Raw genomic sequence first — 115343 nt, 5'->3', positions numbered from 1 at the left:
CAAGGCGGCCGTGAGCATGGACAGAAATCCGATTTGCTGCCAGGCTACCGGAAAATTACGAACCCTGAGCATGTAAAGGAAGTATGCCAAGTATGGGGTATTACACCAGATGAAATGCCAGAGCCAGGGGTTTCTGCCTATGAAATGTTCGAATTAATGGAAGAAAAAACAATTAGAGGCTTATACCTATTATGCTCAAACCCAGCTGTATCTGCTCCCAACTTAAATTTTGTCAGAAAAGCATTAAAAGGCTTAGACTTCATGGTATGTGCTGATTTCTATCTTTCTGAATCAGCAGAATTTGCGGATGTTGTTCTCCCTACGGTTACATGGTCAGAGGATGAAGGAACAGTGACAAACCTTGAAGGCCGTATTATTAAAATTAACAAGGCACAAGAGCCGCTTGGCGAATCCAAGCCGGATTGGCAAATTCAAGCAGAGCTTGCAGAACGGTTAGGCAAAGGAAAATACTTCTCTCACTTAAAAACAGCAAAAGACGTAGCAGACGAATTCCGCTTGGCAAGTAAGGGCGGTTATGCAGATTACTACGGTGCGACATGGGATAAAATTGATAAGCAAGATGGTGTGTTCTGGCCATGTAAGGATGAAAATGATCAAGGGACTCCGCATATGTTCCTAGACAAGAAATTCTATCATCCAGACGGAAAAGCAAAAATTTGCGCACTTCCTTACCGTCCGCCAGCAGAGGAGCCAGATGAAAAGTTTCCATTGCGCTTAACAACTGGACGTGTTGTTTACCATTACCTATCAGGGAACCAAACGAGAAGAATTCCATTCCTTCGCGATATGTGTCCAGAGCCGTTTGTGGAAGTGCATCCGGAAACAGCAGCAAAATATAAGATGGAGCATGAAGAAAGAGTCCGCCTATTTACAAGAAGAGGCGAAGCTATTTACAAAGTAAAAATAACAGAAGCGATTCGTAAGGATACGGTCTTTGTTCCATATCACTTTGGTCACGAACAATCTATTAATCTATTAACAATTGCAGCATTGGATCCAATTTCAAGAATGCCAGAATTTAAAGCATGTGCTGCACAATTAGAAAAAGTAGAAAATGCTGAAATGAAGAAGGTGCAATAAATGACTAAAAAGAGGCTGTATTTAGAACTAGAAAACTGTATCGGCTGCCGTTCATGCCTTGCAGCATGTACACAATGCGGCGGACACGAAGAAAGAAACAGAAACTATGTTTATGATGTAAACCCTCTAGTTAACAGACAAACGATGCCTTTAATGTGCCTTCATTGTGTCAATCCTGCATGTGCGAGAAGCTGTCCGGCGCAAGCGATACAAATCCATGAAACAGGGGCTGTTTTATCTGCTTTAGTGGAGAAATGTATTGGCTGTCAAAACTGTACGATTGCTTGTCCTTATGGCATACCGAAATTTGATACAGAACAAAACTTAATGTATAAATGTGATTTATGTATTGACCGGACAAAGGATGGCATTCCGCCGATGTGTGCAAGTGTTTGTCCATCTAATACACTTCAATGGCTAACAGACGAAGAGATTGAAAACAAGAAGCAGCAATTCAATTTAGATAATGGCAAATGGGTAACAAGCCTGCCTTATCTAGAAGGTGAAACAAACGTGAAAGTAAATCTCCCTGGTATTTTACAGGGTGTTACTAAGCTATTTTAGGAGGGATTCGGAATGCCATCAGATAAAAATAATAAAATTCCCTTTAATGAAGATAATTACACACACAATATTGAACGGAATAATGAAAGAAAATTGGATAGACGCGGGTTTATGAAAACATTGGCTGGGGCTGCTGGTGTATTCGCTGTTTCCTCCCTTCCATGGGGAGCTGTTGCAGCAAAGGAATTAATGGGACTAGGAGAGAAAGAGTATCCGCATAAAAAAATTACGGATGTAAGCAAATTAGCGGTAGGAGATTCATTGGAATTTAAATTCCCTGGTGATCATGATGATGCGATTATTATCAGACTAAATGAAAACAAATATGTTGCTTATCAAAATGCATGTACACATCTTCGCTGCCCAGTATTTTGGGTGAAAGAACAAAACCAAATGGTTTGTCCTTGCCATCATGGGTTCTTTGATGCAGAAACAGGTGCACCGACAGCCGGACCACCAAGACGTCCGCTTCCAGAAATTCAAGTGAAAGTAGAAAATGGAGCAATTTATGCAGTAAGGGTGAAACGTTATGAAGCGTAGTTACGTAGGAGTTGCCGTCCTTGCATTCATTTTGTTCCTAAACATTATTTTTACACAATATATGGTTCATCAATTCTTTTATGAAAATTATGTCAACACATTGATATTTTGCGGATTAAATATCGTGTTGTTCCCAATCGCATTATTTGCTTATAAAAAGATGAAAAATGTAAAGGCGTGAGTCAAATGAACAGTGAAACATACCTTGATTTTTGTTTTATTAGAAAATCTTCCGGAAATTTTGCAGCAGAAGTAGACGAAATGTTATCGAGGCTATTTAAAGGTGTTCGCTTAAATTGGTATTTAGACGAGAAAATTGAAGATGACATGGAAATTGTCGTAGCTGAAGTAAAAGGCATGAGCAAATGGCAATCAGAAGAAGAAACCATTGCCTATATTGAGGAACATGCAGAAGATACATTTTGGGATACACTTCAAGGCTATAAAATGTTTATCTATCCGGCAAAGAGAGGGTGCGGTAGCTGTGGGACCCACTGAAATGGAAAAAATCGAGTCATTTATTTCCCATCGGGCTGAAGTAGCGATCTTAGATCAGCCCGGTGAAGATCAAGCACCTTTTGTAAAAAAAACGATAACGAAAACAGGACTATGTCCTGATAAGACGCATCTGCGTATTTACTTTGATGATAAATATTTCTTCGCTGTGCCGTTAAAAGCAGATGTGAAAATGAGCAAATATGAATGGTCTGCATATGACCATGAAGCAGGATTAAATTATGTTATTAGAAGAGAGCGTGGACCAGATGCTTAGAAAAATACAGCTCCCATTACAAACATTAAATCTTGTAGTCGGCTTTATGATTTGGGTGTTGATATCATCTTTACTTCCGTTTATTAAAGAAGATATTGCCATTCCCGATAATCAATTGGCACTTGTGACAGCTATCCCAGTTATTCTAGGGTCAATATTACGTGTTCCGCTCGGGTATTATGCCAATCAATTTGGGGCAAGGAAAATTTTTCTCATCAGCTTTGTTCTGCTATTATTCCCAGTTTATTATATTAGTGTTGCGAATTCTTTAGCAGATTTATTGGTAGGGGGATTATTTCTTGGAATTGGTGGAGCCGTGTTCTCTGTTGGGGTTACTTCTCTGCCAAAGTATTATCCAAAGGAAAAACATGGGTTTGTAAATGGGATATACGGTGCCGGAAATCTTGGTACTGCCATATCTGCATTTGCAGCACCTGTGGTTGCAACAAAATTGGGCTGGTCAACAACTGTACAGCTATATCTCATTATTCTAGGTATTTTCATTATTGCTAACTTCCTTTTAGGGGATAAACAAGAAACAAAAGTAAAAACACCGCTTTTAGAACAAATTAAAGGTGTATATAAGAATGAAAAGCTTTGGCTGCTAAGCTTGTTCTATTTTATCACATTTGGATCCTTTGTAGCTTTCACCATCTATTTGCCAAACTTTCTAGTTGCGAATTTTGGTCTTGATAAGGTAGATGCAGGTTTTCGTACAGCTGGATTTATTGTCATTGCCACACTTATGAGACCAATAGGAGGATGGCTGGCAGACCGTTTTCATTCACTAATTCTTCTGATGTTTGTATTCGGCGTTTACACGGTTTCAGCCATGATCCTATCATTTGCTCCATCCATCGGCTGGTATACGTTCGGGTGTTTAACAATCGCACTTTGCGCTGGTATCGGGAACGGTGTGATCTTTAAGCTGGTACCGATGTACTTTAGTAAACAAGCGGGAATTGTGAACGGGATTGTTTCGGCAATGGGTGGATTGGGCGGATTTTTCCCGCCAATTATCCTCACCTTGCTATTTAATCTGACTGGTCACTATGCGATTGGCTTTATGGCTCTGTCAGAGGTGGCTCTCGCAAGCTTGATTTTAGTTGTTTGGATGTATTTCCAAGGGAAAATGAGTCTTGCTAATGAAGTTATAAATCACACAGTTGAGGGGATTATGATTACAGATATGAGCGGGAAAATCATTTCTGTCAATCCAGCTTTTACTAAGATTACAGGCTTTGAAGCAGCTGAAGCAATTGGAAAGAACCCGAATATTCTTAAATCGAATAAACAACCGAAGACTTTTTATGAAGATCTCTGGCGTTCAATTGAAACTAACGGGTTCTGGCAAGGTGAAATATGGAATAGCCGTAAAGATGGAGAGGAATATCTCCAATGGCTGACGATTAGTGCAGTAAAGAACGATGCTGGTGAAGTAGTTCAATATGCGGGGATGTTTAGTGATATTTCAAATCATAAGAATAAAAAGGCATAAGGAGGGGTGACATGGAAAGACAGCCAGTTAAAAACGATATTAGTTCCTATATTATTCAATCTCAGGAAGAGGAGATTAAACGAATTGCACTCGAACTGCATGAAGGGGTCGGACAAACATTATATAGTCTTTATACAGGGATGCAGTTTATTGGGAATGCGGTTGAACAGGTTGAGATGAAGGGATATGTTAGTGATATGGCTGAATTGCTTGAAAAAACGATTCAAGAAATCCGGCTGCTGGCTGTTGAGCTCCATCCTCCTACTCTTACGACTTTAGGGCTGCTTCCTGCGATGAAAAGCTATCTAAAGCTGTACACTTCGACATACGGAATAGAGGTAGAGTTAGAGACTTCCGGTAAAGAAATTCCGTTAGAGGAAAGGCAAAGAATCACTCTCTTTCGAGTATGTCAAGAAGCTTTGGCGAATATTGCAAGATATGCAGACACAGTGAAGGCAGAAATGACTTTTGCGTGGCAATTCGATCATTTATCCATTATCATTAAAGATAATGGCAAAGGATTTAATATTGATAAAGGGTGGCATCAATCGACTGGACTTGCAGCGATGAAGGAAAGAATGCATTTAATCGGGGGAGAATGGCATCTTTCATCAAAGATTGGCGAAGGGACAGTAGTCGAACTTTATCTTCCATTTATATAAGAGAAAAAACAAGGGATTTGCGAAAATGCAATCCCTTGTTATGTATTTTCACTTTACAATCGAACAAAGATAGGGGGAGCTGGCATGATCAAAATTCTGCTTTGTGATGACCATGCAGTCGTAAGAATGGGGTTGAAAATGCTTTTAAACAATCATTCAGATATAGAAGTGATAGGGGAAGCTTCTGAAGGGAATGAAGGCATTCAAAAGTCACTCGAATTAAAGCCAAATGTCGTTGTGATGGATTTAAGCATGCCGCATGGGAAAGATGGTCTTTCAGCAACAACAGAATTAAAAAAGCTGTTGCCTGAAACGGCCATCCTCATTCTAACAATGCATGATGATGAGGAATATTTATTCAGAGCCATTCAAGCAGGGGCCTCTGGATGTATTTTAAAAAGTGCTCCACATGATGAACTTCTTTCAGCGATCCGTTCAGTAGCTGCAGGTAATGCTTATTTGCATCCTTCAGCTACGAAAAGATTAATGGAGGAATATATTGGAAATGCGAGAAATGGGAATGTTGACACGTTTAATCTTCTTTCTGATCGGGAAAAAGAGGTGCTGACTTTAATTGCGAAAGGATTTTCAAATAAGGAAATTGCTGAACAGCTAGTTATCAGTGTCAAAACGGTTGAAACTCATAAAGGAAATTTGATGGAAAAACTTCAAATGAAAACAAGGCCAGAGCTTGTTGAGATTGCGTTGAAAAAGGGGTTACTAGGATATGGAATTTAAAGGGGGAGTGCAATCTTGAATCAATCATTTGAGATTGCTCATACATGTGAATCCATTTTATCTAAAATAGCTACTGATTTTGTTGGCCTTGCCCTACAGAATAGAGAAGGACCTGATGTAAGGTGGCATTATGCGGCTGGGAATAGTAATGACAAATATAAGAAAATCACTGTTCGATATGGAAAAGGCATTGCTGGGAAAGTGATCTCGACAGGAAGTCCGATAACGATTAATAATTTTCCTGAGAATATCCATGGAAAAGCACTTGAATATCCGATAATGCTTGCTGAAAAGCTGCTTTATGCTTTCGCCGTTCCGATTTTTTATAAGGGTGCACCAAAAGGTGTTTTATTGGTAGGGCGAAGAACGAATACACCAATAAACAAAGAGGAACAAAATATTGTCAGACAGGCGGCCATTACTTTGGAAGGGATGATAAGCAGTCTGTTTTAAATGGCAATCAGGAGGAACAGATATGGACAGGGATAGTCAGATACAATTTAATAAAAACAATACTCCTGCTTCGGGGGATGCGACTATTCTAGTGAATGAAAAAGGGATAATATCAGATTCGAATCAACGGGCATGTCACATATTTGGCTATGAAAGGATAGAAATGATTGGGGCAGAGCTAAATAAATTTATGCCTGAGATGAATCTTTTTGCTGCAGAAGAAGGAATGATCATTCATCAGTTTGGAAAACATCGAGAAGGTCATGATTTTTCATTGTTTTTTCGGATAAATGCTTTTTCACTTGGAAATGAAAATTACTTCCTAATTATTTTTAATAGTGTAAAAGATCAATCAAGACTAAAATCTCAGAATGCCTATCAATTAAATGAGCTTGTTGATTTAAAGTATGCCCTTGATGCATCAACAATTGTTGCTTTTACTGACCAAAGGGGAATTATCACTTATGTAAATGAAAAATTTTGCGAGGTTTCGAAGTATTCAGCTGAGGAACTAATAGGGAAAGATCATCGAATTATTAATTCAGGTTATCATTCAAAGGAATTTATGAAAGAACTTTGGCAGACAATTGGAAATGGGGAAGTATGGCGTGGGGAAGTTAAGAATAAGGCCAAGGATGGTTCCTATTACTGGGTAGATACGACCATTGTTCCTTTTCTTAATGAAAAGGGCAAACCATTTAAATATTTAGCTATCCGTAATGAAATAACGGAGTATAAACAAGTTGTGGAAGAACTGAAGAAGTCGGTTAATGAGTTGAGTGACCTTAAATTTGCTCTTGATGCATCGTCTATTGTTGCTATTACTGATCAAAAAGGGACTATCCATTATGTTAATGACCAATTTTGCCGTATTTCTAAATATTCAAGAGATGAATTAATTGGAAGAGATCATCGGATTATTAATTCGGGATATCATCCTAAACGATTCTTTGCAGATTTGTGGCGAACCATAGCGTCAGGCAGAGTGTGGAAGGGTGAAATTAAAAATCGTGCGAAAGATGGTACATATTATTGGGTAGACACGACAATCGTTCCATTCCTGGATGAGTATAGACGACCATATCAATATTTGGCTATTCGACACGAAATAACTAAGAGAAAAAAGGTAGAAGAAGAACTCCAATTAATGATGGCGAAAATCATAAATGTTCAGGAGGATGAGCGAAGACGGCTATCTCGTGAACTGCATGATGGGATTGGGCAAAACCTTTATAGCCATCTTATTACAATCAATCGTTTGCAATCGGAATTTAATCATCTTTTATTAGATCAAATGCAGGAGGAAGCAACTGAAATTATCGAAGAACTAAGGGATCTTTCTTGGGCATTGCGGCCTTCTGTGCTTGATGATCTTGGATTAATTCCGGCTATTCGTTCCTACCTTGTACGTTTTTCTGATCATAGTCATATTAATGTTCATTTTGACTGTTATTTGAATACAAGACTGAGTGAAAATAAAGAAATTACCATTTATCGAATAATTCAGGAGGCATTGACGAATATACGAAAATATGCGGATACGGAAGAAGCAACGGTAACGATTCGAGAAATGGAAGATGAAGTAAGAGTAATGATAGAAGATAAGGGAAAAGGGTTTGATATACTAGAGGTTTCTCGTGGAGTTGGTCTTTTTAGTATGGAAGAAAGAGCGAAAGCCGTTCAAGGGAGCATCACGATTCAATCAATTAAGGATAGAGGGACAAAGATTATTTTAGACGTTCCGCTATAGTTGAAAAGCTGCCTGTTCGGCAGCTTTTTTCTCTGGTTGTATCATGAGGCTTTTGTCGAAACATCGATATTTCCGATTTTTCGAAGATAAACCATCTACTTTCGGAGATATATTTACATTTTGTAGATAAATTTATTATTTCGCAGATATAATTATATTTCGAAGATTTTTATATTGACGTGCAAGGCAAAACTTTCTTGATTTCTCTTTAATTCATGATACATTTCCTTTATTATGAAGAAATATAATTGAATGTGGCAATGTATTATTGTTTAGGAGGGAAAAGGGTGGAAAATAGATTTCCCCAAACATATGAAGTGATTGAATTATGTCTGCTTGCTGGGAAAATTATGCTGCAGTGCGGAGGAGAAACGTATCGAGTAGAGGATACAATGACAAGGATTGCTGCTACGTTCGGCATTCCCCAATCACATAGCTATGTAACACCGACAGGGATTATTTTTTCTATTGATGGAACAGAGCCTGCCAAATTTATTCGAATATCAGAGCGAACAACGGATTTATATAAAGTAACGCTGGTAAACGGGGTTTCCAGGAAGTTAAGCAGCGGGGAGTTGACAGCTGAACAAGCTCTGAATCGATTGAAGGAAATTCAAGATGCAGACTTTACTTTTCCAATCTATCAGCAAATCATTGCAGCCTCCATTTCCAGCGGCTGCTTCTTAATGATGTTTTTAGGCCAATGGAGCGATTTTATACCAGCCGTCATCGCAGGAGGATTAGGATTTGTCTGTTTTGTCTATATTCATCAAATTCTAAAGGTCCGATTTTTCTCGGAGTTTGTTGCCTCACTTGTAATCGGTTTAATCGCCTTTCTATTTGTAAAAATTGGTGTCGGAACACAGCTTGATAAAATCATTATTGGTTCTGTCATGCCGCTAGTTCCAGGTTTATTAATTACGAATGCTGTAAGGGATTTGATGGCCGGGCATTTAGTGTCTGGATTATCAAAAGGGGCAGATGCATTTTTAACTGCTTGTGCAATAGGTACAGGAATTGCAGTTGTCGTCGCCTTTTATTAGTGTAAACGGAGGTATACAGTAAATGATTGTACACTTAATAACAAGTTTTATTGCCTCTGCAGCGTTTGGTATACTTTTTAATGCGCCTAAAAAGTCATTACTTAAATGTGGGTTCGTAGGCATGGCTGGCTGGTTTATTTATATCTTCCTCGTAAATAAGGAATTCGATGCAGTTGTCGCTTCCTTAGTTGCCGCATTTGTGATTGCGGTTATCAGTCAGACTTTTGCTAGAATGTATAAAACACCGATTATCATTTTCAGTGTTTCTGGGATTATTCCCCTAGTTCCAGGTGGCTTAGCATATGACGCGATGCGTCATTTTGTTGTCAATGATTACAATGTTGCTATTCAGTTAGCAGCAAAAGCATTTATGATTTCTGGTGCGATTGCCGTTGGCCTTGTTATATCAGAAGTACTCAATCAGTTATTAATGAAGATAAAATTTAAAAAAAAGAAAAAAGCTAATGAAGTCAATTAACTTGTATGTTTATCAGCTACACCATATAATCCTAGTAATTATAGTTTGAGGACAAGGAGAAAAATGTTATGATTCGCCGATTTTTTTCGTATTATAAACCGCATAAAAAACTTTTTACGATTGATTTTAGCAGTGCAGTCATAGTCGCGATTTTGGAGCTTGCATTCCCGCTTGCTGTACAATGGTTTGTTGATGATTTACTGCCAAGTGGAAACTGGTCAAAGATTGTTTCCGTCAGTGCCGGACTTTTAACGCTATATTTAGTAAGCACATTTTTGCAATATATCGTAAACTATTGGGGGCATATGCTTGGCATCAATATTGAAACAGATATGAGGCAGCAGCTGTTTCAGCATGTTCAGCGTCAATCCTTCCGTTTCTTTGATAATACAAAAACAGGTCATATTATGAGCCGTGTAACAAATGACCTGTTTGATATTGGAGAACTTGCCCATCACGGTCCAGAGGATTTATTTATTGCAATCATGACATTTGTTGGGGCATTCTGGATTATGCTTACGATTAATGTGAAACTAGCATTGGTGACGATTATTATCACACCATTTCTTGTTTGGCTCATTTCCTTCTGCAATATTCGTATGAATAAAGCATGGAAGAAAATGTACGGTGAAATTGCTGATGTAAATGCTCGAGTAGAAGACAGTGTTTCAGGCGTGCGTGTTGTACAATCTTTTACTAACGAAGAATATGAGATTAGCCGATTCAGAACGAACAATCAGAGATTTCGATTAGCAAAGCTTTCTGCTTACAAAATTATGAGCTTTAGTTCGTCAGGTATATATATGCTAACGCGCTTAATGACACTTGTCGTCTTAGTATTTGGTGCGTGGCTAAGCTTTACAGGCCAGCTAACATATGGTGAACTAGTCGGTTTCGTTCTTTATGTGAATGTTCTTTTGAAACCAATTGATAAAATTAGCGCATTGCTTGAGCTGTATCCCAAAGGTATGGCAGGATTTAAACGTTTCCTTGAATTATTGGATTCAGAACCAGAAGTGGAAGATGCAGAAGATGCCATAGAAGTGGCTACCCTTCGTGGAGATATTACGTTTAACAATGTTACCTTCAGCTATGATGAACATAAACCTGTGCTGGAAGGGATTAGTCTTCGAATGAATAAAGGGGAGACTGTCGCTTTTGTCGGTCCTTCTGGTGCCGGGAAAACAACCATTTGCTCTCTTATTCCCCGATTTTATGATGTAAACAGTGGAAGTATAACAATCGATGGCATGGATGTAAGAGATATAACTAAGAAATCGCTGCGGTCACAAATCGGAATTGTGCAGCAGGACGTATTTCTTTTTACAGGAACGTTAAAAGAAAACATTGCTTATGGTATGCTCGGTGCAACAGATGAACAAGTAGAAGAAGCAGCAAGAAGAGCCCATTTGGAAGATTTCATTGCTTCACTCCCACTTGGCTACGAAACGCAAATTGGGGAAAGAGGATTGAAGCTTTCTGGCGGTCAAAAGCAGCGGATTGCGATCGCACGAATGTTTCTAAAGAACCCGCCTATTCTTATTCTTGATGAAGCAACATCTGCATTAGATACAGAAACAGAACAAATAATTCAAACAGCATTGACCGAGCTTGCACAAGACCGGACTACACTTGTCATTGCACATAGACTAGCTACGATTCGCAATGCTGATCGCATTGTTGTCGTAACTGAAGATGGAATTGCAGAAGAAGGGCGCCATGATGAATTGATTGACCTTGGTGGCATATTCGCAAATCTTCATAGAGTTCAATTTCAGAGATAAAAAAATGCACAAGCATTATGCTTGTGCATTTTTTTTGCCTATTTTTATGAATATAGGGTGTTTCATTATGCATGTCCATAACTCATACATAACATGGAACTGTAAGGGTCCCTTAAATCTTTATGAAAGGGGGGACTATTTATGCTAGTAATCCTTCTTCTTCTAATCATTCTGTTGTTTGCTTGGATTTTGGCGTTGATTTTTGGCAGTGAAAGTCAAGCGCATGCTATCAGAAAAGCCATTCGTTCATTATTTGTACAAGCACCTGCTGCATAATTAGAAGGTACACTGGGAAATGATCCTCCCAGTGTATTCATTAGAAGTTGCCTATATTTTTTTGCAAATTTGAAGGGAGAGTTCACCAAGTGACAAGTAATAGTGAAGGAACTGTAAAGCAATTCCTTAATAATCAATCAGCGATGACCTTAGTTGAAAGCCTGCTTAAAAATGAAGATTCACTTAACTACAGTGCTTTAATGAATATGGCAAACAAACTATTGAATGATGAAACACTAATGGAGCTGGTTGGAGAAATTGGCAATTCACCTGATGAAATGAAGGAAGAGCAGGATTTACATCAACAAGAGGATCAAAAGCTTTACGTTTTACAAAAACAAATAGAGGCGATGAACAAAGAGCTTACAAAAACAAAACAAGAATTAGCCAGCTTAAAGAAGCAAGACACATCAATCATTACTTTAGGTATGAAGGTCATTCATGCAGCAAGCCAAGATTTGAAAAAAGGTGTAAACATACTCACTGGAGTAAGGAATCTATTGAAATAGAAAGCATTGCTTTTATAGTAATGCTTTTTAACTGGAGTTCAAAAAGCTACTAAATAATCATAGAAGGAATCTAGACTTTTGATGAAGAATAAAGATATTAATACAAATGAATAAGAGAGCGAGTCTATGTTTTTAAAAGGGGGATTTATGGTCAATGGGATCAAATGAAGGAAATATCATCGGGTGAGAAAGGCATATGGCTATGTGACAAGAATGAAAGATGGCAAAAGACAGCTGTTAGTATTCCAGCATTCCATTCCTGAAGCAGGGATACAAATTCCTAAAGGGACTGTAAAACCTAATGAGGATACATATAAGGCAGTTATAAGACAATTGGAAGAAGAAACGGGATTAAAAGATTTTGAAATTGAAAGTTTAAATTGCAGAGGATTATTGGGCAGCTGATGATGGTGTAATACATAATCGATTTTTTTATAAAATAACAGTAAGAGATGCCCAAGATAAGTGGGACCATCGGCAAACAGGCGGAGGAGAAGAAGAGGGATTAACATTTAAACTATTTTTGGATATTTTCTATAAAGGAAGTTGATCTTGTTCAAGGTCATGGGGATTACTTACATTATATTTTGGATTATAATTAACCGGGGAAATCATCAAATCTCAGCTTGATAGCACAAACTGAAAAAATAGAGAAATGGAGAACATTGATGAATATACATGAAGAGAATTTGATAAGCGGAAAAGTACTTGCTGTAAGCTTGAGCAGTACCCATACATTTAGTAAGAAGAATATAGATAAGATTAAATTAGTGGCAGGATTTGGGGTTGAAGGAGACGCACATTTTGGCTCAACAGTTAAGCATCGCTCTAGAGTGGCGCAGAATCCGAATCAACCTAATTTAAGACAGGTTCATTTGATTCATTCCGAATTGTTTGAGGAATTAAAGGCACATTTTGATATTAAGCCTGGACAGCTAGGTGAAAATATTACGACTCAAGGGATCAATCTTCTTGAACTGCCTACTGACACAATTCTGTATATAGGGGAAGAAGCGATTATTAAAGTAACAGGTTTACGAAATCCGTGTCCACAAATAGAAAACTTTAAACCTGGTCTTTTGCAAGCTGTTTTAGATAGAGATAGTGAAGGGAATCTTATTCGAAAGGCTGGTATTATGGGGGTCGTTTTAAAAAGCGGTGAGGTTAATCCAGAGGATTCTATCCATATTCAATTGCCCGCCAAGCCATATCGTAAACTTGAGCGTGTATAAGCAAAAGGAGTGTAATCTATGGATATTAAATATGTATATTTTGATTCAACGCCTGATAATAAGATAATGGAAGGCATTTTATTTCTACATAAGAATATATTTGGCAATTCTGATCACTTGTGTCACCGAATGGAAAGTAAAACAAATTTATTAATTAATATTGCTATACAAAATTCAAAAGTAATTGGCTATAAAATTGGTTATTCTTTGGATAACGATAAATTTTATAGCTGGTTAGGTGGAGTGGATGTAAAGTATAGAAATCAAGGAATAGCAAGCTATTTGATGGAAAAGCAGCATGAAATGCTGAGAAAAAAAGGATATATAGCAGTTCAAACAAAAACGAAAAACAAATGGCGCAGTATGCTAATATTGAACATTAAAAATGGCTTTGATATCATTGGTACTTATACTGATGATGAAGGTGAACCAAAAATCATTCTAGAAAAAAAGTTATAAATAATTCATAAAAACGATTAATGTACCAAGTATAAAATATAAAAGGGAACCCCGTTTAAATAGTATGGGGTGCCCTAGTATAATAATAAGATTATAATTGTTTATATACTGCAATTGCATCTGTTATATTGTATTGTTCTGTCTGATGATCTCCATTTGCCCCTGCGGTAATAAGGAGATATTCCTGCCCATTAATTTCAGCGATGCTCGCCAGACATAGTCCAGCTTGCTCTGTATAGCCGGTTTTTCCGCCAATAATCTCCCCGCTCATTAAATTGGAGGACTCGATATTTTTAAACATACTGCTCTTAAACGTGATCCCATCTGGATGAAGATTTGATGGTGATGTAGAATACCTTTCTGCTGTAAAAATGGTTCGAAAGGTTTGATTTTTCAATGCATATTCCAGTAACATTGAAATATCCTTCACACTAGAATAATGATCTCTGTGATGAAGACCAGTAGCGTTTGTAAAATGAGTATCCTCCATCCCGAGCTGCTTTGCCTTCTCATTCATAAGATGAACAAACGCTGTTTCTGATCCAGCAATCTCATTCGCCAGTCCAATAGAAGCTTCGGCACCAGATGGAAGCATTGTTCCATAAAGCAGATCAATGGCAGCTACTTTTTCATTTGGGAGAAATCCTGCCATGGATGCATTAGCCGTGTAAAGGTCAGAAAACATGTTTTCAGGAAGGGAAATCCGCTTTTTTAAATCAGATATATTCTCAATTGCGACCAAGGCAGTCATAATTTTTGTGAGGGAGGCAGGGAAGATAATTTCTTTACTGTGTTTTTCCATCAAGATTGTTTGATCATTCAAATTTATTAAAATGGCATTTTGACTATGCAGATCACTATTTATTGTTTCATTGCTATCGAGTGTGGTATCACTTTCTGAAGGATATTCCGTCGTATAATGATTAAGCATGTCCTGTATCAGTCCATCAAACTTTTCATAAGGTATAAAAAAAATCGTTAAGACAATTAAAAAAGTAAAGATCCAAGCAGTACGATTTGTACGTTTTCTTTTTCTCATAAAAACAACTCCTTCTCATTGCTTCACTAATTAAAACATGAAAGAAGGAGTTAGTTTTTAATTTTCCATTATTGAAATCTTAAGATTTTCTTAAGAGTGGATCGGAATCGTAACCGTAAATACCGTTTTTTCATCAATACTTTCCGCAGAAATGCTCCCTCCATGAGCATGGACAATTTCTTTAGCAATAGCTAGCCCTAATCCAGCCCCACCTGTCTGAGTAGCACGTGAAGTATCTAGTCTATAGAATTTTTCAAAAATCATATCTAACTTTTGAGGAGGAATGATCTTCCCTTTATTGGTAAAAGTAATGATTGCCTGTTCATTCTTCCTAGTACCGCTAATTTCAATGATGCTATTCTCATAGCTATAGGCGATTGCATTTTTCAATATATTGTTAAATACCCTTGCTAATTTATTTGCATCAGCATCGATCTTAAGATCTTCCTCGACCTCCACAATTGCTTGCTTTCCGTTTGGGGCAAGTAAGGGATAGAATTCATCTGCCATTTGCATGAGCATATAGTTCAGATTGATTGTTTCTTTTTCAAGCAAAATCGATTGTAAATTGAATCTTGTAATATCGAAAAATTCATTGATCAAATGTTCTAAACGCGTTGCTTTTTCCAACGTAATTTTCAAATATTTCTCTTTTTGCTCCATTGGCATATCGGATGCCTCATCTAAAAGACTTAAATAGCCAATGACTGATGTCAATGGAGTTTTTATATCATGGGCTAAATAGACGACAAGATCATTTTTTCGCTGTTCTGCTTCCTTTGCATCCATTGCACGCTTTTCAAGTTTACTTTTGACGGTATTCAGCTTTTTTTCCATAAAATCCAATTCCGCAGGAAGTTGAATTTCGGCTTCTGATTCCTCAGTTAGCCTATCAACTCCTTCACTAATTTTATTAAAATAGCGTGTAAATCGAGAGAGTGCCAGGTAAAAAATAACAAGCAGCAATAGTATGAACCCAATCGCAAGCCACAATGGTTTATTCAGTTGAAATATAGATGAGTAAATATTTTGTGCAGTATAGAAATCGAGCTGAAGCACCTTTTCACAAAAGTTAATAAACATATTGGCAAAAGGAGCCTGCAAGACACCATCAATTAAAGCAAAGTAAATAAAATAACCGACAATGATCGTTAAGAGTAAAATTAAAGTAATCTGAAGAATGATTTTCCTTTTTAATTTGCTAAATTCATTTTTCAATCGTATACCCCACTCCCCAGACCGTTTTTATATATTTGGGATTTTCAGCGGAATCAGTCATTTTTTCACGTATATGTCTAATATGAACCATGACCGTATTATTGCTGCTAAAATATTTTTCACCCCATACTTCCTTGAATAATTCCTCTGAACTAACAACACGACCTCGATTTAGGCATAGAAACCAAAGAATGGAGAATTCTGTCGGTGTCAGCGATAAGGTTTTTTCGTTTAATTGGCACTTCCTCGTATTTTGATCAAGGACTAAACCTGAGATGGTGATGATATGTTCATTTTCTTCTGTATCCTGCTGATTATACTTTGTAAATCTCCGAAGCTGAGCTTTTACACGGGCAATCAGCTCCAAAGGACGAAAGGGTTTTGTTAAATAATCATCCGCACCTAATGTTAAGCCAGTAATTTTATCGATTTCTTCATCCTTGGCGGTTAGCATTATAATAGGGAAATGGAATTTTTCTCTGATTTTCTGACAAATGGCAAATCCATCTATTTCCGGCAACATCACATCAAGAATGGCAAGGTCCAGTTTTTCCGTGTTAATGCAATTAAGAGCTTCCTTAGCAGTATAAAACTTAAAAACAGTATAATTTTCATTTTTTAAATAAACTTCGACTAAATCTGCAATTTCCTTTTCATCATCAACGACTAAAATATTTATACTCATTTCTATGGTTCCTCCAAAAATTTCTTCCCTTCATTCATACTTTAACAGCTTTTCGCTTGGATTCAACTATTTGGACAAGTTGATACAATTGTAAAAATAAATAAGCCAAAAAAGAGGAATGTATTCTGAAATAACGAATCTAGTAATTTAAATACAAGAAGCATTTGCTAACTTTTCTAAATTATAGGAGGGCGATTTTATGAAGATCTATTCTTTTAATAAAGATAATGGAAAAGAAATCAGAAAGTTCAATTCTGATTTTAAAATGTCACGTATCATTCAAACAAAAGCAGAAGCACATATCGGATGCATGCACTTAGGTGAAAATGGAGTTATTGGGTTTCACCAAGCGCTTGTACCCCAGCTTCTTTTAATTGTTAGTGGTGAAGGCTACGTACGTGGGGAAATAAAAGAGTATGTAAAGGTACATCCCGGAGAGGCAGTTTTTTGGGAGAAAGGCGAGTGGCATGAAACAAAAACAGATGCAGGGTTAACGGCAATTGTTATAGAAAGTGAAGAATTATGTCCATTGGATTTTATGCCATTGAAGAATACGAATAAGTAGGTATTTTAATGAAAAGGGTGCATATTATATCGTTATTTTTATTGATTTTCATTATGTTCGGATGTACAAGTGAGGCTAAAATAGTGAATCCCCAAAATGATAAGAGTGATACGGAGCAATCTAACAAAAATATTACTTATTTTGGAGAAGGGGAAGAATGGTTCAGTACGTATACAATATCAAGAGTAAGAACTTCAGTCTTTGAATCCTTATACATTCAGTATATTACAGATCGAACAGCTTCAGTTGAAGAACAAGGAACACATGGAATTGGGGAAATTGAGTATTCACTCAAGATTGGGGATTCATCTAGTTTGGAAAGCAGCTTTCCTCAGCCCTTAAAGGGAGTCCGTAATTTTCATACAGCAACTGAAATAAATGCAGAATTAGTTAATGGGGATTTTCCAGAAACGATTAAATTAACAATTATGTGGGATGAAAAAAAAGAAATGATCGAGTTAGTAAAGCAAGATTAATAATTTTTTCTAAGATGAAAGCAACGATATAACAATTCACATATAAAGGCAGTTGAAAATGAAAAAATTTTTTTACTTTATTTTTGGAGGGTATATTGTTCTATACGTGTTAATTTATTTTGGTTACAGTATTTACATCCATTCACTTCATCCTACATTTAGTGGTTTAAGTGTATCAGCCATTCTTATGCCAGTGGGCCTATTAATTTTATTATTACTAGTTTTATGGAAGTATACGGATATAAGGCATCATAGGGAGGGGAGATTTGCTTGTTTGATCGTTACAACCCTATGCTTTGTACTCCTTATCTATTGTTTTACTGTTATAGGTAGGAATGAAAACAAAGCAAATTTTTCTTCCGAACGTTGGCTGGCTAAATCTGATGAGCGAGTATATATGGTTGATGATCTGCTGAGTAGAACTAAATTAATCGGGCTGTCAAAAGAAGAGGTCATCACGTTATTGGGAAAACCTGATGATACAGAGTATTTTACAGATGATAACAATATTGTCTATTACCTTGGAAATGAGAGGGGATTTATTAGTATAGATAGTGAATGGCTGGTTATTTGGTTTGATGTTGACGAAACGGTGTTTAAATATGAAATTCAGACAGATTAGTAAAATGTAAAAATAACTTGTTGTTAAAATATTTTAAGTTACTCAAATTTCTGAGTAACTTTTTTAAATCTTGAATTCAAGATATTCTGCTTGATCGATTTTAAGTTGAGGATTAAAGTGAAATGAAAGATAGCCATGTAGATGGAAACGATATGTGAGATCGTATGATGGATCTGGTCAACAAAGATTCATGACATAAATTGACTTTGGTAGCATGCAAAAAAATAAAATGGTGAAAAAAATTGAGCTGATTGCTGCAGAGATCCTCCCAGCAATCCAAGAGGAGAAACAATTACTGGCATTGTAATCGTAGAAATTTGTGATGGGAGTTAAATAAATGAATTGATTATAACGAATAAATAATTACTTTTTCGAAAGGATGAAAAAATTAGGATAGTATGGTATAGTAGCAAGGAGTTTTTATACATTTTGGTATAAAAACTTAATAATGTTCTATCAGGGGTAGTCATTTGATCGAACACATTTCTAGGATAGATATCATTAAATATAGGGGAATAGGATATCTATTTAGGATTGAAGGAGAAAAATGATGAGTGAATATCAGCTTTTTATGAACAGTATATCGGATGAGGTAATGGAGGAAAATATTAAATTATTGGAGCCGATTAAACATCATACGTTTACAAAACTTGGTGGAGAGGCAGATCTTTTTATTACGCCATCTAGTTTATCTGAAATAAAGACAGTCTTGAAGCAGGCAAAAAAGTTCAAAATTCCTGTCACAATACTTGGAAGTGGTTCTAACGTCATCGTGAGAGATGGCGGCATTCGTGGAATTACTTTATGTCTTTCAAAGTTTAATCATATAAGTATAAAAAATGATGTTATAACAGCTCAAAGCGGAGCTGCCATTATTGCTGTCTCTAGCTTTGCATTAGAACATGAATTGACTGGTTTAGAGTTCGCATGTGGAATTCCAGGTAGTGTTGGCGGAGCATTATATATGAATGCTGGTGCATATGGAGGACAAATTTCAGATGTACTTGATAAAGCTACGGCTTTGACAAGGGATGGTGAAATTTTAACTTTATCAAAAGAAGAATTGCAACTAAACTATCGTAAAAGCATTTTCATGAATAGGGACTATGTTATTTTAGAAGCTGTATTTCAGCTGAAAAAGGGTGATCCCAAATGGATCAAACAAAAGATGCATGAATTCACCACTGCCAGAAAATCAAAACAGCCGCTGGAATATCCGTCTTGTGGGAGTGTTTTTAAGCGACCACCTGGACACTTTGCCGGGAAATTAATTCAAGATAGCAAGCTTCAAGGTACCAGAGTTGGCGGAGCAGAGGTATCGACAAAACATGCTGGCTTTATCGTTAATATTGATCAGGCTACCTCAAAAGACTATATTGATTTAATTAATGTAATTAAAGAGACAGTTAAGAAAAATTTTGATATTGATTTAGAAACAGAAGTAATTATTATAGGTGAAGAATTATAGAAATAGTAAAATTGTAAGAATAGCAATAAGGTATGTTTGATCCTACCTAAATGCATTAATATCTTGCAAATATTAATAATGATAGGTGGTAGTTTTAAAATGTCAGAACAAAATAAACCGTTTAGAGTCCTTTTGTATTATCTGTATGTTCCTATTGAAAATCCTGAAGAGTTTGCAAGTGACCATTTGAAATTGTGTAAAGAGCTTGAACTAAAGGGCAGAATTCTTGTCGCTGAAGAAGGGATAAATGGAACGGTTTCCGGTACATTCGAACAAACCGAACGTTACATGGAGACAATGAAAGCAGATACTCGATTTGCAGAAATTGTTTTTAAAATAGATGAAGCTGAACACCATGCTTTTAAAAAGATGCATGTACGTCCAAGAAAAGAGCTTGTTACTCTTCGTTTAGAGGATGACATTAATCCGAAAGAGGTAACTGGTCAATATTTAAGCCCGAAAGAATTTTATGAAGCGATGCAGGATGAGAATACAGTAGTGATTGACGCTAGAAATGATTATGAATATGATTTAGGTCATTTTAGAGGTGCAGTAAGACCAGACATTAAGGCATTCCGCGAATTACCTCAATGGATAAAGGAAAATAAAGAGGAGTTTGCTGATAAAAAAATCCTAACTTACTGCACTGGCGGCATCCGCTGTGAAAAGTTCTCCGGCTGGCTAGTAAAAGAAGGATTCCAAGATGTAGGCCAGCTGCATGGGGGTATTGTGACGTACGGAAAAGATTCTGAGGTTCAAGGGGAACTTTGGGATGGACAATGTTATGTATTTGATGAGCGAATTAGCGTTCCGATTAATCAGAAAGAACATGTTATTGTTGGGAAAGATTACTTTTCGGGAGAACCAAGTGAGCGCTACGTAAACTGTGCTAATCCTGAGTGCAACAAACAAATTATTTGTTCCGAAGAAAATGAGCACAAATATTTACGCGGATGTACACATGAATGTCGGGTTCACCCACGAAACCGTTATGTGAAAGAACATGAATTAAGGGATGAAGAGGTTTCTGAGAGATTGAAGTTAATAGAAGAAAATATGGTAGAAGTTAGATGAGAACCCCTGAATTTGTGTATCATGAATAATAGTTTGTCAATTTCCCGATAAGATTTGATGTCATATCTTATCGGGGAATTTTTATTTTTCATGCAGTTTTACAGTATCAAGATTATGATCATGTGCCCATGAAAGTTAAAAGAGAGAAAAAAAGGTAACAAGAGAAGGCAGCATGTGCCCGACAAAGGTCAAAAAAGCGAGATCACGGTAACAAGAAAATAAAAAATGCTAACGATAAAGGTTCGTTAGCATTTTTCTATTTCAAGTCAGTATCCTTCATTAAAAATCTACAGTGCTCATCATTATCAGCTTTACAGGTTAATCTTTTTACATTGCTGGTTCCTAAGACTTCCTTAAACATTTCAGTTTCACAAGAACAAGCTTTTTTATACTCTTTTGCTACAGTAAAGATAGGACAGTTATATTCTACTAATTCATATGTCTCGTTATCTATTTTTGTTACATCTGCCATATATCCCTTTTTTATTTGAATATTTTTAAGCTCTTCTATCTTTTCTTCGAAGTTCTTATTTTGCATGTTTTGTAAGTAACTATTTTTAAGTCGTTCACTTCTTTTTTCTAGTAGATAATCAATCATTCCTTCTCCATGTAATTCTTTTAGATCATGGAGAAATTCAACGGTTAAATTTTCATAACTTTTTGGGAATAGCTCTTCTGCTTTTAGAGATAATGAATAAACCAGGATGGGTCTTCCCATTGGTTGTCTAACCTCATTTATGACAAGGAATGAATCTCGTTCTAGAATATGTAAATGTTTTCGGATAGCCATTTCTGTAATTCCTAAAGACGTCGAAAGTTCACCAACAGTTAAATTAGTCTCTTTTTTTAATAATTCAAGTATTTTATCTCTCGTAGAGACCTTAGATACCAATGACAGTCACCGTCCCTATTTTTGACTAATAAGCATTAAATAGTATATATAACATCCTTAATAAATAAAAAAAAGTAAAAATGATATAATGGAACTAGAATGTTTATTTTATCATATTTTTGACAAAGAAAATACACATGTTCAGCTAAATCAAATGCATAAAATCTGCATATTTTTTTGGTATAGTAAGCATTGATTGTGAAAGGAGGATAAATCGTAGATGAAAAGATTAATTCTTGGTATTACTTTATTGGTTTCCATTGTGTTAGCTGCTTGCAGCGGCGGAGACACGAAGGAAGAAGCCTCTCCAAAAAAAGAGAAGACAGAAGACATTAAGGAACTGGTGCAAGATTACAGTGTCGGCAACATAAAAGATCAGACCGCTTCAATTACATCAAAGCAACTAATTGTAACCGACAGTGATGAGAGTCAGTTAACCTATGACTTACCTGAGGGTGAATTTTTCGTATCAATCGCCCCTTACGTGAATGAAACTCATCCATGAACGAATCATAGCTTGACAGGTTGTCAAGGTGAAATGGTGAATGAAGAGTTTGACGTATACATTGAAGATACAGAAGGCAACGTAATTGTAGACGAAACAATGAAATCTCAAGCAAATGGATTTATTGATTTTTGGTTACCGCGAGATAAAAAATATCGTATAACGATCTCTAAAGATGGAAAAACGGTGGAGTCAGAGCTTTCTACTTATGAAAATGACGCCACATGTATAACAACCATGCAATTAACATAACAGAAAGAAACCATTTTGATTTCCTTTGATTCAAAATGGTTTCTTTTGTTTGTCTAAAACTATGGCCCTGTGAAAGATGCTCTAAGGAGAAACTATTGGCGTCTTTTATCAGTAGACTGCTGAATGGATACATCTTTTGGACGTTTTGGATAGGAAGCCTTTCCGTTATCGTCAGGTCCAGTAAGATCATTTCTTTGATCCAAAACTCTTCCTGTATATTCAATAGGTTGTTTGTCTGGCATTTATTATCTACTCCATACTCAATTTAGTGTTTAATGACAACACTTGAGTTATTATTATTTAACATTCGTCTCTAAACTAATCATGTATTACTATTTTTTGTTTTTTAAAGGAACCTGAATGCTGAAGTGAAATATAAGCTTTGAAATCATTAATAATATCTTCCTCAAGAAATGGCTCATTGTTTTTTTTCATTTGTTTCCATTCTCTATTGTGTTTTCGATATAATTGATGTTCTATGTTTAAAAAATCTATATTTTTGTCTAAACCCAATTGATAAAAATCCTTTATTTGAGTAATTATGTTGTCTTTAACAAGATTTTGCATATGTTTTACGTTTAAAACGTTATTTTTTAGTCTATTGCTGATATATCCATTAGCAAAAAAAACTACATCATATTTATATTTTCCATTTACATTAATGGGTATGATTTTTACATATTTTTCTTCAAAAACTGCAAGAAATTCAGGTTTTTCTTTACTTGGAACTAAAATTGGAACCCGTTTTGATTCTGATGCAATCCAGCGAATGCCTTTAATATCATTTAATTCGAAAAAACCCTTATACTCTTTATTATTAAGAAAAAAGGCTCCATTTATTGCTAGTTTCGGCTCGACCCCTTTATTTTTTTTCCACTGTTTCTTGTTGATTGTTAATGTAGGAATATATGTTGTTTGGACGGGTTCCAATAGCTCCCTAGCAAATTTATTTAATTTAATGGGTCTAATCCATGAACTTTGTTCATATGAGCTCTGCGGGCTATGCAATATTGTATTCAATGAGGATTGATTAAAAAAGCCATTGGTAGATAATATATTATCAATCGGTTCCAACGTCCCAAAAACCCAAGGTGTAGATCTAAATTCATAATATCTTGTTAAGCCATCATAAATATTTTCTATCCCTTTATTTAAGGCTGATTCACTAAGAACAATAGCTGTTACATGCGCCCAAATAATTCGTTCTTGAGAAGTTCGGTAGGCCTTGAAAAATGCATCAATGAACGTTTCTCCAATTGTTTCTGATATATATACCTGAGGAGGAACATTTGTGCCATCTTCTAATTTTGCTACGGAACTTAAACCTAACATTTGAATATAAATATGGAATTTGTCATCTTTAAAGTCTACCCCTATTGCTGTTCCAAAATTTAGATTTTGAACTTCATTAATATCATTGTTACATCCTGAAATTAATAATAATGAAGGAAGTAAGAAGAGGATTCGTAATTTAAATAACATGTTTTTCATCCTTTTCCCCTTTTCTGCAACATTTTCGCGGTGAAATTTCTCCGCTTAAAAGGGTTAACTAGTAACGCTGATAACATTTCTTTGATGTTTAAGGAAGATATTGGTTCAAGATAGGCTATTTTAAATGATTCAAGCCGGGATATGTAAACAAGGATACTTAGGGCACTAATAAATAGCCCATAAATCCCTAAGAATATACAAATTGACATAACAAAGATTCTTAGGATACTCACAGTACCTACCAAAGATTGATTAACCAGCGTGTAGTTAGCAACTGCAGTCATTGCAATAATTACTATCATAGTTGGAGATGCGAGACCTGCTCGAATAGCTGCATCCCCGATGATTAATCCCCCAACAATTGAAATGGTTTGTCCAACTACTGTAGGCATACGAATGCCTGCCTCTCTAAGAAACTCAAATAAGCCTAGAATAATAAATGCCTCTAAGGCGATTGGGAAAGGTAACCCTGCTCTTGATACTACAACAGTTGATAAAAGGGAAAATGGGAGTTGATCCATATTAACAGAAGCTAAAGAAATCCAAAAACCTGGAAGAAATATGGCGATTGCTAATCCTAATATTCTTAAAATACGTTGAAATGCAACGATATAAAAAGGAAAATGGACATCTTCTGGTGATTTAACAAGCTCAAAAATATTTATTGGCCCAATGAGCGCTAAGGGGGATCCATTTACAATGATGATGAATCTTCCACGCAATAGGCATTCGATTGCAAAATCTGGTCGAGTAATGTAATCGAGTAATGGGAATAAAGAATATGTACGATCTGAAATCCATTGCTCTAATTGCCCACTGCTTGTCACACTTTCTGTTTGAAAATTTTCTAAGCGAGTTCTTACTTCATTTATTATATCGATATTTATTTTGTTTTTTAGGTAAAGTAGTGCAACCTGGGTTTGACTTAAGGACCCTATTTCGAAAGATTCACAGTATAAATCAATTGTCTTTATTCTTTTTCGTATAAGTGAAATATTCACATGAAGTTCTTCAGTAAAACCATCTTTTGGCCCCTTGATTGATACTTCTGTATTGGATTCTTCAGGTGTTCTTTGCGGAAGCTTTGAAAGATCAACTCCATAAAAATATTGCTTGCCTTCTTTGTACAAAATCAAAAAACCAGAAAATGTCTTTTTAATCATTTCTTCTGTATTGCCAATTTGAATGATTGGAGGTAAATCTCCATAGTGAGATCGGTTTATAAGATTATTTTCATTCTTAATATGCAGAAGAAGATTATTAAAAATCTCATTAAGCTGAACAGTATCAATCATTCCAGTACAATAAAACAACTGAATATCGATATCAGTATTAATTGGAATAAAATGGATATCAGAATAGTGGCACATCATCCCTTTTAGCTCTTCACCAGTTAATTTTCCCATTTTAAGTGAATGATTTATAGTGGTTATACTATGTGTTTTGTCGAAATTCATGTGCTTATTATTCCTTTCCGTAAAGGTAAAAAACTGATGATAAACAGGAATAATGATATGAAGAAAGCTAATATAACAGAACTTGAATAAAAATATTTTCCTACCATATGTTGAACCCACATATCACTAATTGGAAAAATGGTAACACTCGCTAATATAATTGAGAAAAAGATAAATATAAGACTTTTTGTCTTTTTTGAATTAGTTTCAATAACATCTGATACTAAAAATAAACATAAAGATATTCTGATGATCGCTCCACTTAATAATTGAAATACAGCTAAAAAATCAACATGTGAAATGTGTTGGCCAAGCGTGATTAGCCTCCATTGTTCAAATGCTGGAAATCGCATATCAGCAGCAATGCTCGGTCCGAATGCAGCAAGTGATCCTAGTGTGGGACCAAGAACGAGTCCGAGCAAAATAGAAATTAGAATAAATATATATATAAAGGAGTACGATTTATTTAAATGATGCTGAAGAAGTAGTAGAACTAGTAGGTCAACACTTCCTCCTAATATAGTAATAGTCCCCTTCATAATAGGATTATATCCATTTATTAATACAGGGAAAATATATGAATAATCTTTAGCGTCCATTGTGAAAAAAGCAACAAAATGCCCCAAAAGCCAGACAAGGGGCAATAATACTGTAGATATATATACGATTGATTTCAACCCGCTATAAGCTGTCCAAACACAAAGGAGTAGGAAGGGCAGCATGACTAACCAACTAGGTGAGAGTGGAAGGAAATATATTTGAACGGTTTGAATTAAATCATAAAAGGATATTACACCTACAGATACAATATATAACATTAATAATGTGAGGATGAATTTTGAGAGTTGTTTTCCAGATCTTGCTTGTAGCCAATAATAAAGTTTCTGTCTTTGTGAATTTTTTGAAATAATACGATAGATTAAATATCCCCAGCAAAGCAAGATAAAATATGCAAAAAAGACACAAACCCATGAATCCCGTTTTGCACTGCTTAATAAATGAGGCAGAATAAGTACATGGTTTGAAATTCCAATGAATAAGATTAATACAAAAAATAGCTGAAGTCTGGAAAACTGCATATATGCACCACCAATATTTCATTATATTATGGTAGTATTTGTGATTTTATCGTTTTTATGTAAATAAAAAATATAAATAGGCAAGCATACGAACATGCCTGCCTAATATTTACACAAAAGCGGAAAAGAGCGATACGAAAAGAATATTCATGCTTAATTGTAAGAAGGCATTCTTAGCAATTCATCTAATTTCCAATTTATTTTTTTCATTAAGAATGCACTTTTTATAAACAACGTTAAAAAAGCAGAAAGTAAGCGGAAAAGAATATTCAAGATGTATCCCTCCACATTTAAATTTAGTGTTAGTAGTTAACACTAGTTTTATTATTAATCGGTGAAACCAAATTTATTCAGGTGAGAAAAATCATCCTATTCATTTTTTATTTTTTCCTTTTATTATTTGAGGTCGATCCTCCATTTGCGGTGGTTCTTCTAGCCAGCCATTTTTTATCATAATTTTAATGCCATCATTTGCATAAAAGAAGATATCTTTGGCAAATAATGAAGTTTTCAAGATGACATCATTTCTTAAACTAAATACTGCTCCGAAACTTCCGCCGACAATTCCAAAACTATTAAGAAGGTATACGCAAAACATCATAAGTTTTTGAGAAAATGGAGCTATTGTTGAGGGTGTTACAATGCTTCCAGAATTTGCAGAAAACTGAACATCGCTTTCAAGAAGTATTTGTTCAAATTCTTTTATTTGTTTCTTTGCCAGCTCCTTCCCCTTTACAAAGAATTGTTTCACTTCCTCATCATCTGCACATTGTGCAAAACCAGTAATAAGCTGCATGCCAATATTATTTGTTTCAATCCCATGATGAAGATATCCTAATTCAATGTCATTTAATGATCGCTTGTCGCCAAATAGTTTAAAACCCTTTAAATAGCTCTTGCTTTTTATAAACTCTGTTGATTTGGGCATTGTTACATTTGGAGGAAGCGTGAGTATTCCTCTTTCAAGCAAATACAAAGTAGATAGTTTATAAATTTTTTGGGTAACAGCAGTTAGTCCTTCATATATAGCCATTACATCATCACGGTACGCCATATTCAGGTTTATTGTGTACATCCCCATGCTTATTTCCTTTAATATTCGAATAAACATGATATCAAACCCATTGTCAAATAATTTCGGTGCTTCTAAGTTGACATCTTCATTTGTAAACCCTTTGGGAATCACAGCTCCTTCATTTTTAAAAATTTTCTCTATTTTTTGGACATATAAATGAAGCTCCTGCCATAATCCGCCCATAATATTAATAGCTTGCTGGTCATCAGCTTTCGCAATGAAGTACTCTAAAACTCTTAGAATGAGGGTTTTTTCTTGGTATGTAAGCCATAGCGCTCCAAGCTCCGATGAACTTAAAGGATTTTCATTATTCATGAGTTAATCACTCCACAAACTTTTTTAATTAAATTATGTTCTTTAAAGCTATGAATTATTCTATTAATCCAAATTACGATTTCGTCTCTCTAAATTAATAAAAAAGACTGGAGAGAATCTCCAGCCCTTCTAAAACCATATCATTAAATATTCTGTACATACCTTTCATCGGGAATCTTATTTAACATAACATACAAAGTTGTATTTACATTTCCATTGTTTAAAAAGGCAAATTCCTCTTCGCCTCCAGCTAAAATGACATCTTTTTCATTTACCTCTGCAGGGACCCCATCAATTGTTAAGGTACCGCTTCCTTGAAGCACCATTAAATAAACGCTCGTTCCAGGATGCTTATGTGCAGGAAGCTGTTGTCCAGGCATAAAGTTTAGTACAAACACGGTACTTTCTTCTTCACGAAAAAGAATTCGTTTTGTAAATTGTTTATCATTGAATTCTTGAGCAGCGGCAATTGATTTTTTCTCCATTATAATTAACCTCCATATTAGAGAGCATATTGTACATATTAATGATAATTAATCTCAATTAAGGGAGGAGTGATGATTATCACATTGATCGGAATTGAAACAAGTTTTTCATTGCTTTTTATTTTTTCCAGAAAGTAGCTTTCATATTGTGGAGGAAAAAAGAAATAATATCTCTGTAAGATATATCTAAAAGAAAGAAGGAAATGAAATGACTGTAGGAACGAATATTAAGCAAACAATAGCAGGGTTAAAAAGTGCACAAGCAAGCTTTGAAACGTTCGCATTAGCGACGGATAATAAAGCAGCAAAGCAGTTATACCAAGATGCAGCTCAACAGACTCAGGCGATTATTGACAATGTTCAACCACGTCTGCAGCAAATTCAGCAAGAAGAGCCGCAATATAAATAATAGCTTGAATGGTTGGCTTCTTGCCAACCTTTTCATCATTTTAAAGAGGTGGAAGGATGACAACAATTTCAAATGTGAATCAATGTGTAGCAACTATTCGTTCGATCGAAGCACAGCTTTCAAGTTTAGCATTGAATTCACAAGAAGTAACAGTCCAAAGGACTTTCCATGACATGATGAATATCATGAATGAAATTAAGAAAGATCTCCAATACCGGGTGAATGAAATGGTGTTAGAGGAACCACAATATAAACAAACATAAGGTGAGGTGAGAATATGTCGGATTGGAGCCATATTATTGTTCGTTCAATTTTATTTATGATCGTTTTATTTTTCTTTACAAAAATATTAGGGAAAAAACAAATTTCGGAAATCTCCTTTTTTGAATATATTTCTGGTATTACGATAGGAAGTATAGCAGGGGAAGTTATTATGGGACTGGAAAGTAATATGGCTCATGGGATTCTTGCCATTTTCTTATTCGGAAGCATAACATATTTAGTCGATTTTCTTTCCTTAAAAAGCAATTCATTCCGTGATTTTGTCGAAGGAAAAAGCACGATTTTTATTAAAGATGGAAAGATCATGGAGGATAATTTAAAGAAAGAAAAATATTCTACGGATGAGCTGGGAAGCCTACTAAGACAAAAGAATGTCTTTAATGTAGCTGACGTTGAATTTGCTGTCTTAGAACCGACAGGCGATTTAAGTGTACTATTGAAAAGGGAAAACAGATCTTTAACAGCAAAAGACTTAAATATAAAGGTGCCAAATGAAAAAGCACCTCAGATGATCATTAGAGATGGAGAAATTGTTTATGATGCACTTGCTGCGGTGGGGAAGAGTAGAAAATGGCTAGATCTTGAATTAGAAAAGCTCAATGTGACATTAGATAATGTCTTTTATGGACAAGTTGACTCGTATGGAGAACTGACTGTTGATTTATTCGATGATAAAATCCAAGTGCCGACTCCGCAAACAAGACCATTATTAATGGCAATGATGAAAAAATGTCAGGCGGATTTGGAAATTTTCAGCCTTGAAACCGAATCCGAAGATGCAAAAAAAATGTATGAGAAAAATGCTAAAAAACTTAACGAGGCCATTAAAATATTGGGACCATATTTAAGTAACTAAGAAAACCCCCAGCTAAAAAGCTAGGGGCTCATAGAAGGAGAGTTACAAAACTAAGGATTTTTTGGCCACCGACCGGTCCATTGCCATAGTTGGTCATCGGTTACGGGTAATAAAGTAAATGGTTATTAGTCATTGGTTTGCCTTCACCATAATACTGTACTTGAAAGGTACATAGATCTTCTCCTTCTATGCCTTGAAGCGGAATCTCACCACTTCAAGGTTTAGAAATATCTTTCACTGTCAAAATCCAATTCAACCGTATAATTTTTCGCATTAATTAAATTGGACAGCCTGTTTGCCTGACGATCCATATCAAGTGCTTTCTTGCGATAGTCTTCAGGGTCAAAAAGTGCCACTTTAATCATTGATCCTGAGTCACCGAGAGGATAGAGAAATTCTTCCTTTAATGCAGAACCGAACTCTTTGTATTTGCGTGCTCTGGCCCGGAGCTGTGAAGCAAGTTCAATTGCTTCGACTATAGGAAGAGACTCCTTGTTAAATTGTATTTCATAATCGATATTTGCTCTATACATTAATCGATCGAGCAGTCGAAAGTCCAGTCGAACCTGTTCCATTTCTCCTTCTACATCCTTCAATTGACGTGACTGTTTTGGCAATTGGCTTCCTTTTTCTATTTCGATAAAGGAAACACGGTCCATTTCCTCCTCTAATTCATGAATTCTCTTTGATAATACACTTTTTAGTTTAACAGCCTCTGCAAGCGAGATTTTTGTCATATGAAATCTCCTTTACTATAGTCATAGGGGTACAATAATAACAACTTGATTATATTACCAATAATTCACTAGTATTTCCAGCCAAAATACATATTAAAACTATTTTACAATTTTTTGGAACTGAATGAAATATTCTTGTAATATTAATAACATCTTCCTGTCAAATTACGATGATATAATTCATCATGGAAGTGGAAGAAATAGATATTTTGTCAAAATAAATCGAAATAACAAGAAAAAATACATATCATTTGAAAATTATACATATAAAACCAACTAGAGTATATCGGAAGGCAGGCAAAATAATGAAAAAGCAACTAGTAATCTTAAATACGACATTAATGCTTGGATTAGGAGGAGCGTTTGCAATTCCGTCTGTAAAAGCTGATTCCTTAAATACACAAAAATCATCGATTCAAAAACAGCGACAAGGCATTCAATCTAGCCTCTCAAAGGCAGATCAGGAATTAACTTCAGTCCTTGAAGAACTAGCAAAACTAGATACCCAATTAAAAAGAATTGATCAAGCTATTCTTGATAATACTCAATTAATAAAGAAAACAGAAACAGACATTACTAGTACGAATGCAGAAATCGAAGAACTCAATAAAGAAAAAGCTGTCATTCAAGAAAGAATTGACAAGCGAAGCGTTATTTTAAAACAACGTGCAGTTTCTTACCAGGAAAATGGAAGCTCACCGATTGGCTATGTTGAGGTCCTTCTAGGATCAACTAGCTTTGGTGACTTTGTTGAAAGAGTCGGTGCTGTAACAAAAATCGTGCAGGCAGACCAAGATATTTTAGCTGAGCATGAAGCAGATAAAAAAGTTTTAGAAGAAAATCAAGCAAAAATAGAAAAGAAGTTAAGTGAACTCCAAGAAATGAAAACAGAGCTTGAAGGTATGCAAGTGTTAATGAATGAGCAAAAGGCACAAAATGATGCATTAAAGAAAGACCTTGAAGCAAAGGAAAAAGAAATCGCTGTACTTAAAGAAAGCTTACAGTACAAAGATAGTGAGCTTGCGGCTAGAGAAGCAGAAATCAGACATAGAATTGCGAGCCAGTTCACACCAAAAAGTGTTACTGTAAGTTCAAATTCAAGTTCAAATTCAAGTTCAAATTCAAATTCATCTTCGAATGAAAGCAGTTCTTCCAATATTGTTCCTTCTGCAAGTGGTGACTTAAGTACAATCATTTCAGCTGGATATAAATATATCGGGAATTCCGTGTATGTTTTTGGTGCGGGAAGAACAGCCTCAGATATTGCGAATGGAAGATTTGACTGTTCAGGTTTTGTTTCATGGGCGTTCTCCCAAGGCGGAATCAATCTTCCTGCAAGTACTTCATCATTAAGATATTCAGGATCGAAAATATCACCTAGTGATTTAAAACCAGGAGATTTAGTATTCTTTGACACATATAAAAAAGATGGACACGTAGGCATCTATATTGGTGGAGGAAGATTCATTGGTTCTCAAACCTCTACAGGTGTTGCTGTTGCCAGTATGACAAGCGGGTATTGGAAAGACCATTTTAACGGACATACTCGTCGTATATAAGAAAGTATAAGACCACGGATGCAAACTGCACCTGTGGTTTTTTTATTTTGCTGATTTTTTAGAAAATTATTGAAACAATTCCTGAACCTATGCTATTCTTTTTTTAACGATAGAATGGAACACTGTTTCGTAATAGCAAACAAAAAAATAAAGGAGGCAAAAATAATGACAAATTATCAAGGGGTTGGAAATTTACAAGTCGCAGTCGAGTTATACGATTTTATTAATTCTGAAGCACTGCCTGGATCGAGTGTGGAACAGGAGAAGTTTTGGCAAGGATTTGGAGCAATGGTGAAGGAGCTTTCCCCTCTAAATAAACAGCTCCTTACTGAACGAGGAGAGCTTCAAAACAAAATTAATGCATGGCATCGAGAGAACAGAGTCTTTGATTTTGCGAGATATAAAACCTTTCTAGAGGAGATCGGTTATCTTGAGGATGAAGGAGAAGATTTTGAAATAACAACAGATGCAGTTGATGAGGAAGTTGCTATTCAGGCAGGTCCGCAGCTAGTAGTGCCTGTAAATGATCATCGCTATGCACTTAATGCAGCTAATGCTCGTTGGGGCAGTTTGTATGATGCGCTATACGGAACGGATGTCATAAGTGAGGAGAATGGTGCCAATCGCAGTGGAGGATACAATCCAGTTCGAGGAGCAAAGGTCATTGCCTTTGCTCGTGCATTTCTTGATCAAACCGTCCCATTACTTGATGGATCACATAAGGATGTGGTGCAATATAAGATTATGGATGGGCGATTCCTAGCACTATTGAACAATGGGAATGAAAGTAAATTAATTAGCGACGAAAAATTCGCAGGCTATCAAGGGGATACGCATAATCCTTCAGCTATATTATTAAAAAATAACGGATTACATTTCGAAATACAATTGGACCGCAATCACCCGATCGGTAGAACAGATGATGCAGGTGTGAAAGATATTCTTCTTGAAGCGGCATTGTCAACGATTATGGATTGTGAGGATTCTGTTGCAGCTGTTGATGCGGAGGATAAAGTCCAAGTGTATCGCAGCTGGCTAGGTTTAATGAAGGGGGACCTGACTGCAACTTTTACCAAAGATCATAAAACTGTTATAAGAAAGTTAAATCCTGACCGCAATTATACTTCACCGAAGGGCCAAACTTTCGCTTTGCATGGGCGGTCATTAATGTTTGTTCGCAATGTTGGTCATTTAATGACAAATCCCTCTATTTTAGACGATAATGGGGAGGAAGTGTACGAAGGAATTCTTGATGCGGTTGTTACAAGCTTAATTGCAAAGCATTCACTAATTGGTAATGGGCAATTTCAAAACTCAAAAAAGGGTTCTGTCTATATTGTTAAACCAAAAATGCATGGTTCAAAAGAGGTCGCTTTTGCAAATGAATTATTTAATCGAGTAGAAGATTTACTCGGTTTAGAAAGAAGCACGCTTAAGATTGGAGTAATGGATGAAGAGCGCAGAACCTCCCTTAACTTAAAAGCTTGTATACGCGAAGTAAAGGATCGAGTAGCCTTCATCAATACAGGCTTTCTTGACCGTACTGGGGATGAAATGCATACATCAATGGAAGCTGGGCCAATGATTCGTAAAAATGAGATGAAGTCATCGATTTGGCTGCATGCCTATGAAAAGTCAAATGTGAATAATGGGCTTGCAACAGGGTTTCAAGGTCGTGCCCAAATTGGTAAAGGAATGTGGGCAATGCCTGACTTAATGGCAGAAATGATTAAGCAAAAGGTGATGCATGTAAAATCAGGAGCAAATACGGCTTGGGTGCCATCCCCAACAGCTGCCACCCTGCATGCCCTCCATTACCATCAAGTCGATGTTAAAAAAGTACAAAACGAATTATTACTTGAATTGACAAGCTTACGGGATGAAATCTTGCAAATTCCAGTTGCTGCTAATCGAAACTGGGGAGATGAGGAGGTACAGGCAGAACTGGATAATAATGCACAAGGAATACTTGGCTATGTTGTCCGCTGGGTTGAACAAGGAATTGGCTGTTCCAAAGTACCTGATATAAATAATATTGGTCTAATGGAGGACCGTGCCACATTAAGAATTTCCAGCCAGCATGTAGCTAACTGGCTCCATCATGGGGTATGTACGAAGAAACAAGTGGAAGAAACTTTAAAGCGAATGGCTAAAGTTGTAGATAAACAAAATAATGGGGATCCGATGTATCGTCCAATGGCTCCAAATTATGAGGAGTCTGTTGCCTTCCAAGCAGCATGCGAATTGATATTCTCCGGGTATGAACAGCCAAGCGGTTATACAGAGCCGATCCTGCATCGTAGCAGACTGGAAGCTAAGGGGAAGTTTGCGATCAAGCAGTAATCAGGCGTTATCAATCAGGAGTTGAGGAATGTTGGATAGAGAAAATATGGTGAAATCTGTTAGTCGGGCACTTGATATTATTAACCTTGTCAGCATGAAAAAAGGCGGGCTTGGAGTAACAGAGATTGCTAATCAGATGGATATTAACAAAAGCTCCGTATACAGAATCCTTTCCACACTCGTTCAATATGGGTATATTGAACAGGATAAAGGCACGGAACGGTATAAATTAGGCTATCAATTTTTAGAAGTGAGCTCAAGACTGTTAGAATCACTTGATTTACGGATAGAGGCGAAGCCATTTTTACAAGAGCTTGAAAAAGAGACAAACGAAGTCATTCATCTCGTAGTATATGATCAAGGAGAAGTCGTATATATCGAGAAGCTAGATGGAAATGAAGCATTGCGAATGCACTCCAAGGTTGGAAAAAGAGCGCCGATGCATTGTACGTCTGTGGGTAAAGCTATTCTTGCCCATCTGCCGTCAGAAATTGTTCAGGAAATAATAGAAAGAAAGGGTCTGCCAGTTCACACAGATAAGACCATTACCGATATAAATGTTTTTATTGAGGAACTTAAAGAGGTGAAGAGGAAAGGATTCGCTCTTGACTTGGAGGAAAATGAATATGGGATTACATGTATTGCAGTTCCGATTCTTGATCATTTAGGAAAAGTTGCCGCTGCTGTCAGCATTTCAGGACCGACGATTAGAATGACTGAGGCGAGGCTAATAGAGCTTGAGCCTCGAATGATTGAAATTGGCAAGCTAATATCAGCAAGGCTTGGGTTTATAAATTAAGAAAAGTCCGAAACACATTTAATATGGTGTTTCGGACTTTTTTTGATGAAAATCCTGCTGATTTTAATGAAATTCGGTCATTATTTAACAAACCACATTTTAATCTTGTTTGAAAAAAAAAATTTTGCAAATTTTATATTATTCTTGCGAACACCATGTAAGATACTAGATTATTTTTTCCATTCCTTTGAAAGTGAATCTGTTAAATCTGTAAATACCCCGGTAATACCCCATTTGATTAACTGATCCAAGTCTTGTTTTGAATTGACCGTATAGGGATGAACAAGCAATCCCGCTCTTCTAGCCTTTTTAATATATGCTCTATCAACCATTTGATAATTGGGGCCAATGCCAACTGCATATTGTTTCCATTTTTTGATTTCTGCTTCCGTTAATTTTGCAGGCTTTTGATATGAGAGAAGCTGGATTAAAGGAATCTTTGGCTCGGCTTTATGGATTCGTTTAAGGCTTTTTTCGCTAAAGGACTGAATAATCACCTTTGCCCCATCTATAAGATCATAGCTCCGAAGTAATCTGATGAGTTTTTCCTCCATTTCTGGATATTTATCAGGTGACTTGGTCTCGATATAATAGTTTGTCTCTTTCCCGAAATGGGCAAAAATTTCTTCTAAAGTCGGAACGGTTAAATATTCATATTTAGAGTCAGCATATAATGGGAATTTTTTATTGAACCATGAACCTGCATTAAGTCTCTTTAACTCCTCTAGTGAATGAGATTCTACGCTTCCAATTCCGTTTGTTGTTCGATCTACCGTCTGATCATGCATGGCAACAAGGACGCCATCCTTTGACATTTGCAAATCAATTTCAATATAATCAGCACCTAGTTCTTGCGCTAACTGATAGGATACGAGTGTATGTTCAGGAGCATAGGTTGAGGCCCCGCGATGACCTATGATAATAAAAGAATCTGAAATAATAGATGGATCGGGTGTCTCTGGCTTCGTGCATCCCCCAATGAAAAATAGGGTAAAACCCCATATTAATAGTGTTTTTTTCTTCATCTTTATCTCCTTATTTTTAATAGGATGAAAGACTCCTTGTATAGGCAATTTTGATATTGTTAGCATATTTAAGTTTTTTTCTAATTAGAATAAAAGGAGAGAAATTTTTTCCAATCTTAAAGCTCCCAAAAGGCATGGAGGGATGAATAGTTGAAAAGAGTAGAGCTAATGAATGTTTCAAAGACTTACGATAAAAAAACAGAGGTCATTTCTAATATTAATGTAATGATAGAACCAGGTGAATTTTTCGTACTAGTTGGTCCTTCAGGCTGTGGGAAAAGCACAATGCTGCGGATGATTGCAGGTTTGGAGGAAATAACAGGAGGGATCTTGCGAATAGGTGAAAAGGAAGCCAATCACTTACCTCCCAGTAAAAGAGATATATCAATGGTCTTTCAAAACTATGCGCTTTATCCACATTTAAGTGTTATGGAAAATATCGTTTTTGGTCTGCATGTGAAGAAAATACCAAAGCTAGAACGAAAGACTCGATGTAAGGATGTCGCGGCCATGCTTGGCTTAAGTGAGTATTTAAACCGAAAGCCTCGTGAGCTTTCAGGTGGACAGCGCCAGCGGGTGGCCCTCGCTCGAGCAATTGTGAATGAAGCGCCTATTTGTTTAATGGACGAACCTCTATCCAACTTAGATGCAAAACTGCGAGCACATATGCGATCGGAAATTAGACAAATTCAAAGACGCCTCGGGATTACGATGATTTATGTTACCCATGATCAAGTGGAGGCAATGACGATGGGGGATCGAATAATGATTCTTCACGATGGCAAGATTCAGCAGGTCGGTAAGCCGATTGATATTTATAATCATCCTGCAAATCCGTTTGTTGCAACGTTTATTGGCTCCCCGCCGATGAATATTGCTGAAGGCGTAATGAAAAGATTGCAATCTGAAATACTGGTTGGCGATGAATGTGAAATTAAAATTCCGGTCGAAGATAGCAGGCTTTTACAAACGGAGCAGGTTCTCGTAGGCATAAGGCCAGAGCATATAAAGGTAGCATCAAAAGAGACGAGCCATGAGAATCGTATGGTAGTAGAAGCGATCAATGTAGAAATCCTCGGCAATGAAACGATCTTTTCGTTTAAAATTGGCAGTCACGAATGGATGGCTAAATGGAATGGCCAATGGCACTTACACATTGGTGATCAAATACCGATTCAAATGGATTATGAATCACTATGTTTATTTGATCGTAAAACAAATGAGCGGATAAAATCAGCAACAGATATTGAAAATAATATCCTCGATAAAGAGGTGTTTTTATGAAAGGCAGCAGTAGTCTTCATGCAAAACAAAGCATCTGGAAAAAATCATTAAATGCTCGAACCGCACTGCTTTATTTGTTCCCTTCGATTTTGCTGTTTTCTGTGTTTGTTTTTTATCCGATGTTTCGGACAATCTATTTAAGTTTCTTCTTAACCGATCAGCATGGGAGTGCGGCTCTGTTTGTCGGGCTTGAAAACTATGCCTACTTATTGGAATCGCAAGCTTTTCGCAATAGTATAAAGGCGACAGTATTATTTGTTTTATATACAGTTCCTGCAGGCGTTATTCTTGCTTTATTCCTGGCGCTTATTGCAAATGAAAAACTGAAAGGCATCGGCTTTTTTCGAACAATTTATTCCTCTTCGATGGGGATCTCAGTTGCTGCTTCATCTGTTGTCTGGCTTTTTCTTTTCCATCCAAGCGTTGGTATGTTTAACCGTCTATTAACTCTCGTGCATTTGCCAGAGGTTCAATGGCTGCTGGACCCGGATTGGGCATTGTTGTCCGTCTCGATTTCTACAATTTGGCTGAATACAGGATTTTCATTCCTGATTCTTTTGGGCGGCCTGCAAAACATTGATGGGTATTTATATGAAAGTGCGAAAATTGATGGGGCAGGCTATTGGTATCAGCTCCGTAGAATAACAATCCCGATGCTGTCGCCGACTTTGTTTTTTATTATTACTATTTCATTAATTAATGCTTTTCAATCATTTGGACAAATTGATATTTTGACAAAAGGCGGTCCCTCGCAGGCTACAAATTTAATCGTCTATTCCATTTATCGGGAGGCGTTTGTAAACTATCAGTTTGGTACAGCAAGTGCTCAGGCAGTCTTTTTATTTTTGTGCATACTTATTGTTACGATTTTACAATTTAAGTTTGGCGAAAGGAAGGTGCATTATCAATGAGCTTTCCAAGAAAAGTCGTTTTCTACTTCCTGCTGTTATTCTCAGCCTTCCTGCTCTTTTTCCCTGTTCTGTACGCTTTCATGATTTCCTTTATGACAGGTGGGGAAATCATGCAAGGCAAGTTCTTTCCACAAACATTCACTTTAGATAATTATTTCAGAGTATTTGAACGTTTGCCATTGATGAAATATTTAATGAATAGTTTTGTTGTTTCAACCGGGGTAATGATGGGGCAGTTAATCGTTTGCAGTATGGCCGCCTATGTATTCGTATTCATTCCCTTTAAGGGAAGGGATTTAGTCTTCTTCCTATTCATATCAACGATGATGATCCCTTGGGAAGCAACAATGATCCCGAATTTTTTTACAATCCAAAAATTGGACTGGACAAACACGTACCAAGGATTGACTGTCCCATTTTTCGCACTGGCATTCGGTACATTTCTGTTGAGGCAGCATTTTAAAACGATTCCGAAAGAATTATTTGAAGCCTCGCAAATTGCAGGTTTAAGTCGGTTTGCTTTCTTTTGGCGGGTGATACTTCCAGTTTCAAAAACAAGTCTGGTCACTTTAGGTGCCTACGGATTTTTAACGACTTGGAATATGTATTTGTGGCCTTTATTAGTTACAAACAACGATCAAGTTCGAACAGTCCAGATTGGACTGAAGCAGCTCCAGTCCCAAGAGGTCGCAACCGAATGGGGGGTGGTCATGGCTGGAGTAATTGTTGTTATTATCCCAACATTGCTGCTGTTGTTTATCGGTCAAAAGCAATTGCAAAAAGGATTAACCCAAGGGGCATTAAAGTAAATTAGGGGGCGTTGGCCATCGTGAAAAAGAATGTTAGGCTACTTTTTATATTCAGCGTAATTTTCAGCGTGATGTTTATGACAGCCTGTACGAATAATGAAAGTAAGCCGGAGCCATCGAATATGAATGAGAAGCAGAAGGGAACAGAGGAAAGCCCAGGCAAGGTGGAAATAAACTTCTGGCATGCGATGTCTGGTGCGGGCCAAGAAGCTTTAGATCGCATTGTGGCTGATTTCAATAGCTCACAGGATAAGTATACAGTCAATGCCGAATTTCAAGGCTCTTATGAGGAGTCATTAACAAAACTTCGCAGTGTAGGTGGAACAAAAGATGCACCGGCAATCACACAAGTATTTGAGGTCGGTACAAAGTTTATGATTGACAGCGGCTATATTGAGCCGATGCAATCGTTCATTGATAAAGATAATTATGATCTCTCACAACTGGAAGAGAATATCTTAAACTATTACCGAGTAGATGGTAAATTGTATTCGATGCCATTCAATTCCTCCACACCGGTGATGATCTATAACAAGGATGCATTTAAAGAAGCAGGGCTTGATCCTGAAAAGCCGCCACAAACATTTAATGAAGTAAAAGCAACAGCAGAAAAGTTGACAAAGCCTGGTGAGCAATACGGTTTTTCAATGCTAACTTATGGCTGGTTCTTTGAACAGCTTGTTGCTACACAAGGTGGTTTATATGTAAACGAAGAAAATGGACGTGCAGGCGATGCGACTGAGGCAGTATTCAATGGGGAAGAGGGGTTACGTGTCTTTAATTTCTTAAATGAAATGAACAAGGCGGGTACATTCGGGAATTATGGCACGAATTGGGATGATATCCGCGCAGCCTTCCAGACAGGAAAAGTAGCGATGTATATGGATTCGTCCGCAGGTGTTGCTGCTGCTGTTAACAATTCTCCTTTCGAGGTGGGTGTTGCGTTTATCCCATATGCAGATGAAGTAGAGCGGCAAGGGGTAGCCATTGGCGGGGCATCTTTATGGATGTCAAAAGGTATTGCAGAGGAAGAACAGGAAGCAGCATGGGAGTTCATGAAATACTTAACTACACCGGAAGTTCAGGCAAAATGGCATATTGGAACTGGTTATTTTGCTATAAATCCCGCAGCATACGATGAGGATATTGTAAAGGCAGAGTGGGAGAAATACCCGCAATTTAAGGTAACGGTTGATCAGCTTCAGCAAACGAAGCCGTCTCTTGCGACACAAGGTGCGCTCATTTCAGTCTTCCCAGAATCACGTCAGCAAATTGTTACCGCTTTGGAAAACCTGTATCAAGGGGCGGACCCGCAGGAAGTTCTTGATCAAGCAGCAGAGGGTACAAATCGGGCAATAGAAATTGCAAACAAAACAAAGAAGTAATAAGTAAGGTCATTGAGGTTTAGAAAAGAATCAGTCCCTATGATTGGACTGATTCTTTTCTATAACGCTAACCCATTTTTCAAATATTCATAATGTAGTATAATAGAAAGTGTATTATGTGAATTGTGAAGTGATATGAGGAATATTGGAATCGCTTTCAAAAGATAGGGAAGAGGTTGAATTCAACTATTCTTACGTAAAGGGAGGATAAATGATGAGTGAAGCTGCAAAGATAAAAACAGTCTGCGGCTATTGCGGAACAGGCTGTGGGCTCGTTGTCGAAGTTGACAATAATAAAATTGTGAAGATACGAGGAGATAAGGAAGCGCCTGTTAATAAAGGGCAAACATGTGTCAAGGGGTCGTTTGCTTATGAATATGTTCATGATAAAAGCCGTTTAACTTCTCCATTAATCCGCAAAGCGGGAGAGCTTGTAGAAACTACTTGGGAAGAAGCATATGCTTTTATTGCAGAGAAGCTTCAAGCAATCAAATCACAATTCGGTCCTGAAGCTATCACGATGTTTGCGACGGCTAGAAGCACAAATGAAGTGAATTATGTAACCCAGAAGTTTATGAGAACGGTCATCGGCAGCAATAATATTGATGGCTGTAACCGAACGTGACACGCTCCGAGTGTTGCCGGTCTGGCAACTGTATTTGGAAGTGGATTTCCAACGAATAGATTAGAAGATTTTGATCATACGGAAGTTCTATTACTCATGGGTTCGAATACTACCGAAGCCCATCCAATCATTGCTAATCGCATGAAAAAGGCAGTAAAATCCGGCTTGAAAATCATTGTGATCGATCCGCGTCGGATTGATATGGTGAAAAGCGCCCACCGCCATTTGCAAATTCATGTCGGTTCAGATATCGCCTTAATGAATGCTATGATTCACGTTATTATTGAGGAAGAATTATATAATCCAGCCTTTATTAATCAATTCACAGTTGATTTTGACACGTTAAAAGCACAAGTGAAAAGGTATACGCCAGAATTTGCTGCAGCCATTACTGGACTTGAACCGCAGGATATTATTGAAACGGCAAGAGAATATGCAAAAGCAGATAAAGCCATGATTGCCTACACACTTGGAATTACAGAGCATCATTGCGGGGTCAATAATGTTTTTGATATCGCAAATCTAGCTTTATTAACTGGCCATATCGGAAAACCTGGAAGCGGGATTATGCCTCTTCGCGGGCAGAATAATGTGCAAGGAGCAGGCGATATGGGCTGTCTGCCGAACCAGCTGCCAGGTGCAGTCAGCCTAACAAATGATGAATACCGTGGCCGATTTGAAAAAGCTTGGGGCATGGAGATTAACCCTATCGCAGGCGATACGCAAACAAGAGCATTCGATAAAATGGAAACGGGAGCAGTCAAAGCGCTTTATTGTCTTGGCGAAAATCCGTTAGTGGCAGATGTTCATATGACCCACACAAGAAAGCTGCTCGAAAAATTAGATCTTTTAGTTGTTCAAGATATTTTCTTAACGGAAACGGCGAAGCTAGCTGATGTGGTTTTGCCTGCAAGGTCATGGGGAGAAGTGGAAGGCACGTATACGAATACAGACCGTCGAATTCAACGTGTACGAAAAGCAGTCGATGCCCATCCGAATACGAAGGATGACTGGGTCATTCTTTGTGAACTAGCCACATTAATGGGGTATCCGATGAGCTATAATAATAGTGAAGAAATTTGGGATGAGCTGCGTGAGCTTGCATGGGAAATGTATGGAGGGATGCCTTATTCAAGGCTGGAAAAAGAATACAGTCTCCATTATCCTTGTCCAGATGAGTCCCATCCGGGTACATTTATTTTGCACGAAAGATATCATAACCCGGAAGCAGCAAGCGGAAAGCAATCTCCATTTGTTCCAGTTATGTATACGGAGCCGGTTGAGCTGCCAGATGAGGACTATCCATTTACGCTTACAACCGGTAGACGGTATGAATCGTATAATACCCATACGCAAACACGTTTTTATGCAGGCGGGGTAAAAATAAAACAAACAGAGGAATCACTTGATATTCATCCTGACGATGCAGCCAAGTTAGGTATTGAAACGGGTGAACTAGTTGAAATCAGCTCAAGAAGGGGCAGCTTGCAGGTAAAAGTGAAAGTCACTGAGCAAGTTGCACCAGGATTAGTATTCATGAGCTTCCATTTCAGTGATGTTCCAACGAATGTTTTAACAATCAATGAATTTGATCCAATTTCAGGTACAGCTGAATTTAAAGCATGTGCGGTAAACATTCGGTCATTAAAATAATTGCTTAAAGGAAAAGTGCCCAGCACTTTTCTTTTTTTTTTCCTAGAATGAGGTCTATTTCATTTTATACATAAATCTGATTTTATCTAGTAATTCTAAATAGTAATCTAGCACTTCTTATAATGTATCTAGCATTATCTAAACTTTATCTAGCAATTTTACATGTTTATCTAGCATTTTGAAAATAGCCTCTAAGAATTTTTAAAAAGGGATTGATTTCCTACCAATTTGTACTATAATCAAACTGTATCAACTGTACTATGATTCGTAGTACAGTACATACAGATGGGAGAGTGCATATGTTCGAGTTGGATATAAGGAGCCGCAAGCCGATTTATGAACAATTGGTTGAAAGGCTTAAAGAACTCATCATAACTGAAGTGTTAAAAACAGATGAACAGCTGCCTTCCGTCCGGACGCTAGCCCAACAGCTAACGATCAATCCGAATACGATTCAAAAAGCGTATCGCGAACTTGAAATCCAAGGATACATCTATTCGATTAAAGGTAAAGGAAGCTTTGTCAGTCCGGCAAATGACAGCCAAAATACAGAAAAGCTTCTTAAAGTAAAAAACGACTTAATGAAGCTGTTATCAGAAGCGATGTATTTAGGTATAACTGCGGATGAATTAATAGAAGTGATAAAAGAAGTACATGCTTCGATCGGGGGAGGGATAGAAAATGATCAAAATTAGTCATATCCGAAAATCATTTGATGGGTTAGAAGCAGTAGAAAATGTAAGTCTAACTGTCAATAGAGGTTCGATTTACGGCTTGCTCGGCTCGAACGGTGCAGGGAAAACAACCCTTTTAAAACTTTTAACAGGGTTATATGTGCCAGATGAAGGATTGATTTCGATTGACGGGCAGCCAGTCTATGAAAGCCCGGAAGTGAAAGAAAAGATCTTTTTTATCCAGGATACACCCTATTTTCTGCCGCATTACACGACCAAACAAATGGCACAGTTTTACGAAAGCATTTACCCACGTTGGAGTAATGAACGCTTTCAAGAGCTTGTAGCTATTTTTCAGGTGGATGTACATAAGAAAATTCATCGTTTTTCAAAAGGAATCCAAAGACAGGTGGCATTTATTCTTGCCTTATCGACACTTCCAGAAGTATTGATTCTTGACGAGCCTTTAGATGGATTAGATCCGGTCATGAGAAAAAAGGTAAAGAGTCTTATGATTGACGATGTCGCTGAAAGAGAAATGACCGTCTTAATTTCTTCACACAACTTAAGAGAAGTAGAGGATCTATGTGATTTTGTAGGAATTATGCATAAAGGACAAATGATGATTGAAAAAGATTTAGATGACCTTAAATCAGATACACATAAAGTACAGATCGCATTTAAGGGTGGTGCCCCGATTCCACCAAGTATTTTGGATTCTGTTAAAGTGCTGCATAAAGAGAAACGGGGTAGTATTCTCTTATTAATCGTAAAAGGAAAAGAAGAGGAAGTTACGGAAAGTATAGTAAAATATCAACCTGTCATTTTCGATATCCTTCCATTGACGCTTGAAGAAATCTTTATTTATGAAATGGGGGATGTTGGGTATGCAGTCGAAAATATTCTTGGTTAATAAAGAAATCCGAAAGACGATTATGAGAAGTATCGGTTGGGTTGCGATCGTTCACTTTCTAGGATTAATTTTTGCAGTTCCATTAGAAATTTTAATGACGACTACAGGAGAACAAAGACAATATATTAGAGCAGAAAGCTTATTCTATTTTCACTTTGAGATTCAAGCAGTTTTAAATATTGGGATTCCTGTTATACTAGCAGTTTTTTTATTCCGATACCTGCAGGTGAAGCCTTATAGTGATTTCATGCATAGTTTGCCGATTAAGAGGGATCGACTCTTTCATCAATATGCATTAACAGGAATGATCCTATTAATCTTGCCAGTATTGTTGATTGCGATCATCATTTCAGCATTGTATATTCCGCTGAATTTATCTGAGTTTATTACATGGGCAGATATTTTTAAGTGGCTTGGCATCACGATTATGTTTAATCTTCTTGTCTTTTTGGCAGGCGTTTTTACAGGGATGATTTCAGGTATTTCAGCAGTACAAGGGATTTTAACGTATATATTTTTACTATTGCCAATGGGATTACTCGTCTTATTAGCTTATAATCTTCCATTCTACCTGTATGGATTTGCTGATCGGTATGTGATGGAAAGTAAGGTTGAATCATTTTCTCCATTAGTTGCACTCAGTCAAGTAGATTACAGACCACTAGGGGCAATTGAAATCATTGTTTATTGCCTACTCATATTCATTTTATACGGTGTTTCTTTATGGGTATATAAAAACAGAAGGCTTGAAGCTGTCACACAATCACTCGTATTTCCCTTGTTAAAACCAATTTTTAAGTATGGGATGACCTTTTGTACGATGCTGCTAGGCGGTTTGTACTTTGGAATTATGGAGGGAAATACGACTTGGCTCATTGCAGGCTATGTGATTGGGGCTATCCTTGGTTATTTTGTAGCTGAGATGGTTCTGCAAAAATCTTGGCGGATCATTATTCACATAAAAGAGCTTATTATTTATGCAGGGGCAATGGCACTGTTAGTCATTCTTTTTCAATTTGATTTCACTCAATTTGAAAAAAAGGTGCCCAATTTAAGTGAGGTCGAGCGGATTCACTTAAGTGAAAATTATTTTATGTATAATGATGCCAATGATCCATTTTTCCTGACTAGTGCTGAAAATATGGATTTAATTAGAAGGCTTCATAAGGAAATTGTTGCTAATAAAAATCAAAACAAAAATAGAGTAAATGACAGTAGTGATCATGCCTTTTTTGTGTATGAATTGAAAAATGGCAAGAAGCTCGTACGGGATTACATGATAGATAAAAAGGAATATGCTCATTTTTATAAACTGATCCATGAGTCCGAAGAATATAAAAGGGTAACTAATGGGATTTTCAAAGTGAATGAGGAGCAAATTGAAAAAATCTCGATTCACCCTTATGGACCTACTCAGAAAAAAGCTGTAATTGTAGATCCAGAGGACTTGAAGGAAGCAATCGCAGTATTAAAAGATGAAATCAATACAGCAACCTATGAGGAAACAATCGATAATAGAGATCCTCATGCATTCATCGAAATCATGCAAAAAAATGACAAAACGGTGGGACTTGAATGGAGAATTTCATATAAGAAGTTTGAGGAATGGCTGGATAAAAAGGGGTTACTGGAACAGGCAAAAGTAACTGCAGCCGATATTTCATATGCCTATATTGTTGACACGAACGATCTTCAAATCAATTATGCTCAAGGCTATTCCTATGAAGAGCTATTTGAGCAAATGAGTAAGATTGGCCGTTCCATCAAAGTGACAGATAAAAACAGACTTGAAGAAAGCTTATTAAATGCCAGCGGATTCCATGATGGTCCATACATGATTGGCTATTATTATAAAGCGGACGGGTCTATTGATATTAAAAGCTTTAGTGGTGAGCATATTCCTGATTTCGTTCAGCAATATTTTAATTAAGTCAATGAATTTAAGGCAGAGGGGAGGGATAAGAGTGGATTGCTTCTGTATGGATATGAACGAACTATGTAAATTGTATAATAAACGGTTATTTCAAGTTGCCTACGGTATCACTAGAGACTATTATTTGGCTCAAGATGCCGTGCAGGAAGCATTGATTAAGGCTTACCAAAAAATGGATACAATTGAAGACCCTGAAAAAGTGGGGGCATGGCTGTCAGCAATCACAACAAGAACAGCCATTGATATTGTCCGAAAGGAAAGAAAGTTAAACGATCGAACCGCGAGCAATATTGAAATAGAGACAGCTAATATCAAAATGGACCAAAACGTCGAACAGGAAGTGGAAATGAACCTCTTAAAAGAACAGATCAATCTAGCTATTAACTCTCTTTCCCTTGATCAAAGGAAAGTGTTTCTTCTAAAAATAAATAGCGGTTTAAAGGAAAGAGAAATTGCCAAGCTATTAAAGATAAACCAAAATACAGTTAAAACGAAAATATATCGAGTAAGAAAGCAGCTGAAGGACATGTTAATGGAAAGCTTTTCTGCATAAATTTTAAGAAATATAAATAGAAAACACATGGCCATTTATAATAGAAAATTGCCATGTGTTTTTTTGTAATACATATACAGAAGGCAGGATGAGGATCATATGAAAATTTTAATTGTTGAGGATGATAAAACCATTGCATCTGGGCTTGAGTATTCCCTGCAGCAGGATTCCTATACAACCGTCATTTGTTATGATGTTGCTTCAGCAAAAAAGATACTAGTAGAACAATCTGATCAATTGGATATATGCTTATTCGATTTAGCCTTGCCAGATGGCAGCGGCTATGAATTATGTAAGCTTGTGAAGGAAAAGAGCGATACGCCAGTCATATTTTTAACAGCAAATGATGATGAGATCAATGTCGTCATGGGACTCGATATGGGGGCGGATGATTATATTACGAAGCCTTTCCGTATTCGAGAGCTTCTTTCGCGGATTAAATCAGTCCTCAGAAGATACAAAAAACATCCACAAATAAATTCAACCATCGCTATAGAAAATATTCGTATCAACTCTCTCGAAGGCAAGGTTTATAAACATAATGAAGAGATAACCTTAACAGCTCTTGAGTACCGATTATTGCTTACTTTTGCCAATCATATTGGACAAGTACTGACAAGGAATCAGCTGCTTGAACAAATTTGGGATGTAGCAGGAGATTTTGTCAATGACAATACTTTGACTGTTTACATAAAGAGACTCCGCGAAAAACTGGAGGATGATCCACAAAATCCAACAATGATTAAAACGATAAGAGGAATGGGCTATAAGGTAGGTGGGTAGGGTGCTCCGTAATCGAGAAATTGTGATTTTGCTGACGTCCATGTGCATAATTTGTGTAGCATCTTTTATAGCTGCGGCTGCTTTTTTTTCATTTAAGGCAGCATTGTTTACCTTGATTACATCTGTACTTCTAATCGGGTGCAGCTTGTTATTTACCCGCTGGCGGTATAGAGAAATAGAAAAGCTTTCAAGTTATCTGCGTCAAATAACTAGCGGCAATTATTCCCTCGATGTACGTGATAATCAAGAGGGAGAGCTAAGTATTTTAAAAAATGAAATGTACAAGGTGACACTCATGCTGTCTGAACAAAAATCACTTCTAAAACGGGACAAAGTTTTGTTAACAGATGCGATCTCTGATATATCTCATCAGCTAAAAACGCCATTAACCTCGATGATGATGATGGCTGATTTATTAAATGAGGCCAAGCTTCCAGTGAAAAAAAGGGCTGAATTTTTACACAGTATTCGTATGCAGCTTGAACGAATGGAATGGCTTGTTTCCTCCTTATTAAAACTTTCAAAAATTGATGCGGGCACCGTTGCATTCAAAAACGATCAAATAATCGTAAAGAAACTAATTGAAAAAGCATTAGAGGCCGTAATGATTCCGATGGATATTAAAGAACAAACTGTATCGATAAAAGGGGAAGATAAAACCTCCTTTATTGGGGACCTCAACTGGACGTGTGAAGCGATCATAAATATTTTAAAAAACTGTGTAGAGCATACGCCAGCAGGTGGTGCCCTATCCATTTCTTTTTCTGAAAATGTGCTTTTTACGGAAATATCGATTGCTGATAACGGTGAAGGTATTCCAAAGGAAGATATACCATACATTTTTAACCGTTTTTATAAAGGGAAGAATGCTGGTGAGGATAGCGTTGGCATTGGCCTTGCGATGGCTCACAGTATCATCAAAAGTCAAAGTGGCGACATTTATGTTAAAAGCAAACGGTATAAAGGCACACAATTTCAACTGAAGTTTTATAAACAAATTATTTAAGTGACTAAATTGTCATATTCTAAGTCACTTAATAGTCATTTTAGGCAGATAAACTAGTACCATCAGCAAAACATGGAGGGATATCAATGGATATTTTAAAAATAGAGAATCTGTCTAAAATTTACGGAAAAGGGGAAACGGCAGTAAAGGCACTTGATGATGTTTCATTTTCGATCAAGAAAGGGGAGTTTGTCGCGATTATTGGTCCGTCTGGATCTGGTAAATCTACCTTGCTTCACATGCTTGGAGGAGTAGACAGACCGACAAGAGGAAAGGTGCTTGTTGATAACACAGATATTTATCAGCTAAATGAAACTCAGCTTGCTATTTTCAGGCGCAGACAAATTGGCTTAATCTATCAATTTTATAATCTTATCCCTGTTCTAACAGTAGAGGAAAATATTACTCTCCCATTGCTGTTGGATGAACATAAAGTTGATAAGAAGCAATTCAAAGAGGTTGTAAACATACTAAATCTGCAAAACCGTTTAACTCATCTTCCTAATCAGCTTTCTGGCGGACAGCAGCAAAGGGTTTCGATCGGCAGAGCTTTGATTAGCCATCCTGCGATTATGCTGGCAGACGAGCCAACAGGCAATCTTGACAGTAAAAATAGCAGTGAAATCATTGATCTTTTAAAAATGTTTAATAAAACCTTTAACCAAACACTTATTGTGATTACCCATGATGAACGAATTGCATTGCAAGCGGATCGAGTCATAACCATTGAAGACGGAAGGATTGCCAATGATGAGGTGATTCGTCCATGAATATCGTGAATAAATTAACGATTAGGCATTTGAAGCAAAATAAGAAACGGACACTTGTGACAATTATTGGTGTCATTATTTCTGTTGCAATGGTAACAGCTGTTGCAACGCTCGGATTCTCGTTTATGGATCTGATGCAAAGACAGACAATTGCAAGCGATGGAGAATGGCATGTTCAATATAAGAACGTCAATCAAGATCAGCTCCAAGCAATTACAGCGGATGAAGAAACGGAAAAAGTGATCCTATCAAGGGATATTGGCTATGCATTCTTAGAAGGAAGTGATAATGATTACAAGCCGTATGTATTTGTGAAAGAATACAATGATGATGGCTTCAAGCAGTTCCCTATAGAATTAAGTCAAGGAAGACTTCCAGAGTCACCGAATGAAGTTGTCCTTTCAGAAGAAATTGCTTTAAATTCGAAAGTTGAGTATAACATGGGGGATTCATTGCTCCTTGAAGTGGGTGACCGGATAAGTCCAAATGGAGACAAAATACTAACACAAAATGACCTATTGCAAATAGAAAATGGGGAATTGCTTGAAAGCTTAAATATTGAGCAAACAAAAAATTACACTATTGTCGGTTTTATCAAGCGTCCCACATGGGAGCCGGCATGGTCACCAGGTTATACGATTCTCACATATTTGGATGAGCATGCGATCTCGGAAAAAAATACCGTAAATGCAACCGTCGTACTAAAGAAAGTTAAGCGTTCATTATATGATCATGCGGAAAAATTGGCGAAGAAGAATAATATTCCGACAAAATCTATTGCCTATAATAATGATTTGCTGCATTATTATGGTTTGACAAATAATAATGGACTTAAGAATACGCTTCTTTCTTTATCAGTCATTATTATGGCAGTCATTATTATTGGATCAGTTTCATTGATCTATAATGCCTTTGCCATTTCCGTCTCGGAACGATCTCGTCACTTAGGAATGCTTTCAAGTGTTGGAGCGACGAAACGGCAGAAGAGAAATTCTGTGTTTTTTGAAGGCGTGATTATTGGTTTAATCAGTATTCCTATAGGGATTGTTAGCGGACTTGCTGGCATCGGGATTACTTTTTTGTTTATTAACTCGATTATTCAGGGTGCTCTAGGGGTTACTGAAAAGTTAATGGTTACTGTCACACCAGTCTCTATTCTTATTGCCTGTGGCGTTTCTGCAATAACCATTTTTATTTCAACTTTTGTCCCAGCAATGAGAGCATCAAAAATTTCTGCTATTGATGCCATTCGACAAACAGCAGATGTGAAGCTAACTGGGGAAGCAGTAAAAACGTCAAAATTCATACGTAGGCTTTTCGGCATTGAAGCAGAAATCGGTTTGAAAAACTTAAAGAGAAACAAACGCAGATACCGGGCAACAATTTTTTCTTTAGTAATTAGTATTGTTTTATTTTTATCCGTGTCTTATTTTACAGCGAGCTTGAAGAAATCATTAGAATTGTCGCAGTCCGGTGTAGAATTTGATATACAGGTTTCTATTGAAGATGAAAGAGATGACCTAATAGAAAAAATTACATCCCTAGGGGATGTGAATGAATTTAATGTGATTAAAGAATTAAGCGCGACCTCAATGATAAAAGATTCTGCAATTGCCAATGAATTAAAGGTAATGGTAGAGGCTGGGGAAACCTCCCTAGAAAATGGGAAGTATTCGTATTATATTCGATTACATGCACTAGGTGAAGATGCCTTGAAATCATATGCGAAAGTAACAGGCACGGATGTTGAGAAGCTTAACAATCCAGAGCATATCGCAGGTATTATTGTTGATACAATTACGTATGAAGATATGAATGCAGGAAAGTTTGTTGAAACAAAAGCGATTCATACGAAAATTGGGGAAAAAATTAATTTACTTTATGCAGATTGGGAAACTGGAGAGCAGACGAAGCTCGAAAATATTGAAGTGGCAGCAACGACTGATCAATACCCTATGGGCGTTCAATCAGGAGGAGTTGGCGGATTAGATATCATTGTTTCTGAACAAGTGATGAAAAAGCTGACTGATCAGCTTCCTAATCCGGAAATTGCCACCTCCATTTATTTGAAAAGCTCAGATCCGATGAAAACGCAGCAGGAAATGGAAGAGATGAAGGAAAATGGGCTATCTATTTATAATGTTTTTCAACAGAGACAACAGGAAGAGCAAATGATTATGCTTATGTCCGTTTTTACTTATGGATTTATTGTCTTAATTACGGCTATCTCGATTGCAAATATTTTTAACACAATCTCGACAAGCATTGCCCTTCGAAAACGTGAATTTGCGATGCTAAAATCAGTTGGAATGACACCAAAGGGCTTTAATAAAATGATTAATTATGAAAGCATCTTTTATGGAGTCAACTCATTACTCTTTGGACTCCCAATTAGCATCATCGTCATGTATTTAATTTATAAGGGAACGATGAACAGCTTTTCTTACGCATTCTCCCTCCCTTGGGTCAGTATATTGTATTGTCTAATTGCGGTCTTTGTCATCGTCATTTCTGCCATGCTTTACTCAAGTACAAAAGTGAAAAAAGAAAATATTATCGACGGATTGAAGCAGGAGAGTATATAGAGTTCCAAATAAGAAGATGAGTTTCTACAGTATGTGGGATTCATCTTCCTTTTTTTATGAATGATGTGTTACCTTCATATATAGCTACATATTGTAAAAAAGGGGAGAAGACAAATGAACGTCTATATCATAACAGGTGCATCAAAAGGAATCGGGTTTGAACTTGCAAAACAATTGAGCGAAGCAGGGGAGTATGTTATTGGAGTTGCACGAACAGATACAAGTCTAAAGGGAGTAAAATGTTATCAGGCAGATTTATCTGTGTTAGAGAAATTAGAATCACTTATGAGTGATATCGTTGCCTCTGTCCCGCAAGAGGTAGAATCCTTCACACTTATAAATAATGCAGGAATGGTTGATCCCATTGGAATAATTGGTACTGTACATGCTGCAGAAATGGCAAAGGCAATGGCAGTTAATTTAACCGCACCCATGATTATTTCTAATGTGTTTATCTCAAAGCTGGAGAATTATAACGGGAAAAAGCAAATTGTTAATATCTCTTCTGGAGCAGGCAGAAATCCATATGAAGGCTGGGGAACGTACTGCACGACAAAAGCAGGTTTGGACCATTTTTCAAGGGTTATTGCTCTTGAGCAAGAAAATGCAGAATATCCAGTCGAAATTATTTCGATTGCCCCAGGGATTATCGACACCGGCATGCAGGAAGCCATACGCGCTAGCAGTGAAGAGGCATTCCCACTCTTAGACCGGTTCATTGATTATAAAGAACAAGGAAAGCTAGTCAGTGCGGAGGAAACTGCAAAGAAACTTATATCAATTATAGAAAATGGCAATTTTAATGAGATCGGTCCCATTGCTGATATTCGGAATTTTTAAGTGTAAGGGTGATTGTTAAGGGGAAAAAGGCAAGTAGCGGTAAACATAAGAGCATGATGATGCCCGAAAACAAGAAAAAAGGGATCAGCGGTAATAATAGGAGTTTTATGATGCCAAAAAAAGAATATGTCAAAAGTGGTAATAAGAACTCACTTAGCTAAATAGAGTAAGTAAAATAAAAGTAAGTTTTTTTTCGTACCCGTATCTTTCTTCCCTCCTATATCCGTTATAAAGGCAAGGAGGTTCAAAAGGAGTGAATAGAATGGTTTCTAATAAAAGCTTGTTTGCCAATGAAGGGGTTCAGATAGAGAAAGGAAGTAGTCACTTGAATCAGCTGTATCCAGGCCTTTTGCGGTATTGTCGTTTTTTAGCGAAAAACAAATGGGATGCTGACGACCTTGTTCAGGAATCAGTCTTAAAAGCGATTCAGCATTATCATTCTTCCGATGTAAGTCCTGCACTTTTGAACAAAATCGCTTACCATCAATGGATTGATACCATTAGAAAAAGAAATCGCGAAGTTGTTGGAGTGCTCGAGGATCAATCGGGGAAGGTTGATGCAATTAGCACAGATGAACTGCTTGATACAGTAAAGCTATTAGTAAATAATTTAACACCAAAACAAGCAATCATTTTCTTATTGAAAGAGGCTTTCAGCTACCAAACAAAGGAAATTGCTGATTTGCTGGATACAACAGAAATGGCTGTGAAAGCGATCATCCATAGAACAAGGAAACGGCTGGAGAAGGAAACGAACCTGCAATCAGTGGATTCCTACTGGTGTGAGGAAGAAAGGGAAATGATAGGGAATCTGATATATCAATCCTTACAATCTGAAGACCCATCCATTTTAATTGAGTATGTATCTGACATTCCTCCATTGGCAGAAGTCCCTAAGCTTGCTAAGAAAACGTATACTCAATCTCCTATTGACCTTTATAGTTTCGCAGCATAATAAAGGGAGGAATTTTTATGGGTACGATTCCATATGTGATTGAACATTCCAATCGTGGGGAACGATCTTATGATATTTACTCACGTCTATTGAAAGACCGAATCATCATTATTGGCGAAGAAATTAATGAGCAGGTTGCAAACAGTGTCATTGCCCAGCTATTGTTTTTAGAAGCTGACAATGCAGAAAAAGATATTTCCATTTATATTAATAGCCCTGGCGGCTCGACAACTGCAGGCTTTGCGATTTTTGATACAATGGAGTACATTAAACCAGATGTAAGCACGATTTGTATGGGAATGGCTGCATCATTTGGAGCATTGCTGCTTATCGCTGGTACGAAGGGAAAAAGGTATGCCCTTCCAAACAGCGAGATTATGATCCATCAGCCGCTTGGCGGTGTAAGAGGACAGGCAACAGAAATTGAAATCTCTGCACGAAGAATTCTCAAACTCCGTGATCATGTCAATGGAATTATTGCCGATCGCACCGGACAGCCGGTTGAAAAAATCGCTAAAGACAGTGACCGTGATTTCTATATGACTGCCCAGGAAGCACTGGAATATGGGATTATTGATAAAATTATTACCAAAAAATAAAGGAACCTATTATTAGGCTATGTTAAAGCTTAATGCTGATATGTAAGTGAAATGAAAGGAAGCCATTACAGTGGCTTCCAATTTTTATCTATTGCTTCCATTTAAGCTATCATTGTATATTTGTATCCATTTTTTACGCTTTGAAAAAAATTGAAAGCAAAACAACCTCACCCACAACTATTAAACTTAATCCTAAAACTAAACCACCAAAAAACAAAAATTCATTAACTTTCCAAGAGAAGAAAAACCAAACCATTATCCCAAACACACCTAATGCTAAGTTAATTGTCCCCGCAATTAGGGCTTGTGGCAGAAAGAGACCTGTTTTCTTAATCATAGCGGAACCATATTTAAAGCTTATAAATAATGCTGCCATAAAAAAATCACATATATCATCATGACAATATCTATCTTATTCACTCGTTAAACCCCCCTTAAAACGAGTTTACCATAAAGTACCATTCTCTTTTTGGATTATAAAAAGTTAGGGTGAACATTTAATTTTGGTAGACGTAAACTGTACATTAATGACCGTCATTTCAAATACAAAAGATATCAATAATAATTCCTGGCTGGTATGTTTGTACTTTCGTTACTGATACTCTCTACTAATAAGAACAACCTATTATTTAAACAACGGTAAGGAGTAAAGTTCTTTTTTTGTATAAAGTTAAATGTCAGAATTTGTGGTAAAATTTAGAAAAAGGAGTGTGTGTATGTTAGTAGATAATTTTGAAGAATATGAGGACCCAATGGCTTACGATAGTGAAAACGAAACGTATAAAGAGGACCTTCCTTTTCTAATGAAGTGGGCTGCGAAGATAGACGGAACGATTATCGATCTAGCTTGCGGGACAGGCAGGGTAACGATTCCGCTAGCTAAAAAAGGATACAAGCTAGTAGGTGTGGACATTCATAAGGGAATGCTAGCTGAAGCAAGGAGAAAATCAGCTAATCAACATTCGCCAATCAAATGGATTGAACAGGATTGTACGAATCTCCATTTGAATGCAAAAAGCAGGTTCATTTTTACAGTTGGCAACTCATTTCAGCATTTTCTAATGAATAAATCACAGGATGGATTATTGGACTCTGTGAATAGACATTTGGAATTGGGCGGAATATTTATCTTCGGCACACGGTTTCCAAGTGCTGAGGCGCTGCTCCAGCCAAGTACAGAAGAATATTGGAAAACATATGTAGACAACGATACGATGAATAAAGTGGATGTATACACGATAAGTAAGTATGACCCCCTTACCCAAGTTCAACATTATATAACGATTAGAAGAATGATAAATAAAGCGGGAGAAATAATTGAAGAAAAAAAGACAAATATACTTTTGCGCTATACGTACCCGAGAGAAATGGAACGCATTTTATCTGCAAACGGCTTTGAAATTGTTGATCTGTATCAAGATTGGAATGAAACGTCAATAACTGATGACAGTACGCAAATGGTATATGTTTGTAAGAAAGTAAAGTGATCCATTAATGATGAGGGTTAGAAATGTATGTGAAAATGTACTAAATTCCTTTTTTGACTTTCTTTTAGCTCCATTTAATTTATTTCTAATCGCCGTTTGTATTGTGATTGTTGCCATTATAAGAGTTTATTTTTTAAAATAAAGAAAACAGTGGTGATAGCTGTAACGGATGTTGCAATAGGAACAATCCTCATTTTCAACCAAATGAAATACACCACCTATGAAAAGTAATTTGCAAATCAACTCAGTAGAGCTGCTTGTTTCCCATTTTTAAAGAATTCGAGTGAATAGTGTACTCAATAGGACTGCTTGTTTCCCGTTTCTAAAGAATTCGAGTGAATAGTGTACTCAATAGAGCTGCTTGTTTCCTATTTTTACAAAATTCAAGTGGATTCTGTACTCAATAAGGCTGCTTGTTTCCCATTTTTAAAGAATTCGAGTAAATAGTGTATTCAATAGGACTGCTTGTTTCCCGTTTCTAAAGAATTCGAGTGAATAGTGTACTCAATAGAGCTGCTTGTTTCCTATTTTTACAAAATTCAAGTGAATACTGTACTTAATAGGGCTGGTTGTCTCCGATTTACAAGAACTCTATCAAATGTGTCTTCATTAAGGTTGATAGGTGCCAATTATCCAAAGTCCAAGTGATTTTTAAATATCCATAGCTTTGCTCACTATCGGTATTTTTGTGAAATTCTCATAATTATTCTTTCGGCTCACCATTTTCAGCATATACTGGATAGACGCTGGACTCAAGTGACCAGGACGAGGAGGTAGGCTCCTTGTCCCATTAATTATATGGGACAGTAAACGTGACTCTCTGTCCCAAAAAGGGATTGACTAGTTAGATAATAAGGAGAGGTTCTATGGACAGGGAATACAATGATCTAATAGGTGAGATTTTGGAGCGTGCTGGTGAGAAAGATAATTTTGATTATAAAGGTAAAGGAAAGCCGCTATCTAAAGAATATTTGCAGATGGACACATTCCAGCACTTTCAAAAGATTGCAAAAGATGCTGGATATTTACCACAATGGGTGAAGCTGCAAAAGGAAATCTCCCAATTAGTCCATTCTTGTAAAACAAATAATGATGTAGAAGAGATTAATAAAAAAATCAAAAAATACAATAAGATTTGTCCACATCAATTACAAAAGGCACCTATAAGCTTGGAGCATATTGAAAAGTATAAGAAAATTTGGTAAAAGAACGGTTATGCTCTATTAATTATATTTTCAGGTACCGAGAAGGAGTATAAGAATCTGCTAAATAACTAAGCTAAATTATTGGGGGTAGGTAAAGCATGGAAGAATTTATGGGTCTTTTGTTAGGTGCTTTGAAGCTGTTTTATCCTTTACTTATAGCATCAGTCATATTTTTTATCTATGCACTTATAAAGCGATCTTGGAAACTGATGTTGATGAGTGCCATTTTACTTTATCCGGATGCTTGGTATTTTAGCGAGTCCCCACGATTTCCTTGGGCAATATTTGTTCCTCTTATTCAATTCGTATTAGCAATATTATTTTATCTAAAAAGAGAAAATTCAAGGGAAATTGATTGAAAGTTCATTCAGGAGGTATAAAAGGCTTTAATTTAAAAATTTGGATAGCTTCTCCACAGCTAACATTCATTAATTGAAAAAAATTCACTTAAAATGAACTCTTTTCCCTTCTCATATGTAATGTAAGTAATGAGAGAAAAGGAGTTGTTACTAATGGATACTGGCTGGATTATTTCCCTGATTGTGGGTGGAGTGTTCATGGTGCTAATATTAGCGATTGCGATTCCAATGGATCGTAAACATATTGTCCGTGAGAATGGTAAAATCAATTTTAAGAAGACAAAAATATATTTACGCTGGAATGTTTTTGATACACTTACACTCTGTCTAGCTATTTATGCAATAATTTGTGTTCAAGTTCTAAATCTATTAATTTCGAACGGACAAAATGTAGAGAATAATTTTGTCCAGTTTTTTACGAATCAAGCACAAGTATGGACACTTGTATCAATGATTTACTTAATTTCAAGAGTTTCACTAACGCTAAAGGCGATTAAAGAGCGCTGGGGAGATCAAATTGATTGAGCGTGCAGATGAGTTAATGATTGCTTATCAAAATGGGGATGATGATGCATTGGCAGGTATTTATACCCTTTTAAAGCCTGCTTTATATTCGTTTATTTATCGATATACAAGGGATCAGCAATTATCGATTGATATCGTTCAAGATTCATTTGTAAAGCTTCAGCGTTACAAACATCATTATCATCCAGGCAAAGGGAAAATTAAATCCTATCTTTTTCAAATAGCTTACCGTTTATTGATAGATAAATTAAATCGGCGCAAAAAATGGCAATCGTTTATGCCTTTTCTTACCCCAATAACGAAAGAAGAACTTCATCATACAGATCGGCTGACGATTCGGGAAGCCATTTCAAATCTTCCTGATAAACAGCGGGCAGTCATTCTTTTATTCTATTATCATGATATGAAACATGAAGAAATTGCAGAAATACTTACTATACCAAAAGGTACGGTCAAATCGAGATTACACACAGCAATCCAAAGTTTAAAAGTAGAATTGGAGGATGATTTCAATGAATCACGATCCCTTTAAAAAAGAAAATCATCTTCGGACAAAGTTAGATGAATATCATTTGGATATACCCGATTTTCAAATGAAACCTAAAGGGAAAAGATGGGAGCGTATAATCAACTTTCTTGCCTCACCTGCTAAAGACCCATTAGAGCCACTAGTTTCAACAACAGCAGGGTTTACTGTATTGAAATTGGCCCCAATTATGGGGATGGCAGCCATCTCTATTATTCAGCTTTTCTTTTTCCTTTAAAAAAATAGGGACGAGGGGTCTGGCCCCTTGTCCCATCCATTTTATTTTCAGTTATATAAGACATTGAACATGTCCCTCTATCTTACGGCAAGTTCAGACTCTTTCTTTCTAATAAGTACACCTGTTACAACAAATGAACAGATGGCTAAGACAACGAGTAAGATAAATACGGAATGCAAGCTTGATTCTAATGCGGGTCCTTTTAGCTGATCACTTAGCAATAGACCGGAAACGGCGATTCCGATGGTTTGTCCTAAGTTTTTCATTAAATTATGTGATCCCATCGCAGCACCTCGGAGATGCCATTCAACAGCTGATTGTACGGCAACCGTAAATGCGGTAAAGGCTAGCCCAAAACCGAGTCCAATAAATGCGGTAACCACCATCATGATATGCACTGGCGTATTTGTCTGGAAGAATACAAATCCTGTACAGCTTAGAATAACCACTAAAGTACCTATTAAAGTAACATGGGCAATCGATTTATTTCCTAACCATTTTCCGCAAAAGATCGCTCCAATCGGCCATGTGACAGACATTGGCAGCATCGCGATTCCCGAATAGGTGGCATTTAAATTAGTTACTCCCTGAACCCATAATGGAATATAGAACGTTACCGTTACAAGGATAAAGCCTAATAAAAATCCGGCAATATTCGAAACGGTAATAAATGTATTTTTAAATAGAGAAAGTGGCAGCATGGGCTCTTTCCCTTTAGCTTCAATCCAAATAAAGAAGCAAAGACCAATAAGAGCAACAACAAGGTATGCAGTGATGCTTCCTGTTAATTGCTTGTGCTCTTTTAGCAGTGTTAGTGCGTATAAGAAGGATGTCATACATATGGCAAACATGAGAATCCCGGCATAGTCGATTATTTGCTTTTTCTTTTCAATTTGCTCTTTTAAAGAAACCCAAAGTAGGATTAATGAAATAATCCCAAATGGCAGATTCATGTAGAAAATCCAATGCCATGAGATGGTGTCGACAATAAACCCGCCGACAAGCGGACCTGCAATACCTGCAATTCCCCACATACTGCTGATCCAACCTTGAATTTTCGCTCGCTGTTTAAATTCAAATACATCTCCAATAATGGTGAATGGAATCGTTGTTAAGGCTCCAGCTCCAATCCCTTGAATCAATCGGAATAGAACAAGCTGTTCCATCGTTTGTGATAGTCCGGATAACATGGAACCAATGAGAAAGATAATTGTTCCAATAGTAAACATTAGCTTTCTGCCGTATAAATCAGCGAGTTTTCCAAATACTGGTGTGCTGATAACTGTAGCTAAAAGGTAAACAGATATTACCCAAGTATATAGCTCACTTCCGCCTAAATCTTCCACAATTTTTGGCATTGCCGTACTTACAATTGTGCCTTCAATTGCGGTCAGAAAGGTTGCAATTAACAAGGCAACAATAACGGATTTATGCTTTGTTTCGTTATTCAATTTTGTCTCCTCTTTTCTTACTTAATTCGCCAATAGAAAACCTTCCAATTGCAGAAAATTGGAAGGTGATTAATATGCATTATATAGTATAGCATGTTTTACTGAAAAAATTTATTTGAAATATTGTTTTTAATTAGCGTTAATAGATTTATAGAGAAAATAATAGAATATAGAGGATCTATTTATTTCCTTTTTGTAAGTAGTATGGATGAAATTAAAACATATCTCTAAAGATTACACAACAGCATCATCTATCGTTCCAACGGCAGCTATTTCTTCGTTTTTAAGTAGAATGCCTAATCCATGACCAGGTTCCCAACTGCATTCGAAAGTAATTCCCATTTTCCTTAAGCCTGCTTCTTCTCTATCGGCAATAAAGATGCCCATATCTGTTAATAAACTGCCAATCTCATTTTTATTTTTTAAAAATGGGGCATCATACACTTCACGATTATTTTGGTAGTATTCAAATATGGCAGTTTCTAGATTTGAGATGATTTCATGGCGTTTTTCCTGAAATTTCACCAATGCTTCAACTTGCTCTTCTTGGAAGTATCCTTTTGTATCTTCTTCAAATTCTACGACCTGTTCGAATTCTTCATCATATTCCAGGAAATCAATATTTGCTTCAAATGTCTTATTAAATATGGATATTTTTCTAACCTGCCTCCATACGCATTGTTCCTCTTCGAAATGAAACCTACCTAATAATACATGATTTATTTCTTTCATTAATAACCTCTCCCGTTCTAAAAACCCTTTCCTAATTATGGTAGTTCTTTAAAGGAACTTTTACAAGTAATATTCACTCACTTTATAAAACAGGAGTTAATAATACTAGGTATAAAATTTACTTATTCTGCACGGCAAGCCACCATCTACTGTAAAATATGTTTATATTTACTGCCTAGCTGCCCTAATTTAAAGTGAAATAGCTGCAAGGAGTTACTGAGAATATGGAAAAGATGTATGGTATCCTAATATATCTTTACATAAATTTTACGTAGTCTGGCTATCTTTATGTCTTAATTTCTTTTTAATATTAAAGAAAGGAAAGATAGGCAGGTGTATAGGATGAGAAGTGATTTTGAAAATAAAATTAAGTGGATCCCGTTAATATTACAAATCATTTTGAATGTTTCTCTAGTACTGTTGGCTGGGATTTTATCTGTTTTACTAGTAAAAGAGTTACTTGTTTTTTTTCAAATGCTTTTGAATAATGATAGCAATGACTATAAGCTTTTTCTTGCCAATATTCTTATCTTCTTTTTGTATTTTGAATTTATATCAATGATTGTAAAGTATTTTAAGGAGAATTATCATTTTCCGCTGAGATATTTTATCTATATTGGCATTACCGCGATGATTAGGTTAATTATTGTAGACCATGATCATCCCCTGAATACATTACTCTATTCAATTGTTATTTTAGTTTTAATATTTGGGTATTACATCATGTACATTACCCCTCGTGAAAAGAGGTAGATTCGCTTATTGCCTTTCATAGATCTCATGCAAAAATGTGACCAAAATTGTAAAGTGAATTTTACGAAGGAGCCTTGTCCAATTATTATTGGACAGGTTTTTTTAAATGATGGAATATCCTATTTTGTAGTTAAATGGAGTTAGTCTGCCAGATTCAATATTCTGATGCAAAATGTTTTTCGAACCGTAATGAGCGTTAAATAAAAATATATATTTTTTGAATTTGCGAGAAAAAATCTTTTTCATCACGTTGTATAGGTTGTAAAAGCTTTTACAAAAGAATAAGGGGAATTGATATGAAATGTAATGAAAACAATTATATCCAACGGTTGCAGCGTCAAAAGGAAGATGCGTTAGAGTTTATCGTTGATAAATATTTGCCATTAATTAAGGGGATTGCCTATAAGATCCTTTCCCCGCTTCAGAATGATGGAATTATTGAAGAATGTGTTAACGATATTTTTCTATCAATATGGAACCATTCAAAGAAATTTCAAGGAGATGCCATTGATTTTAGAAAATGGATATGCGCGATTGCTAAATTTAAAGCAATTGATTACTACCGAAGAACGAGTAATGGGAAGGAATTTTCTAGAGATATTATTGAGGAGACTGTTGAGAAATCAGCAGAGGATGAACTAGTAATTTTAGAAGATAAAACAGAATTAATCCGCTTAATTAATCAGTTAGAACCTGTTGACAGGAAGATTTTTATAATGAAATTCTACTTGGGTTTAAAAACGGAGGATATATCAAAAAAGCTTGGATTAACCGAATCTGCAATAAGCAATCGAATTTATCGGGGAAAAAAGAAACTGCATACAAAAGCAGCAAATCTTGATTTTGGAGGGAGTCTCGTATGAAGGATATTTATGAATTATTAAATGATATAGACATTGACGAAACTGAATTTGAAGAAATCGAAGTGGATGAACTGGAAAAGGCAAGAGTGAAAAAAGCATTAAAAAAATCAATCCGCCAAAAGAAAAAAAGAATGGGATGGAAAAAGAATGTAGCTGCAGCAGCCATTTTATGCGGCTTATCAGTGACCACCATTGGATTAACGTTTCCAGCATACGCTGGCAGTATCCCCGTTATTGGAGATATTTTTAGATTTTTGGATAATGGGCGTACAGGTCTTTATGATGATTACAAAGAATATTCGACAGAGATCAATATGACTGATGAAAGCAATGGCATTAGAGTGACGCTCAATGATGCAATCTTTGATGGAAAAACGATTTCATTAACTTATTCAATCGAAAGCGAGCAGGATTTAGGAGATCAGCCTATCTTAGAAGACTTTTTAGAAATTAAAGGAGTGAGCAGCCAATCAGGGAGTGCGCACATCTCAAAAGTGGACGACCACAATTATGTTGGCATCGTGACAGCTACTAATCTTGATCGTGATCAAGAAGATGTGGCTAAGATCAAGTGGGGGATCGATCGCATTACATTGCCAGATCAGCAATATAAAGAAATTAAAGGCAGTTGGAAGTTTGCTCTTGCTTTAGATGCAACTGAAAGAAAAGACTTTATTAGTGAGGGTAGTTCAGAACTTGCGGGAGTAAAGGTGAATATTGGAAAAATATCCTTCACTCCGATGTCATTCATTGTTTATTACGATCAGATCATTTCTAAGGAAGTTAGAGACAAATGGCATGCAGTAGATGTTGAAATTGAGATTAGAGATGATTTAGGAAACTCGTATTCCGGTGAAGGAAATGGCGGTTCAGGTGACGGCTATAACATGAACTGGAGTAAGACCTTTGAAAAACTAGATGAAAATGCATCAAAACTAATTATAACCCCTCAAATTATGTTAAGAGAACATACACCTGATAATTTCGGCTCAGTCGAAATCACGAAAGATGGACCAAAGGAAATTCCAATCCCTGAAAAACCAGGCAAAGGGAAAGAAGAATTTGTATTAGAGGATATAGTAATTGATATTAACGGGCTCTCAACTGAAGAATAAACAAGAAAAAAAAAGGCAAATCAAAAAGTGTTAATCATTCATATTCATAATAAAAAAGGCAGGAAAATTTAAAAGAAATTTTCCTGTTTTTTCTTATGTTCTAAGTAAAATAACCTTCCTATGTAAGATAAATTATTTGTAAAATGAGGGGAGATCCTTCATTGGGGATATGAAGTCCCAACTTGAGTGGAAAATGTGCGAGAAGGTCCTTCATCGAGGGTATGAAGTCCCAACTTGAGTAGAATACGTGAGGGAAGGTCCTTCATCATTAGGTAGACTCTCCGTCTATACTATAATCTGACATCCTTTTGCCACTTTAACTAATAGTTTTAAAAATTCTAATTAGTATTGCAGGAGAATACATATATGAAATGGAAAACAGTAAGCAAACAACTAATTTGGGGGTTATCAAATGAACATAAAGCATTGTCGGGCGATTGTGACTGGCGGAGCTTCAGGTTTAGGGGAAGCAACGGTAAGAAATATTGTGAAAAAAGGGGGAAAAGCACTAATTCTTGATGTATCAGAAGAACGTGCTAAAAAGCTTAAAGTGGAGCTTGGCGATCAAGTTACATACAAAATGACGGATATTACAAATGAAACAAAAGTAAAGGAAGCAATTGACTTTGGCTGTGAACAGCTTGGTTATATCGACACTGTTATAAACTGCGCAGGCATTGGAAATGCAGCCAAGCTTCTAGGTCGTAAAGGTGTTCATGAGCTTGACATGTTCACGAAGGTGATTTCGATTAATTTAATTGGAACATTCAACGTGATTCGGCTGGCAGCGGAGCGGATGGTGCAAAATAAGGCGAATGAAAATGGCGAAAGAGGCGTCATCATTAATACGGCTTCCGTTGCTGCCTTCGAAGGGCAAATCGGCCAAGCGGCATACAGTGCATCAAAGGGTGGTGTTGTCAGCATGACATTACCGATCGCTAGAGAGCTTGCAGCATACGGCATTCGAGTGATGACAATTGCTCCCGGTCTATTCCATACCCCAATGTTTGATACTCTGCCAGAAGAAGCTAGAAATTCTTTAGGAAAAATGGTGCCATTCCCATCTAGATTAGGATTACCTGAAGAATATGCCATGCTGACAGAGAGTATTATTACTAATCCGATGCTGAATGGGGAAACTATTCGATTGGATGGCGGGATTCGGATGCAGCCGAGGTAAATGGGTACTAATGAAAAGTGAAGAGATGAGTCAGTGTAATGGAACTGATGAATGTTTTGACCAAAATAATATATTTGAGGTGTATAAATGTTAAAAGCTGTAATATTTGATTTTGATGGAACAATTGCAGATACTCTACCTGTTTGTTTTTATGCCTTCCAAGCAGTATTTAAGGAGTTTGATAACATAGAATATACAATTGATGAAATTAAAGGGATGTTTGGACCATCTGAGACAGGAATAATTACTGGAAATCTTCAAAATGAAAATCATAATGAGGCTATTGAACATTTTTATAAAAAATATGATGAAAAACATAGTGATCATAATTACTACAATGACGAAATGAATGAGTTATTGCAATATTTAAAGATGGAAGGCTACAAAATAGGGATTGTAACAGGGAAAGCAAGAAGAAGTTTAAATATTTCATTGAAGTATCTTAACATGGAGAATCTGTTTGATGTTGTTATTACAGGGGATGATGTATCCATGCCAAAACCTCATCCAGAAGGAATTAATAAGGCACTGGAGCAGCTTGGAATTTTAACTAGCGAAGCTATTTTTGTTGGGGACAGTGACGCCGATATTCAGGCAGGAATTCAAGCAAAGGTATTTTCAATCGGTGTACAGTGGCTTCCAAATTATCAAACTTCTGATTTTGCATTTCAGCCAAATCTTACTTTTTATAATGTGTCAAAATTCAAGGAAGCACTAGTAAAAAAGGAGATTCTTCTTTAAACACTGAATTTTTGGTTTAGTTGAACTCCAAAGAGATAAAAAAGCATTTGGGGATATATTTATCTTGTTGCTTCCTTATCTATATTATTTGTTTCCATCCGCATCTTTACTTTAACTTAAATATGAAAATAATAGGTGATCGAAAAAAAACGTAAAGGGATATTTAGCTGACTATTTTGGGATCCAGCTACTTATGATGGATCGCAGGGGAGAAGGGAAAATGTACGATTATCCCACTCCCCTACGACTCAGAAAAGTAAATTGATTATATAACAATTATCCGATTGTTCCTTTTTCTCAAGAACGCTCATTTCCTCTTTTAAAATTACCTGTGATCTTTGCTAATATCAATTGTACAGCCTTTTCATCCTCTGCATGTTTAATTTTCTCCAAACATCTTTCAGCTTCTTTTCCGCTTAAAATTCTCACTTGTTTCCCATAATATTCTATAAATAGTTTATTGTTTTTAGTGACTCGGTAGCTAAATGGAGCTTCGTCTAATCGATTCCTTTTATCAATCTTGTCCATGTAGGTCTCCACAAGGTTCAATCAACGGTAGTCATTATGGGTTGGTTTAAACAATTCCTCTTGAGTATTCCTGACCATGGAAAAATGATCAACATTGTAATGACCATGAAGGATTTTGTTATGATGGTTAATGATCTGTTCGGCATGCAGAATGGAAGAATTAGTTGTCGAATGACCATCCCCCACTAATGTGACATCAAAATGATTAACTGTTGCAGTCCTTACAGCAGTATCAATACAGTGTTCTGTTTTACATCCCATCAACACAAGATGTTCAATCTGATTATCCTTTAAAAAGCTTAATAATGGTGTGCCATAAAAAGAATTTGTCGCCTTCTTATCAAATATTTTTGCTGCTGAAGGTACCTTAATGTCTTGATGAATTTGAAATCCCACACCTTCCCCATTAGCTACATCTGTATCTCTAATAAAAACTACGATTGCATCTGATTCATACGCTTTTTCAATGGCAATATTAATGTTATTTACAAGTTTTTCTTTATTAAAAACACTTTCCTCTTTTTCATTTCCCTCAATTAATTCTTGCTGGGCATCGATGACTAGCAGTGCTTGCTTCAATAGAATGACCTCTTTTCATTTAGTTTGTTCCCCATCAATTTCGTCATTAAAGGGAGACAATCCTTTTTTTTATATAAAAAGCTTTTTGGGGGCATGATCGTTATGGGCGTAAAATGATTACAAGGAAAGGGGGATGCCATATATATTTTTAACTGTATAGCTCTTTATTAGGGTTTATGCGTATTGAAGAAGTGAATTTAAAGTATGTTCATAGAAATAGAATTATGTAGTAAAATGGAAACAATAGGAAGATTAGTGGGAGTGAATAATCAATGTTGATTAGAAACATTCGTCCGAATGATTCAGAAAAATTTGTGAAATTAGTTAAGGCTGTTGAAAATGAATCAAATTTTATGCTTTTTGAACCTGGTGAAAGAATGATGGAACCTGGGCAACAGAAAAGAAGAATAGAAGCAATGGAAAAAGAGGGGAATTCAACCATTATTCTAGCAGAAGACAATAATGATTTAATTGGATACTTAATCGCAATCGGAGGAAGTGCGAGGAGGAAAAGGCATTCAGCCTATCTTGTCATTGGGATTTTAAAAGAATATAGGGGTCTAGGAATAGGAACAAAACTATTTAAAAATCTCGAGGAATGGGCTCATGAACATCATATTCATAGATTAGAATTAACAGTTATCGCCAATAATGAAGCAGGATTGGGTCTATATAAAAAAATCGGCTTTGTATCAGAAGGTATAAAGAAGCATTCGTTATTGATAAATGATAATTATGTTGATGAATACTATATGGCTAAGTTGCTATGAAATATGAGATTAAGCAATAGGGGGAGTTGTGTATGTCAAAGTATATTAGTATTTTCTTTTTAAGTGTTATGATCGGTGTCATTCTATTTATGATTTTAGGAGCTGTTTTTATGGGAGGCGGCGACCCGGCAGAGGAAGTAGTTTATATCTTCGGAACGATAACGGTAATCCTTCTTTCATTTATAATTTCACAATTATTTTATTTAATTGATACGATTAATAAGAAATTTTAGTGTACATAATTTATAGAATACTGGGTTTTATACGAACCTAGAAAAAATTGAAAACAATTTTTATTAAGAATGAGAAAAATAAATAAAGATAGGATGTTTCTCTATGTTAAAGTATGTCATTTTTGATTTTGATGGGACAATTGCTGATTCCAGAGTCGTGTTTGTATCAGCCTGGAATGAAATCGCTGAAAAATATCATTTCAAAAAAATGAAATTAGCTGAATTAGAAAATATGAAAAAATTGACCATAAGAGAACGCTGTAAAATGTTGGACTTCCCAATGTATAAAATACCTATTTTCATTCCTCAACTCTATAAACTATACCGTCAATCAATAAATGATCTACTCTTGTATGATGGCATGAAGGATGTTTTAAACGAACTGAATAAAAAAGGGTATAAAACAGCGATCATTTCCTCCAATTCAGAGGAGAATATTAAGCTGTTCCTTAGACGAAACAGCATTGAAAATGTTACAGATATTCTCTGTTCCAGCCATATATTCGGAAAGGACAAGCTGCTGTCAAAATTTTTAAAACAAAAACAGCTGGATACAACAGAAGTTATTTACGTAGGGGATGAGCAAAGAGATATTATTGCTTGTAAAAAAGCCGGAATAAAGATTATTTGGGTAACATGGGGCTATGATTCTATTGAAGTCGTCCAATCAGAAGAACCAGATTACAAGGCATCATTGCCGGGAGAAATTATGCAATTAATTTGATACGTATAGAGATTTTTCATTTAAGAAAAAGCTCGCAAAATAGGGGGAGGAAGTAGTGAATTATCTTATAAAAATAACAATCTATTTAAGTATGTTAATACTAATCGTTATTATAATGGCCTCTTGTGAGCAAAAGGAACCCGCCTCGATTGATGAGCAAGATGAAATGAAAGAACATCAGGCTTCGGAAGAGCTGTTCGAATCATTTAAGAATTCGCAAACAGGGCAAACGGATAAAATCGTTAATGTATATAAGCTGTTTACTAATTACATAGATAAGATGGAAAAAAATCCTGATGCTTCACAGCTCCATACATATAAAAAAGAAGTAATCGAACCGATTTATAATGATTGTTTTCAAGGTGCAGAGTATCTTCACATGGTCGAATCCCTAATAAATGAAGCACCCAACCGCTATACTGTGTTGAAAAAAATAATCGAAAAGATTGAAATGGAAGATACAAATACAATGATCAAGGAAGCATTAGAAAAATCTGCATCCTTTTTGCCTTCCGATAACGAAACAACAGTTTGTATATTCCCTTCAGCTAATGGGAATTCTGCGATGGTAAATGCCGGAACTGGAAAAATAATCGTACTGTATAATTTGTATTATACAGAAGGAATAATGAAAGCTGGAATCGCCCACGAATACCATCACAGTGCATGGACTGAAAAGTATTTAAGAAAAGCTTTACCCATCTCTGTATTAGATAATCTAATTTTTGAAGGAAAGGCTGTCATGTTTGAAAAATTAGTTTACCCTGAACATGTTCTTACCCCAATTAATATGAACTATGAAAAGGAATATTGGTCCAATATTGAAGCTGACTTGGGCTCCTATGATTTTAATAGGTCTCATGAAATTATTATGGGCGGCAATGACCTTCCACCTATATACGGATATAGTGAAGGATACAAAATGGTTAAATCATACCTAGATTTAAATCCAGATGCAACAATTGAAGAATGGACAGCTATGAGTGCAAAGGACATATTTGAAAAAGGGAAATACGCGGAAAAATACGAGTGATGTGATGAAAAAGAAAAACCTAAATAATATCCTTATTAAGGATATTATTTAGGTTATAGAGTGCTGAATTGGACCAGCAGTCACTAAACATTATTTCTTCTTTATTGGGATCCATATTTCGCTGACAAAAGCTGGTGAGGTTACATCCTTATCCTTATTCCATAAGATTTCTGGACCATCTACTTGTTCATAATGAGAGGATGGAAACCATTCAGAATAAATTCGCCCCCACACATTTTGCAAAGTCTCAGGAAATGGACCAACTGCTTCAAAAACTGCCCAAGTGGATGCAGAGACTTCAAGAAGTGTTAAGTTTGGAGGACATTTCTTAGTTGTGGCAACCCCAATATAGTGATCAAGCTCGCCCTTTTCTTCCATTCTCCCTTCAGAAAAGTTCGTAGATGCACTAAGAAGTCCGATCGGTTCAACATTAGATAGCGCTTTAAGATCAGTGATGGTTTCACTACTTAGACTTTCCCACATAGAGGCGATCTCCGGATTCACCCCATTAAAAATGATAGGTACCCTTTTCTTAACACCAACAATGTGAAATGCCTCTTTCTCAACAATACGATAGTTCATTTCGTTTCCCCCTTTAATTGATAAATGGAAGGTCATTGGAGGAAAAGCTTTGAGTGAATGGCCAGTATGTCTTGCTTCAAATGGTGTAACCCCGTGCATTTGTTGAAAAGCTCTAGTAAATGAATCGGGTGAGTTATATCCGTATTTCACCGCAAGGTCAATAACTTTTACATTGCTTTCTTTTAAATCAAATGCTGCAAGGGTAAGGCGTCTATGACGAATATATTCTGCAAGTGTAATGCCTGATAAGAAGGAAAACATTCTTTTGAAATGATATTCTGAGCATATTGCAATACGAGCAACTTCTTGAAAGTCAATTTCATTTGTAAGATTATTTTCAATATACTTGAGTGCCTCATTCATGTGTTTAAGCAAATCCATTTAATGACCTCCTTCATTTTTAGAATAGCAGGGGCTAGAACCTTCCATCCGACTTTTCGTGCACAATATTGCAGGGCACTGTATAAATTCTATATTAAAGATTTAAGCTGAGAGAACCTGTCAAGAGCCGATTCCCAATTCATCTTTTGCTTATTTTTTATCACATGTAATAATTCATGAAATACAGGCTGTAACCCGTAAAAGGTACGCACTCTATTAAAAATTAAGTCAGCACATTCCGTGTTGTTGTACCAGGATAGAACCTTTTGGGTAAAATCAGGACCAAATGTCCAATATAATCCAGCAAAATCGAATGCTGGATCACCGAATTGAGCGTCAGTGAAGTCAATAATACCATCAATTCGGTTTATTGTTTTATTAAAAATAATGTTTGAAGGTGTCAAATCTCCATGTATTAGCGTTTTTTTATAGGAAAGGGATGAGTAGTTATTTATAAATGAAATAAATACTTCGCTAATCTCGCTTTGCTGATACGTATTTAAAAAAGGGAAGACATCCTGTTTAACTAAAGAATATAGATTTTCCCAATAATGAAGTGTGTGAATTGCTGTTAAATTTGTATCATTCATAACTGAAATATCAATGCTATGGAGTTTAGTTAGAAAATCAGCCATTAGTTTAGCGTTTTCAGGTTCCTCATTTAATTGACAATCAGTATATTCACTTAAAGACTTGCCTTTAAGAAAGGCATATTTAACACCAATTAATTTATTTTCGTTAAATACCGGCTCATATTTTGGTATTTTGATAATAGGTTCTATCACTGCTAAATGATCCAGTATTTTCATTTCATCAATCACCTTTGTTATTAGGTGTTCTGATTTTGGGAACCTAAAGACTATTTCATCGTTTATGATTAGAATGTCATTATCCCAGCCATTATTATTTATTCGTACTTCATTTATTTCTAAGTGGGGATATGTTTTTTTTATAATCATTAAGTTTTCAGTCGGCAGCATATGGAATACCTCCTTTTTATACAAGTTTACTATTAATCTATTTTCAAAGGAAGAAACATGGAATATTATACTTTATAAGCATGATTATGTAATATATTTGGAATAAGAGGTGCTCAAATGATTCAAATTTTCCTCACGATTGGAGTATTCTGTATCATTATTTCTGGATTAATATTAGGCGTATGGACTGATGGTGAACGACAGAGAGCAGTTTTCCATTCGGAGTCTGAGCAGTATAGAAATTTAAGAACGAAAATTGCTTTGTATGCGGGGATAGTGGGGGTAGTCTCTTTATCCATAGCTGGAATAGGGTATTCTTTATAATGTTCCTTCTGTACTAGAAATTTTCTAAGGAGAAATAAAATGAGTCTATATCGTTTCATTGCTTCTGATAAGCCTTTGCTTGAAGTAGATTAGTTATTTCATGGATACTGGATTGAGGCGAAGAAATAAACGAAATGAATTCTGAATGTTCAAAAAATCGTCAATAAGGTACAATAGAAAAAAGTGCAGTTGAAAGGAGATCTATATGACAGCTCCATATATAAAAGAAGAACATAAAATCTTTCGTAAATCACTGCGAAAGTTTTTAGAAAAGGAAGCGTATCCATATTATGAACAATGGGAAGAAGACCGAATGATCCCCAGGGATTTCTGGCTGAAAATGGGGGAGCAGGGATTTCTTTGCCCAACAATTGAAGAACAGTATGGCGGAAGTGAGGTGGATTGGGGCTTTTCTGTAGTCATCAATGAAGAACTGGAGCGTGTTGGCTCTGGCTTAGTCGGTATCGGTCTCCATAATGATATCGTTGTTCCCTATATTACCGCCTACGGAACAGAGGAACAGAAACAAAAATGGCTGCCGCGCTGTGCAACAGGGGAAATCATCACTGCGATTGCGATGACTGAACCAGGTACAGGCTCTGATTTAGCTGGCATCAAAACAACCGCACGACTAGAGGGGGAACATTACGTTGTCAATGGGCAGAAGACCTTCATCACGAATGGCGTCCATTCTGATTTAATTATTGTCGCTTGCAAAACAAATCCTGATGCAGTGCCAGCTCATAAAGGCATCAGCCTGCTTTCGATTGAACGAGATGCACCTGGCTTCACGAGGGGAAGAAAGCTGAACAAAATCGGCCTCCACTGTCAAGATACAGCAGAGTTAATTTTTGAAGACTGTATCGTGCCTAAGGAAAATTTAATTGGTCAAGAAGGAAAAGGATTCCTTTATTTAATGGAAAAATTGCAGCAGGAACGCCTTGTTGTTGCTATTGCCGCACAAGTTGCTGCCGAGGAAATGCTAAAAATGACGATTGATTATGTTAAAGCGAGAGAGGCATTTGGAAAATCAATCAGCCGCTTTCAAAATACCCAGTTTAAAATCGCAGAAATAGCGACTGATGTTGAAATGGGCAGAGCGTTTCTCGATCAGCTGATTTCTGAACATATGCTTGGAAAGGATGTCGTCACAAAAGTATCGATGGCAAAGTGGAAATTAACTGAGAATGCAAGGAAAATAGCTACAGAATGCATGCAGCTTCATGGAGGGTATGGCTATATGGAAGAATACGAGATTGCAAGAAGATATCGAGATGTACCGGTTGCCAGTATTTATGCGGGAACGAATGAAATAATGAAAGTGATAATAGCAAAAAATATCGGTTTATAGAGAGGAAGAGAAAGATGCGTGAAGCAGTCATTGTAGAAGGAATCAGAACGCCGGTAGGGAGAAGAAATGGATATTTAAAGGATATTCGGGCAGATGATCTAGCTGGACATTGCTTAAAAGCGTTAGTAGAGAAAGCAGGAATCGATCCGGCAATCATTGACGATGTAATACTCGGTTGCGTGTCACAAATCGGTGAGCAGAGCGGGGATATTGCAAGGGTGGCTGCCCTCATTGCTGGATTGCCAATTGAAGTTCCAGGTACGACGATTGACCGTCAATGTGGATCAAGCCAGCAAGCAGTTCATTTTGCTGCACAGGCTATTCTTGCTGGAGACATGGATGTTGTCATTGCAGGCGGAGTAGAGAGCATGTCAAGAGTGCCGATTGGTTCAAGTTATCAAGGTGTTCCATTCAGTGAAAAATTAACGAGCCAGTATGAAATTATTCATCAAGGGTTGTCCGCAGAGAGAATTGCTGAAAAATATGGGTTTTCTCGTAAAGAATTGGATCAATTTTCATATGAAAGTCATCAAAAGGCTTTGAATGCACAGGAGAACGGTTATTTTAACAGGGAAATTACTCCAATTGAAGTGACACTGCCGGATGGAGAGACATTCACGGTTACAGAAGACGCTGGTCCGCGAAAGGAGACTACTGTTGAAAAGCTAGGTACGCTAAAGACAGTCTTTAAAGAAAATGGTGTGATTCATGCAGGGAATGCCAGTCAAATTAGTGATGGTGCAGCTGCATTATTAATCATGTCCCGCGAGAAAGCAGAGGAATTAGGGCTGAAGCCAAGATTCCGCATCCTTGCCCGTTCTGTTGTCGGCTCAGATCCAACGTTAATGCTTACAGGACCCATCCCCGCAACGGAAAAAGTATTAAAGAAAGCTGGCTTGACAATAGAGGAAATTGATATTTTCGAAGTAAATGAAGCCTTTGCACCAGTTACGCTGGCTTGGCTGAAGGAGACGGGAGCCGATCCAGCTAAACTGAACCCGAATGGCGGCGCGATTGCTCTTGGTCATCCACTTGGTGGCAGTGGAGCTCGATTAATGGTGACCATGTTGCATGAACTTGAACGAACAGGCGGAAGATACGGGCTGCAAACCATGTGCGAAGGTCATGGAATGGCCAATGCAACAATAATTGAGCGCTTAGATTAAATGGAAAGGGGAGGTACCGCCTAAATGAAATAGTTGTCCTTCACAATCATTTAAAGAGATAATAATTTCTTTTATCACACAAAAAGTAAATAGAAGGTAATGAAAAAGAAGAAAACGTACCCTCATCAATCAAAATAACAAATCTGCGGTAACAAACAGGCATTATTAAAAAGGAGGAAAGCTAGAATGGCGACAACGATTGGAAAAGTATTCGATTTAACGGTTGGCAAATATCCGAACAAGGAAGCTCTTTTTGATGTCAGAAAAAATTTGCGTCTTACCTATAAAGAATGGAGTCTGGAGATCGATAAGCTAGCCAATGCTCTCTTGCAGGAGGGAGTGCGAAAAGGGGATATTATTTCAACCTACTTATTTAATACAGAAGAACTGGCTACTGCCTTTTTTGCCTGTGCGAAAATAGGGGCGATCTTTAATCCAATAAATTTTCGGTTAATGTCTGAAGAAGTGGCATATATCTTATCAGATGCCAATCCGAAGATCGTTTTGTTTGAAAAAATGCTTGAATCTGGTATTGACCCCATCGCTAAACGTTTTCCGCAGACTGCTTTCTGGTATATTGATGAAGATGCACCGTCATATGCAGCAAGCTATAAAGCAAAGGTAGCTTCTGCACCTAGATCAAAAGTTAAAGCCTCTATTGATGAAAATGATGTTTATGCCATTATGTATACGAGTGGAACTACCGGAAGACCAAAGGGTGTTCTTCACCGGCACCGGGAAATTGTCGAACAAAGTTTAATCGTTATTAGTGCAACAAAACTAGATAGTAATGATAATGGTCTTGTAACCGCACCAATGTTCCATTGCGCTGAACTTCATTGTGCCTTCCTTCCACGTGTGCATGTCGGAGCGAAAAATACCATCCTCCATCATTTCGAACCGAAGCAAGTACTCCAATTAATTACAGAGGAAAAAATAACCAAGTTTTTCGCTGCACCCACGATGTGGAATATGCTTCTGCAGGAAAATTTCGATGAATACCAGCTGGATAGCTTAACATTAGGTCTTTACGGAGCAGCTCCTATGGCGCCAACACTTGTATATGCCTGCAAGGATAAATTAGGGATATCCCTTGTTCAGGCATATGGTATGACAGAAATGGGTCCTGCGATTACCTTCTTATTCGATGATGATCAAATACGAAAAGCTGGATCAGCTGGGCAGGCATGCCTAAATCATGAAATAAGGATTGTGCGCCCGAATGAGGATGGTCCATCAGATCCAGATGATACAGTTCCGGCTGGTGAAACAGGTGAAATCATTGTCCAGGGACCATGCATGATGAGCGGATATTATCATAATGAAGAAGCATCAGCCAATTCCTTGTATATGGGATGGTACCATTCCGGTGACATTGGCTATCTTGATGATGAAGGGTATTTATTTGTTAAGGATCGTGTGGATGACATGATTATCAGTGGCGGAGAGAATATATATCCTCGTGAAGTGGAGGATGTTTTGTATACACATAGTGGTGTTCTTGATGTTGCCGTCATTGGTCAGCCAGATGATCGTTGGGGTGAAACGGTAACCGCATTTATCGTGAGAAAGGATCCAGACCTTACAGAAGAGATGCTCGATGAAGTTTGTAAAAACAGTGAAGAACTGGCGAATTATAAACGGCCGCGGCAATATATTTTCTGTGATGCCTTACCGAGAAATGCAAGCGGGAAGATTCAAAAATTCATGCTGCGCAAACGGCTGGAGGATTTATTTTCAAATGGGTAAACATGAAAATGAAAGGGTGATTCGATGTTAAAAGGTGTAAGAATCATCGACTTTTCAAATTATCTTCCAGGACCTTATGCGACGATGAGATTAGCCGAGCTTGGCGTAGAAGTAATCAAAGTAGAACCGATAGAAGGCGATCCTGCAAGGCATCTTGGGATTAAAAAAGATGACACAGGCATTGTTTTCTTAGCAAATAACCGCCAGAAGAAAAGTATTGCCCTTAACTTAAAAGAAAAAGAGGGAATAGAACTGGCATTAAAGCTAATCGAAACAGCGGATGCTGTTCTTGAAAGCTTTCGCCCAGGTGTTATGAAAAAGCTTGGTCTTGATTACGAAACAGTGATCAAGCATAAAGAAGATATTGTTTATTGCTCCTTAACCGGTTATGGGAATGCTGGCAGCTTCTCTCATCTTGGAAGCCATGATATTAACTATATGGGGGTTAGCGGCGTTCTTTCTCAATTAAAGGATGAGCGTGGGAAACCAGTTCACCCATCGATTCAAATTGGAGACTATTTAGGAGGAATGGCGGCGAGCGAACGGATATTGGCAGGGATTGTTGCTAAGATACTAACAGGAAAAGGAAGCTATCATTGTATCTCTATCGCAGAAACAGTTGCTTCAATTATGGGGAATCATCTACTTATCGCGCAAGAAACGGACGATCAAACAGGAATTAAAGAATTAAACGGGGTGCTTGTTTCCTATGCAATGTATGAAACGAAGGATCATCGTTATGTGACATTAGGTGCTCTTGAACAAAAATTTTGGTTGAATTTTTGTCAGGCACTAGGTAGAGATGAGTGGATTAATGCTCATTTTTCTAAGGCTGAAACAAACAACCCAGTATTCATGCAGGTATGTGAATTATTTCGAAGCCGGGAATTAACAGAATGGATGGAATTCGGAAAAATAGTGGATTGTTGTTTAACACCTGTTTTAGAACCAAATGAGTTGCATTCATTTGCATACTTCCAAGAAAAAGAAATTTTATGGGAAAATAACAACGAAAGCATGTATGTAAAAATGCATAGAAATCAAAAACAGAATGGGGCATCCTCGCCAGCATTAGGTCAAAATACAAAGGAACTTGTAGCAGAATTAATTCGTAAAGCATCGGAATAACCGATGCTTTTTTAATTATTTTTCATTAAGGACATTTAACGACAGGAATAAAATGTTATAATTCTAGTGGCCGGTATTCCTTTGTGTGAAATAAGAGTTTTCTACATAAAATAAAGAAAATAATTAGGAGTGATACATCCTCGTGCGATTTACTAAAGCGATTCCTAATATGGTGACATTAGGAAATTTATATTGTGGTTTTTTATCTATTGGTTTTGCTGCAAATGGGGGATTCAAAAATGCAGCAATATTAATCTTAATTGGGATGATGCTTGACAGTATGGACGGAAGACTTGCGCGAATGTTGCATGCAGATAGTACATTGGGGAAAGAGCTGGACTCTCTTGCAGATATCGTTACATTTGGAGTTGCGCCATCATTTTTAGTCTATTATACATATTTTTATCAATTTGGCATGCTAGGGTTTGTTGTTGCAGGTTTATTTCCTCTGTTCGGTGCTTATCGTTTAGCTAGATTTAATATTAGCTCAAGTAAAACATCCATGAATTATTTTGTTGGGGTTCCAATTACGGCAGCAGGTGGAATATTAGCCATTCTTACATTATTTGGCCATATTATTCCACAAATTATTACGACAGTTGTTTTTACAGGTATGTGCTTTTTAATGGTGAGTAAAATCCGTATTCCAAGCTTAAAAGAAGTACCTCTTCCAAAATACGGTACAATCGTGACCATTTTTCTTGGCTGCGTTCTATTTATTATAGTCAAAGGAACTCACGGCCAATTTCCTTACTTGATCTACATCGCCACTCCATTATATATTGCATACCTCGCATATCGTTTTGTGAAAGGAAAAAAAGATAAAGAATAAAAAAAGGAGGAAGACCCTCCTTTTTTTTAAAAAGATAAGAAAGTATAACTTTGGAGTTAGAGAATTGTCTAGTTCCAGCGCCTACCGCCTATCAAACTTCAGGTCCCCTCCACAACGATTGCGTCAACATCGGTTCACTCTCGCTCACCGTGCTTCCTTTATCGAAAGAACCGGCCCTTCCAGTTTGTACGGCGATGACCAAGGCGCTTGCACTTTTCTTATCGATAGAATACTTTTTCAATATTATATTTTGCTTTAAGTGTATTAATAATATATGTTTCGTATATTTCTCTTTCCATTGGATCCTCGACTAAACATACAGCAATTTTATAAACTTCATCTCGATACTTTTTCATTGGAGAAACAGTATCCTCAAAATGCTTCTTGACTCTCGGTCTTAATTTCCTCGCTTTTCCAACAAATAAAAGCTCCTCATCTTTATTAAAGAAAAGAATCAGTCCACCTTTATCTCTCGGGATACGATGATATTCTGTAAATCCGTAAACACTGCTAATCTCTGACCCACTTGTCTCTCCGGCTAGATTCCGTTTTTTTGTTATCACAATTTCTGGAGAGGGCATATCAATTTTTATCATTATTATCACTTCCTAATCTTAATAGATGGTATCACACTCTAACAGTAAAAATCTACATGCGCTATGAATAAATATTTCTAATGAACCATTCATTCATCCATTGATGTATTTTCTAAAAATACATCTTATATAAATTAGTATACTTGCATAAATAGTCATTATTTGCGGATGAAAAAATTTCATAAATTGAAGGAATAATATGAACAGCAGAGAATATATTTAAATATTCTAAATTTTTAAAAATGTAAGCGTTTTTTGTAAGAGATTGGAGGATGAAAGTCGAGTGGGAATTTTAGAAATTAATGATGTAACACTAAGGTTTGGAGGAGTTGTGGCACTTGACAAAGTTTCTTATGAGGTAAAGAAAGGGGAGATATTTTCTTTAATTGGGCCTAATGGTGCCGGTAAAACGAGTATGCTGAATTGCATTAGCGGGCTGTACAAGCCATCCTCAGGTTCGGTGTGCTTTAACGGAGAAGAAATTACACACTTCAAGCCCCATAAACGTGCAGCACTTGGAATCGCTAGAGCTTTTCAAAATATCGAATTGTTTCCTCATTTATCTGTATTAGACAATCTGATGCTGGGCAGACACGTCCGTATGAAAACTGGAATTCTCTCTGGTGGATTGTATTGGGGGAAAGCTCAAAAGGAAGAAGTGCTGCATCGCCAAAAAGTAGAGGAAGTAATTGATTTTTTGGAAATTGAACATATCCGTGACACGCCTGTTGGGAGACTGGCCTATGGATTGCAAAAGCGGGTCGAGGTCGGTCGTGCATTAGCATTAGAGCCGGAGATTCTATTATTGGATGAACCAATGGCTGGAATGAATAGTGAAGAAAAGGAGGATATGGCTCGCTATATCATTGACATTCATGAGGAAATGGAAACTACGATCATTCTAATTGAGCATGATATGGGTGTTGTCATGGATCTTTCTGATCATATTGCTGTTCTTGATTTTGGAAAATTAATTGGCTATGGCACTCCATATGAAATTCAAAATAACCAAAAGGTGATTGACGCGTATCTTGGAGTAGAAAATGTTGGCTAGGAAATATCTCGACTAAAGAGTAAAGGCAGTGGATATTAGGTGCTTAAAGAGGAGGCAGCCATTATATGTCAAGCTTGAATATGACATTTCCTCAATTATTACTTGAGAGGACGGCAAGAGCTGGTTTGAAAGTTGCTTTAAGAGAAAAAGATTTTGGTATTTGGAATGAGATTACGTATCAAGAATATTTAGATCAAGTAAAAAGTCTAAGTCTTGGATTTGCGAAGCTTGGCTTAAAAAGGGGCGATAAACTAGCAATAGTTGGCGATAATCGGCCTGAGTGGGTTATGAGTGAACTGGCAGCCCAAGCGTTAGGAGGAATTTCAGTCGGAATTTATCAAGAATCGCTGCCGAATGAAATGAGCTTTATTTTGGATCACTGTGATGCAACGATTGTTGTGGTTGAAGACCAAGAGCAGGTCGATAAGATGTTTGAAATTAAGGAAGAAATTCCGAACGTAACAAAAATTATTTATTATGATCCGCGTGGAATGAGGAATTACCAGGACGATGCTTTGATAAGCTTTGAAGAAGTCCAAGCCCTCGGGAGAATGCTTGATGAAGAAGATCCCGCCTTTTTTCAATCAGAAGTAAAAAAAGGAAGTGAGCATGATGTCGCAATTTTTTCTTATACATCCGGTACAACAGGCAATCCGAAAGCAACCATGCTTACATATAAGAACCTTCTTGATATGGCAAAAAACTTATCAACTATTGACCCGCTAACAGATAAGGATGAGTATGTATCCTTTTTGCCCCTTGCTTGGATAGGCGAGCAAATGATGACCATGGGAATGGGCCTATATAATGGCATGACGATAAACTTCCCTGAAGAACCTTCCACTGTGTTAGAGAATCTGCGTGAAATTGGACCTCAAGTTATGTTCTCACCACCTAGAATCTATGAAGATATGGTTTCAAGATTTCAAGTGAAAATTCAAGATGCCGGCTGGCTAAAAAGAAAGATATACAAATGGTGCAAGCCAATCGGTGAAAAGGTGGCAAGAGCCTATTTTGAAAATAAAGAAATTTCATTTACAACAAAGCTGCAATACAAAATAGCCGATTATTTCATGTTTAGTGCGATAAGGGATCACTTAGGCTTGCTCGGCATGAAGCGTGCATATACTGGTGGTGCTCCTCTTGGACCGGATGTTTTTGAATTTTTCCATAGCATTGGTGTCAATGTGAAGAGTATTTATGGACAGACAGAAGTATCGGGTATTTCGATTGTTCATCGTGATGGGGATATAAAGCTGGATAGTGTTGGCATCCCGATCCCTGGGACAGAAGTGAAAATTTCAGATGAAGGAGAAATACTCATCAAGAGCTCAAGTATTTGCAAAGGCTATTATAAAAATGAAAAATCAACGAAGGAAACAATACAATCTGGATGGCTGCATACTGGAGATGCTGGCAGATTGGATGAAGAAGGGCATCTCTATGTCATCGACCGGATAAAGGATGTCATTCGCTTGAATTCAGGGGAAATGTTTTCACCGAACTTTATTGAAAATAAACTGAAATTTAGTTCGTATATCCAAGAGGCTGTAGCTATTGGCAAGGATCGACCATATGTCGTAGCTATGATAAATATAGACATGGAAAATGTCGGCAGATGGGCGGAGAAAAATCAAATTAGTTATACAACCTATACAGATCTGTCCTCGAAGCCGGAAGTGTTGGCGTTAATTCAGAAACAAGTGAATGATATTAATCAAACATTGCCAGAGAAAGCTCGGGTAAGAAAATTCGTTCTTCTTTATAAAGAGCTTGATGCAGATGATGAAGAGCTGACAAGAACAAAGAAGGTAAGAAGACAATTTGTTGCAAAAAAATATGAGACGCTTATTGAAGGGATGTACACACAAGAAGAACGGATAAAGGTTGAAGGAAAAATTAAGTATCGTGATGGAAAGGAACAAACGATTCATACAACACTTCAGGTGATCTTTATGGATGAAGGAGAGGGAGCTGCATAATGGCCTTTTTTTTGCAAATGCTCGTTACGGGGATCGTTGTTGGCAGTGTATATGCCCTAGTAGCACTCGGATTTGTACTAATCTATAAATCTAGTGATGCCATCAATTTTGCACAAGGTGAATTCCTATTAATTGGGACCTATGTTTGTCTCACGTTAATAACTGCTTACAATATTCCATTTATTGCTGCACTATTCATAGCACTTATGTTCAGCGCTATTCTTGGATTTGTCATAGAGCGAATTGTTCTTCGGCCATTTATTGGAGAACCAGTTATCTCTATGATCATGGCAACAATTGGCTTATCAAGTGCATTAGCTGGGCTTGTTCATATCATTTGGGGGCATGAAACAAGAGTTTTTCCGCAGATTTTCCCAGAGGCACCCGTTCGGTTAGGAGAAGTAGTCATATCACCTGTATATATTTGGTCGCTTGTCATCGTAGTCATCATGCTCGTTATTTTCACCTTCTTTTTCAAATTTTCAAAGCTTGGGATTGCCATGAGAGCAACCGCAGATGATCAGCAGGCAGCAATGTCAATGGGGATTAGTGTGAAAACTATTTTCGCCGTTTCATGGGCTATTGCTGCAGTCGTGTCTGCTGTAGGGGGAATCCTCCTGGGCAATATTAATGGAGTGAATGCCTCACTTTCAGCTATTGGGCTGAAAGTATTGCCAGTTGCCATTCTTGGCGGACTTGATAGTATTCCCGGAGCGATAATCGGAGGTTTAATTATTGGTGTTATTGAAACGATGACTGGCGGTTACTTAGATCCATTAGTAGGCGGAGGATTAAAAGAAGTCATGCCATTTATTATTCTAGTATTTATACTCATGTTCAAGCCGTATGGGCTATTTGGGAAAAAAGAAATCGAGAGGGTGTAATCGGATGAAGAATCCTTTTGTAATGGGGTGTGGAGAATTCCATGTGAACTATAAACAAGATATGGCTATATGGAAAATCTCCCGTGTAAGGGTGCGTGTCATGATTATGGTCGCATTACTAGCCATCTTTCCATTAATTGCTTCCGATTACATTGTGGGTCTTGCCACCTTATGTGGAATCGCCGCGATTGGTGCTATAGGACTTAATATTTTAACTGGTTTTACAGGACAAATATCGATTGGAGTAGGCGCCTTTTTAGGGGTAGGCGGTTATACATCGGCCATTTTAACTGCAAAACTTGGTTTAAGCTTTTGGATTGCTATGCCGACCGCTGGTATTATTACTGCAGTCGTAGGCGGTCTTTTTGGATTGCCATCCTTAAGACTGAAAGGACTGTACTTAGCAATTGCGACGCTTGCTGCACAAGTGATCATTCTGTTTGTCATTTCGAGATGGGATACATTGACTGGCGGAACGGCAGGAATGGTGCTTTCAAGGCCGGAAATTGGCAGCTTCGTTTTTAATAGTGAAACAAGCTATTACTATTTAATGTTTGTGATTCTTGTCATTACCACTATATTTACCTTGAATCTTTTCCGGTCTCGAGTCGGAAGAGCGTTCATTGCAGTAAGAGATCGAGATATTGCCGCAGAGGTTATGGGGATCGATTTATTTAAATATAAAGTTCTTGCTTTTATTGTCAGTTCTTTCTTTGTAGGAGTGGCGGGTGCCTTGCTTGGACATTATACGATGGTAGTGAGCCCAGAATTATATAGTATAACCGTCTCTATTGAATATCTGGCTATCATTCTAGTTGGTGGACTTGGCAGTGTTTTTGGTTCTATCTATGGAGCTGTTTTTATTACATTGCTGCCTGTTTTCCTTCGTACAGGAGTAGAATTATTAAGCGGTGTATTCCCTGATTTATCAAATGTGCTAAATGGGATGAAAGAGGTCGTATTTGGGCTTGTTATTATTCTATTTCTAATTTACGAACCAGAGGGGCTAGCGAAAATATGGAAAAATATAAAAGACTATTTTAAGTTATGGCCGTTTTCCTATTAATTTAGTAATGATGAAAGTAATTCTATAGAACTTTCATTTATGAAAGAATTTTTCACATTATGAGGGGGAGAAGAATGAAAAAAATTTGGTCGATTTTTCTCGTATTCGTTTTAGTAGCAGGAGTACTTGCGGCATGTTCAGGCGAAGAAAAAAGTTCAGGCAGCGGCAAAGGAACAATCAAAATCGGTGGAATCTTCGACCTTACTGGTGGAACGGGGGATGTAGGTACACCGTATGCTGAAGGAGCTGAAGCCTATTTTGACTCTATCAAAGATGAAGAGATCAATGGCTACAAGCTTGAGTTAATTGGTGACGACTATGCATACAAAATTCCAGAAGCTCAAAAAATGTATCAAAAATTAAAATCAAAAGATAAAGTTTCAGGCATTCTAGGGTGGGGAACAGGCGATACTGAGGCACTAAGGCAGCAAGTCGCTGCTGACAAGCTTCCATATTTCTCGGGCTCATATTCTGAAAACCTTAAAGATATTAAAGAGAGTCCATATAATTTTTTAACGGCAGCCTCCTATTCAGATCAGGCAAGATCCGCGTTGACTTGGATTAAAGAAAACCATAGCGGCGGTACACCAAAAATCGCTTTCCTATATAATGATACAGCCTTTGGAAAGTCTCCTATTGAAGATGCGAAAAGCTTTGCAAAGGAATTAGGCATGGAAGTTGTTGATGAGCAAATTATTGATGTGCAGGCATTAGATGCAACTTCACAACTTTTAAATATGGAAAAGAAAAACCCTGATTATGCAATCATCCAGCAAACATGGGGGGCAACAGCAACCATTTTAAAGGATGCGAAAAAGCTTGGGATTGATACGCAATTCATTGGTTTAAACTGGGCGACAGGAGAAGGCTTAATTCCGCTTGCTGGGGATGCGGCAGAAGGATTCATTGGTGTTGTTACCCATGCGTTTCCTTATGAAGATCTTCCAGGAATGGAAGAAATCAAAAAGTATTTGGAAGGCAGAGGAGAGAAATTAGAGGATAAAAACCAAAAATTTATCCAAGGATGGGTGTCAGCAAAAATTATGGTTGAGGCGATTAAAATAGCAGACGACCCAACGACAGGAGAAGGAATCCGTAAAGGAATTGAAAAGCTAAAAGAGTTAGATCTTGGCGGATTAGCTGCACCGGTTACATTTACAGCAGATAATCATGCAGGTACGAACAAAATCCGTCTTGCAGAAGTAAAGGGTGGGAAATTTGAAGTCATAACCGATTATATTAGTTACTAAGAAATAGAGGGAGCGTTCGGTAGACGCTCCTTTTTTATAAGTAAGGCAGTGGTCGATTAATGGGAGCAAGTAGCCCGTTAACGATAATAATTGGGTGATAAGACCATACGGCAGTAGCAAAAACGGCAGGAGGAGGTAGCATATGCTGACGATCAATAATGTAGAAGTGATGTACGATCGGGTCATTCTTGTGTTAAAAGGAATGTCGATGGTCGTTCCAAAAGGGAAAATAGTCGCGCTGCTAGGAAGCAATGGCGCTGGAAAAACAACGACACTTAAAGCTATTTCTGGTCTATTAAAAAGTGAAAATGGCGAGGTAACGGATGGATTTATCGATCTGTATGGCGAACGGATTGATGTAAGTGATGCTGAAACAATTGTCAAGAAGGGAATTTTCCAATGTATGGAGGGGCGCCGTGTATTTGAACATTTAACTGTAGAGGAAAATTTAATTGCGGGTGCACATACAAGAAAGGATCGAAAAAATATTAAGGATGATATCCAAAAGGTGTATCACTACTTTCCAAAACTAGAAATGCTGAAAAATAGACAGGCAGGGTATTTGTCCGGAGGAGAGCAGCAAATGCTTGCCATCGGCAGAGGAATTATGGCAAAGCCGAAAGTATTGCTATTAGATGAGCCATCACTTGGATTAGCCCCTTTACTTGTAAAAGAAATCTTCGCCATCATCAAAAAAATAAATGAAGAAGAGGGAACGACGATTCTAGTAGTAGAACAAAACGCAAATGTGGCGCTATCCATTGCGGATTACGGCTATATTATGGAGAATGGCAGAATTGTTATGGACGGAACGGTTGAGCGGCTTTTAGCAAACCAGGATGTGAGAGAGTTTTATTTAGGTATGAGTGATAAAGGTAGAAAAAACTATAAACATATTAAATCATATAAAAGAAGAAAGAGGTGGCTGTGATGGATTCGCTTCAGGCTGTTATCCAATATGCATTCGATCATGCGGCTGGCTTTAAAAAACGAATGGTTAAAGCCGGATTGAGTCCCATAGATATTCAATCAAAAATGGATTTGTCTAAGATTCAGGTAATGAAAAAGGATGATTTGCCTGAAATACAAAAAGAAAATCCGGCATTCGGTCTTTTAGCAACTATCAGCACAACTGAGATGGCAAGAGTTTTTATGTCCCCAGGACCGATTTATGATCCGCAAACACATGAAAAAGATTTTTGGCGTTTTTCTGAAGCACTTTACGCAGCAGGTTTTAATGAAAAGGATATTGTCCAAAATACTTTTTCCTACCATTTGTCCCCTGCAGGATTTATGTTTGATTCCGCACTAAGAGAATTAGGAGCAACGGTAATTCCAGCAGGGACTGGTAATCGAGAACTTCAAATTCAAGTAATGAAAGATTTACAGGTTACTGGATACGTAGGTACGCCAAGTTTCTTCTCGATTTTACTCGATGCAATAGAAGAGAAGGGCTGGACGTTTGGAAAAGATATTCACCTGGAAAGGGCATTTTTTATCGCCGAAATGCTGACAACTGAGATGCGAAAAAGATGCGAGGAAAAAGGGATATCTGTATTCGAAGGCTATGGAACGGCAGATTGCGGCTGTCTAGCATATGAAGATAAACAAGGCCCAGGATTAAAGATATCAAGTTCAGCCATTGTCCAAATTTGTGATCTTTTGACAGGAGAGGAGCTTTCAACCGGTGAAGGAGAAGTGGTTGTCACACTTTATGATAAAAGCTATCCGCTTATTCGTTTCGGAACGGGTGACCTTTCGAGATGGGTTGAGGGATATGAAGGAAAAAGAATAACAGGTGTTCTAGGCAGAATTAGTGATGGAGTGAAAGTGAAAGGCATGTTTGTGAGGGAAAAACAGCTCTTAACTGTGCTTGAACAAGCTGGTTACAGCAACTTTCAAGGAATCATTAAAAGAGAGAATAATCAAGATGTATTCCAGTTATTCGTTGAGTCTGATGAAGAACTTCAAAGGGATTTAGGTGAAAAAGTGCAAGATGTTATACGTGTATCACCAATTCTTACAAAAGTGGATAAAGGTCACATTAACCGGAGTGAAAAACGATTAATTGATCAGCGTTCTTATGAATTGAAAAAATCCTAGAAATAAATGGAGAGTAAAACAGCTCTCCATTTATTTTTTTGTAATAAAAATGCATAATTATTCACTAAATGGTAACTTTTAAAAATATTATCATGGTGGCTGAAATATTACAAATTATTCATAATTCTAGCTGTTTTTTATTACAAGTCTTTATAATTCAGCTTTTTTTATTCGCACCATGCGTACAGTGTAAATTCGACATAATATTGTACTAATTGACAATATATGATAAAAAAGAACTAGTATAATAATGGTATCCATCATAATGTATAAAAATGAGCTCTATAGTTTTTGTTTTGGGTTAGGGAGTGAGTATATGTTCGATCAGAATCAAGTGCAGCCATGGATTGATTCTTTACAGGAGATTTTTAGAAATAGCCGTTCGAATTATAATAATTTGCTTCAAATGGAAAAGGATATTCAGCAAATAAGCACCTTTTTAGAGGATTATGCAAATTTGCGATATGCGTTAGATGCTTCAGCAATTGTTGCTGTTACAGATACGAGCGGAAAAATAATCTATGCTAATCAAAAGTTTTGTGAACTGTCAAAATATTCCACAGAAGAGCTAATTGGCCAAAATCATCGAATCCTCAATTCTGGCTACCATGAGAAGGGATTTTTTGGAAAAATGTGGAGAACAATTAATAAAGGCGACATATGGGAGGGTGAGGTAAAAAATAAAGCAAAGGATGGGACCTTTTATTGGGTAAAAACGACGATTGTTCCTTTAAAGGATCAGGATGACAAACCAATCATGCATATTGCGATAAGAACAGATATATCAGAAGGAAAGCTTGCCCAAGAAAAGTTGGTTGAAGCATTGCAAAATGATTTCACACATGTCGTTAATTCCATGAATAACTTAATTTTCAAAGTAGCAAAAGATCCAGATGAAAAATTTATTTACATACTGAATGAAGGAAAACTTGCCTATCAATTAGGCTTAGAAAATGAGAAAATGCGTAACAAAAGACCTAATGAAGTCTTCACATCAGAAATTGCCAATATGCTAGTAAGTAAATATGAGCAAGCTTTTCTTGGTCAACCGATTACATATAATTATGCTTATAAGGATCGACAACTATTAACCTACTTATCTCCGATTCATCGTGATGGCAAGGTTGTTGAAATTATCGGCTGTATTAATGACATTACGGAGCTTCATCATGTTCAAGAAGAAGTAGAATTTATGGCCTTTCATGACATATTGACAAGTTTACCAAATCGAAGAAAATTCTGTGATGACTTACATCACTTAATGGGAAAATCTCAAGAAAAAAAAGAGAAAATTGCCGTTTTTTTTCTTGATTTAGATCGGTTTAAACAAGTTAATGATTCTTTAGGACATTCGGTTGGAGACCAATTAATTAAGGCAGTAGCTAAAAAATTGAAAAAGGGTATAAGACCCAATGCGGAAATTTATCGTCTTGCTGGAGATGAATTTATCATTATTTATCCAGAACTGACAAGTACTGATATGGCTAGTAAATATGCTGAAGAGATTCTATCAATCTTTGACCAATCTATTCAATTAGATAGAAATGAAATTATTACCACATGCAGCATGGGAATAAGCTTTTATCCTGAGCACGGGGAAGATTGTGATTCTATATTAAAGAAAGCAGATATTGCCATGTACGCGGCAAAGCTGAAAGGGCGTAATCATTTTTGCATCTATGAACAGGAAATGAACCAAGCGAATGAAGAAGCCCTGCTAATTGAAAATCATTTGCGTAAAGCCATTGATAACAATGAGCTTGAATTATATTTCCAGCCAAAATTAGATTTATATACAAGAAAAATCAATGGAATGGAGGCTTTATTACGGTGGAAAAGTCCCATGTTTGGAAATATCCCGCCGGATAAATTTATCCCCATTGCTGAAGATACCGGTTTGATTATTAAGATCGATAATTGGGTTCTAGAAAAAGCTTGTGTACAAAATAAGGAGTGGAATCATACTTGCTTTTCCACACCCTTAAGAGTGGCGGTGAATATTTCGCCATTACATTTTCGATTGCCAAACTTCCAGCAAGTAGTCGAAGATGTATTGGAAAAAACGGGTTTGGACCCACAATTGCTAGAATTAGAAATTACGGAGAATAGCTTTATCGACAATATAGACGAATGTATTGAATGTTTAGAGAAGCTAAGAAAAATGGGCATAGTTGTTGCTATTGATGACTTTGGAAAAGGGTACTCTTCCTTAAACTACTTAAGAAAATTCCCCATTCAGTCACTTAAAATTGACCGGAGTTTTATTCATGAAGTATCAAAAAATAGAGAAGATATTGCTATAGTGAAAGCGATTACTTTTCTTGCACATGAATTAAATTTAAAGGTTGTTGCAGAAGGGATTGAAACGAAGGAAGTTATAGACATACTAGAGGAAATAGGCTGTGATGAAATTCAAGGGTATTATATTAGCAGGCCGCTTCCTAAGCAAGAGTTCGAAACCATCTATCGTACGTGGATCTAATAAAATAATAAAAAGTGCTTAGTATTTAATGATCCATTTGGTCTAAATACTAAGCACTTTTTAAATTCTAGTAAATGTTAAGATTTGGTTTTAGTAATATTCTAATTAAAGCTTACTTATCGCCACTCGTCCTGAAAAGAAGGTTGCGCCACCGCCCATATCAGACAAACGATCCGGTGTAAGAGTGTTTACAAGTTGTTTTGTTCCCGGAATATTTGCCCATAGACCTTGTGAAACGATCACGCCAGGAAGAACATTGTCGCCAACGGAAACCTTTAATTCACATTCTCCGCGCTGATTCCAAACCATTACAGTTTCTCCGTTCTCAATTCCCTCAGCCTCTGCATCAAGAACATTCATATGAATCCGTGGCTCTTTTTCAAGCGATTGATGCTTTTGAATATTTGAGAATGTTGAGTTTAAGAAATTATGATTAGGTGCTGGAACGAATAAGTATGGAAAATCACCATCATCAACAATTGGAAAATATGTTGGCAATGGGGGATGACCATCCTGTTTCATCTTCTCTGAATATAACTCAATTTTACCACTTGGTGTTGGCAGTTTTCCAGGTAAAAGCGGCTTCACATTCGCCTTCACGTATTGCTTTTCAATTAAAGACTCATATTGAATGTCTGTAAGGTAAGGATTTTCAGGATGATCGAGTGCACGAGTAATCATTTCAGCTTCTGTTTCTGTAAAAGCGTCCTCAGTGAATCCCATTCCTTTTGCTAATAAACGAAAGACCTCTACATTTGATTTGGATTCCCCATAGGATTCAATGACAGGCTGTTGAATTTGCATATAATGATGCCAGTAAGAACCATAAAAATCGGTATTCTCAAATGAAGATGTCGATGGCAAAACAATATCAGCATATTTGGCTGTTTCAGTCATGAACAAATCATGAACGACAAGAAATAAATCCTCTCGTCTCAAGCCTTCCCGAACCTTATTTCCCTCTGGTGCTACAACTGCAGGGTTGCAGCTATATACATACATGGACTTAATTGGGGGGGTTAATTCGAGCAGCTTTTTGCCAATTTCATTCATATTAACTACACGTGTTTCTTTGTTTATTAATAGATCTGGCCGTTGAAGTTTTTCTTCATTAAATGCTAAAAAGCCGGAATTTGATTTAATAGCGCCTCCGCCTTTGACAAGCCATTGTCCAGTTAAGGCAGGCAGACAAGCGATCGTACGTGTGGACATCCCGCCGTTGTCATGATGCTGCAGGCCGTTTCCAATTCTAATATATGAAGGAGTAGTCTCCCCATACATTCTTGCTAGCTTATAAATGTCTTCTATAGGTACACCAGTAATTCTCGAAACGGATAAAGGATCATATTGCTTCACATGTTCCCGAAGTTCATGATGGCCTACTGTAAATGCTTGTAAAAATTCTTCATTAACCATGTTTTCAGCAAATAAGATATGCATCATTCCAAGTGCTAGCGCGCCATCTGTCCCTGGTAAAATCGGAATAAACCAATCTGCCATTCTGCCAGTTTGATTTTTATGAACGTCAATAACAATCATTTTTGCCCCGTTTTTTCTCGCTTTTTGGGCAAGGGTAATTTGATGCATGTTCGTACTAACTGCATTGATTCCCCAGAAGATAAACAGCTTTGTATGAATGGTGTCTTCTGGATCTATGCCAATATTTCCGCCCATCGTATATTTATAGCCTGTCGTACCTGCAGACTGGCAAATGGTTCGATTTAACTGTGACGCTCCTAACCGATGGAAGAATCGACGATCCATTCCTTCAGCAGTAAGGTTTCCCATGTTTCCATAAAAGCTATAAGGAAGAATACTTTCTGGACCATCTATATCGATTAACTTCTTCCAGCGCGAAGTAATCGTATCGATCGCTTCTTCCCAGCTAATTTGTTCAAATTTCCCTTCTCCTTTTGCTCCTACTCGCTTCATTGGAAACTGCAGACGGTTTTTATCATATATTCTTTCTTTCATATTCCGTACTTTGTTGCAAATATTACCCTGGGTTACCGGATGATTCGGGTCCCCCTCTACCTTAATAATTTTTCCATCCTCCTTATGGAGCAGTAATCCGCATTGATCAGGGCAATCTAGTGGGCATACAGATGGAAATATCCCATCGCGTTGGTTAACAAAAGTGGTCATAGTAATCTCCTTTTCTGTTTTTTAAATAGTTGTCGGTCAGCTTAATTGAATAAGACTTTATGTATCAGCATAGTAAATGAAGAGCAGCCGACTATTTCATAATGAGTTCTTAAATATTTTTATTATCGAAATATTTGTTGTTATTATCATAAAATAGATTAATAAGTCTAGCAATAAAAGATTGTTATAAAAATTAGTGAATTCTATTTAAGTACAAATACGAGTCTGCTATTATGGGATAATATTATATTCAAGGAGTATTTAATAATGAACCAAACATTTACCATACAGGAAAAGATGAAGCAAATATTCATTTTATTGATTCCTATTTTAATTACACAACTCGGCATGTTTTCGATGGTATTTTTCAATACGATTATGTCAGGAAAGTATCATTCATCAGATCTAGCAGGAGTCGCAATAGGGTCATCCATTTGGAATCCAGTATTTACAGGGTTGAGTGGAATTCTTCTTGCCGTTTCACCAATTGTCGCCCAAAGCTACGGGGAGAAGAAGACAGGGGAAGTGACATCGATTGTTAAAAATGGCATATATTTAGCGATTATGATTGCCGTTTCAGTTATCATTATTGGTTTCTTCCTGTTAGACCCTTTATTAACGAAAATGAATCTCCCAAGCGGTGTGCAAGATACCGCTCGTAACTATTTGATCGGGCTTAGCTTTGGAATTATTCCGTTATTTGCTTTCAATGTATTAAGATCCTTTATTTATGCATTGGGAAAAACTCGTGTAGTCATGGTTATTTTGATCGTGGCTTTACCGATAAATTTATTATTTAACTATGTACTAATTTTCGGGCGTTTTGGCTTTCCTGAGCTAGGTGGTGCAGGGGGAGGCTATGCAACTGCAGTCACGTATTGGTTTATTTTAGGAATGATTATTTTCGTCATTAAAACGCAAAGCCCTTTTTCATCCTTTGAAGTATTTGCAAGCTTTAAAGGGTTCTCACTGGAAAAGTGTAAAGAAATACTGAAAATTGGTGTGCCAATGGGGCTTTCAATTTTTTTTGAAACAAGTATGTTTGCCGTGGTAACGATTCTATTAAGTAAATTTAATGTGACGACAATCGCAGCCTATCAATCAGCTCTGAATATCGTTTCTTTTTTATATATGATACCAATGAGCATTTCAATGGCTCAAACTGTACTTGTTGGATTTGAGGTTGGAGCAGGAAGGTATAAAGATGCGAGGGCATATAGTTGGTTGGGCATCTATTTATCCATTATTATTGCGTTAGTAACAGGCTTACTAGTCGTTTTATTTCGATATCAGGTTGCGGGATTCTATTCTAATGAAGCGGCAGTAATTTCACTCACCGCCCATTTTCTAATTTATGCGCTATTTTTCCAAATATCTGATGCCATTCAAGCCACAGCACAAGCAGCTCTAAGAGGATATAAGGATGTAAATATATCATTTATCATTACATTAATTGCTTACTGGTTAATCTGTCTCCCGGTTGGCTATCTCCTTGCACATCAAACAAATCTAGGAGCAACGGGATATTGGATTGGGTTAACGATTGGCTTACTTGCCGCAGGTGTTTGTCTGTCACTAAGGCTTATCTATATTCAGAAGAAGAAGTATATTATCGAACAAGCGGGCTAATTTGTTTAAAAGGGAATTTACCTTTCCCTTTTAAGCATTACAGTATTAAAATTTAGCATCTGTATGATAAAATATAATCAAAAGGCTCAAGTTAAGAAGGAATGACCTGCTCCTATTTCTTTAACCAGCTATTTTTAGCATGATTTCTATGAAAATCAATTGACTATGGTAAATAAGAACTATATAGTATTAATATAACCATTTTGTGATTTTTCAGAATTCTAACTTAATAGGAGAAAAGGGCAAATTCATTGAAAAATGAGGACGCAAAGCTAGAGGGGCTAAAGTCATTTGATCATGCCAGCCAGCTGCCGAATATAACTATAATTGAGTTAGGTTAATCGGTATGCGATTAATCTTTTTCTTGTGAAAAAATAATACGTTGGAAGTGTATGGAATGAGTAAGCAAATGGAAGGAATTCATAAAGTTCTTCGGATTGTTACAAAATTGCTGAAAAAAATCGGCTCTGAAAAAAACATCATTACACGGGATGTATATTCAGAAATAGTATGTTCAGTTGGGGACTGTGGAGATAAAGAAGCGATTGATTCCTTATTATCACAATTGCAAAAAGTGAACGTTCAAATGGAAAATATGAGCTGGCTAAACGAACATTATAAAATTTTGCATGATTTTGCCCAAGTATGCAGCAAAACATTAAACGAAGAAATTCTTCTCAAGAAGGCATATGAAATGGTTTCTCAAGTAATGCCGACTGATTCGTTTTTTATCGCTTTATATACAGAAGGAAATCCGCTTATTCACTTTATTTTTATGGTGGAAAATGGAATTTTCTTTCCGCAGGAATACATAAAAATGGGAAATAATTTTACTTCAAGAGCAATCAGAACAAAAGAAATTGTTCATCCGAGAAAAGTGAGCCAAGATCAGACTGATTCAACGTTCGGAGTAACAGATACGAAATCAGGCATTTTTGTACCAGTCATCATTGATGATCAGGTGAAAGCAGTTATTTCTGCACAAAGTGTGTCTGATTTCGCTTATCGAAAAGAACATGAAGAACTATTGCAGATTATTGGAAACCAGGTCATTCATTCCATTGAAACGGCGAGACTTTATGAAAAAATTTATTTAATGTCACAGACAGATGAATTAACCGGATTGAAGAATCACCGTGCATTCCATAATGATCTCTCCAATTTAATCGGCGAAGATGGGAAAGAAATAACCTTGATGATGATTGATTCAGACCGATTAAAGAAAGTGAATGATAATTTTGGTCATGATATTGGAGATTTATATTTAAAAGTATTAGGGGATGGAATTAAAAGCATTTGTAATGATGATATTGTGGGCTATCGGTATGCTGGAGATGAATTTATGATTATCATAAATTCTAGTTTAAATAGCTTGGCTGAAACTATCCATGAGAATTTATCTGAGTATTTAATACAGCACCCAATCAAAATAGGAGAAAATGAAATAACTGTTTCGATTAGTACAGGTGTTGCCATTTTTCCAGAGCACGGGTCTAGCGTTGATTCGTTAAAGAAATCAGCTGATCAAGCCCAATATAAAGCAAAAAAACAGGGTGGAAACCAAATGGTTACTGCTTAAAAACGAAAGTGCCGGGACAGCAAAAAAGGATCTTTTGCTGTTCCGGCACTTTCTTATTGGTATTCCTCCCAGTCTGAGTATGTGCCGCCTCCGTTACAGCCTGGACAATCATATAAATTTGCGTGATAGGCATATTCGTTACCTGGATAAATGGAAAACCCTCGTCCGTAGCATTCTGGACATTTATTCTCATCCTTCATATTCGATAGATGTTTTTCGTGTCGATTGGCCCTCCACTCATTAAAAGAATTTAGTAATCCCATATTATTCACCCCAAGCTTTTTTACTTAGTTTTTATTAAATTGGCCGTTTTTATACACGATGTGTTTTAATTCTCATTTAGCAGGAAAAAGTGTATGATAAAAGCAAGAAAAGTAACTATCGTTCGCATATTGGTAATAACAATAAACAGGTTCGAACGGCAGGAACATCATAGGAAGGAGAAACATCGAATGAAATTACTCGGAATATCTGGCACTATCTTAGGGGCAAAGACAGCCATTTTAGTGGACACTGTTCTAAAAAGGGTAAAGGAAAAATACCCTGAAATAGAAATTGATCTTCTTGACTTAAGAGATTATCAAATGGAATTTTGTGATGGCAGAAATCCGGATCTGTATAATGAAGACACGAAGAAATTAATTCAAGCGGTTTCGGAAGCAGATTTTTATTTAATCGGATTTCCTATTTTTAATGGTTCATTTCCTGCGCCTTTAAAGAATGTGTTTGATATTGTTCATCCATCTGCTTTTCGTCATAAAGTGATGGGGTTTGTTGCAAATGGAGGGACTTATCAGCATTATCTTGTCGTTGAAAATCAGGTGAAGCCAATTGCTGGGTATTTGCGTTCATTTGTTGCACCAAGCTATGTGTATGCAAATGGGGAACATTTCAATGCAGATAATGTAATTGTTGATGAGGGTGTTTTATCCCGAATTGACGCACTTGCAGAAGAATTAGTTTTGATGCACAAAGGTTTGTCAAATAAAAGATAAACCCTAATCCAAAATGGAACAAAAAACAACTGGATGGTATACCCATTCAGTTGTTTTTTTATTTTGATTGATATCGTAAACAGGTTAAACCAGTGGCTATTTAATTGGTATTTTAGTATAATTATAATAGAATTAGCCCTCAATTTTAGACAGGACTGTTTAAATGCATAAAATTTGCGCTGTGCATGACACTAATTGATAGCTTTAGCTATCTTTTTTTAGTGATTTATAAATGCAAACATTTTATTTTTAAAGGGGTCTTTTAAGTGGAAATCCTGAATCAGTTGTTAGACACATATGCCTCGTTTTTCGATTGGAAAATGTGGGGAGAGGTGTTAACAGATCCAGTATCATGGGGGTATATCGGCACATTAGTGATTCTGGAAGGTCTATTGTCTGCCGATAACGCATTAGTACTGGCTGTAATGGTGAAGCATCTGCCTAAACAACAACAGAAGAAGGCGTTAACATACGGATTGTTTGGCGCATATTTCTTTCGTTTCTTATTCATAGGTCTTGGCATGCTTTTAATTAAGTTTTGGTGGATCAAGGTGATAGGTGCTGGATATTTAGCATGGCTTGTAATTAAACATTTCTGGATTGGTGAAGGAGATGACGAAACCGAAGGATTGAAAAAGGACAGCTGGCTCACCCGAACCTTTGGGGTTTTTTGGGCAACAGTTATATCTGTTGAGATTATGGATTTAGCGTTTTCAGTTGATAGTATTTTAGCTGCATTTGCAGTATCTGAGAAGGTTTGGATATTGCTCATTGGCGGGATGCTCGGAATCCTAATGATGCGGACTGTTGCGAAGGGATTTCTTGTCCTCATTGAAAAAATTCCAGAGCTTGAAAATACAGCCTTCATTTTGATTGCAATTATCGCTATTAAAATGTTCTTAAGTGTATTTGGCATTGAAATTGACCATCTCATATTTTTCGGTATTATCATTTTGGCTTTCGTTGCAACCTTTGCGGTCCATTACTTCAAAAAGAATCATGATGGACAAGATAAAATAGCTTAAATGATTAAAATAATGAGAACATGTGTACAAAAGCTGTTCACTTTTTGTGAATAGCTTCTTATATTTGCACTCCAAACAAAGGAATATTACAATCAACATATAAGAAAAAGGGGGCAGCATACGGTGAGTGAAAAGACTAATTTACATAATGATGCGATAGAGATGTTAAAGGAGACGAGTCGGACTTTTTTTATTCCCATTAGTCTTTTAACACCGGGTTTAAAAGAAGCAGTATCCTCTGCCTACTTATGCATGAGAGCTATTGATGAAATTGAAGATCATACTGAACTTGAATCAGCGGTGAAGAGTGAACTATTGCTATCTGTAAGCAAATTATTACGTAGGCCATTTCATGACAATGAGTTAATGGACATTTTCCAACCATATCTATCAATCTTACCTGAAGTCACCATTCGACTTGGTGACTGGATTAAAGTATGCCCGGAAATAATTAAAGAAAAAATTCTGGATGCTACATCTGTTATGGCGGAGGGAATGGCAAAATGGGCCAGAAAAGATTGGGATATTAAAGATGAAAATGATTTAGATGAGTATACGTTCTATGTTGCTGGATTGGTAGGGGTTATGCTGACAGATATTTGGAAGTGGTATGATCAAACCGATACAGATAAAGATCTTGCGATTGCGTTTGGACGTGGATTACAGTCAGTGAATATTCTCCGTAATCATGCGGAAGATGCGAGCAGAGGGGTTAACTTTTTTCCTGTAGGATGGGATTTTGAAGATATGTTAACGTATGCACGCAGAAATTTAGCCTTAGCTGACGAGTATGTGAAAGATATTAAAACGGCTACAATTCTCCATTTTTGCAAAATCCCGTTAGCGCTAGCACATGGTACGCTAGATGCTTTAACAGCTGGGAAGGAAAAAATGAGCAGATCCGAAGTAACCGAGCTAGTAAGCCGAGTAGTTGGAAAATAAGAAAAGCGCTTGGTCTCCTTTTTCATAAATACTTGGAGCCAGGCGCTTTTTCTATTTTTACCATTCTTTCGGCTGGTAGTTCAGTTCATTAAATAAGGCAGTACGTTCTTTTTTGGTTAAATCGCGCCATTGTCCAACAGGCAGGTTGCCTAAATGGATATTCATAATACGGATGCGCTGCAAACGATACACATCGTATCCAAGTTCGGCGCACATACGGCGAATTTGCCGATTTAGCCCTTGAGTCAATATAATTTGAAAATCATATTTTGATAACTGTCTTACTTCGCAAGGAAGCGTTTTTGTCCCGAGTATTTTCACACCATCAGACATTTTCTTCAAAAAATCTGGAGTAATCGGCTTATCTACTGAAACAATATATTCTTTTTCGTGTTTATTCTCTGAACGAAGTATTTCGTTAACGATATCTCCGTCATTTGTTAAAAGAATAAGACCATCAGAGTCCTTATCGAGTCTTCCAATATTAAAAACCCTTAGTGGATGATTAACTAAGTCAACGATATTTCCTTTTACATTTTTTTCAGTAGTGCTCGTAATCCCAGCAGGTTTATTTAAGGCAATATACACATAGTTTCTTGCCATTCGGATCGGGTGTCCGCTAACGAGAACATCATCACCAGGTTCAACTTGACTGCCAACCTTTGCAACTTTTCCGTTGATTGTGACTCTTCCTTCACTAATTAATTTGTCTGCACCTCGCCTTGAGGCATAACCAGATTCACTAATGTATTTATTAATACGCATGATAACCAATCCTTAAGAAGTTAATTTTTTTCAAGAATAACATGAAAAATTTGATCATATCAAGATTAAATAGCAAATTAATCAGAAGGATTCAAGTGTATCATGTTGAGAAAAGTTAGGAAAGCTGTTTTCTACAAACCTTTAATCCTAAGAGCAGTTGGCTGGCTATTTAAATCTACATTTGTTTTTTTCTTGTGATTTACTAAATGCAGGGCTAATCCGGTAAAGATAAATCCGCCAATAAAGTTACCGATTGTGACCGGAATTTGATTCCAAAGCCACCAGTCTCCAAATGAGAGGTCTGCACCCATAAGGATGGCTGTTGGAATGACAAACATGTTTACGACAGCGTGCTCAAATCCATGGGCGAAAAATAAAAATACCGGAAGCCACATTGCAGCAATTTTTCCAATCGTTGAGCTAGAAACGAATGCCATGAATGCTCCTAATGTTACCATCCAATTACATAATACAGCCTTGGTCAAGGCAACGATAATCCCTTCTCCACCAAGGTTTTTATATGTAAGTGTTTTTGCTTCTGCAACGCTAACAATCTTATCAATCATTGGTCCATCTGTTACATGCCCAAGCTTCGTTGCGGATATATAAAATAAAAGACCATACAAAAGGCAGCCTAAAAGGTTTCCTGTAAAAGCCCAAAAGAAGTTGTAGCTAATGTTTGTGATGGTAGTTTGTCCTCTTAATCTAGCAAGTGGGAGCATGGCAAAGTTTCCAGTCACCAGTTCTAAGCCTAATAATAAAATAAGTACAAAACCAACAGGAAAAACAAGTGCTCCAACAATACTTAAATTTGTCTCTATTGTAGCTGTATATGCAAGTGTAGTGGCAAAGCCTAATAAGGCACCGGATAGAATTCCTTTAATTAAGATATCCCTGATTCCCAGTTTTGATTTATAAGCACCTGCTTGTGCAACATCCTCTACTAGCTGTGCTGGTTTAATATAATCCAAGCTCATTCCTCCAAATTCATAAAAATTTAGTTAGGCTTTATTTATTGTAATGAGGGGGAAATCAGTATATCAAGCATTATTTACAAAAAATTACATTTAATATTTTATATAGTGATTACCTTATGTACAGTGGTAAATATGATATTTAAAGAGTGGTTTTAATTGATTTTCTTCTGCAATACAGATATGGTTTGATAGGAAGAAAGAATTGAGTAACTAAAAGGATGGTAATTATTTGTTTATAAGAAAAGAAAGACCTGAATTTATCTATACATTTGCATGCCAAAAGGAAGAACAATCGCTTTCTCATTTAGAAATGCGCTCCTTTTTTGGAGAACAGGCAGAAAACAATATTCTAAAAAGTACGACAGAAATCGATCCAAGCCGCAGTCCATTTATTAAAGAGCGGATTGAAGTGATATATGAAGGAGACAGCTTGCCGGAAATCGTGGAACAAGCTGGTCAAATCGATATGGAGGAGTCAACCTTCAAAGTTATCTTTGTTAAAATCAATGATTTAGAAGCTAGTGAAAAAATTGAATATGATAAGCGGCGTTTGATTGAACGAGAAATCGGCTGGGAAATCAAGGGAGAGGCAGATGTGCGTCATCCGGATCATTTGTTTGGAATAGTCACTTTGGGTGGACGCTGGTACTTTGGAAACTTACAAAAAAATGAAGCGCTTTGGCTGCACCATATGAAGAAACCGCAAACTTTTTCTACTGCTCTAAGCACACGGGTTGCTAGGGCTGTGGCAAATATCGCTGTACCTGAACCTGATGGAGTGAAAGCTATAGATCCTTGCTGTGGAATTGGAACGGTTTTAGTAGAGGCGCTTTCCATGGGCATTGATATTGTCGGGCGTGATATTAATCCGCTTGTTACATCAGGATCAAGGGAGAATATTGCCTTTTTTGGTTATGAAGGGGATGTCAGGGTGGGTCCTATATCAGATGTAACTGAACAATATGATGTAGCTATTATTGATTTGCCTTACAATTTGTATACCCATGCTACACCAGAGGAACAGTTTGCCATTCTGAAACATGCTCGCCGCATAGCTAGGAAGGCTGTAATTATCACGATCGAGACAATTGACGAAATGATTATGGAAGCAGGATTTAAAATCCAAGACCGCTGTATAGCGAGTAAAGGGGTATTTTCTAGGCAAATACTTGTTTGTGAGTAATAGAGGCTAGATGGCTTTACAAAGAAGATACGTATGTCGTCAAATTAGGAATTATATGTGCCCGTGGAAGCAGAAAAAGCAAGAGAGCGGTAACAAGAGTGGTGCACATGTGCTCATGGAAGTAGAAAAAAGCTAGGGAGCGGTAACAAGAGTGGCGCACACGTGCCCGTAGAAGCAAAAAAAACAAGAGAGCGGTAACAAGAGATGTGCCCTTGTGCCCGTGACAGCAAAAAAAAGCAAGAGAGCGGTAACAAGAGGGGCGCACATGTGCCCGTGGAAGCAGAAAAAGCAAGAAAGCGGTAACAAGAGGGGCGCACATGTGCCCGTGGTAGCAGAAAAAGCAAGGGAGCGGTAACAAGAGATGTGTCCTTGTGCCCGTGACAGCCGAATAAACTATAGAGTGGTTACAAGCAGAGCTTATATGTACTCGAGAAAGTATAAAAAGCTATAGACGGTCAGATGCACACTTTGCATGTGACCGTAAACATTCTAAAAAAGTATATACGTTCACTAAAATAGTAGATGTCACCGAGTAACAAATAAAAATCATTAATAGATACCTATTAATCACTTACATAATATGACGAACTGCCATAGCCAATATGTTTAAAGTTCGTTCTTAGAATTCTCCGAATCGTTTTCCTCGATTTAATCACTGCACACCATTCATAAATCATTTGCGTCGTGATCTTCTTATTAGGAAAAAGCAGCTTAAACTCCTCAACACTGCGCAAAACTGCTAATTCAACAGGCTCAACGCATCCACACTTCAGGCACACCACCTTATCCTTGTTCAAATTAAGATTAATCGAACTGCATGACGAACAGACTATGCCCTTATTTAGTTGTTCATAATCATAATCAGGTATTTGAGTATAAAAGGAAGTTGTTTTATGAAGTGATATTAATAGTTTAGCCATTTTAGAGTGTCTATCATTTAATTTTGCAGTCTGCTTATTTAATTTATTTTTAAAACGTTCTAGCTGTGCTGGATAAATAATCGGCAGGTTCATAGGGGCTTGGTAAAGGTGGAAATGGGGATTGATGAATACAAGGAGTGCTTCAGTAGAATAGTTAGGAAATCCAAGGCTACGGATCAGCTGCTGTAATAAGTAGTCACTTCGCTTTAGCTGGAGCAGAGGATCTTTAATTTCTGATCGAGATAGGGTAAACCATTTTGCTGATTCATAATAATAGTCACCATCATAATTCTTCACATTAATTAAGTAAAAAGTTTCATGAGTGATTAGTAGTGTATCTATTTGAAAAACATTATGATCATATTCAAGCAGTAAATCATTTAAAATGAAACAATCGCATGAAAGATTTTCTGTCCACTTGTCAAACTCTTTTTCGCCTTCATAACCTTTAAGGAGCACCGAATAATTTTTCATCTCCGTTGCAGATAACGTTGATCTGACTTTTATATATTTCATTATCTCTAATTCTATTGGTTCGCAGCGTTCTTTTATAATCATGTCCCACTTCCTGTTCATTTTTACCTTAATTTTAAGAGTATCCGTCTTTGATTACAAGAGCAAAAAAACATCCTCAGTAAAAGGATGTTTTTCACGATGTTTTTTTCTCTGTATCATGGATTTGTATGAGTGAGCCTTTTTTTATCCAATATTGAAAGCTATCTAATGGAAAGACACCTCTGCAATCAGGATCGTTCATTTGAATGATGACACTTGACGATGTAACGTCCAGAACCTTTAATGAATGAGAATTGCTAATGTTTGGTGTGAAGCAGCTTTTTATTTCGAATTCCATATTACTCGTTAAATCTAACACTTAAACACCTCCTTATATTAAAAGCGGAAGCGCCTTGTCGGGGCTAGGCGCTGGAGCTAGATATTACTAAATATTCCCAGACCTAGTATACCCGTATTCTTTGCTTATATCCACCAATTAGCTATTGCTCTTAATCCATTCCATCAATTCGTCAGGAATCATTGGTTTAGCAAAATAATAGCCTTGTAATAAGAGTAGGGATCCTGAAGAGGATAAAAAGTCTACTTGATTTTTAGTTTCTACCCCTTCAATAACCACATTTAAATTTAATGAATGACCAAGTGCGATAATCGCTTCTAAGATAGCTGAATCTTTTTCAGATTGAGGCACTTCATCCACAAAGGACTTATCTATCTTAAGGGTTGAAATAGGCATTTGTCTTAAATTTGAGAGCGAGGAAATGCCAGTCCCGAAATCATCGAGTGCAACGGAAAAACCGGTTTCTCTAAAGGTATTTATTGCTCTCATAGAAGATTCTGCTGATTCCATGACGCTCGTTTCTGTTATTTCTAGCTCCAAATGACTAGGACTAATACTATATTTATTTAATGCTTTTTTTAATGTTTTTAATAGTCTCGGAGAAGTAACATACTCTCCAGGGATATTAATCGCTATTTGGTAAAGAGGTAATTTCTGCTCCTCCCAAATTTTAATTTGATTACACACTTTATAAATGACCCAGTTTGTCACGTCGCTTATCCGATGGCTTTGTTCTAAAATTGGGATAAAAACACCTGGGGAGAGAAATCCATGTTCAGGATGATTCCATCTGATCAGCGCTTCCAGTCCTACCATTTTATGTGTGCCAGCATATACTTTCGGTTGATAGACTAGAAATAGATCATCATTTTTCATCGCTTGATCAATGCTATTTAAAATCTCTTGCTCAAATGAATATGTATGAATGAGCGGATCGAAACGGATGACCTCGTTCTGATATTGAATACCCGGACTGGATAGTACGGCAAGAATATCTGAATATAACCTTTTTGGGCTTTGATGATCATCTATAGTTGATATGGCACAGACACCCTGTAAGAGAATTTTCTTTTCTTGGATCATAATCGGTTGAGTCCATTTTGCAGAGAGGGTTTTCATGGCCTGCTGAAGCTCAACAAGTCGGTCTTTTCCCTGCAAAAGCAGTGCTAGGCGATTTCCATCAATTCGATAAAGGCTGCTTAATGGGAGGTTTAGCTGATGTAAGGCATTAGCAGCATATTGAATCACTTCGTCACCAAAATGATATCCTTGATCATTATTCACCTTTTCGAGATTATGGAGATTCCATACGGCTATGCTTCGATAGACATCTTCATCGTTAATAGCCTTCTCAAAACTGCGTCTATTTGGCAGTTTAGTCAATATATCAATATGACTCACTCGAAAATCTACATAGCGATCGACTAAACTTGATAATTGCAATAAACCTAATAATAAGATAATGCCGATTGTGACCCCAGTAATCAATAATGTCATGTTCATATGATGCTCAGTAGCCATCGCTTGTTGTCGGGGCAGATAAAAGGTTGTCCCTGCCATACCGATATAATGCATACTCGGAACTGCTAATCCCATCATGATTGATGTAATGGCTTTTATATAGTTATTTTTCGCATATCTTTGCTGGCGGGAAAATATATAAATAGCAACAAATGAGACCAAGATAGCAATGATAATGGAGGTGATAAACATCCATGGATTATATACATAATAGGCGTCCATGACCATTGATGCCATACCGGTATAGTGCATGGTGGCTATGCCGATCCCCATGAAAATTCCTGATAATAAATAGGACGCAAAGGATCGCTTTTTTTGGTTCACGATGTAAAAGGCCAAAAATGAAGCAATAATAGAAGGGATAATGGATAAACATGTAAGTAAATAATCATAATGCATCATAAAAGGGAGTGAAAGTGCACTCATACCTACAAAGTGCATGGACCATATACCAAAACCCATTGCAATCGATGCTAATATTAACCAAAAATTACGGTGGAAGAAGCTGTTTTTTTGGATTCGTTCATTCATAGAAATAGCTGTAAATGATGCAAGACTAGCGATGATGATGGATAAGATAACGATTGGAAGTGAGTATTCCCCACTGACCTCAATGCTGTTATTGATTGGAGGTGGTGAAAACACGATAAACCCTCTTTCTAAAACTATGTAATATGGAAAATATGACTATTAAACTACTCATGATTTTAGAAGGATTACACTATAAGGTCAATAGAAATGCTATTAATCATTATTTTCAAATTATTCGTGGGACACAAAAGAAAAAAGCAGGCAATTCGCCTGCTTGTGACATAATATGCATATGTAAAAAAAGCGCATTGCACAAAAAGCAATAGCATGCTAAAATAAAAGTCGCGTCTAAATGTCTAATTAATGTAAAAATTAATATTTATCCATCTTTAATATTATCACAAAAACAACCAATTGTCAAACATTGAAATATTGGGAGTGATTTCATGAGTAATGAACAAATGGAAAAACAAGAAGAGCAAAAAAGAATTTATTTTATCGCAGAGGGAATTCAGCAAAAAATAGACAGCCTTAGTCAGCACGTGAAAAAAGTCAGTTCTGATGCTCTTGAAATAAGAAAAACGTTTTGGGATGATGTGAGGGTTAACATGGATGGACCAGATGACATCGATGAAACATTCTTCAGTATTAAACAGCAAGCAGAGCTGCTTCTAGAACGTGAAAGAAGTCAAGGGCAACTAGATCGGCAAATTAAAACACTTAACAGATTAAAGCATTCTCCCTATTTTGGTCGTGTAGATTTTAAGGAAGAGGGTGAATCCAATCTGGAATCGATTTATATTGGCATTACTTCCTTCTTAGATAAAGAAAATGAAAATTTCCTTATTTATGATTGGAGAGCACCGATTTCCAGTCTTTATTATGATTATCCGCCTGGGGAGGCAAGGTATACAACACCTGAAGGAATCATTGAAGGGGATATGACTCTTAAAAGGCAATTTATTATTCGCAACAGTGAGATAGAAGGTATGTTTGATACGGGCGTTACCATTGGTGACCAAGTTCTTCAGGAGGTATTGGGCAATAATGCGAATACCCAAATGAAAAGCATCGTTGCTACCATACAAAGAGAGCAAAATCAAATCATTCGCAATGAAAAAAGCAAGCTATTGATTGTTCAGGGAGTTGCCGGAAGTGGAAAAACATCTGCAGCCCTTCAGCGGATTGCCTATTTGCTCTATCGATATAGAGGCATGTTATCTTCCCAAAATATTATGCTTTTTTCACCTAATCCACTATTTAATAGTTATGTCGCGACCGTACTCCCTGAGTTAGGGGAGGAGAATATGCAGCAAACAACCTTCCAAGAATATTTAAATCATCGAGCAGGCGGCTCATTAAAGCTAGAAGATCCGTTTTCACAGCTAGAATATTTGCTTAACACAGATGAATCATCTGAATATGAAAATCGTGTCCGCAGCATTCAATTAAAATCAAATCTCCAGTTTAAAGACATCGTTGACAGTTATCTCCGATTTTTAAATACAGGAGGATTTCTGTTTAAAGATATAAAACTAAAGAATAAACCATTATTAACAAAAGAGCAGCTAAGTGAAAAATTTTATTCCTTTAACACAGCTATTTCCATTCCGAACCGGATTCAGCTTTTACAGGAATGGATTGTAAAAGAATTAAAGAAACGAAAGAAATTAGAAAAACGTAAGGATTGGGTGAAGGAAGAAATTCAATTCCTAGAAAAAGAAGACTATGCTGAAGTATTTAAGAAACTTCAAGTTGAAAAACGATTTAGTGAAGATACGTTCGATGATTTCGCCCAAGAAGAAGAGCTGCTGTCTGAAATTGTCGTCACTCGCTATTTTAAACCGATTATTAAACGAGTGAGATCATTCGGTTTTATTCATTATTTGGGTATGTATAATCAGCTATTTAAAGAGAATATGCTAAACAAATTGAATGTGCCTATTCCAGAAAATTGGGATGATATACGTAAGTTATCATTCATGCAACTTAATTCGCTAGAAATCAGCTATGAAGATGCTACTCCATTTGTTTACTTTAAAGACAAAATAGAAGGAAGGAAGACGCATTCGTCGATTCGCCATTTGTTCATCGATGAGGCGCAAGATTATAGCCCGTTCCAGCTTGCTTATTTAAAACAATTATTTCCTAATAGTAAAATGACGTTACTCGGAGATATCAATCAAGGTATCTACATGCATTCACATGAAGAGGTAGCGATGGCAGCAAACGGATTAGAAGAAGAGGACAAGGAAATGATTGTGTTGACTCGAAGCTATCGCTCTACTCGTCCAATCGTTGAATTTACAAAGACATTGCTAAAAGATGGATATCACATAGAAGCATTTAACCGTGATGGGGATGAGCCAACTTTAACAATAGTAGAAAAGGAGCAATTAATCCCTTCTATTATTGAAAGAGTGAAGGAATTGAATAGAAACGGTCATGAAACGATTGCGATTATTTGCAAGACAGCAAAGGAAAGCACAGAAGTATATGAGAAGATTAGCGGAGACTTACCTGTACGTTTAATGGAAAAAGGAACTGTAACATTTGAAACAGGTGTTTTAGTCATCCCATCTTATTTAGCAAAAGGCATTGAGTTTGATGCAGTCATTATCCATAATACGTCAGCCTACGGTAAAGATAGCGAGCGCAGACTTTTCTATACAGCATGTACTCGAGCGATGCACGAGTTACATCTCTATTCAACAGAATAGGGCCAGGGGATTTACCCTGTCCCTATTGCCAAATTTCATCCTACTCCACATTTGCAGCCAAGTCCCCAAAGGAACCAAAAAATTCATAATGAATTCTATCAGAAGGTACTCCCCATTGTTTTAAAGCTCGATTCACTACCCTCATAAAAGGTTCTGGTCCACAGAAATAATAGTCAGCCTCCTTTGTTGGAAGAATCTCCTGGAGCCACTCAAGTGTAACATAGCCTTCTTTAGCTATTACTCCTGACTTCCGGTCTTCTTCTGATGGATGATCATAGACAAAAATGGATTTTACTTGTTTATTTTCTTTTGCAAGCCCCTCTACATGCTCCTTGAATGCATGTACACGACTGTTTCTCGCAGCATGAATAAAGTACACTTCTTTCTCCGGCTGTTCAGCGATTAAAGCATTTAGCATGGAGATGGTAGGAGTGAGTCCTACTCCTCCACTTAATAAAACAACAGGCAGAGGACTCTCGGTATTTAAATAAAAATCACCTGCAGGAGCTGTCATTGGTAAAATATCGCCAGCTTTCATTTGATGATGGAGGAAGGAGGAGACAATCCCAGCTGGAATATCATTTTCCTTCTCATCCTCCCGTTTTACACTAATACGGTAATAGTCAACCCCTGGGCGATCTGACAGGCTATATTGCCGTAAATGAGTATTGATTTGACCGGGAATTTCAGCTTTGATTGTGATATATTGTCCTGGAATAAATCGTGCGATATCTTGTCCATCCTTTGGCTTTAAATAAAAGGAAGTAATAATTTCACTCTCGTCCACTTTTTTATCGATGATAAAGTCTCTGAAACCGCCCCATCCTCCAGGCTGTGCCTCAGTTGTTTTGTACATATTACTCTCCATGCGAATAAAGACATCAGAAATGATTTCATAGGCATCTGCCCATGCATCAAGTACTTCTTCAGTTGCTCCACCGCCTAATATTTCCTTTATCGCACCAAGGAGGTTCTCGTCTACAATTGGATAGTGTTCAGGTTTAATTTGCAAGCTTCGATGCTTTTCTCCAATTCTCTCAAGTGCCGGCATGATTTTACTCATATCTTCAATATTGGCTGCCGCTGCATAGACTGCATCTGCTAATGCCTTTGGCTGATGTCCAGTCTTTTGATGTGTTTGATTAAAAATATTAAGTAATTCAGGATGACTTTTAAACATTCGCTGATAAAAATGCTTCGTAATCGTCTCACCATGTTCCTTCAGGATTGGTAAGGTAGATTTTACAATCTCTAATTTTTTCGGGTCTAATTGCTTAACGATTTTTAAAACTTCTCTCCATTCATTTTTTTGCTTTAAAAAGTTGTTCATCTGCATATCCTCCACAAAATTTTTAGCCCTTGTTATTTTAACCAACAGCAAATGATGCATCCTTCTGTTTAGAAGGGAAAATTTTGAAGCATGACAGGAAAGAAAATTTAAAATGTATGCGTATTTTTATACAAATATTTCGAATGGTATAGTATCATGTACCTATAAGAAATTAGAGGACAAAAATTAATAGGAAATAAGCAACTTGAATATATATTTATAGGGGAAACTGGAGAAGGAATCATGCGTTTAATTAAATTGGATGGATGTAAAACGGGGACGAGATTAGGTAAATCGATTTATCAAGAGAATGGCAGGGTTCTTTTGACAAAGGGAACGTACTTAACCGATAGTTTGATAAGAAAACTAATGAATTTCAATGTATCTACAGTATATGTTGAGGATGAGATGTCTGAAGGGATTGAAATCGTGGATTCTATTCCTGAAGAATTACGCGTTGAAGCAATGAATGTAATTACGGAAGGGTTGGATGATATAGCAGGGTTGAATCCTTATAAATCTAAATTAGAGCATATGGCTAAATCAGGCAGAGCGGTTCGCAGCATGCAAAAGATTTATAAGGATATTCTCTGCAGTTTAACTGAAAACAGAATAGCACTTAATTTATTAGCAACGACAAAAGTATATGAGAATCATGTTTATACACATAGTCTAAATGTGTCGATCTATGCTTGCCAGCTGGCAATAGAGAATGGCCTGCCGCTTAAAAATATCGAAGAAATTGGCCTAGGTGCGATGTTACATGATCTGGGGAAAATATATATTCCCAGGGAAGTTCTAAATAAACCTGGAAAATTAACGGAAGATGAATATGAGCAAATGAAATCCCATTGTGAATTAGGATTTGATCACCTTAAAAGAATTCACGAACTCCCCTTAACTGTTGCACATTGTGCACTCCAACATCATGAACGAATAGATGGAACAGGTTATCCGAGAGGATTGCAGAACAACGAGATTCATAAATACGCAAAAATATTGAGTGTAGCTGATGTATTTGATGCGGTTACGAGTCATAGAGATTATCGTCCGGCCATGCTTCCTCACCAAGGTCTTGAAATTCTGTATAGCGGGAGTGGCACTCAATTCGAAAGTAACCAAATTCAATTATTTAAAAATTGTATTGCCATCTACCCACCTGGACTAACTGTGAAATTAAATGATGGGAGAACAGGCATCGTATCTAAATACAATTTCAATGCGGTTGGCAGACCAGAAATTAGAATTTTAACAGATGAGGAAGGTCTGGAAATAACCCCGTATGAAATGGATTTATCTTTGAAAGAATATTTAACGGTGGAAATTGTTGAGGCAGATGCTTTGTTATAAACGGAGGGGCGAGGGATTAACCCTCAGTCCCATCTAATATCCCTCTGGTAAATGCTCCAACACTTTTTCTATCGGAATAGCAAGCCCTGTCTGGTCTTTTGTTGATAATGCAAAGACCACTCCAATGACATTTCCTTTTGAATCAATTACTGGACTTCCGCTATTCCCTTTATAAATCGGTGCTGAAAGCAGAAGAACCCCGTTTTTATCAGATCCTTCAAGTATTTCTCCATCCATTGCAATTTGATTATGTAAAAGAGGGTTCCCAATTACATAAATTTGATCTGAAATGCTCCAATTACCGGTTTCACTTAAGGAAAGAGCTGGTAAGTTTTCCCCTTCAATATGTAAAAAGGCAAGATCGAGGTCAGGATTAGATTGTAAAATGGAAGCTTGAAAGATTTCTCCGTTAGGGAAAGTAACCGTTATGGGATACATGTCATCGACTACATGGCCATTCGTAATGATTAATCCATTTTTATTGATATTAAATCCAGTTCCTTTGGAATGTTGGTCTTGAACGGTAACAACTGCTTCTTTATATTTTTGGATTTCCTCTTGTTTCGATAACTCAGCTGATTTATGCAAAAAATTAATCGAAGATAGATTAAAGACTTGCGGCCAAATTTGAAGCAAGCTTACTAGTAATGCAATCGCCACACCGATTGTAATGATCCTCTTTGCAATGGTATTTCGCCTTTTCTGCTGTTCGCGTACCCTCTCATCCTCTTCATTAGGTAAAAAATCTTCTAATGGAGGTTCTTCATTTGCATTCTTATCATAATGATTCATCCAATAAAACCCTCTCATTATGTTTTTGTTGAGATTCCGATAGAAGCATTTATTTAAATCTACTATACAATTGCCATAACATTTTTGCGAATAAAAAGGCAAGGTCACTGATGAAAATGGGGAAAATCATTTTAGAACAAAATAATAAATACCTATTGCCAAAAACTAATACTATTAGTTATTATAAAACTAACGCTATTAGTTTTTAGGATGGGGGAATAACTATATGAAAATGACAAAAATAGAAACTATTTATCAAATGACCTTTTTGGCTAATATTTTTCCTGTGAATTGCTATTTAGTTGAGGAAGAGGATACGCTAACACTTATTGATGCAGCATTGCCATTTAGCGCAAAAGGGATATTAGAAGCTGCTAAGAAAATTGGAAAACCAATTACTCGAATCGTCTTAACGCATGCACATGATGACCATGTTGGTGCATTAGATCATTTAAAAGCAGCATTGCCACACGCGGATGTACTGATTTCAGAGAGGGACGCCCGTCTAATGGAAGGGGATCGAAGCTTGGATGAAGGAGAAGCTCAAACACCGATCAAAGGTGGTGTACCAAAATCATTAAAAACACGAGCGAATATTCTGCTTCATGAAGGGGATCGGATCGGTTCACTTTTGTCCATAGCTACTCCAGGACATACACCAGGTTCTTTTTCCTTTCTTGATACACGAAATCAGTCTCTGATTGCTGGTGATGCATTTCAGTCTAGAGGCGGAATGGCAGTAGCGGGACAAGTACAGCTAATGTTTCCCTTTCCAGCTTTTGGAACGTGGAGTAAAGAGGACTCTGTTAAGAGCGCATTAAAAATACGGGACTATTCACCAGCCTTGCTAGCAATTGGCCATGGAAAAATGTTACTTCATCCTCACGAGCAAATAGAGTTAGCTATTAAACGGGCAGAATACAATTTAGGGAAAGGGAGATAAACGATGTCACCAAGAATAGGACTTGATTTGAATACAATTGTAAAGGCAGCAGCTGAAATAGCAGATGCAGATGGTCTAGAAGCAGTGACATTGGCGACCTTATCAAGAAAATTAAATATTCGTCCGCCATCCTTATATAATCATATTGAGGGGTTACCAGGACTTCGCAAGGAATTAGCCTTATATGGGATTGAAGAACTTGAGCGATATTTGTCTCGAGCCGCGGCAGAAAGAGCTGGAGATGATGCAGTTCGTGCTATGGGTGAAGCCTATCTCACATTTGCTCGCAGGAAACCTGGACTTTATGAAGCAACTTTTTACACAATTGATATGGAAGATACCGATATAAAGCTTGCATCAGAAAAGATAGTGAACTTAGTTATTCAAGTTTTGCAGCAATACGGACTTCATGGAGTAAATGCAGTTCATGCGACGAGAGGATTCCGCAGTATTTTACATGGCTTCGCTTCTATTGAACAAAAAGGCGGTTTTGCTATGGAATTAGATATAAATGAAAGCTTCTACTTCCTTATTGAAACTTTTTTAATAGGAATAAAAAAATAAATGCTTTAAGACAACAAATGAAAGTAGAAATGAATAGCCATAAATCAGTCGTAAGCAAATAAGTTTGTTTCTCTTGTCCCAATTGTTACTATAGGAATGAATCTTCAATAAGGAAGGGTAATTGGTAATGACAAATATACAAATTCCAGTATCAGTCTTAAATCTTGCACCGATCCGTCAAGGGCAGGGTGCGAAAGAAGCGATTGATGCGCTGGTTGATTTAGCGCGAGCAACGGAAGATATGGGCTTTTCTCGCTATTGGATTGCGGAACATCATAATTCCCCAACTCTTGTAAGTTCAGCTACTTCCATTTTAATTAAACACGTTTTAGAACATACAAAACAAATACGTATCGGGTCTGGAGGAATTATGCTGCCTAACCATTCCCCATTAGTTGTCGCTGAACAATTTGGGACGATGGCAACCATTTATCCGGATCGTTTAGATTTAGGTTTAGGCCGTGCTCCAGGTACAGATATGATGACAGCAGGTGCACTTAGACGCTCCAAAAATGATTCAGTCTACACGTTTCCTGAAGATGTGAAGGCTTTGCTTACGTATTTTGGCCCAGAAGAAGAGCAAAGTTATGTTAGAGCTTATCCAGGAGTTGGAACAAATATACCGATCTATATCCTTGGATCATCTACGGACTCTGCTTATTTAGCTGCTAAATTAGGCTTGCCTTATGTATTTGCTTCCCATTTTGCCCCAAAATATATGGGCGAAGCAATATCCATTTATCGTGAACGGTTCCAGCCATCGGAATATCTAGCTTCCCCATATATGATGGTATGCTTAAATGTGATTGCAGCTGATAGTGATGAGGAGGCCAAATTCGAATCAACGACGATGCAGCAATTTTTCTTGAATGTTGTCCGCGGTTCGAGAACCCTATTAAGTCCGCCAGTTGATAACATGGATCGTATCTGGAGTCAGCCTGAAAAAGACATGGCTTCAGCCATGTCTAGTGTGACTTTGCTAGGAAGCAAACAATCCATTCGAGAACAGCTTATCAGTTTTCAAAATCAATATAATGTGGATGAAATCATGGCTGTGTCTTATATTTTTGATCCGGTTAAACAAAAGCGTTCCTATGAAATCTTAAAGGAAGTCGTAGACGGGAAATAAACTTCATAAAGTCGAAGAAGACGAGGTCGATTAGGACTTTCGTCTTTTTTTATAGAAAGTATAACAATTTTAATTAGAACTGCTAGTTCCAGCGCCTATCTCCTATCAAACTGGAAGGTCTCCTCCCTACGATAAGTCAACATCGGTTCGCTCGCGCTTACCGTGTTTCTTTTATCTCAGTCGGAGACCTTCCAGTTTGTACGGCAATGACCAAGGCTTATGGTATTTTGTTCAGAAATTGTTCAGAAGTGGGTATTAAACTATATATTGGGCTATTTATGAAATTACTATAGTGTAAATAAGGAATATAGAATTTAATAACTGCTATATTGTAAAATAACGTAATAGCACATGAAGGTCCTTTTTTTTCGGTCATGAAATAGGATTAAAGAAATAGTCAAAAAGGGGTATTCTATGAAAGTGTTAATTACTGGCGGATACGGTTTTATTGGATCTTATGTTTCAGAGAAGTTTTATCGGGAAGGTCATGAAATCCACATACTTGATAATTTGACTACCGGGAAAAAGAGCAATGTTCAATTCCGCCATCAATCTTATCTTCTTAATATTGAAGATGAACAATGTGAACAAATATTTAGAACGAATAAATTTGATATTGTGATACATTTAGCTGCTCAGGTTGATGTAGAAAAGTCTATTCAGAGTCCAGCATTGGATTCTAAAGTAAATATGCTGGGGCTTGTTAATATTTTGCAGCTTGCAAGTAAATATAAGGTTTCAAAATTTGTGTTTGCGTCTTCTGCTGCTGTATATGGAAATAATGAAGAAATTCCATTAAATGAGGAATCAGCGTGTAAACCCTTCTCACCTTATGGGATTAATAAACAGCTAGGTGAATACTATTGTCAAAAGTGGAATGACCTATACCAGCTAGATACTACTTGCTTCCGGTTTTCGAATGTGTATGGTCCAAAACAGAGAAGTGAAGGAGAAGGCGGTGTTATATCCATATTCTCTAACAAAATATTAAATAATGAAGAATTAACGATTTATGGTGACGGTACACAGACAAGAGATTTTATCTACGTGGAAGATGTCGCTGAAGCCATTTTTCGTTCCGTTTTAAGTAATGTAACTGGACTAATGAATCTTTCAACGAATACGGAAACGAGCATTAATCAGCTTGTGGAGTATTTTAAAGAGATGGCTGATCTACCAGAAATAGTTTTCAAGCCAGTGAGAATAGGAGACATAAAATATTCCAGACTTGATAATCATAAAGTAAAACGAGAAGTTGATTGGAGTCCTAAATATCCCTTAGAAGAGGGAGTAAAACGAACGTACGAATGGTTAGCGGCAGAAAAAAATAGTTCTGTTAAGGAGAAAGAACGTGAAAAAAAAGGAAAAGTGCACGCATCCACCAAATTTAACCATTCTGAGAAAACGTATCTACCCTACATTGAAAATATTATTCTATTTATTTTTATTGCCTTTCTTCATTTAAAAGTGGGAGATTTTTTATTCAAAATTGATTTATTACTTTTATATATTCTTTCTGCTGGAATCATCTTTGGTAAAGTACAGGCTCTAATTGGATGTGGGCTTTCGGTTCTAGTATATAGCTGGCAAGGTTTAATGAATGGAAGAGAAATCGTGTCGTTGTTTACAGATCATACGACCTTAATCCAATTC

At 36.9% G+C, this 115343-nt stretch carries 117 protein-coding genes, 1 pseudogene and 1 riboswitch (2 of these 119 only partly in view); of the genes and pseudogenes, 89 read left to right on the top strand and 29 right to left on the bottom strand.

Going from position 1 to position 115343, the window contains the following annotated elements; translation table 11 throughout:
• The 20 genes and pseudogenes from AN957_RS16395 to AN957_RS16310 all read left to right on the top strand — a co-directional run.
• Positions 1–1101: the 3' portion of a molybdopterin oxidoreductase family protein gene (locus AN957_RS16395; protein ID WP_053476522.1), read on the top strand. Its footprint begins 1077 nt before the window's first position; the window shows 1101 of its 2178 coding nt (coding positions 1078–2178); its start codon lies beyond the left edge, outside the window; it ends in the stop codon at positions 1099–1101.
• The gene (locus AN957_RS16390) at positions 1102–1665 is read left to right on the top strand and encodes a 4Fe-4S dicluster domain-containing protein (protein ID WP_053476521.1); all 564 of its coding nucleotides are present in this window, start codon (positions 1102–1104) and stop codon (positions 1663–1665) included. It abuts the gene before it with no gap.
• 12 nt (positions 1666–1677) lie between these two features.
• Positions 1678–2205, top strand: a complete 528-nt coding sequence (locus tag AN957_RS16385) for a Rieske (2Fe-2S) protein (protein ID WP_053476520.1) — start codon at positions 1678–1680, stop codon at positions 2203–2205.
• Positions 2195–2386, top strand: coding sequence for a hypothetical protein (locus AN957_RS16380; RefSeq protein ID WP_053476519.1), 192 nt, complete (start codon positions 2195–2197; stop codon positions 2384–2386). The genes AN957_RS16385 and AN957_RS16380 overlap by 11 nt, the downstream gene beginning before the upstream one ends.
• Before the next feature lie 5 nt (positions 2387–2391).
• Complete coding sequence (locus tag AN957_RS16375) at positions 2392–2703, top strand: hypothetical protein (protein ID WP_053476518.1); 312 nt, start codon at positions 2392–2394, stop codon at positions 2701–2703.
• 1 nt (position 2704) lies between these two features.
• Positions 2705–2977, top strand: a complete 273-nt coding sequence (locus AN957_RS16370) for a hypothetical protein (protein ID WP_053476517.1) — start codon at positions 2705–2707, stop codon at positions 2975–2977.
• Positions 2970–4475 carry a nitrate/nitrite transporter gene (locus AN957_RS16365; RefSeq protein WP_053476516.1) on the top strand — a complete coding sequence of 502 codons (1506 nt, stop codon included), beginning with the start codon at positions 2970–2972 and terminating at the stop codon, positions 4473–4475. The genes AN957_RS16370 and AN957_RS16365 overlap by 8 nt, the downstream gene beginning before the upstream one ends.
• An 11-nt stretch (positions 4476–4486) precedes the next feature.
• Positions 4487–5137 (top strand): sensor histidine kinase, encoded by a 651-nt coding sequence (locus tag AN957_RS16360; RefSeq protein WP_053476515.1) that lies wholly within the window; start codon positions 4487–4489, stop codon positions 5135–5137.
• 84 nt (positions 5138–5221) lie between these two features.
• A complete protein-coding gene (locus AN957_RS16355) occupies positions 5222–5875 on the top strand; it encodes a response regulator (RefSeq protein WP_053476514.1) in 654 nt (217 codons plus the stop codon).
• 15 nt (positions 5876–5890) lie between these two features.
• Positions 5891–6328, top strand: a complete 438-nt coding sequence (locus AN957_RS16350; protein WP_231690092.1) for a GAF domain-containing protein — start codon at positions 5891–5893, stop codon at positions 6326–6328.
• Between the two features lie 22 nt (positions 6329–6350).
• Positions 6351–6566, top strand: a pseudogene (locus AN957_RS29205) (PAS domain S-box protein); the annotation flags it as partial.
• Entirely contained in the window at positions 6555–8078 is a 1524-nt protein-coding gene (locus tag AN957_RS16345) for a PAS domain-containing sensor histidine kinase (protein WP_425388945.1), read from the top strand. The pseudogene AN957_RS29205 and the gene AN957_RS16345, both read left to right, overlap by 12 nt.
• A 260-nt stretch (positions 8079–8338) precedes the next feature.
• Complete coding sequence (locus AN957_RS16340) at positions 8339–9121, top strand: threonine/serine exporter family protein (RefSeq protein WP_053477561.1); 783 nt, start codon at positions 8339–8341, stop codon at positions 9119–9121.
• A gap of 22 nt (positions 9122–9143) precedes the next feature.
• On the top strand, positions 9144–9599 hold the full coding sequence (locus tag AN957_RS16335; protein WP_053476511.1) for a threonine/serine exporter family protein: 456 nt from the start codon (positions 9144–9146) through the stop codon (positions 9597–9599).
• A gap of 68 nt (positions 9600–9667) precedes the next feature.
• Positions 9668–11383: an ABC transporter ATP-binding protein gene (locus AN957_RS16330; protein WP_053476510.1), complete on the top strand. Its 1716-nt coding sequence runs from the start codon at positions 9668–9670 to the stop codon at positions 11381–11383.
• Between the two features lie 141 nt (positions 11384–11524).
• Positions 11525–11659, top strand: coding sequence for a hypothetical protein (locus AN957_RS28885; protein WP_256376269.1), 135 nt, complete (start codon positions 11525–11527; stop codon positions 11657–11659).
• Between the two features lie 89 nt (positions 11660–11748).
• Positions 11749–12168: a hypothetical protein gene (locus tag AN957_RS16325; RefSeq protein WP_053476509.1), complete on the top strand. Its 420-nt coding sequence runs from the start codon at positions 11749–11751 to the stop codon at positions 12166–12168.
• A gap of 183 nt (positions 12169–12351) precedes the next feature.
• The gene (locus AN957_RS28585) at positions 12352–12573 is read left to right on the top strand and encodes an NUDIX domain-containing protein (protein WP_231690091.1); all 222 of its coding nucleotides are present in this window, start codon (positions 12352–12354) and stop codon (positions 12571–12573) included.
• A gap of 263 nt (positions 12574–12836) precedes the next feature.
• Positions 12837–13400 (top strand): MOSC domain-containing protein, encoded by a 564-nt coding sequence (locus tag AN957_RS16315; protein WP_156341151.1) that lies wholly within the window; start codon positions 12837–12839, stop codon positions 13398–13400.
• Positions 13401–13418: 18 nt separating this feature from the next.
• Positions 13419–13859, top strand: coding sequence for a GNAT family N-acetyltransferase (locus AN957_RS16310; RefSeq protein ID WP_056685197.1), 441 nt, complete (start codon positions 13419–13421; stop codon positions 13857–13859).
• A gap of 91 nt (positions 13860–13950) precedes the next feature.
• Here AN957_RS16310 and AN957_RS16305 read toward each other — a convergent pair whose 3' ends face one another.
• The 3 genes from AN957_RS16305 to vanR all read right to left on the bottom strand — a co-directional run bounded on the left by AN957_RS16305 (position 13951) and on the right by vanR (position 16801).
• The gene (locus AN957_RS16305; protein WP_053476506.1) at positions 13951–14898 is read right to left on the bottom strand and encodes a D-alanyl-D-alanine carboxypeptidase family protein; all 948 of its coding nucleotides are present in this window, start codon (positions 14896–14898) and stop codon (positions 13951–13953) included.
• Between the two features lie 90 nt (positions 14899–14988).
• On the bottom strand, positions 14989–16122 hold the full coding sequence (gene vanS / locus AN957_RS16300; protein ID WP_231690130.1) for a vancomycin resistance histidine kinase VanS: 1134 nt from the start codon (positions 16120–16122) through the stop codon (positions 14989–14991).
• On the bottom strand, positions 16106–16801 hold the full coding sequence (gene vanR / locus AN957_RS16295) for a VanR-ABDEGLN family response regulator transcription factor (protein ID WP_056685195.1): 696 nt from the start codon (positions 16799–16801) through the stop codon (positions 16106–16108). Before vanR ends, vanS begins: the two co-directional genes overlap by 17 nt.
• Before the next feature lie 199 nt (positions 16802–17000).
• Here vanR and AN957_RS16290 point away from each other — a divergent pair, with 199 nt between their 5' ends.
• From AN957_RS16290 to trhO, 5 genes are all read left to right on the top strand, one after another.
• Entirely contained in the window at positions 17001–17366 is a 366-nt protein-coding gene (locus AN957_RS16290; RefSeq protein ID WP_053476503.1) for a cupin domain-containing protein, read from the top strand.
• Between the two features lie 83 nt (positions 17367–17449).
• A complete protein-coding gene (locus AN957_RS16285) occupies positions 17450–17842 on the top strand; it encodes a hypothetical protein (protein ID WP_056685193.1) in 393 nt (130 codons plus the stop codon).
• Between the two features lie 58 nt (positions 17843–17900).
• Positions 17901–18464, top strand: coding sequence for a hypothetical protein (locus AN957_RS16280; RefSeq protein ID WP_056685190.1), 564 nt, complete (start codon positions 17901–17903; stop codon positions 18462–18464).
• A gap of 550 nt (positions 18465–19014) precedes the next feature.
• Positions 19015–19932, top strand: coding sequence for a UDP-N-acetylmuramate dehydrogenase (gene murB / locus AN957_RS16275; protein WP_056685188.1), 918 nt, complete (start codon positions 19015–19017; stop codon positions 19930–19932).
• A 99-nt stretch (positions 19933–20031) separates the two neighbouring features.
• On the top strand, positions 20032–21006 hold the full coding sequence (trhO, locus tag AN957_RS16270) for an oxygen-dependent tRNA uridine(34) hydroxylase TrhO (protein ID WP_053476499.1): 975 nt from the start codon (positions 20032–20034) through the stop codon (positions 21004–21006).
• Positions 21007–21262: 256 nt separating this feature from the next.
• Here the strand turns inward: trhO and AN957_RS16265 are convergent, their stop codons facing one another.
• The gene (locus AN957_RS16265; protein WP_053476498.1) at positions 21263–21898 is read right to left on the bottom strand and encodes a helix-turn-helix transcriptional regulator; all 636 of its coding nucleotides are present in this window, start codon (positions 21896–21898) and stop codon (positions 21263–21265) included.
• A gap of 220 nt (positions 21899–22118) precedes the next feature.
• On the opposite strand from AN957_RS16265, the gene AN957_RS28115 reads away from it, so the two are divergent.
• Positions 22119–22655: a CueP family metal-binding protein gene (locus AN957_RS28115; protein ID WP_172797647.1), complete on the top strand. Its 537-nt coding sequence runs from the start codon at positions 22119–22121 to the stop codon at positions 22653–22655.
• 92 nt (positions 22656–22747) lie between these two features.
• On the opposite strand, the gene AN957_RS27810 is transcribed toward AN957_RS28115, so the two are convergent.
• The 6 genes from AN957_RS27810 to AN957_RS16230 all read right to left on the bottom strand — a co-directional run bounded on the left by AN957_RS27810 (position 22748) and on the right by AN957_RS16230 (position 28557).
• A complete protein-coding gene (locus AN957_RS27810) occupies positions 22748–22897 on the bottom strand; it encodes a hypothetical protein (protein ID WP_156319130.1) in 150 nt (49 codons plus the stop codon).
• A 76-nt stretch (positions 22898–22973) separates the two neighbouring features.
• A complete protein-coding gene (locus AN957_RS16250; RefSeq protein ID WP_053476495.1) occupies positions 22974–24146 on the bottom strand; it encodes a Ger(x)C family spore germination protein in 1173 nt (390 codons plus the stop codon).
• The gene (locus AN957_RS16245) at positions 24143–25603 is read right to left on the bottom strand and encodes a spore germination protein (protein WP_056685185.1); all 1461 of its coding nucleotides are present in this window, start codon (positions 25601–25603) and stop codon (positions 24143–24145) included. Before AN957_RS16245 ends, AN957_RS16250 begins: the two co-directional genes overlap by 4 nt.
• Positions 25600–26682: an endospore germination permease gene (locus AN957_RS16240; RefSeq protein WP_053476493.1), complete on the bottom strand. Its 1083-nt coding sequence runs from the start codon at positions 26680–26682 to the stop codon at positions 25600–25602. The genes AN957_RS16245 and AN957_RS16240 overlap by 4 nt, the downstream gene beginning before the upstream one ends.
• Positions 26683–27055: 373 nt before the next feature.
• Positions 27056–28072 carry a DUF3231 family protein gene (locus AN957_RS16235; protein WP_053476492.1) on the bottom strand — a complete coding sequence of 339 codons (1017 nt, stop codon included), beginning with the start codon at positions 28070–28072 and terminating at the stop codon, positions 27056–27058.
• A gap of 143 nt (positions 28073–28215) precedes the next feature.
• A complete protein-coding gene (locus AN957_RS16230; RefSeq protein WP_053476491.1) occupies positions 28216–28557 on the bottom strand; it encodes a cupin domain-containing protein in 342 nt (113 codons plus the stop codon).
• 208 nt (positions 28558–28765) lie between these two features.
• Here AN957_RS16230 and AN957_RS16225 point away from each other — a divergent pair, with 208 nt between their 5' ends.
• Genes AN957_RS16225 through AN957_RS16215 form a run of 3 tightly spaced genes read left to right on the top strand, consistent with a single transcriptional unit; the run spans position 28766 to position 30104 of the window.
• A complete protein-coding gene (locus tag AN957_RS16225) occupies positions 28766–28966 on the top strand; it encodes a DUF1657 domain-containing protein (protein WP_053476490.1) in 201 nt (66 codons plus the stop codon).
• A 56-nt stretch (positions 28967–29022) separates the two neighbouring features.
• Positions 29023–29229 (top strand): DUF1657 domain-containing protein, encoded by a 207-nt coding sequence (locus tag AN957_RS16220; protein ID WP_053476489.1) that lies wholly within the window; start codon positions 29023–29025, stop codon positions 29227–29229.
• A 14-nt stretch (positions 29230–29243) separates the two neighbouring features.
• Positions 29244–30104 (top strand): DUF421 domain-containing protein, encoded by an 861-nt coding sequence (locus AN957_RS16215; RefSeq protein ID WP_053476488.1) that lies wholly within the window; start codon positions 29244–29246, stop codon positions 30102–30104.
• A 221-nt stretch (positions 30105–30325) separates the two neighbouring features.
• Here the strand turns inward: AN957_RS16215 and AN957_RS16210 are convergent, their stop codons facing one another.
• Entirely contained in the window at positions 30326–30841 is a 516-nt protein-coding gene (locus AN957_RS16210; protein ID WP_056685182.1) for a hypothetical protein, read from the bottom strand.
• Positions 30842–31146: 305 nt separating this feature from the next.
• On the opposite strand from AN957_RS16210, the gene AN957_RS16205 reads away from it, so the two are divergent.
• From AN957_RS16205 to AN957_RS16195, 3 genes are all read left to right on the top strand, one after another.
• Positions 31147–32400, top strand: coding sequence for a coiled-coil domain-containing protein (locus AN957_RS16205; protein ID WP_053476486.1), 1254 nt, complete (start codon positions 31147–31149; stop codon positions 32398–32400).
• A gap of 165 nt (positions 32401–32565) precedes the next feature.
• Complete coding sequence (locus tag AN957_RS16200; protein WP_056685179.1) at positions 32566–34743, top strand: malate synthase G; 2178 nt, start codon at positions 32566–32568, stop codon at positions 34741–34743.
• 31 nt (positions 34744–34774) lie between these two features.
• Positions 34775–35542, top strand: coding sequence for an IclR family transcriptional regulator (locus AN957_RS16195; protein ID WP_053477560.1), 768 nt, complete (start codon positions 34775–34777; stop codon positions 35540–35542).
• 170 nt (positions 35543–35712) lie between these two features.
• Here AN957_RS16195 and AN957_RS16190 read toward each other — a convergent pair whose 3' ends face one another.
• A complete protein-coding gene (locus AN957_RS16190) occupies positions 35713–36567 on the bottom strand; it encodes a glycerophosphodiester phosphodiesterase (RefSeq protein ID WP_053476484.1) in 855 nt (284 codons plus the stop codon).
• A 150-nt stretch (positions 36568–36717) separates the two neighbouring features.
• Between AN957_RS16190 and AN957_RS16185 the strand changes: the two genes are divergently transcribed.
• The 16 genes from AN957_RS16185 (at position 36718) to clpP (ending at position 54845) form a co-directional block, all read left to right on the top strand.
• Positions 36718–37851: an ABC transporter ATP-binding protein gene (locus AN957_RS16185; RefSeq protein ID WP_056685177.1), complete on the top strand. Its 1134-nt coding sequence runs from the start codon at positions 36718–36720 to the stop codon at positions 37849–37851.
• Positions 37848–38762, top strand: coding sequence for a carbohydrate ABC transporter permease (locus AN957_RS16180; RefSeq protein ID WP_053476483.1), 915 nt, complete (start codon positions 37848–37850; stop codon positions 38760–38762). Before AN957_RS16185 ends, AN957_RS16180 begins: the two co-directional genes overlap by 4 nt.
• A complete protein-coding gene (locus AN957_RS16175) occupies positions 38759–39571 on the top strand; it encodes a carbohydrate ABC transporter permease (RefSeq protein WP_056685174.1) in 813 nt (270 codons plus the stop codon). The genes AN957_RS16180 and AN957_RS16175 overlap by 4 nt, the downstream gene beginning before the upstream one ends.
• Before the next feature lie 20 nt (positions 39572–39591).
• Complete coding sequence (locus AN957_RS16170) at positions 39592–40956, top strand: ABC transporter substrate-binding protein (RefSeq protein ID WP_053476481.1); 1365 nt, start codon at positions 39592–39594, stop codon at positions 40954–40956.
• A gap of 211 nt (positions 40957–41167) precedes the next feature.
• Complete coding sequence (gene fdhF, locus AN957_RS16160) at positions 41168–43234, top strand: formate dehydrogenase subunit alpha (RefSeq protein ID WP_342668497.1); 2067 nt, start codon at positions 41168–41170, stop codon at positions 43232–43234.
• A 299-nt stretch (positions 43235–43533) separates the two neighbouring features.
• On the top strand, positions 43534–43929 hold the full coding sequence (locus tag AN957_RS16155) for a GntR family transcriptional regulator (RefSeq protein ID WP_053476478.1): 396 nt from the start codon (positions 43534–43536) through the stop codon (positions 43927–43929).
• Positions 43916–44821, top strand: coding sequence for an ABC transporter ATP-binding protein (locus AN957_RS16150; protein WP_053476477.1), 906 nt, complete (start codon positions 43916–43918; stop codon positions 44819–44821). The genes AN957_RS16155 and AN957_RS16150 overlap by 14 nt, the downstream gene beginning before the upstream one ends.
• Entirely contained in the window at positions 44796–46751 is a 1956-nt protein-coding gene (locus AN957_RS16145) for a DUF6449 domain-containing protein (RefSeq protein ID WP_075209164.1), read from the top strand. The genes AN957_RS16150 and AN957_RS16145 overlap by 26 nt, the downstream gene beginning before the upstream one ends.
• A 34-nt stretch (positions 46752–46785) precedes the next feature.
• Entirely contained in the window at positions 46786–47307 is a 522-nt protein-coding gene (locus tag AN957_RS16140) for an RNA polymerase sigma factor (RefSeq protein ID WP_231690089.1), read from the top strand.
• A 99-nt stretch (positions 47308–47406) separates the two neighbouring features.
• A complete protein-coding gene (locus AN957_RS16135; RefSeq protein ID WP_053476475.1) occupies positions 47407–48090 on the top strand; it encodes a response regulator transcription factor in 684 nt (227 codons plus the stop codon).
• 1 nt (position 48091) lies between these two features.
• On the top strand, positions 48092–49096 hold the full coding sequence (locus AN957_RS16130; RefSeq protein ID WP_053476474.1) for a sensor histidine kinase: 1005 nt from the start codon (positions 48092–48094) through the stop codon (positions 49094–49096).
• A gap of 86 nt (positions 49097–49182) precedes the next feature.
• The gene (locus AN957_RS16125; RefSeq protein ID WP_056685171.1) at positions 49183–49866 is read left to right on the top strand and encodes an ABC transporter ATP-binding protein; all 684 of its coding nucleotides are present in this window, start codon (positions 49183–49185) and stop codon (positions 49864–49866) included.
• The gene (locus AN957_RS16120) at positions 49863–52451 is read left to right on the top strand and encodes an ABC transporter permease (RefSeq protein ID WP_056685168.1); all 2589 of its coding nucleotides are present in this window, start codon (positions 49863–49865) and stop codon (positions 52449–52451) included. Before AN957_RS16125 ends, AN957_RS16120 begins: the two co-directional genes overlap by 4 nt.
• A 114-nt stretch (positions 52452–52565) precedes the next feature.
• On the top strand, positions 52566–53291 hold the full coding sequence (locus tag AN957_RS16115; protein WP_053476471.1) for a (S)-benzoin forming benzil reductase: 726 nt from the start codon (positions 52566–52568) through the stop codon (positions 53289–53291).
• A 262-nt stretch (positions 53292–53553) separates the two neighbouring features.
• Entirely contained in the window at positions 53554–54246 is a 693-nt protein-coding gene (locus tag AN957_RS16110) for a sigma-70 family RNA polymerase sigma factor (RefSeq protein WP_053476470.1), read from the top strand.
• A gap of 17 nt (positions 54247–54263) precedes the next feature.
• On the top strand, positions 54264–54845 hold the full coding sequence (gene clpP / locus AN957_RS16105) for an ATP-dependent Clp endopeptidase proteolytic subunit ClpP (RefSeq protein WP_053476469.1): 582 nt from the start codon (positions 54264–54266) through the stop codon (positions 54843–54845).
• Positions 54846–54978: 133 nt separating this feature from the next.
• Here the strand turns inward: clpP and AN957_RS16100 are convergent, their stop codons facing one another.
• Entirely contained in the window at positions 54979–55221 is a 243-nt protein-coding gene (locus AN957_RS16100) for a hypothetical protein (RefSeq protein WP_056685165.1), read from the bottom strand.
• A gap of 340 nt (positions 55222–55561) precedes the next feature.
• On the opposite strand from AN957_RS16100, the gene AN957_RS16095 reads away from it, so the two are divergent.
• From AN957_RS16095 to AN957_RS16070, 6 genes are all read left to right on the top strand, one after another.
• Positions 55562–56332 (top strand): class I SAM-dependent methyltransferase, encoded by a 771-nt coding sequence (locus AN957_RS16095; RefSeq protein ID WP_056685160.1) that lies wholly within the window; start codon positions 55562–55564, stop codon positions 56330–56332.
• 866 nt (positions 56333–57198) lie between these two features.
• Positions 57199–57537, top strand: coding sequence for a DnaJ family domain-containing protein (locus AN957_RS16090; protein ID WP_053476468.1), 339 nt, complete (start codon positions 57199–57201; stop codon positions 57535–57537).
• A 98-nt stretch (positions 57538–57635) separates the two neighbouring features.
• Positions 57636–57896 (top strand): hypothetical protein, encoded by a 261-nt coding sequence (locus tag AN957_RS16085; RefSeq protein WP_053476467.1) that lies wholly within the window; start codon positions 57636–57638, stop codon positions 57894–57896.
• Positions 57897–58025: 129 nt separating this feature from the next.
• Positions 58026–58421 carry a group-specific protein gene (locus tag AN957_RS16080; RefSeq protein WP_321172061.1) on the top strand — a complete coding sequence of 132 codons (396 nt, stop codon included), beginning with the start codon at positions 58026–58028 and terminating at the stop codon, positions 58419–58421.
• Positions 58422–58437: 16 nt separating this feature from the next.
• On the top strand, positions 58438–58953 hold the full coding sequence (locus tag AN957_RS16075; RefSeq protein WP_053477558.1) for an RNA polymerase sigma factor: 516 nt from the start codon (positions 58438–58440) through the stop codon (positions 58951–58953).
• Positions 58934–59185 (top strand): hypothetical protein, encoded by a 252-nt coding sequence (locus AN957_RS16070; RefSeq protein ID WP_053476465.1) that lies wholly within the window; start codon positions 58934–58936, stop codon positions 59183–59185. The genes AN957_RS16075 and AN957_RS16070 overlap by 20 nt, the downstream gene beginning before the upstream one ends.
• A gap of 77 nt (positions 59186–59262) precedes the next feature.
• On the opposite strand, the gene AN957_RS16065 is transcribed toward AN957_RS16070, so the two are convergent.
• Together AN957_RS16065 and AN957_RS16060 are read right to left on the bottom strand one after the other, a co-directional pair.
• Complete coding sequence (locus AN957_RS16065; protein WP_053476464.1) at positions 59263–60636, bottom strand: MDR family MFS transporter; 1374 nt, start codon at positions 60634–60636, stop codon at positions 59263–59265.
• Positions 60637–60870: 234 nt separating this feature from the next.
• A complete protein-coding gene (locus AN957_RS16060) occupies positions 60871–61368 on the bottom strand; it encodes a DUF6985 domain-containing protein (RefSeq protein ID WP_053476463.1) in 498 nt (165 codons plus the stop codon).
• Between the two features lie 342 nt (positions 61369–61710).
• Here AN957_RS16060 and psiE point away from each other — a divergent pair, with 342 nt between their 5' ends.
• The 5 genes from psiE to AN957_RS16035 all read left to right on the top strand — a co-directional run bounded on the left by psiE (position 61711) and on the right by AN957_RS16035 (position 66020).
• Complete coding sequence (gene psiE, locus AN957_RS16055) at positions 61711–62121, top strand: phosphate-starvation-inducible protein PsiE (RefSeq protein WP_053476462.1); 411 nt, start codon at positions 61711–61713, stop codon at positions 62119–62121.
• A gap of 296 nt (positions 62122–62417) precedes the next feature.
• A complete protein-coding gene (locus AN957_RS16050; protein WP_056685156.1) occupies positions 62418–62984 on the top strand; it encodes a sigma-70 family RNA polymerase sigma factor in 567 nt (188 codons plus the stop codon).
• Complete coding sequence (locus AN957_RS16045) at positions 62981–64099, top strand: DUF4179 domain-containing protein (RefSeq protein ID WP_053476460.1); 1119 nt, start codon at positions 62981–62983, stop codon at positions 64097–64099. The genes AN957_RS16050 and AN957_RS16045 overlap by 4 nt, the downstream gene beginning before the upstream one ends.
• Before the next feature lie 412 nt (positions 64100–64511).
• Complete coding sequence (locus tag AN957_RS16040; RefSeq protein WP_056685153.1) at positions 64512–65279, top strand: 3-hydroxyacyl-CoA dehydrogenase; 768 nt, start codon at positions 64512–64514, stop codon at positions 65277–65279.
• Positions 65280–65366: 87 nt separating this feature from the next.
• Entirely contained in the window at positions 65367–66020 is a 654-nt protein-coding gene (locus AN957_RS16035; RefSeq protein WP_056685150.1) for an HAD family hydrolase, read from the top strand.
• 297 nt (positions 66021–66317) lie between these two features.
• On the opposite strand, the gene AN957_RS16030 is transcribed toward AN957_RS16035, so the two are convergent.
• Positions 66318–66548 carry a hypothetical protein gene (locus AN957_RS16030; RefSeq protein ID WP_053476458.1) on the bottom strand — a complete coding sequence of 77 codons (231 nt, stop codon included), beginning with the start codon at positions 66546–66548 and terminating at the stop codon, positions 66318–66320.
• 21 nt (positions 66549–66569) lie between these two features.
• The gene (locus AN957_RS16025) at positions 66570–67127 is read right to left on the bottom strand and encodes an isochorismatase family protein (RefSeq protein ID WP_053476457.1); all 558 of its coding nucleotides are present in this window, start codon (positions 67125–67127) and stop codon (positions 66570–66572) included.
• Between the two features lie 272 nt (positions 67128–67399).
• Between AN957_RS16025 and AN957_RS16020 the strand changes: the two genes are divergently transcribed.
• From AN957_RS16020 to AN957_RS16005, 4 genes are all read left to right on the top strand, one after another.
• On the top strand, positions 67400–67897 hold the full coding sequence (locus AN957_RS16020; RefSeq protein ID WP_056685147.1) for a GNAT family N-acetyltransferase: 498 nt from the start codon (positions 67400–67402) through the stop codon (positions 67895–67897).
• 32 nt (positions 67898–67929) lie between these two features.
• Positions 67930–68130, top strand: a complete 201-nt coding sequence (locus AN957_RS16015) for a hypothetical protein (RefSeq protein ID WP_053476456.1) — start codon at positions 67930–67932, stop codon at positions 68128–68130.
• A gap of 103 nt (positions 68131–68233) precedes the next feature.
• On the top strand, positions 68234–68854 hold the full coding sequence (locus AN957_RS16010) for an HAD-IA family hydrolase (RefSeq protein WP_053476455.1): 621 nt from the start codon (positions 68234–68236) through the stop codon (positions 68852–68854).
• 55 nt (positions 68855–68909) lie between these two features.
• Positions 68910–69887, top strand: a complete 978-nt coding sequence (locus tag AN957_RS16005; protein ID WP_245637794.1) for a DUF2268 domain-containing putative Zn-dependent protease — start codon at positions 68910–68912, stop codon at positions 69885–69887.
• A 90-nt stretch (positions 69888–69977) separates the two neighbouring features.
• Here the strand turns inward: AN957_RS16005 and AN957_RS16000 are convergent, their stop codons facing one another.
• Complete coding sequence (locus AN957_RS16000; protein ID WP_056685144.1) at positions 69978–70850, bottom strand: AraC family transcriptional regulator; 873 nt, start codon at positions 70848–70850, stop codon at positions 69978–69980.
• Between the two features lie 89 nt (positions 70851–70939).
• Positions 70940–71830, bottom strand: coding sequence for an aminoglycoside phosphotransferase family protein (locus AN957_RS15995; protein ID WP_053476453.1), 891 nt, complete (start codon positions 71828–71830; stop codon positions 70940–70942).
• 117 nt (positions 71831–71947) lie between these two features.
• Here AN957_RS15995 and AN957_RS15990 point away from each other — a divergent pair, with 117 nt between their 5' ends.
• The 6 genes from AN957_RS15990 to pssA all read left to right on the top strand — a co-directional run bounded on the left by AN957_RS15990 (position 71948) and on the right by pssA (position 78380).
• Positions 71948–72154 carry a DUF5316 family protein gene (locus AN957_RS15990; RefSeq protein WP_056685139.1) on the top strand — a complete coding sequence of 69 codons (207 nt, stop codon included), beginning with the start codon at positions 71948–71950 and terminating at the stop codon, positions 72152–72154.
• Between the two features lie 205 nt (positions 72155–72359).
• The gene (locus AN957_RS15985) at positions 72360–73505 is read left to right on the top strand and encodes an acyl-CoA dehydrogenase family protein (protein ID WP_056685136.1); all 1146 of its coding nucleotides are present in this window, start codon (positions 72360–72362) and stop codon (positions 73503–73505) included.
• Positions 73506–73519: 14 nt separating this feature from the next.
• A complete protein-coding gene (locus tag AN957_RS15980; RefSeq protein ID WP_053476450.1) occupies positions 73520–74671 on the top strand; it encodes a thiolase family protein in 1152 nt (383 codons plus the stop codon).
• 186 nt (positions 74672–74857) lie between these two features.
• Positions 74858–76420 carry a fatty acid--CoA ligase gene (locus AN957_RS15975; RefSeq protein ID WP_056685133.1) on the top strand — a complete coding sequence of 521 codons (1563 nt, stop codon included), beginning with the start codon at positions 74858–74860 and terminating at the stop codon, positions 76418–76420.
• Between the two features lie 24 nt (positions 76421–76444).
• Positions 76445–77548 (top strand): CaiB/BaiF CoA transferase family protein, encoded by a 1104-nt coding sequence (locus AN957_RS15970; protein WP_056685130.1) that lies wholly within the window; start codon positions 76445–76447, stop codon positions 77546–77548.
• Positions 77549–77690: 142 nt separating this feature from the next.
• A complete protein-coding gene (gene pssA, locus AN957_RS15965) occupies positions 77691–78380 on the top strand; it encodes a CDP-diacylglycerol--serine O-phosphatidyltransferase (RefSeq protein ID WP_053476447.1) in 690 nt (229 codons plus the stop codon).
• Between the two features lie 218 nt (positions 78381–78598).
• Here the strand turns inward: pssA and AN957_RS15960 are convergent, their stop codons facing one another.
• Positions 78599–78976 (bottom strand): nucleotide excision repair endonuclease, encoded by a 378-nt coding sequence (locus tag AN957_RS15960; RefSeq protein ID WP_053476446.1) that lies wholly within the window; start codon positions 78974–78976, stop codon positions 78599–78601.
• A 283-nt stretch (positions 78977–79259) separates the two neighbouring features.
• Between AN957_RS15960 and AN957_RS15955 the strand changes: the two genes are divergently transcribed.
• From AN957_RS15955 to AN957_RS15920, 8 genes are all read left to right on the top strand, one after another.
• Entirely contained in the window at positions 79260–80030 is a 771-nt protein-coding gene (locus tag AN957_RS15955) for an ABC transporter ATP-binding protein (protein WP_056685127.1), read from the top strand.
• Between the two features lie 65 nt (positions 80031–80095).
• Complete coding sequence (locus AN957_RS15950) at positions 80096–82012, top strand: AMP-binding protein (protein WP_172797646.1); 1917 nt, start codon at positions 80096–80098, stop codon at positions 82010–82012.
• A complete protein-coding gene (locus AN957_RS15945) occupies positions 82012–82896 on the top strand; it encodes a branched-chain amino acid ABC transporter permease (protein WP_056685119.1) in 885 nt (294 codons plus the stop codon). The genes AN957_RS15950 and AN957_RS15945 overlap by 1 nt, the downstream gene beginning before the upstream one ends.
• A gap of 4 nt (positions 82897–82900) precedes the next feature.
• Complete coding sequence (locus AN957_RS15940) at positions 82901–83962, top strand: branched-chain amino acid ABC transporter permease (RefSeq protein WP_053476443.1); 1062 nt, start codon at positions 82901–82903, stop codon at positions 83960–83962.
• Between the two features lie 74 nt (positions 83963–84036).
• Positions 84037–85212 (top strand): ABC transporter substrate-binding protein, encoded by a 1176-nt coding sequence (locus AN957_RS15935; RefSeq protein WP_056685116.1) that lies wholly within the window; start codon positions 84037–84039, stop codon positions 85210–85212.
• Between the two features lie 142 nt (positions 85213–85354).
• The gene (locus tag AN957_RS15930; protein WP_053476441.1) at positions 85355–86143 is read left to right on the top strand and encodes an ABC transporter ATP-binding protein; all 789 of its coding nucleotides are present in this window, start codon (positions 85355–85357) and stop codon (positions 86141–86143) included.
• Entirely contained in the window at positions 86143–87315 is a 1173-nt protein-coding gene (locus AN957_RS15925) for a phenylacetate--CoA ligase family protein (protein ID WP_053476440.1), read from the top strand. Before AN957_RS15930 ends, AN957_RS15925 begins: the two co-directional genes overlap by 1 nt.
• A 316-nt stretch (positions 87316–87631) precedes the next feature.
• Complete coding sequence (locus tag AN957_RS15920) at positions 87632–89797, top strand: sensor domain-containing protein (RefSeq protein WP_056685114.1); 2166 nt, start codon at positions 87632–87634, stop codon at positions 89795–89797.
• 105 nt (positions 89798–89902) lie between these two features.
• Here AN957_RS15920 and AN957_RS15915 read toward each other — a convergent pair whose 3' ends face one another.
• Positions 89903–91942: a molybdopterin oxidoreductase family protein gene (locus AN957_RS15915; RefSeq protein WP_056685111.1), complete on the bottom strand. Its 2040-nt coding sequence runs from the start codon at positions 91940–91942 to the stop codon at positions 89903–89905.
• 267 nt (positions 91943–92209) lie between these two features.
• On the opposite strand from AN957_RS15915, the gene AN957_RS15910 reads away from it, so the two are divergent.
• A complete protein-coding gene (locus AN957_RS15910; protein ID WP_056685108.1) occupies positions 92210–93571 on the top strand; it encodes an MATE family efflux transporter in 1362 nt (453 codons plus the stop codon).
• A gap of 231 nt (positions 93572–93802) precedes the next feature.
• A riboswitch (cyclic di-GMP riboswitch) is annotated at positions 93803–93887 on the top strand.
• 81 nt (positions 93888–93968) lie between these two features.
• Complete coding sequence (locus tag AN957_RS15905) at positions 93969–95150, top strand: sensor domain-containing diguanylate cyclase (protein WP_053476436.1); 1182 nt, start codon at positions 93969–93971, stop codon at positions 95148–95150.
• 53 nt (positions 95151–95203) lie between these two features.
• Here AN957_RS15905 and AN957_RS15900 read toward each other — a convergent pair whose 3' ends face one another.
• On the bottom strand, positions 95204–95413 hold the full coding sequence (locus AN957_RS15900; protein WP_075209163.1) for a methionine aminopeptidase: 210 nt from the start codon (positions 95411–95413) through the stop codon (positions 95204–95206).
• A 189-nt stretch (positions 95414–95602) separates the two neighbouring features.
• On the opposite strand from AN957_RS15900, the gene AN957_RS15895 reads away from it, so the two are divergent.
• The 3 genes from AN957_RS15895 to AN957_RS15885 all read left to right on the top strand — a co-directional run bounded on the left by AN957_RS15895 (position 95603) and on the right by AN957_RS15885 (position 98112).
• The gene (locus AN957_RS15895) at positions 95603–96145 is read left to right on the top strand and encodes an NADPH-dependent FMN reductase (RefSeq protein WP_056685102.1); all 543 of its coding nucleotides are present in this window, start codon (positions 95603–95605) and stop codon (positions 96143–96145) included.
• Positions 96146–96411: 266 nt separating this feature from the next.
• Positions 96412–97170 carry a TerC family protein gene (locus AN957_RS15890; protein ID WP_056685099.1) on the top strand — a complete coding sequence of 253 codons (759 nt, stop codon included), beginning with the start codon at positions 96412–96414 and terminating at the stop codon, positions 97168–97170.
• Between the two features lie 123 nt (positions 97171–97293).
• Positions 97294–98112 carry a squalene/phytoene synthase family protein gene (locus AN957_RS15885; RefSeq protein WP_053476432.1) on the top strand — a complete coding sequence of 273 codons (819 nt, stop codon included), beginning with the start codon at positions 97294–97296 and terminating at the stop codon, positions 98110–98112.
• Between the two features lie 57 nt (positions 98113–98169).
• Here the strand turns inward: AN957_RS15885 and rluF are convergent, their stop codons facing one another.
• Positions 98170–98877, bottom strand: coding sequence for a 23S rRNA pseudouridine(2604) synthase RluF (gene rluF / locus AN957_RS15880; protein WP_056685097.1), 708 nt, complete (start codon positions 98875–98877; stop codon positions 98170–98172).
• A gap of 131 nt (positions 98878–99008) precedes the next feature.
• Positions 99009–99848, bottom strand: coding sequence for a formate/nitrite transporter family protein (locus tag AN957_RS15875; protein ID WP_056685094.1), 840 nt, complete (start codon positions 99846–99848; stop codon positions 99009–99011).
• A 316-nt stretch (positions 99849–100164) separates the two neighbouring features.
• Between AN957_RS15875 and AN957_RS15870 the strand changes: the two genes are divergently transcribed.
• The gene (locus AN957_RS15870; RefSeq protein ID WP_082446844.1) at positions 100165–101037 is read left to right on the top strand and encodes a TRM11 family SAM-dependent methyltransferase; all 873 of its coding nucleotides are present in this window, start codon (positions 100165–100167) and stop codon (positions 101035–101037) included.
• A 563-nt stretch (positions 101038–101600) separates the two neighbouring features.
• Here AN957_RS15870 and AN957_RS15865 read toward each other — a convergent pair.
• From AN957_RS15865 to AN957_RS15855, 3 genes are all read right to left on the bottom strand, one after another.
• Positions 101601–102515 carry a nuclease-related domain-containing protein gene (locus AN957_RS15865; RefSeq protein ID WP_056685089.1) on the bottom strand — a complete coding sequence of 305 codons (915 nt, stop codon included), beginning with the start codon at positions 102513–102515 and terminating at the stop codon, positions 101601–101603.
• A gap of 91 nt (positions 102516–102606) precedes the next feature.
• Complete coding sequence (locus AN957_RS15860) at positions 102607–102831, bottom strand: hypothetical protein (RefSeq protein WP_245637793.1); 225 nt, start codon at positions 102829–102831, stop codon at positions 102607–102609.
• A 117-nt stretch (positions 102832–102948) separates the two neighbouring features.
• Positions 102949–104976, bottom strand: coding sequence for a bifunctional diguanylate cyclase/phosphodiesterase (locus tag AN957_RS15855; RefSeq protein WP_056685086.1), 2028 nt, complete (start codon positions 104974–104976; stop codon positions 102949–102951).
• A 332-nt stretch (positions 104977–105308) separates the two neighbouring features.
• Between AN957_RS15855 and helD the strand changes: the two genes are divergently transcribed.
• Positions 105309–107582, top strand: a complete 2274-nt coding sequence (gene helD, locus AN957_RS15850; RefSeq protein WP_056685083.1) for an RNA polymerase recycling motor HelD — start codon at positions 105309–105311, stop codon at positions 107580–107582.
• A 40-nt stretch (positions 107583–107622) separates the two neighbouring features.
• On the opposite strand, the gene hmpA is transcribed toward helD, so the two are convergent.
• Positions 107623–108912, bottom strand: coding sequence for an NO-inducible flavohemoprotein (gene hmpA, locus AN957_RS15845; RefSeq protein ID WP_056685080.1), 1290 nt, complete (start codon positions 108910–108912; stop codon positions 107623–107625).
• A 243-nt stretch (positions 108913–109155) separates the two neighbouring features.
• Here hmpA and AN957_RS15840 point away from each other — a divergent pair, with 243 nt between their 5' ends.
• Positions 109156–110262, top strand: coding sequence for an HD-GYP domain-containing protein (locus AN957_RS15840; protein WP_053476422.1), 1107 nt, complete (start codon positions 109156–109158; stop codon positions 110260–110262).
• Positions 110263–110295: 33 nt separating this feature from the next.
• Here AN957_RS15840 and AN957_RS15835 read toward each other — a convergent pair whose 3' ends face one another.
• Entirely contained in the window at positions 110296–111054 is a 759-nt protein-coding gene (locus tag AN957_RS15835; RefSeq protein ID WP_056685077.1) for a S1 family peptidase, read from the bottom strand.
• A 226-nt stretch (positions 111055–111280) separates the two neighbouring features.
• Between AN957_RS15835 and AN957_RS15830 the strand changes: the two genes are divergently transcribed.
• From AN957_RS15830 to AN957_RS15815, 4 genes are all read left to right on the top strand, one after another.
• Complete coding sequence (locus tag AN957_RS15830) at positions 111281–111997, top strand: MBL fold metallo-hydrolase (protein WP_056685074.1); 717 nt, start codon at positions 111281–111283, stop codon at positions 111995–111997.
• Positions 111998–112000: 3 nt separating this feature from the next.
• Positions 112001–112561, top strand: coding sequence for a TetR-like C-terminal domain-containing protein (locus AN957_RS15825; RefSeq protein WP_053476419.1), 561 nt, complete (start codon positions 112001–112003; stop codon positions 112559–112561).
• Between the two features lie 127 nt (positions 112562–112688).
• Positions 112689–113690, top strand: coding sequence for an LLM class flavin-dependent oxidoreductase (locus tag AN957_RS15820; protein ID WP_056685072.1), 1002 nt, complete (start codon positions 112689–112691; stop codon positions 113688–113690).
• Positions 113691–114104: 414 nt separating this feature from the next.
• Positions 114105–115343: the 5' portion of an NAD-dependent epimerase/dehydratase family protein gene (locus AN957_RS15815; RefSeq protein ID WP_056685069.1), read on the top strand. It continues 951 nt past the right edge of the window; only the first 1239 of its 2190 coding nucleotides appear in the window; the start codon lies at positions 114105–114107; its stop codon lies beyond the right edge, outside the window.

The sequence above is a fragment of the Cytobacillus solani genome (assembly GCF_001420595.1).
GTDB classification, from domain to species: domain Bacteria; phylum Bacillota; class Bacilli; order Bacillales; family Cytobacillaceae; genus Cytobacillus; species Cytobacillus solani.
This window is presented reverse-complemented; position numbering and strand designations above follow the sequence as displayed.

Bases quoted from the DNA above. Each gene is read 5' to 3' on its own strand.
- AN957_RS16390 (WP_053476521.1), top strand. From the start codon at position 1,102: ATGACTAAAAAGAGGCTGTATTTAGAACTAGAAAACTGTATCGGCTGC.
- AN957_RS16385 (WP_053476520.1), top strand. From the start codon at position 1,678: ATGCCATCAGATAAAAATAATAAAATTCCCTTTAATGAAGATAATTAC.
- AN957_RS16380 (WP_053476519.1), top strand. From the start codon at position 2,195: ATGAAGCGTAGTTACGTAGGAGTTGCCGTCCTTGCATTCATTTTGTTC.
- AN957_RS16375 (WP_053476518.1), top strand. From the start codon at position 2,392: ATGAACAGTGAAACATACCTTGATTTTTGTTTTATTAGAAAATCTTCC.
- AN957_RS16370 (WP_053476517.1), top strand. From the start codon at position 2,705: ATGGAAAAAATCGAGTCATTTATTTCCCATCGGGCTGAAGTAGCGATC.
- AN957_RS16365 (WP_053476516.1), top strand. From the start codon at position 2,970: ATGCTTAGAAAAATACAGCTCCCATTACAAACATTAAATCTTGTAGTC.
- AN957_RS16360 (WP_053476515.1), top strand. From the start codon at position 4,487: ATGGAAAGACAGCCAGTTAAAAACGATATTAGTTCCTATATTATTCAA.
- AN957_RS16355 (WP_053476514.1), top strand. From the start codon at position 5,222: ATGATCAAAATTCTGCTTTGTGATGACCATGCAGTCGTAAGAATGGGG.
- AN957_RS16345 (WP_425388945.1), top strand. From the start codon at position 6,555: ATGATCATTCATCAGTTTGGAAAACATCGAGAAGGTCATGATTTTTCA.
- AN957_RS16340 (WP_053477561.1), top strand. From the start codon at position 8,339: ATGTATTATTGTTTAGGAGGGAAAAGGGTGGAAAATAGATTTCCCCAA.
- AN957_RS16335 (WP_053476511.1), top strand. From the start codon at position 9,144: ATGATTGTACACTTAATAACAAGTTTTATTGCCTCTGCAGCGTTTGGT.
- AN957_RS16330 (WP_053476510.1), top strand. From the start codon at position 9,668: ATGATTCGCCGATTTTTTTCGTATTATAAACCGCATAAAAAACTTTTT.
- AN957_RS28885 (WP_256376269.1), top strand. From the start codon at position 11,525: ATGCTAGTAATCCTTCTTCTTCTAATCATTCTGTTGTTTGCTTGGATT.
- AN957_RS16315 (WP_156341151.1), top strand. From the start codon at position 12,837: ATGAATATACATGAAGAGAATTTGATAAGCGGAAAAGTACTTGCTGTA.
- AN957_RS16310 (WP_056685197.1), top strand. From the start codon at position 13,419: ATGGATATTAAATATGTATATTTTGATTCAACGCCTGATAATAAGATA.
- AN957_RS16305 (WP_053476506.1), bottom strand. From the start codon at position 14,898: ATGAGAAAAAGAAAACGTACAAATCGTACTGCTTGGATCTTTACTTTT.
- vanR (WP_056685195.1), bottom strand. From the start codon at position 16,801: ATGAGTATAAATATTTTAGTCGTTGATGATGAAAAGGAAATTGCAGAT.
- AN957_RS16290 (WP_053476503.1), top strand. From the start codon at position 17,001: ATGAAGATCTATTCTTTTAATAAAGATAATGGAAAAGAAATCAGAAAG.
- AN957_RS16280 (WP_056685190.1), top strand. From the start codon at position 17,901: ATGAAAAAATTTTTTTACTTTATTTTTGGAGGGTATATTGTTCTATAC.
- murB (WP_056685188.1), top strand. From the start codon at position 19,015: ATGAGTGAATATCAGCTTTTTATGAACAGTATATCGGATGAGGTAATG.
- trhO (WP_053476499.1), top strand. From the start codon at position 20,032: ATGTCAGAACAAAATAAACCGTTTAGAGTCCTTTTGTATTATCTGTAT.
- AN957_RS27810 (WP_156319130.1), bottom strand. From the start codon at position 22,897: ATGCCAGACAAACAACCTATTGAATATACAGGAAGAGTTTTGGATCAA.
- AN957_RS16250 (WP_053476495.1), bottom strand. From the start codon at position 24,146: ATGAAAAACATGTTATTTAAATTACGAATCCTCTTCTTACTTCCTTCA.
- AN957_RS16245 (WP_056685185.1), bottom strand. From the start codon at position 25,603: ATGAATTTCGACAAAACACATAGTATAACCACTATAAATCATTCACTT.
- AN957_RS16240 (WP_053476493.1), bottom strand. From the start codon at position 26,682: ATGCAGTTTTCCAGACTTCAGCTATTTTTTGTATTAATCTTATTCATT.
- AN957_RS16235 (WP_053476492.1), bottom strand. From the start codon at position 28,072: ATGAATAATGAAAATCCTTTAAGTTCATCGGAGCTTGGAGCGCTATGG.
- AN957_RS16230 (WP_053476491.1), bottom strand. From the start codon at position 28,557: ATGGAGAAAAAATCAATTGCCGCTGCTCAAGAATTCAATGATAAACAA.
- AN957_RS16225 (WP_053476490.1), top strand. From the start codon at position 28,766: ATGACTGTAGGAACGAATATTAAGCAAACAATAGCAGGGTTAAAAAGT.
- AN957_RS16220 (WP_053476489.1), top strand. From the start codon at position 29,023: ATGACAACAATTTCAAATGTGAATCAATGTGTAGCAACTATTCGTTCG.
- AN957_RS16215 (WP_053476488.1), top strand. From the start codon at position 29,244: ATGTCGGATTGGAGCCATATTATTGTTCGTTCAATTTTATTTATGATC.
- AN957_RS16210 (WP_056685182.1), bottom strand. From the start codon at position 30,841: ATGACAAAAATCTCGCTTGCAGAGGCTGTTAAACTAAAAAGTGTATTA.
- AN957_RS16205 (WP_053476486.1), top strand. From the start codon at position 31,147: ATGAAAAAGCAACTAGTAATCTTAAATACGACATTAATGCTTGGATTA.
- AN957_RS16200 (WP_056685179.1), top strand. From the start codon at position 32,566: ATGACAAATTATCAAGGGGTTGGAAATTTACAAGTCGCAGTCGAGTTA.
- AN957_RS16190 (WP_053476484.1), bottom strand. From the start codon at position 36,567: ATGAAGAAAAAAACACTATTAATATGGGGTTTTACCCTATTTTTCATT.
- AN957_RS16180 (WP_053476483.1), top strand. From the start codon at position 37,848: ATGAAAGGCAGCAGTAGTCTTCATGCAAAACAAAGCATCTGGAAAAAA.
- AN957_RS16175 (WP_056685174.1), top strand. From the start codon at position 38,759: ATGAGCTTTCCAAGAAAAGTCGTTTTCTACTTCCTGCTGTTATTCTCA.
- AN957_RS16155 (WP_053476478.1), top strand. From the start codon at position 43,534: ATGTTCGAGTTGGATATAAGGAGCCGCAAGCCGATTTATGAACAATTG.
- AN957_RS16150 (WP_053476477.1), top strand. From the start codon at position 43,916: ATGATCAAAATTAGTCATATCCGAAAATCATTTGATGGGTTAGAAGCA.
- AN957_RS16145 (WP_075209164.1), top strand. From the start codon at position 44,796: ATGCAGTCGAAAATATTCTTGGTTAATAAAGAAATCCGAAAGACGATT.
- AN957_RS16135 (WP_053476475.1), top strand. From the start codon at position 47,407: ATGAAAATTTTAATTGTTGAGGATGATAAAACCATTGCATCTGGGCTT.
- AN957_RS16125 (WP_056685171.1), top strand. From the start codon at position 49,183: ATGGATATTTTAAAAATAGAGAATCTGTCTAAAATTTACGGAAAAGGG.
- AN957_RS16120 (WP_056685168.1), top strand. From the start codon at position 49,863: ATGAATATCGTGAATAAATTAACGATTAGGCATTTGAAGCAAAATAAG.
- AN957_RS16115 (WP_053476471.1), top strand. From the start codon at position 52,566: ATGAACGTCTATATCATAACAGGTGCATCAAAAGGAATCGGGTTTGAA.
- AN957_RS16110 (WP_053476470.1), top strand. From the start codon at position 53,554: ATGGTTTCTAATAAAAGCTTGTTTGCCAATGAAGGGGTTCAGATAGAG.
- clpP (WP_053476469.1), top strand. From the start codon at position 54,264: ATGGGTACGATTCCATATGTGATTGAACATTCCAATCGTGGGGAACGA.
- AN957_RS16100 (WP_056685165.1), bottom strand. From the start codon at position 55,221: ATGGCAGCATTATTTATAAGCTTTAAATATGGTTCCGCTATGATTAAG.
- AN957_RS16095 (WP_056685160.1), top strand. From the start codon at position 55,562: ATGTTAGTAGATAATTTTGAAGAATATGAGGACCCAATGGCTTACGAT.
- AN957_RS16090 (WP_053476468.1), top strand. From the start codon at position 57,199: ATGGACAGGGAATACAATGATCTAATAGGTGAGATTTTGGAGCGTGCT.
- AN957_RS16085 (WP_053476467.1), top strand. From the start codon at position 57,636: ATGGAAGAATTTATGGGTCTTTTGTTAGGTGCTTTGAAGCTGTTTTAT.
- AN957_RS16080 (WP_321172061.1), top strand. From the start codon at position 58,026: ATGAGAGAAAAGGAGTTGTTACTAATGGATACTGGCTGGATTATTTCC.
- AN957_RS16075 (WP_053477558.1), top strand. From the start codon at position 58,438: ATGATTGCTTATCAAAATGGGGATGATGATGCATTGGCAGGTATTTAT.
- AN957_RS16070 (WP_053476465.1), top strand. From the start codon at position 58,934: ATGAATCACGATCCCTTTAAAAAAGAAAATCATCTTCGGACAAAGTTA.
- AN957_RS16060 (WP_053476463.1), bottom strand. From the start codon at position 61,368: ATGAAAGAAATAAATCATGTATTATTAGGTAGGTTTCATTTCGAAGAG.
- psiE (WP_053476462.1), top strand. From the start codon at position 61,711: ATGAGAAGTGATTTTGAAAATAAAATTAAGTGGATCCCGTTAATATTA.
- AN957_RS16050 (WP_056685156.1), top strand. From the start codon at position 62,418: ATGAAATGTAATGAAAACAATTATATCCAACGGTTGCAGCGTCAAAAG.
- AN957_RS16045 (WP_053476460.1), top strand. From the start codon at position 62,981: ATGAAGGATATTTATGAATTATTAAATGATATAGACATTGACGAAACT.
- AN957_RS16040 (WP_056685153.1), top strand. From the start codon at position 64,512: ATGAACATAAAGCATTGTCGGGCGATTGTGACTGGCGGAGCTTCAGGT.
- AN957_RS16035 (WP_056685150.1), top strand. From the start codon at position 65,367: ATGTTAAAAGCTGTAATATTTGATTTTGATGGAACAATTGCAGATACT.
- AN957_RS16030 (WP_053476458.1), bottom strand. From the start codon at position 66,548: ATGGACAAGATTGATAAAAGGAATCGATTAGACGAAGCTCCATTTAGC.
- AN957_RS16020 (WP_056685147.1), top strand. From the start codon at position 67,400: ATGTTGATTAGAAACATTCGTCCGAATGATTCAGAAAAATTTGTGAAA.
- AN957_RS16015 (WP_053476456.1), top strand. From the start codon at position 67,930: ATGTCAAAGTATATTAGTATTTTCTTTTTAAGTGTTATGATCGGTGTC.
- AN957_RS16010 (WP_053476455.1), top strand. From the start codon at position 68,234: ATGTTAAAGTATGTCATTTTTGATTTTGATGGGACAATTGCTGATTCC.
- AN957_RS16000 (WP_056685144.1), bottom strand. From the start codon at position 70,850: ATGGATTTGCTTAAACACATGAATGAGGCACTCAAGTATATTGAAAAT.
- AN957_RS15995 (WP_053476453.1), bottom strand. From the start codon at position 71,830: ATGCTGCCGACTGAAAACTTAATGATTATAAAAAAAACATATCCCCAC.
- AN957_RS15990 (WP_056685139.1), top strand. From the start codon at position 71,948: ATGATTCAAATTTTCCTCACGATTGGAGTATTCTGTATCATTATTTCT.
- AN957_RS15985 (WP_056685136.1), top strand. From the start codon at position 72,360: ATGACAGCTCCATATATAAAAGAAGAACATAAAATCTTTCGTAAATCA.
- AN957_RS15980 (WP_053476450.1), top strand. From the start codon at position 73,520: ATGCGTGAAGCAGTCATTGTAGAAGGAATCAGAACGCCGGTAGGGAGA.
- AN957_RS15975 (WP_056685133.1), top strand. From the start codon at position 74,858: ATGGCGACAACGATTGGAAAAGTATTCGATTTAACGGTTGGCAAATAT.
- AN957_RS15970 (WP_056685130.1), top strand. From the start codon at position 76,445: ATGTTAAAAGGTGTAAGAATCATCGACTTTTCAAATTATCTTCCAGGA.
- AN957_RS15960 (WP_053476446.1), bottom strand. From the start codon at position 78,976: ATGATAAAAATTGATATGCCCTCTCCAGAAATTGTGATAACAAAAAAA.
- AN957_RS15950 (WP_172797646.1), top strand. From the start codon at position 80,096: ATGTCAAGCTTGAATATGACATTTCCTCAATTATTACTTGAGAGGACG.
- AN957_RS15945 (WP_056685119.1), top strand. From the start codon at position 82,012: ATGGCCTTTTTTTTGCAAATGCTCGTTACGGGGATCGTTGTTGGCAGT.
- AN957_RS15940 (WP_053476443.1), top strand. From the start codon at position 82,901: ATGAAGAATCCTTTTGTAATGGGGTGTGGAGAATTCCATGTGAACTAT.
- AN957_RS15935 (WP_056685116.1), top strand. From the start codon at position 84,037: ATGAAAAAAATTTGGTCGATTTTTCTCGTATTCGTTTTAGTAGCAGGA.
- AN957_RS15930 (WP_053476441.1), top strand. From the start codon at position 85,355: ATGCTGACGATCAATAATGTAGAAGTGATGTACGATCGGGTCATTCTT.
- AN957_RS15925 (WP_053476440.1), top strand. From the start codon at position 86,143: ATGGATTCGCTTCAGGCTGTTATCCAATATGCATTCGATCATGCGGCT.
- AN957_RS15920 (WP_056685114.1), top strand. From the start codon at position 87,632: ATGTTCGATCAGAATCAAGTGCAGCCATGGATTGATTCTTTACAGGAG.
- AN957_RS15915 (WP_056685111.1), bottom strand. From the start codon at position 91,942: ATGACCACTTTTGTTAACCAACGCGATGGGATATTTCCATCTGTATGC.
- AN957_RS15910 (WP_056685108.1), top strand. From the start codon at position 92,210: ATGAACCAAACATTTACCATACAGGAAAAGATGAAGCAAATATTCATT.
- AN957_RS15905 (WP_053476436.1), top strand. From the start codon at position 93,969: ATGAGTAAGCAAATGGAAGGAATTCATAAAGTTCTTCGGATTGTTACA.
- AN957_RS15900 (WP_075209163.1), bottom strand. From the start codon at position 95,413: ATGGGATTACTAAATTCTTTTAATGAGTGGAGGGCCAATCGACACGAA.
- AN957_RS15895 (WP_056685102.1), top strand. From the start codon at position 95,603: ATGAAATTACTCGGAATATCTGGCACTATCTTAGGGGCAAAGACAGCC.
- rluF (WP_056685097.1), bottom strand. From the start codon at position 98,877: ATGCGTATTAATAAATACATTAGTGAATCTGGTTATGCCTCAAGGCGA.
- AN957_RS15870 (WP_082446844.1), top strand. From the start codon at position 100,165: ATGCGCTCCTTTTTTGGAGAACAGGCAGAAAACAATATTCTAAAAAGT.
- AN957_RS15865 (WP_056685089.1), bottom strand. From the start codon at position 102,515: ATGATTATAAAAGAACGCTGCGAACCAATAGAATTAGAGATAATGAAA.
- helD (WP_056685083.1), top strand. From the start codon at position 105,309: ATGAGTAATGAACAAATGGAAAAACAAGAAGAGCAAAAAAGAATTTAT.
- hmpA (WP_056685080.1), bottom strand. From the start codon at position 108,912: ATGAACAACTTTTTAAAGCAAAAAAATGAATGGAGAGAAGTTTTAAAA.
- AN957_RS15840 (WP_053476422.1), top strand. From the start codon at position 109,156: ATGCGTTTAATTAAATTGGATGGATGTAAAACGGGGACGAGATTAGGT.
- AN957_RS15835 (WP_056685077.1), bottom strand. From the start codon at position 111,054: ATGAATCATTATGATAAGAATGCAAATGAAGAACCTCCATTAGAAGAT.
- AN957_RS15830 (WP_056685074.1), top strand. From the start codon at position 111,281: ATGAAAATGACAAAAATAGAAACTATTTATCAAATGACCTTTTTGGCT.
- AN957_RS15825 (WP_053476419.1), top strand. From the start codon at position 112,001: ATGTCACCAAGAATAGGACTTGATTTGAATACAATTGTAAAGGCAGCA.
- AN957_RS15820 (WP_056685072.1), top strand. From the start codon at position 112,689: ATGACAAATATACAAATTCCAGTATCAGTCTTAAATCTTGCACCGATC.